Below are 115,343 nucleotides of genomic sequence, written 5' to 3' on the forward strand. Positions count from 1 at the left end.
CATCTCTATCGATGGAAAAGACATCCAAGATTACAATATTCATGAACTGCGTTGGGATATCGGGTACGTTCTGCAACAAATTGCATTGTTTCCTCATATGACAATTGCTGAAAATATTGCGATTGTACCTGAAATGAGAAAATGGAGTAAAGAAAAAGTTCGAGAGCGTGTGGATGAGTTACTTGATATGGTTGGATTAGATCCAGATGTATATCGAAATCGTATGCCTGATGAATTATCTGGTGGACAGAAGCAACGGGTGGGAGTGGTAAGAGCACTGGCTGCTAACCCGAAAATCGTTCTCATGGATGAACCATTTAGCGCGCTAGATCCATTAAGCCGAGAACAGTTGCAAAAGGATATTGTAGAATTACAGAAAAAAATTCAAAAAACAATCGTGTTCGTGACACATGATATGCAAGAAGCGTTAACACTTGGTGATCGTATTTGCGTGATGAGAAAAGGAAAAATCGTTCAATTAGATACACCGGAAGGAATCATACATAACCCAGTAAATGATTTTGTAGAAGAATTTATTGGAAATCGTGTTCGCCCTTGGTATGAAGGGAAGAGCATTGAAGATGTGTTGCCACTTGCGAGTGATAGAAAAGTAGACAATGATGTTTTACCTCTATCTCTGCATGCTTCACTACAAGAGGCGTTGATTCGTTTGGAAGCAGAAGAGGCAATCCCGATTGAAAGAGAGGGGCAATACGTGGGGACATTAACGAGCCGTCATATTGTGGCATATTTGGCTGGACAAATGAAGGAGAGGGGGTAAACCGTGTCTGCATTATTACAAACGTTTCAAGAACGAAAATTAGAATTACTTAGTGCGCTGATTGAGCACTTACAAATTTCACTTATTTCTTTATTCTTTGCGGTGATGATTGCAGTTCCACTCGGTATTTTGTTAACGAGAAGAGAGCGAATTGCTGAGTTTATTATAGGCACATCTGCTGTTATGCAAACAATTCCCTCATTGGCTTTACTAGGGCTTTTAATTCCGCTTGTTGGTATTGGAAAGGTGCCAGCAATTATCGCGCTAGTTGTGTATGCGTTATTGCCAATTTTACGAAATACATATACGGGAATCCGTAAGTTAGATGCATCGCTTATTGAAGCAGCAAGAGCGATGGGAATGAATAGCTTTAGAAGATTATGGAGAGTAGAACTTCCTCTTGCATTGCCAATTATAATGGCTGGAATTCGTACGGCAATGGTATTGATTGTCGGAACAGCTACGTTAGCTGCTTTAATAGGAGCTGGAGGGCTTGGAAAACTTATTTTACTCGGTATAGATCGAAATGACCATGCTCTTATCGTATTAGGGGCTGTCCCAGCCGCATTGTTAGCTTTATTCTTTGACGGAGTACTTCGGATGTTTGAAAGCACTGGACGCTCTCCTAAGCGAATTATATCGGCAATATGTATCATTGTAGTTGTTATAGCTGCACCATTTCTATGGAATACGCAAAAGAAAGATATTGTGATTGCTGGAAAGCTGGGAGCTGAACCAGAAATTTTAATTCAAATGTATAAGCAGCTGATCGAGCAAGATACTGATTTAGATGTAGAATTGAAACCAGGACTTGGGAAAACAGCATTTGTTTTTGAAGCTTTAAAATCAGGGGAAATTGATATGTATCCTGAATTTTCAGGGACTGCTTTATCTACTTTTGTAAAAGAAGACCCAAAAAGTACAAATCGTAAAGAAGTATATGAACAAGCACGCCTAGGGATGGAAAAGAAATATCATATGGTGATGCTAAAGCCGATGGAATATAACAATACATATGCACTTGCAATGCCAAGAAAAGTTGCAGAGCAGTATAATGTGAAAACAATCTCAGATTTACGAAATGTTGCAGCAAATGTTAAGGCTGGATTTACGTTAGAGTTTGCAGATCGGGAAGACGGCTATAAAGGGATGCAAAAATTGTATAATTTCCAGATTGCAAACGTAACAACAATGGAGCCGAAGTTACGATATGGTGCAATTGAGTCGGGGGAGGTTACTGTTATTGATGCTTATTCTACTGACAGCGAACTTGAACAATATGGCCTCCAAGTACTAGAAGATGATAAAGGGTTATTCCCACCTTACCAAGGAGCTCCTTTATTAAGAAAAGAAACGCTTGATAAATATCCTGAACTTGAACAGACATTAAATAAACTTGCTGGGAAAATATCAGATGAAGATATGAGAAAAATGAATTATGAAGTAAATGTAAATGGTAAAAGTGCAGAAAGAGTAGCGAAACAATTTTTAGAAAAAGAGGGATTGATTCATTAATATTTGCAAAAAATATACAATTTAATGACTGGAAATCGACCGTTCATAATAAAATGAACGGTTTTTTTGTGCATACTTATACAATTTTTCAAAAAAGTATTCCCTTTTTGCTCATTTTCTTTTAGAATAAGTAATGTTTTCCTGAAAAAATATAATAGAAACATCTATTAGAGAAAAAGGTGACTTTAATAGTTGAACGGATGAACATAACACCTAGAATGACAGATGGGGTGGTACCGATAGAAAAGAAATTAGGATTTTTTCCATTAATCGCATTAGTAGTAGGAACAATGGTTGGCGGTGGTGTTTTTAGTTTACCGCATGATTTAGCAGTAGGCGCAAATAGTGGCGCAACGATAATTGGATGGTGTATTACAGCAATGGGAATGATTCCACTTGCACTTGTATACCAAACGTTAGCAAGACAAAAACCAGAGCTTGAAGGCGGAATTTATAGTTACGCACGCACAGGATTTGGTGAATATGTTGGTTTTAACAGTGCATGGGGATATTGGCTTGCAGGGATTTTAGGAAACGTAGCTACGATTATGTTATTGTTTAGTACACTTGGATATTTTTTCCCTATTTTTAAAGGAGGAAACAACGTTGCCTCCATCGTTGGTGCATCTCTTTTATTATGGACGCTGCACTTCCTTATTTTAATTGGAATTCGTGAAGCGTCTATTATGAACTTTGTTGCAACAATTGGAAAACTAGTTCCGATTTTATTATTTATTGCAGTTATGGTTACAGCGTTTCGCTGGGATACATTTACACATGATTTTTGGGGTGAGGGAACCGTTTCTATTTCTTCTGTCCTTGGTCAAGTGAAAAATACGATGCTTGTTACACTTTGGGTATTTATCGGTGTGGAAGGAGCAGTCGTATTATCTGGAAGAGCAAAAAACAGCCGTGATGTTGGAAAAGCAACGGTTGTTGGATTAATTTTAGTTATGTCCATCTATATTTTAATCTCAGTCCTTTCTATGGGGGCAATGACAAGACAAGAGCTTTCTCTGTTAGAAACGCCGTCAATGGGCCATGTATTAGAGCATGTTGTTGGACCATGGGGAGCATTTGCCATTAATATCGGATTGGTTGCTTCACTTGTTGGGACATTAATTGGATGGTTCTTACTCGTTTCAGAAATTTCTCACGTAGCAGGGAAAGATGGCGTATTTCCGAAAGCCTTTACGAAGACAAATAAAAAGCAGACACCACATATTGCATTATGGATTTCAAATGGTGTCGCACAAACATTGTTTATTATCGTTTTGTTTTCGGAATCAACGTATCAAATGATGTATTTTATCGCGTCTACATCTATTTTACTTCCGTACTTATTATCAGCACTTTATCAGTTGAAATTAGTTGTAACGAAGGAACTGAAACGTGCGAGGCTAAAAAATGGAATGCTTGCTTTAATTGCTTCATTGTATTCCGTATGGTTGATTTATGCAGCAGGCTTAAAAAACTTATTACTTGTCTCAATCGTATATGGTATTGGACTTGTTGTTTATATGTTTGCTCGAAAAGAAAAAGGAAATCGCTGTTTTTCTGGCATGGAGAGATATGTCATGGTTGTAATCGTGGTTGCAGCAGTAATATCGCTTTATATGCTTGTAACAGGTAATATAAAAATGTAAAAAAGTCCTCCTGGAGGACTTTTTTCTTTGCATACAAGGAATTTTATTTTATTTACAGAATATCTAATATATAAGATGTTTAGGAGGGATGAGAATGGAAGAAAAAGAACAACTCTTAAGAATTATGGAATTGGCAAGTGATTTACGAAAAGTATTAGTACAAGAATCATTTTTTAATCATCATCCCGAACTACGTGGAGCGATTGAGAATTTAGCTGGTTCTGTGGAGACTTTAGCAAGCCTGCAACATAATAAAGATGAAAATGCCGAGGATAAACTACGATACGTACTTGCTAAAATGAAAATTGCTCACAATGCGATTATGCAAGAGAAAAAAGCTTTCCCTTCTCACTAATATAAGTTTTACTTTTGTAACCTGACGGTGTACGTCAGGTTTTTTTGTTTCTAGTTTTCTTTTACAGTTCATATAATAAGAACAGTATGAAAAAAAGAAGGTGAGTATATTGAAGCTACATAAAGCTCTCCATCCAAGTTTTATAAAGCGGATGTATCACATGAGATTTCTTGGAAAGTTCGTTGAAGGTGAGGAGGAAAAAAAGAATACTTTTTCTGTACAATGTCTTTCACAAATTCCTTCTATTTTGAAATCGCAATTTGAAGGTGAAGTATATTTGTTTGAAGGACTATATACTAACAAAAAAAATGAGAGAATATTTGCGGATTTAAAGAAAAAAAAGTTAGAAAAACAATTGGTATTGTTTCGCCTTTATTATGAAAGAGGGAACTTGTATGTTGAATTAATATGTACAGAACAACGGGAAATCGCGGATGCATATAAGATTATCCCTTCGCCAAGATTAGTAGGATATAAAAAGAGAGAATCTTTAGAGCGAAAGCTAGGTAATGGGTACTTATCTTTTCTTATTCCTAAATTCCCACACGATTTCGAAGTACCACAGTTGTTATGGTATGAAGGTAGATTATATGGGAATTTATCATTAAAATCATCCATTAGTTCAATTGCATATTGCGAACAAAAAAAGGAATGCAAATATATCGAAATTGATAATTGGACTAAGTATATAGAAGTGAAAGCGGATGATCATTTGTATTTTGTAAGAGAAAATATGTATGATCAACTTCTAAAGCAAATCGAAGAAGAGGGAAAACGGGTGGAAGTAGTAGACATAAAAGGGCAAAAAGAAGACCAAGAATGGAATGAGCGTGAATCTACATTTATACAGTATGTACAGAACTTAATCAATAATAAAGGTTTGTATTTAGATGCAACGGATATTTTTAACTTTCATATTAGTGTAAAAACAAATATGTTAACGATTCTTGCTGGTATCCCAGGAATCGGGAAATCTCGTTTTGTGCAAGTATATGCAGAAGCATTAGGGTTAACGTATGGAGAAGAATTGTTATGGATTCCAATTTCTCCATCTTATCAAGAACCACACGATATAATAGGTTATCTTCATCCAAATGGAACATATATCGAAAGTGAAACGAAGTTAATTCGGACATTATTAAAAGCATATGAAAATCCGAATCAGCTTTATATGATTGTATTTGATGAAATGAATATGTCACATATTGAACATTGGTTTACACCATTTTTATCTATTCTTCAATTAGAAAAGAAAAATCGTATTCTTTCTTTATATGAGGAAGGAAATGAAATAGAAAATATAATTCCACCTAAAATTGAAATTGGTGAAAATATTATTTTTATCGGGACTGTGAATTTTGATGAAACAACGAAAGAATTATCTGATCGCTTATTGGATCGAACAAATCTTATTACACTTCAAAAGATTCCATTTTGTGAAATCAATATGCAGCAAAATAGAGGGATACAAATCCCGCCCCTACAAGTAACAACAGGAGAGTTTCGTATGAATTGGTTACGAAATAAAGAGATAATTGATGTGCTTTTTGAAGAAGAATTAGAACTATTAGATAAATTACATGGCGTATTATCATCACATGACGCATCGAAAGGCGTTTCTTTTCGATGCGCTGCTGCGATTGCGACTTATTTGCAAAATATCCCTCCAAAAGATAATCAATCTTATATGATTAGCCGAGAAGAGGGTTTTGATTTACAAGTAAAACAGCGTATTTTAACAAAATTACGTGGTACGGAAATGACAATTGGTCCACTTCTTCGTGAGGATGAAAAGAAAGGGCTATCGCTAGTATCATTATTACAATCTCCACTTGCGAATTGTGTCTCCGCATTCGAACATTCTCTAGCTTATATTAGACAAAAACGGCGTGAATTGGAGTTGTATGGGTATGCGAAATGAGGAGCAGCACGAGACGGAAATTGTAGATACAAAAGATAAGCTCCCGTTCGTATTAAAATTAATTATTGGAACAGAAGGAAAAGGAGATTTTATATTTTTGAATCGTCTTTGTAAACACACTACAACAATGGCACATTGTGTTTATAAAGTGCAAGAATTAAAAGCATTACGTTTGACTTTACATTGTGAAAAGCCAATCCGTGTTACTTTTATATGGAATAAAGTGTATGAAGGGCAAAAAGATAAGAAAGAATGGCAATATGAATTGTATGAAAAAAGAGAAAAAGTATTATTATATGAACATGGAAAAACTGATTTTTTTTATCCTTGGCGTTGTGGTTTGTATCATTTCGAGGTGAAAGTGGAAGAAGAGATATACTATGGAGCGTTTCAAATTGTTCCTAAAAATTTTTTTGATGATCAATTTGAAACGATTCAAAATTATGTAAAATCAATTTTGAATGAAATTATGCTAGATCGTGGTTATTATAAAAAGACATTCTCAAGGCTAATTGACATTGAAGATTCTTCCTATTTAATGCTACTTCGAATGCTGCCACAAAAAATGAAAAAAATAAAGCAGCTTTATAAAAAAGTTGAAGAGAACACAAGATATATCGATAGATATGAGTGGGAAATACGGGAACGAAAAGCGACGATGAAAAGTGTGATAATGAACGAGAAAAAGCCTCACGCTAAGTATTATAATCGCAGATTTATAGAACAAACAGATAGTTTGGAGAATGCTTTTCTAAAATTTACAACGAAACAATTTTATCAATATTTACTTGAAGCGCAGGCTTTCTTACAAAAGACAATCGAAATATTAGAAAGAGCAACACATACAAAAAAAGAGGAACAACAAGCAGTAAAAACAATTATGCAAACCATTGAAAGAAACGGGTCTGTAACAGATAGGGAGAAGCAAAAATATCGAAATATTCATTTGTTAAAAGAGGCAGACTTGCGGAAAGCATCTATGAAAATACAAGAGTATAAAATTTTAAATCATATTGTCCACCAAGCTATACTGTACTTTCAAAATTTGTTAAATTCTCCATTCTGGAGAGGGATTTCTGAAAAGACAAATATAACTATGCATGCTTTACCTGTTACTCATCGGCAACTATTATATCATTTAGAGTTTCTACCACGTTATAATCAACAATCTCCAGCTTTATTATTTGTGTATAAACCAACGTTTTTAGTGTATGAGTATTATGCATTTTTTATCATTATTTCTATATTGCAACAGTTAGAATTTAAAGATGAAATTTCATTACGCGAACAAATTCAAACTTATTTTTACTTAGATGGTTTACAGGATGGTACGACAATTGTTTTAAATCGTGAAAATATTCAAATCCATGTAGTGTTTAATGACCTTATTGAAACGCACCCACTCATTGCACTTAGTAAAGGAAGTCATTTCTATAATGGAGAAGATACGAAAAAGCCAGACATTCGTTTAGATTGTTATGTGAAGCAAGGGGAACGTTATGAGTACCAGTCGTCTATTATTGTTGAGGTGAAATATAGTCCTATGTTTAATATTTTTCAGCCTGTTGGAAATACAAAAGCAACAGAGCAAATGTACAAATATTGGTCCATTAAATATGTAGAAGAACAAGATGGAAAACGTATTTTTCACCGAAGGGCGATTCATGAAGTGATTTGTGTATACCCAGGTAGTCATATGCACGGGAAGAAAATAGAAGCAGGTTGCGGAGTCTTTTTGCAATTATATCCATATAAAACAAAGCAGGGAGAAGAAAAGTTAGCTGGAAAGCATGGTCTTGTACAGATTTTCGAGAAATGGTTAAAAAATATTGTAACATGAAAAGAAACCTTTCTTTACGGAAAAGGTTTCTTTTTGTGTAAGTAAATTGAATTGTTGAAGGGAGTATAATTGTGAATTTATGGTATTGTAGAATTAAATACCCATAGAGGTGATAAAACAATAAAGGTAATTTCTAATTATATACAATGGAAGTGTCACTTTATATAAATATAAAAAAATGAATAGGAACTGGTTAATTTTTATAGAATGTATAATGTAGTAAATACCTTTTAGTTGCATGCGGAGATTTGTTCTTATATGATAGGTATTGAAAGCGTTATCAAAATATAGGGCGGCGATAGGAAAGGCGGGGAAATATGTTCCAGCGTGTTCAAACAAAGGAAGAACATTTTTGGTTCGAGCAACTGTGGGGAGATTTTTGTGAAGAGAGAGATTTAATGTTTGTAGAGCGTAATTTAAATCCATCACGATTTTTATTAATAGAAGAAGGACATTCTATTGGTACAGTAGAGTGTATTCGATATACGACACCTGAACAATCTAATTCTGAGTTTTTCTATCCGTTTTCTGAAAATGCGTTAATGAAAGGTTTAAAGAATGTTTATGAAATAGGAAAGTTAAGTATTGCGAAAACATCGCGCGGGAGAGGACATTTCAAAAGGTTAACAGCTATTTTATTTATTCATGCTTTAGAAATGAAAGCTGAGTGGTATATTGCTGTTGTTACAAAAAGAATGTATATGTATTTACTTACAATTGGTTTTCCAATTGAACCAATTGATGATCCGTTTTATTTTCATGATACATTGCAAGGGGTACCTGTTCGAATTCATGCTCGGAAAGGATTAACACATTTGTATTCCTTAAAAGAATTTCGGGATATTATTCAAGGAAATGCTCATGCGCAGGCATTAATCAAAGAGAACAGTAAAAATATTATGTTAACAAGATGAAGTGTCACAAATTTTTATAAATTATTGTGATTGATATCACATCCCTTTTTCTCAATGTATATTAAGCTTAGTTTGTAATGAATGATTGGGAAAGGGTGGGATGATATGTTTTGCTATCAATGTGAACAAACGCCAACAGGCGGATGTAAAGTAATGGGTGTTTGCGGTAAGAATGAAACAATTGCAAGTTTACAAGATACGATTGTGTTTGGGTTAAAAGGAATTGCTGCTTATCGTACCCATGCTGCGCAGCTAGGGTATACAGATCCATTTGTAGATGCTACAACTCAAGAAGCGTTATATATGACATTAACAAATTCTAACTTTAATGAACAAGAACATATTGATATGGCTATGAAAGTTGGGAAATCAGCTTTACGGGTGATGGAGTTGTTAGATGAGGCACATACGAATCATTTCGGTGTTCCAGAGCCTGTTCAAATTACACAAAATCATGTAGAAGGTAAGGCAATTGTTGTTACTGGTCATAATTTATTTGCATTAGAGGAATTATTAAAGCAAACAGAAGGCAAAGAAATTAATATTTATACGCATTCTGAAATGCTACCAGCACACGGATATCCACAACTGAAAAAATATAAACATTTAAAAGGAAACATTGGTAAGGCATGGTATGATCAACGACGTCTTTTTGAAAAATTTACCGGTGCGATATTGGCTACAACGAACTGTGTTATGCCAATTAAAGGATCATACTCTGATCGCTTCTTTTCATATGATATTGCCGGCCTGGAGGGTGTACGGAAAATTGAAAATGATGATTTTGCACCATTGATTAAAAAAACGCTAGAACTTCCCGAAGTACATATGGAGTCGGATGAACAGTTAGTAACAGGGTTTCATCATAATACAGTATTATCATTAGCTCCAGAAATCATTGAGGCAGTAAAGGGAGGGAAAATTAAGCGCTTCTTTGTCATCGCAGGTTGTGATGCCCCAGGAAAAGGCGGAGAATACTATCGTGAATTAGCAACGTCACTTCCGCAAGAAACGGTTATTTTAACAACTTCTTGTGGGAAATTCCGCTTTAATGATGTGAATTATGGTGTTGTACCCGGTACGGAGATTCCACGTTACATTGACTTAGGGCAATGTAATAATTCAATTTCTACAATAAAAATAGCGGCAGCTTTAGCAGATGCTTTTCAATGTGAAGTGAACGAATTGCCAGTTAGTATTGTCCTATCTTGGTTTGAACAAAAAGCGGTTGCCATTTTACTTGGGCTATTTAGTCTTGGGATTCAAGATATTCGTATCGGTCCAAAGGCCCCTGAATTTATTTCACCTGGTGTGCTTGATGTATTACAAGAAACATTTGGTTTAAAACTTATTACAACTGCAGCAGAAGATATGAATATGATGTTATCGTAACAAAAAGGATGTCTTGTAATGAGACATCCTTTTTATATAAATAAAAAAGCGCATGATAATTGACTAGGGGGGAGTCGATTATCATGCGCGAACAAACGATTGGAAAAGAACTAAAATCCGAATATACTTAAAATCATTTTACGACGTTTCGGTTTTTCTTCTCGTTCATATGTTGGCGTGATATCAGGTGTGATGTAAATTGGTTCTTTTTTCTCAAGAGCAGCTTCTAATTTTTGAATTCTATCCATCATTTCTTCCATTTCTCTGCGATGTTGTAGCAATTGGTAATTGACGACATCATCTGCTTTATCTTGCATTTTTTCCTCTATACGATTTAAACGGTGTGTAATTGTATTTAATTGTGTAACAAATTGTTCAAAATCAGTTGATGGTTCTACTTGTGAAATTATAGCTGGAGATAAGGTTTGTTCTATATGAGAACGATGATATTCTAACATTTTATCTAAGTTGTCTTGAGTGAAAATGAAATGACCGTACTTGTTTTTTTCTATATTGAGATTCAATTGTTGTGCAATTCGAACCACTGCCTTTGGGCTAACACCTAACTTTTTCGCAATAATGGGTGTTTTATATTCCAAGGTAAATCCCTCCTATATATATCCTGTTGAATTATTTCGAGGTATTAAGCTTCTTCCCTGCATGGGTGACAAAAGAAGTGAGGAATCGGCAAAGAAAGTGTTTTTTCACGAGAATTAGTTTTTGAACATATAGATTCTTCTAAAAAGAGAGAAAAATGTCTGTTTTTTTTCAATTATTCTAGTTTGACTGAAAGAAGATATTTAGATTATCATAAATATAAATATCCTCTTTATGTATGCATATAATGTATAAAAAGGTGATGGCGAATGTAGAAACTTGTAAGATGATAAGAAAAGTCTTTTTCGCTTGAATAAATTAATTAGGAGGTGGCTTCCTTGCTTACAGCGTAAGTAAGGAAACGTATTTGGACATATATAGTATAAGTATGGTGATTGTTTTAATTGCCTTAACTGCATTTTTCGTTGCGGCCGAGTTTGCAATTGTGAAAGTAAGAAGTTCACGCATCGATTTTTTAATTGCAGAGGGAAATAAACGTGCAATTCCTGTGAAAACAGTCATTACAAACTTAGACGAGTATTTATCAGCTTGTCAATTAGGAATTACAGTTACAGCTCTTGGACTCGGATGGTTAGGAAAGCCAGCAATAAAGCACATGTTTGATTCGCTTTTCGCAAGATGGGAAGTGCCTCCCCAGGTTGCTGATATTTTGGCTGTGATTCTAGTGTTTATGTTCATTACTTTTTTCCATGTTGTTGTGGGAGAATTATCACCAAAAACATTGGCGATTCAAAAGGCAGAACAAGTGAGTTTACTCGTTGCTAAACCGCTTATTTTCTTTTATCGAATTACTTTTCCGTTTATATGGCTTTTAAATGGATCTGCTCGATATGTAACAAGAATGTTTGGTTTACAAACTGCGAAAGAGCACGAGGAAGTCCATTCGGAAGAAGAATTACGGTTGTTAGTGTCAGAAAGTTATAAAAACGGTGAAATTAATCAATCTGAATTTAAATATGTAAATAAAATCTTTGAATTTGACGATCGTATTGCAAAAGAAATTATGGTCCCACGGACAGAGATGAACATTTTAGATAAACATACTTCTGTTAAAGAAGCATTGCAAAAAATGTCCAATGAGAAATATACAAGATACCCAGTTGTTGATGGGGATAAGGATCATGTTATCGGTTTTGTAAACTTTAAAGATATTTTCACAGATTTTGTGAAACATGGTGCCTTTAGCAAAGAAACGGTGCAGCAGTATATTCGTCCCATTATACTTGTCATTGAATCGATTGCAATTCATGATTTGTTTTTAAAAATGCAACGAGAGCGTACACATATCGCTATATTAATTGATGAATATGGTGGAACAGCAGGTCTTGTAACAGTTGAAGATATATTAGAAGAAATTGTTGGCGATATTCAAGATGAATTTGATATAGATGAAAAACCAGAAATCCAACATATAAGTGAAACAAAGACAATTTTAGAAGGAAAAGTATTTGTTAGTGAAGTAAATGTATTGTTAGGTTTATCTATTGATGATGATGATATTGATACAATTGGTGGATGGATTTTAACAAAACACCTAGAAATTACAGAAGGTGATATTGTTGAAATTGAAGATTATAATTTTTGCGTTAAGGAATTGGATGGCCACTATATCAAGCAGATAGAAGTGACAAAGCGAGCAGCTCCCATTTTAATTTCAGAAACTGAAAAACCAATAACATTACAAGAACAAGTAAGCTCGTAAACTCTGCATTTAGCAGAGTTTTTTTAGTAGGGAAAATATTTTTTTATGTAATGGGACAATGCTACAATAAAATAAGTCAGACATTTAACGAAAGCAATGCATGGAATTGATGAACTAGAATTAGATAAATACAAATTAAAAGACTGACATAAAACCTAATTTTTAGGTGGGAGAGAGCATCCGGCGGTCAGACTCTTTTTCTGCTCCATGTCGAGTGAAAACAAATGCAGAGCCCCCATTTTGTTATTCATAGCCGCAGCTTATATGTCAAAAAATCAAAATGGATTTATATGGGCAGTTTCATGATTAAAGACATTTCAACTTTTCGAGTAGATCACATGCCATATGCGGTGTCAAAGAAAGTGGTACAGGTCGTGAAGGAATTAAATATGCGATTGAAGAAATGACAGAGATGAAACTAATCTTTATAAAAAAATAAATACAAATAAAAGGTACACTTATTATCTAAGTAAGTGTACCTTTTATTTATCTCGCTATTTGCGTGCAGTAAGACCCCCATCTCAAGATTCAGAGAGGAGCAAGGAAGAGAAGTGGGGGATAACTGCCCGTAAAAGACCGATTGGTAATGGAAGTGTCACATTATCGTGTATTATTTCATCTCTTGTTTAAAAATCGTATCTTCAACATAAACTTGTTCTTTATCTACCGCTGTGTTATGCGCAAGAACTAAACCAATTGGTGTTTGTGTACCTTTATTTTGGACGATTGTAAAAGGTACATTTTTTTCGTTTGCTAATTTAATGTATTTTGATAAATGTGGGTAAGAGATGCTGCCGTTTACATATAGTTGTAATGATTGAGAAGTGCGCATGCTATTAGCTACTTCTGTGTAAACATTGCTTTGCATCACTTGACCGATTGTTAAAGCGATTTCCACACGCTCACGCAATGTGCCTAAGTACATATTGCGTTCTTCTGGTTTGTTTTGCTTTTGGCCATGAATGCCTTCTTGGAGATAATCTTCCACATTTTTATTTACCATATTTTTCACACCTTTCATATCTTATTGTACGCAAGAAATGAAAAGGATGCAAAAAAAGACATTTCAAATACCATGTTCAAATTAACTTTATCAACAGAAATTAACAAAATGTGACAACAATCTCTTAACGAAACTCGTTTTTTGTGTTAATATTCAAAATATATAGGGTATTCGTCGCATGGAAATGGAGGGAATGGGGGTTTTTCCAATCGATAAGGATATTAAAGAAGTATTTTGTTCGCACTTGAAAAACAACAGGCACCAATTCGTAGAGAACTGGAAAAACAAAATGATTATTTCCGAAAAAGATCCATTTAAGCAAGAAGTAGCTCAGAATGGAGAGAATTTATTAGAGTTAATCATTGAACTTATTATGGAAAATAAGGATGTAGCTCATCTACAGCCGTTATGTGAAAAAATTGCAATTGAGCGAGCAGGGGCGGACGTTAATATTGGAGATTTTGTCTATAACGCGAATGTAGGAAGAAATGAACTATTTGAAGCAATGTGCGAATTAGATGTTAAAGCTCGTGAATTAAAACCAATTATGACAAAAATACATACTTGTTTTGACAAATTAATTTATTATACGGTTTTAAAATATTCGGAAATTATATCGAGAAATTTAGAAGAAAAACAGCAATATATAAATGAAACACATAAAGAAAGATTGACGATTTTAGGACAAATGTCGGCTAGTTTTGTTCACGAGTTTCGAAATCCATTAACCTCCATTATGGGGTTTGTGAAATTATTGAAATTAGATCATCCGAATTTATCATATTTAGATATTATTTCACATGAATTGGACCAATTAAACTTTCGTATTTCGCAATTTTTACTTGTTTCAAAAAAAGAAATGTGGAATGAGTCTGAACGATTTTGGCTAAATGATTTGTTTCATGATATTATTCATTTCTTATATCCAAGTCTAGTTAATGCAAATGTTTCAATTGAAAAGATTTTACCGTATCCTATCTCATTTGTAGGATACCGTAGTGAAGTGAGACAAGTTTTTCTAAATATTTTAATGAACTCAATCGATGCTCTCGAAGTGATTAAAGAAGATCGTAAAATTATTATCGATACATGTGAAGAGGAAGAAAGGATTCATATTGTTATTAAAAATAATGGACCGATGATTCCGGCAGAAAGTATTGAAACGATTTTTGAACCATTTGTCACGACTAAGAAATTAGGAACTGGCATCGGTTTGTTTGTATGTAAACAAATTGTCGAAAAGCATAATGGATCGATTACGTGTCGCTCTGATTCAGAATGGACAGAATTTCATATTTCATTTCAAAAATAAAGAGAAAAAAATCTACACCAAGAGAATGGTGTAGATTTTTTAATTTGTAAGAACCACGGCTTCTAATTTTGGGGATTGATTAGAATAGCCTACTAATGCAAATGTGTAAATTGTATTTGGTTCTACTTTTACATCAGGGATGGTTACAAGTATCTTTTTTGTATGAGCAAGAGAAATTTCAATATCAGCTGTTCCAGGGCTTACCTGTAAATAATCTGTTACTTGTTTAAATAAGACATTTTCGAATAAATAGTCGCCACCTTTTATGGATACATGAACAGCAGGGGTATCAGAGGAAAAATGTAAAAATCTTATTTTTGCTTGACCAGATTGCAAAGGAGTATTATCAAGCATTGGTTGCAACTGTAGATGTGTATCGGTACTAATTGCTGCCAGTGTATAAGAGTGGTTACCCATCATGGGAACAAGTGCTGAAAAAATAGGTGTTTCATTACCGACTGGAACGATATCAACCCGGTACTGCCCTTGAGTTAAGGACAAATAAGGACTGTGTTGTTTAAAAGAAATGTTTTTTACTACCTTCTGTCCGTTAACTAAAAAATCAATAGCTGGTGTATGAGGGGATGCGTGGAATATTCTCATATAGGATGGCAATGTAGCTTCTTGAGAGCCGCGTTTTTCATACACATGTACAAGTTTGGTAATCGCACTATGATATTTCATATATAATTCCATATATTTTTTGGGATTTGTATATTGATAGTAACGGGCAAGTTGTTCATACAGGGCTGCTTCTTGTCCATATTTTTCAATTTCAGATTGAGCCATGTAAAATTCCTCCTTTGTCATCACTATAACTATATGCATCTCGGAAAAGGGCTTATGCAAAAAACACTTCAAAATATAAATAGGATAATAGATAGTTTATCCCGCATTAACGGGCAGTAAGACCCCCACCTCAAGATTCAGGGAGAAACAAGGTAGGTAGGGGATCAACTGCCCGTAAAAGCCCGATTGGTGAGGGCTAATAATCAGTGGGGGATGAAGAAAACCCCCACTGATTAAAGTTTCACTGTATTTAATGCCACAAATTTTATACATATACAAGTTGCTCGATCTGGTGCAAACTATAAAATCGTTAGCGGAGTTATGGAGTTTTTAATTTATAGGCAAACGCACATACAAAGTGGGAGTTGTCCTACATAATTTATTAAGGGAATTTAATTTTTAAGTAGCGGAGGGAGTAGAGCAAATCATGTGGGGTTACGGATATCCTAGTAGTTATTGCGGATATGGTTATGGCGGCGGAGGGTGCGGTACAGGTTCTGGATTTGCGTTGATCGTTGTATTGTTTATTTTACTAATTATCATCGGGGCATGTTGGGTTCGTTAATAACTGATAAAGAGCGTCATGCTGAACTGGTTAATATAGTTAATCGGTTCTTTCTTTTTTATTTTAATGTAAACTCGTATTTAAAATATCAGTTGGAACATGAGGTCTTGCGATATTTTAACACAAAAGAACAAATGAAGAAGTTGCAGTGGGATAAACTAATGATGGTAAAGGCTATCCAGAAACTGTGAAATTAATTGTTAAATATGTACTTGAAAATTTGAAATTACATTGAATGGAAGCATGTGTAAGGTTACATAAGGTTGTATCTATAGAGGATTAGAAAAATTAGATTTTCATAAAGTGAAATTTCAATCAGCGGTGGGGCTTCATCTCCCACCTAATTTCTTTGCTTTTGTTGCATGTTGGGGTGGGGCCTTACTGCTCGCGAATAGCGAGATGAAAAAGGAGTAGCCAAAAAATGTTAATGAAAATGAAAAATAAGAGGAGCGTCAGGTGGTAGCAATAAAAAACGAAAAGGATTAAATATAATACTTGTAAAAAAATAAAATATCAAAAAGAAGCTTCCTGGCCTTTCTTAGGTAAATAGTACAGAAAGATCAGGAAGAAAAATGGTTTATACCTTAATCAAGTATGTCTATTCATTACGTATACGTTGTTCTGTATCAATATCGAAAAAGTGCGCTTTAGTTAAACTAAAAGCTAACGGAAGTTTATCGGTAGCTTTAATTTCTGAACGAGCGTTGATTCGTGCAACAAAGTTTTGACTCGCAAGTTTTCCATGAATCATCGTTTCAGCACCTAATAATTCAGCGACCTCAACTGTAATTTCGACAGTTGATTCAGGAGAAGATTGAAGAACAATTAGTTCATCATGAATGTCTTCAGGACGAATACCGAGTATGATTTCTTTTCCATTATATCCTTTTTTCTTTAATGCTTTTAGTTGGCCATCTGGTACTTTGAAACGAATATTTTCTATATGAAAATAGTTATCTTGTAATGTTCCGGTAAAGAAATTCATAGCTGGAGAACCAATGAATCCGCCAACAAAAATGTTTTCAGGAGCATCGTATACTTCTTTTGGCGTACCAACTTGCTGGATGACACCATCTTTCATAACAACAAGGCGTGATGCCATTGTCATTGCTTCTGTTTGATCATGTGTCACATATATAGTGGTCGTGTTTAAACGGCGATGAAGTTTAGAGATTTCAGAGCGCATACTTACGCGCAATTTTGCGTCTAAATTGGATAGAGGCTCGTCCATTAAAAATACTTTTACGTCACGAACGATAGCTCTTCCTAGCGCAACACGTTGGCGTTGTCCACCTGATAATGCCTTTGGTTTTCGTTTTAAGTAATCTTCAAGGCCTAAGATTTTCGCAGCCTCTGTTACGCGGCGATTAATTTCATCTTTTGGAAGTTTGCGTAGTTTCAAGCCAAACGCCATATTATCATAAACAGACATATGTGGGTATAGTGCGTAATTTTGAAATACCATCGCAATGTCGCGATCTTTTGGAGCGACATCATTCATACGTTCTCCATCAATATAAAATGAACCATCAGAAATGTCTTCTAGACCCGCAATCATACGTAGAGTTGTTGATTTTCCACATCCAGAAGGACCGACAAATACGATAAACTCTTTATCTTCAATATGTAAATTAAAATCAGAAACAGCAGTCGTTTTATTATCATAAACTTTAAAAATATGATCTAATACGAGTTCTGCCACAATTACTCACTCCTTATTATTTGAATTAATTGAATTATAAGATTTTTTTGCAGGTAAGTAAATTGGCAGATTGCACAAAAAAATGAGAGGTTTTTATGCAAGTTTACGAGATATCTAAAGAAAGGAATGCCATGTAAACTGCTACAGCGCCTTCAAATGTTTTGATATTAATTCCTGTTTTTTCAATGAATCTATCAATTCGATACTGCAAGGTATTACGATGCAAATATAAATGTTTCGCTGCAAGTGATACATTTAAATTACATTGGAAGAATACTTTAACACTATCGATTAGTTCTTTGTCATTTGAAATGTGTGCTAACAATTGATTTGTATATTTTTCTCTTTCTTCTTTTGGTAATGAGATCATTAATTGGTAAGGGAGTAGGTGTTCAATGTGTATAATCTTTTTTGATAAATAGGGAGAAAGAAAAGAAAATAATGCTCGTTCCCATTGATACAAACGAGAAATTCCATTTGTTTCGGTATAGTGTCTGCCAATAAAAAAGGATAGAGATATAAAAAAATCTGTTTCTAATGTATCAAGGGCTGTTTGTAATATAGATTTCGATATATCTTCTTCTAAGATGAGAACGCCGGCTTGAGAAGTCTCCCATATCGTTGTAGTGGCGAAAGAAAACATGGACTGTAAAGCATCTTGAAATTCTTCTCTTTCTACTATAGAGTGATTTGTGAAAAAATGTAAAAAACGAACAGATACGATAGGAATATCCTTATTTTGATATAACGCTTCATACCAAGAATTTTCTTTTTCTGTTTCATAAAATGTATCAGTATGAATGGGCGTTAAGATTGATGAAAGTAATTGACGTTCCCTTTGGTGTAAGCGAGATTTGCGAATCCCTACTTTGTTTCCTTCAACTAAAAACCAGCTATACTCCCCAGACAATACTGTTTCATTAACCGTTATATCTTTACCGTAATATGTTTTTAATTGTTGAATCATAGGAACACTCCTTTTCTTTTTCTGAGATAAAGTGAAACTTTCATTTAGCCAGATCAATTGATTTTTTTGTGGGCAATTATCCCGCGCACCTATCTTTCTCATTTGTACGGACTTTAAGGTAGGGAGAATTTTATTAGTAATTAACCTTCATCGATCAGATTTTTACGGGAAGAATCAATTTGATAAAAATAATCTTTCTCTTGCAGGCAATTCCATTCATGGTTTTTATTTCGCAATAAATAGAATTATATTGTTAGGCTATGAATAAAAATGTTTGAAAAATTTTACAAAAAATTCAGAAAATGTATTATGAAAGAAAAAGTTGTAATGGTATACTTCATAACAACTGGTAATGACAACATGATATCATGATTTAATTTATTATTTATATAATCAATATATCATGGAAAAGAATGTAGTTAGGTGGAAAAGGATGTTACGAACGATATGCATCGACTTCTGCACTTATTCGCCAATATAAAGAAGCATCTCGATTACCAATGATGCTGGTGTGTATGGAGCTTGTTATTTAGGGTTGAATCGCTGGGAGAGTTAGATAGATTAAGGTGCTATGTAAGAGGAGAAACCTCGTACAGAGGATTAGCACATTTGTTTTTTCTCAGTAAAAAATATTTTGTAAAATGCAATAAAAGCATGTTTTTTAATAGGAATAAGTAGATGTCGAAAATTTAAAAAATAAATTATATGAAAGAAACCTCCTATGATTGAGTAATCATAGGAGGTTTCTTTTTGAAGGATTTGTCTAAATTTGTTGAAAAATATGACAGATAAACAAAATAAATAGGAAGGAAATTGACGGGAGTTTCGTCGAAGTTTACACAATGTCAGCAATTGAGCGAAGCTGATGGTATGGTGAAAAAATAATTAGGTAGTATGTTTTTTAGGCTTATTTTTTATAGGGGGGAGGATTTTTTTAAGAGGGGTAAAGGGTTTGGTCTTTTATTATATTTCTGAATGTTTATTTTTATTTTGATTTTTAGCACTCATTTGTATATTTTATAATAGTTTTTTGATAAATTCACTGCGTTTGCAGAGGGTTCTTTTTTATGAAAGAAACGTCAATTTTCTTCATATATATATACAAATTGGAGAAATGGGGGAGCGCTATGCGCGATTACTTAATTAAGCCACTTGTTGGTCAGCCGTATCCAATGATTTCACATGGAAAAGGTGTGTATTTGTATGATCAAAATGGTAATAAATATTTTGATGGTTCGTCAGGAGCGATTACGGCAGGTATCGGACATGGCGTAACGGAGATTGCGGAAGTGATTAAAAAGCAGGCAGAGGAGATTGCTTTTGTGTACCGCTCACAGTTTACGAGTGAGCCAGCTGAGAAGTTAGCAAAGAAGTTAAGTGATTTAAGTGTAGGAGATTTGAACTGGAGTTTCTTTGTGAATAGTGGTACAGAAGCGAATGAAACGGCTATGAAAATTGCGATTCAACATTTTCAAGAGCGCGGTATTCAAGGGAAACATAAAATTTTATCACGTTGGATGAGTTATCACGGTATTACGATGGGAGCTTTATCAATGTCAGGGCATCCACTTCGTCGCCAGCGATTTGTATCTATTTTAGAAGATTATCCAACTGTTCCAGCGCCGTATTGTTTCCGTTGTCCGGTGCAGAAAGTATATCCAACGTGTCAGCTTTCTTGTGCAACGGAATTAGAACGAGCAATTGAACGAATTGGTGCAGAACATATTGCAGCTTTTATAGCTGAACCGATTATTGGGGCGGCAGGCGGTGCGGTTGTACCACCGAAAGAATATTATAAAGTAATTAAAGATATTTGCAGCCATTATGATATTTTATTTATTGCTGATGAGGTGATGACAGGCCTTGGGCGTACAGGTGCATGGTTTGCGATGGAACACTGGGGCGTGGAGCCAGACATCATGACGTTAGGAAAGGGTCTAGGTGCTGGTTATACACCGATGGCCGCGACGGTTGTGAGTGACCGTGTGATGGAACCGATTTTACGAGGGTCGCGATCAGTTATGAGTGGGCATACGCTAAGTGCTAACCCGTTATCAGCCGCGACAGCTTTAGCGGTTATTGAATATATGGAGAAACATAATTTACCTGAAAAAACAGCTGAAAAAGGAGAATATTTAATAAAAGGATTGCAGAAAGTTCAGCAGCAATCGACGATTATTGCCGATGTGCGCGGAAAAGGACTCCTGATCGGAGTAGAATTGCAATCGTTTACAAAAGCGTCTGAGCTCATTTCAGTCGCGGCGAAAAACGGACTTCTTTTATATCAAGCTGTTTCAGGGCAAGCAGGAAAAGAGGATAGTGCGCTGCTTGTTGCACCGCCGATGACAACTACATATTCTGAGTTAGATGAGTTACTTGAGATTTTTGCGAAAAGTGTGGAAGAGATGATGCAAAAAGGAGGGCACAGTATCGTATGACAACCATTACAAATACATTTGGTAAATTAAAAGAAATTGAAGAGATTATGTCATTGTTTCATGATGATATGACGTTAATGTTTGGAGGGTTTGGCGGAATTGGATCCCCTCCATCATTAATACAGGCTATTGCACAAAAAGGAATTACAAATTTACATTTAATCGGAAATGATACGGGATTTCCAGATGTAGGAATTGGCCGCCTTGTAACAAATGAGCGAGTGAAATCATTAATTACTTCTCATATTGGTTCAAATCCAAATGCAGGAAGACAGTTAAATGAAGGACGATTACGGATTGAGTTTTCGCCTCAGGGAACGCTAGCAGAGCGAATTCGTGCAGGTGGAATGGGATTAGGTGGAATTCTTGTCGATGTTGGTGTGGATACGATTGTAGAGGAAGGAAAACGAACAGTCGAAATGAACGGAAAAACATATTTAGTGGAAACAGCTTTAACGGCAGAGGTATCGATTGTATATGCGAAGAAGGCGGATCCGTTTGGCAATCTTGTGTTTGATAAAAGTGCTCGCAATATGAATCCACACGTTGCGATGGCTGGAGATATTACAATTGTTGAGGCAGAAGAAATCGTACCGCTTGGAAGTTTAGATCCTGAGGAAATTGTTGTTCCAGGTGTTTTTGTAAATTATATTGTGCCGTCGGAAGGAGTGAATTGGAGATGGGTATGGGAGTAGAAGTACGAGATAAGATAGCAAGGCGTGCTGCGAAAGAAATTCAAAATGGAATGATTGTAAATTTAGGGATTGGTATCCCTTCTCTTGTACCTAACCATTTGCCTGAAGATATACATGTTATGTTCCAGGCGGAAAATGGAATCGTTGGAATGGGCCCGACGCCAAGTAAAGGAAGCGAAGATGAAAACTTGTGTAATGCGGCTGGATTGCCGACGTCACTTATTACAGGAGCAAGTTATTTTGACAGTTGCACGGCATTTGGAATGATTCGAAAAGGGTTGCTTGATGTAACAATACTTGGTTCACTGCAAGTAAGTGAAAAAGGTGATTTAGCAAATTGGATTGTTCCCGGGAAACGTGTTCCTGGTATTGGCGGAGCGATGGATTTAGCGCAAAAAGCAAAGCGGGTCGTTGTTGTGATGAATCACGTTGATAAGTATGGAAATGCAAAAATTGTTTCAGAATGTACGCTTCCATTAACGTCGAAAAGGTGCGTGGATTTAATTATTACAGATATGGCTGTAATGGAAGTTACTTCTGAAGGTTTAATACTCCAAGAGTTAATGAGCCCTTATACAGTAGAGGATGTAAAACGAAATACGGAGGCATCTTTTCATGTGAGTTCTAATTTACTTGTGATTGAATGAGAGGAGCTAACAAATATGGAGCAATTAAAAAAACAAGTGTGTGATTATATTGAAAGTCATGAAGGAGAAAGTGTAAAGCTCTTAAAACGATTAATTCAAGAAAAAAGTGTATCTGGAGATGAGAGCGGCGCGCAAGCAATTGTCATTGAAAAACTACGTGAATTAGGTTTAGATCTCGATATTTGGGAGCCTTCTTTTACAAAAATGAAAGATCATCCTTATTTTGTATCTCCAAGAACGAATTTTTCAGATAGCCCAAATATTGTTGCGACGTTAAAAGGAAGCGGCGATGGAAAATCAATGATTTTAAATGGACATATCGATGTTGTACCAGAAGGTGATGTGAATCAGTGGGAACACCATCCATATAGTGGTGAAAAAGTAGGGAATCGCATATATGGTCGTGGAACAACCGATATGAAGGGCGGCAATGTGGCGCTTATGCTGGCAATCGAAGCGATTGTAGAACTGGGTATTGAATTAAAAGGAGATATTTATTTTCAAAGTGTAATAGAAGAGGAGAGCGGTGGAGCAGGTACTTTAGCAGCAATTTTACGAGGGTATAAGGCAGATGGGGTTATCATTCCAGAACCAACAAATATGAAGTTTTTCCCGAAACAACAAGGTTCAATGTGGTTTCGCTTGCATGTGAAAGGAAAAGCAGCACATGGCGGGACTCGTTATGAAGGAGTAAGTGCAATTGAAAAGAGCGTGTTTGTTGTTGAACATTTGAGACAATTAGAACAGAAAAGAAATGAACGGATTACAGACCCGTTATATAAAGAAATTCCAATCCCTGTTCCAATCAATGTTGGGAAAATTGAAGGTGGTAGCTGGCCAAGCTCCGTACCAGATTCTTTGATTTTAGAAGGAAGATGTGGAGTTGCGCCGAATGAGACTATGGAGGCGGTAAAAGAAGAATTTGAAAATTGGATAGGGCAATTAAAGAATGTAGATCCATGGTTCGAAGAATATCCAGTAGAGGTAGAATGGTTTGGGGCAAGGTGGGTCCCAGGTGAATTAGATGAGGAGCATGCGCTCATTACAACGCTTCAAGATAATTTTGCTCAAATTGAAGAAAGAAGTCCAATTATAGAAGCATCACCATGGGGCACAGATGGTGGTTTATTTACACAAATCGCAGAAATCCCAACCATTATATTCGGACCAGGAGAGACAAAGGTAGCCCACTATCCAAATGAATACATTGAAGTGGATAAAATGATTGCCGCAGCAAAAGTTATTGCATGTACATTACTAGACTGGTGTGAGGTGAAAAAATGAACTATTATGAATCATTCAGAGAACAGACAAACTACTATACTGTAGAAGGAGTGCTAGATTATTTTAATAAACGTATTCGGGTAGATCATTATACAGGAAATGTAGAAAGTCTTATGCGAAAAATAGAAGAGTTAGCAGAGAAGCATTCTTTCACCAAATGCATTATAAAAGGAAAGGGAGAGCATGTTTCGGCGTGGCTCTCTTTTGGCTTTTTATTAGAAGCGACGATTCCACATTATTTTCAAGGACATGATGCATACTTTTTCGTAAAATATCGTGATGATGAAAGACGAAATAGTATCCAGTGGATTGATGAGGACCGCATTATAGATGGTGTGAGAGAAAAGGAAGTAAAGGAGAAACAAGTTCCAGAGAAATTTGTACTACGAAAAGCGACAGAGGCAGACGCAGAAGAATTGGCAAGTGTATTTGGAAAAGTGTTTGAAATTTATCCGACACCGTTAAATGAAGCAGACTATATTGTTCAGACGATGAAAGAAGATACGATTTATTATGTGTATGAATCAGAGGGGCGTATTATTAGTACTGCTTCAGCAGAAATGAATGTGAAAGAAGGTAACGCAGAATTAACGAATTGTGCAACTTTACCTGAATATCGAAAGCATGGATTTATGAAAAGTTTACTCATTAAGTTAGAAGAAGAACTACAAGAGAGAGCAATTTTTTGTTCTTACACAATCGCACGTTCACTTTCGTTTGGTATGAATGCAGCTTTTCATCAGCTAGGATATACATACACAGGAAGGCTAGCAAATAATTGTTATATTTTTGATAAATTAGAAGATATGAATGTATGGGTAAAAGATTTATCCCGCATGAATGCGTAGTAAGATCTTTACTTGAAAGTTTAGAATACCAGATTGTTGCGGGCTAATAATCAGTGGGGGATGAAGCCCCCCGCTGATTAGAGTTGCACTTTATTACTTGTTGGCGGGAAAGTAATGATATGAAATAAATAGAAAAGTAGAACGGAATGGCAATGCTTATAATCGCGCACAGGGGTGCCGGAAATTCAGCATATAAATTGCTGAATTTTTAGCAAGAGGGGGGAATGACATTGCTGGCAGTTTCGACACAAGAAGTCATTGAAGCGATTTTGGGCAGTATTGATGAAGCGATTCATGCTGTGGATGAAAATGGTATTACAATTTTTTATAATACTGTTGCTGCAAAACATGACGGATCAAAGATTGAGAATGTATTGGGTAAGCATTTATTAGAAGCATTCCCATCTTTATCAAGGGAAACGAGTACACTTATGAAAGTTTTAAATACAAAAAAGCCGATTTTACATCAAGTGCAGCGTTATCAAAATTTAAATGGTGAAGATGTTTGTACTGTAAATACCACATTACCTATTTTTATAGAAGGTGAAATTGCAGGTGCTGTTGAAATCGCAAAAGATTACTCGACGATTCAAAAATTAACGGATACAATTGTTGATTTACAATCGAAAATGAAACGATCCTCTAGGAAGAAGATAACAAAAAAACACGTTGCTTTTAATACAATTGTGACGAATGATTCCCGCTTTAAACAAACAAAAGATTTGGCGCAAAAGGTAGCTCCAACAAATGCAAACGTTTTAATATACGGGGAAACAGGAACAGGAAAGGAACTATTTGTACAAGCGATTCATGAGGCTTCCAACCGTAAAAACAAACCGTTTATTGCCCAAAATTGTGCAGCTCTTCCAGAGTCCTTACTAGAAAGTCTATTATTTGGGACAACTAAAGGGAGTTATACAGGAGCTATTGAACGTGCGGGGCTATTTGAACTTGCAGATGGAGGGACATTATTTTTAGATGAATTAAATTCGATGCCCCTTGATCTGCAGGCGAAAATGCTACGTGCATTAGAAGATGGAGTAATTCGTCGCATCGGTGATAGTAAGACGAGAAAAGTAGATGTTCGCGTGATTACGGCGATGAATCAACCTCCAGAAGTATGTTTACGTGAAAATAAAATTCGTACCGATTTATATTATCGTTTAAATGTATTTTCTCTATATATTCCACCGCTTCGTGAACGAAAAGAAGATGTATTATTGTTAGCATCCTACTTTTTAAGAGACTATAACAAAGAATATAAAAAACAGGTGCTCCATATTGATAATGGGACGAAAGAAAGGTTGCTAGCATATCATTGGCCTGGAAATGTAAGAGAGTTAAAACACACGATTGAACACGCTGTAATTATTGCAGAAGGAGGTTCATTAACAGTTAGTTGTTTACCACGAACATTTCGAAAAGAAGTAGATTCAAAGAAACAGAAGAAATCTATTCTTCCATTACGTGAGGCACTTCACCAAACAGAGAAAGAATTAATTAATCAAGCGCTAATGGAAACGGATGGGAATATTTTGCAAGCTGCTAAATTATTAGGTATTCCAAGACAAACATTGCAGTATAAATTAAATAAGTATGACAAAACCGCCGAATAATCGGCGGTTTTTGTGTGTTTGCACCAAAAAAAGAGCGTTTACATATACAGAAAGTAACGAATATTGTATTGAGTAGAGCGCCATTTAAAATAAGAAAAATATTTTTTCTTATATATAATAGGGTATCTTTCGTCATCACTTCTTGAAAATGTGGAGTTGGCATAATTATTGCTTATATAAATGGCGAGCGTAAAAAAAGGGGGAATAGCAATGTTACATGATGTATACAAACCAAATCGTCACTGGAAAGATATCGAATTATGGAAAGATGTTACAGAAGAGCAATGGAATGATTGGGTTTGGCAATTAACGAATACGATCAAAACGTTAGATGATTTAAAGAAAGTGATTAATTTGACACCAGAAGAAGAAGAAGGTGTTAAAATTTCAACAAAAACGATTCCGTTAAATATTACACCGTACTATGCTTCTCTTATGAATCCCGATGATCCACGCTGTCCGATTCGGATGCAATCTGTACCGATTTCGGAAGAATTATATAAAACAAAGTATGATTTAGAAGATCCGCTTCATGAAGATGAGGATTCACCAGTTCCAGGTTTAACACATCGTTATCCAGACCGCGTGTTATTTTTAGTAACAAATCAATGTTCTATGTACTGTCGTTACTGTACACGTCGTCGTTTTAGTGGACAAATTGGAATGGGTGTTCCGAAAAAACAATTAGATGATGCAATTGCTTATATTCGTGAAACGCCACAAGTACGAGATGTTTTAATTTCTGGTGGGGATGGTCTTCTTATTAATGATAAAATCTTAGAATACGTATTAAAAAATTTACGCGCAATTCCGCATGTGGAAATTATTCGTATCGGAACGAGAGCGCCAGTTGTATTCCCGCAACGTATTACAGAAAATCTATGTAATATTATTAAAAAATATCATCCAGTATGGTTAAATACGCACTTTAACACTTCTATTGAAATTACAGAAGAATCAAAACTAGCATGTGAAATGCTTGCAAATGCAGGTGTTCCAATTGGAAACCAAGCGGTTATTTTAGCAGGTATTAATGATAGCGTTCCGATTATGAAAAAACTGATGCACGATTTAGTAAAAATTCGTGTTCGTCCGTATTACATTTATCAATGTGATTTATCAGAAGGTATCGGTCATTTCCGCGCTCCGGTTTCAAAAGGATTAGAAATTATTGAAGGGTTACGTGGACATACGTCTGGTTATGCGGTTCCAACGTTCGTTGTAGATGCACCAGGAGGCGGCGGGAAAATTGCTCTTCAGCCAAATTATTTAATTTCACAAAGCGCAGATAAAGTTGTTCTTCGTAACTTTGAAGGTGTTATTACAACATATCCAGAACCAGAAAACTATGTACCAGGAAGAGCGGAAGGTTACTTTAAAGAGATTTATCCAACATATGAAGAGAAACGTTCGGATATTGGTGTAGCAGGATTGATGAGTGATAAGAAATTTAATCTTGTTCCGGATGATTTACAACGTATGAATCGTCGGAAAGATTATGAAACAAATGAAACACATTCTTCTTTAAAAGATAAACGAGATAAGCGTGATCAGTTAAAAGATAAAAAGTATCAAGCCCAAATGTCGAAATTAGAAGATGGCAAAAAAGCTGAGGGTGACGCAGTATGAATTGTATGTGGTGTGACAGTACAGAAGCAAGAGAAAGTCTGAATACTGTATATTGGGAATTGCCAGATGGTACAAAAGCCATTGAAATTCAAAAGACACCATGTATTTCGTGTTCATCATGTGGAATGGACTATCAGGCTGATCATGTTGTAAAAGAAATAGAAGATCAGTTGTTTTTAATTTATACAAAAGATTTACCAAAACAATTGACATATGAAGAATTAATGGAACGTCCACGTCTCCTAAAAAGAAATTATTTCGACTTTTAACCAGCGATTATGCTGGTTTTTTTCTTTTTACCCTTGTATAATGTATCCAAGTTAGAAAGGTAGGGAATATTTTTGAAAAAGTCATTTTATCACTATATGATGAAGTATCGTGCGTCTTTAATCAGAAATGAAATATCAGATTTAGCTGAAGCTATGTACGATGATTTAAGTTTTCCGAAGCAATCAGAAGATTACGATGAAATTAGTTCATATTTAGAATTAAGTGGATTACTAGGCAGTATGTCTATTTTTGATGAGGCGTGGGAGCTATACATACAAGAAAGATAACGATTAAACATATACAAATATATCTGTATTGGTACATCACTCTATAAAAAGTGATGTATTTTTTATTGAAATTTTTTTTGAATATAAGCTGATGTGATAAGCGTTTTTCTGCCGTTTGCATATACTGGTATCAAAATCACGACTTTAAAAAGGAGAGATATAAATGGCAAGAAAAAAACAACCTAAATATAATGTAGGAGATATAGTCGTGATTACGCTATATGGAACTGTTGGCAAAATTACAAATATGAAAATATTAGATGGTGTTTATGTATATGAAGTTAATAATCATGATGGATATTACGTGGAACAAACACTTCAACATGTTACGGAACAAGAAATGAAAAAAGGTGAAACAGAATGGATTGAATTACGCTATCATTTTACGTTCGGTGATCTTGTGCAAGTTACGGGATATGATAAAGATGTTTTTCGTATCGTTGGGTTTCGCACAGAGGTGTGGCGGTATAAAAATGATGCCTGGGAAGATACAATATATGAATTATCGAGAATTACAGATGGTGAGTGGTTAGAGGCTGATGAATCAGATTTAACTTTGCTTGCGAATGCACAAACTGCTAATGCAATCTTGAAAAAAATGAAACAAGATAAAGCCGGGATGAATAAATTAGATTTAGGAAAATTGAAGTCAATAAACAACTCAAAAAAGGTGAGTATTAAAACAAGCAGACAAGAAATTATTGATGGATTATTAGATATTTATAACGACTATCAATTATTATACGAAACATTTCAAGATGAAGAATATAAAATTGTTATGGATGTCGTCCATAATTATTTAGTTAAATTAACAGAGAAAAAATAGTTAGAAAGCAAGAAGAAATTGAACAAAAATATATATTGTGTACGGTATACCTACAATAGTTAAAAAAATAATAAGCCCTTTAATGATAGAGTCTGCCCATTTATCTTCATGCATGAACTCTTCTTTTCTTTGCTCTATTTCATATTGATATTCCATTCGTATTTCCCCCTTCAAATAGCTTGTACTACATCGTATGCTGCAAGGTGAAAGGATATGACAGACAAGTATGATTTGGAAAAGAAAATCTATTTTTCTAATCTCGTATACATAATTTTGAAATTTTTTCATAAAACAGAAATAAAGGGGTGATGCTCATGAAGGAAATTGAAGTCGTAATTGATACGGAAGAAATTGCGGAGTTTTTTTATGAGCAACTAATTGAGAGAGGGTATGTACCAAAGCGAGAAGAGATTGAAGATCTCGCTGATATTACATTTGAATATTTACTAGAAAAATGTATGATTGATGAAGTGTTTGATGAGGATGAAGGGTGAAAGTAACGACGGGATCTACTCGTCGTTTTTTACACTTCAAAATTCTTTCTTTACAAACTTGTCACAAACATAAAGCGTAATTATTGATATAATAAAAAGAAAATTTTAAGCAAGAGGTGAAGGGATGTTCAAAAAAATTATTGATTCTTTACTAGGAAAGAAGAATAGATATCGTTCGTATTCAAGTAGTGATTATCGTCATAGAGGTCGTTCGTATTCAAGTAGTGATTATAACAAGAGGAGAAATTCTCATGGCTATGGACATCAGCATTATAAAAGAAAGCGTAAAAGCCGCAGCTTTTTTTCAAGTAGTTGATGAAATGGCGTGATATACTCGCCTGGTTTGATAGACCGCTGCGTATGGATACAATTGTCTCGCAGCGCTATAAAATTGAATCAGTAATTGGAATGGGCAGCTATGGCTTTACATATATCGTTTATGATTTGCAAACGAAAGAAAAAAGAGTTTTGAAACAGTTAAGACAAAGTAAGCAAAAATATATGTCAGGTAGAAGGTCATTCGCACAGGAGCAAGCGATTTTAGAGCAGTTAGATCATCCGGCAATACCGCGCTTATATGACGGCTTTATATGGAAAAAACAGCCGTTTTTTGTAATGGAGTACATGCCAGGTAAGAATTTTGAAGACTTCATTTTCAAAGATGGACATGTATATGAAGAGCGTGAGGTTTTTCAGATTTTATATAAAGTACTTGAGCCAGTTTCTTATTTTCATAGTAAAGGTATTATTCACCGAGACTTACGAATTCCTAACATTTTAATAAAAGAGGAGCAGATTAGTATTATCGATTTTGGATTAGCTAGATTTATAGAAGAAATCGATGAACGAGCATCTACCTATGAAGGAGAACAAGCCTATATGCGAGAAATTCACTATCGTAGTGATTTTTATGCGCTAGGCCACTTTACATTATTTTTATTATACTCTGGCTATGAATCTACTGCAAAAGAAGAAAGGCCATGGTATGAAGAGTTACAGCTAATGAAAGAAAACTGTGAAATTATTATGCGAATGCTACGGATGAAGCCTCCTTATTACGAAAATATACAAGAAGTCAGAGAAGATGTACGCTATGCATTAGAAAGGATGGGGGATACATGTTTCAAAAGTTTTTAGCAAGCGTTGGAATAGGAAATGCAAAAGTGGATACAGTTCTTGAGAAAGATGAATATTTAGTAGGAGAAGAAATTGTAGGTGTGGTTCATATTACGGGTGGATCAGTCAATCAACAAATTGAAAGCATTTATTTAACACTATCGACATCGTATATACGAGAAGTAGATGATAAAAAAGTAAGTGCTACATTCGATCTAGAACGAGTACGTTTAACCGAACCTATTACGATATCTCCAAATGAAAAAGTAGAAATTCCATTTTCATTCTCAATGCCAATTGAAGCGCCACTTACATTTGGAATGAAAACGGTTTGGATTCATACAGGTCTTGATATTAAGCACAGTATTGATCCAAGTGATCGTGATTACATTCAGGTGCTACCGAATGTGTTATTAAACAGTGTTTTAGATAGCGTAAAACAATTAGGATTTAGGCTTCGTCAAGCGGAGTGTGAAGAATTACCACGTCATTTACGTGCCAATATTCCATTTGCGCAAGAGTTTGAGTTCATTCCAGTTTCCGGACAGTATTATGGCAAATTGGATGAATTGGAATTATTAATTTTACCACGTGCTTATGATCATTTGGACATTATTATGGAAGTTGACAGAAAAGCCCGTGGGTTAGCAGGTTTATTTTCAGAAGCTTTAGACTTAGATGAAAGAGTTGTTCGCTTTACTGTAACACGTGAAGACATTCCAACGATGCAGCAAAAAATTAACAGTTATATTTCTTAATAAATGATGCATAAAAAAGAAATGGGGAGGAAAACTAAAACAACCGCTCCATTTCTTATTTTTATATAGTGAGGTTATGTATGTGAAACGATATCGACATGTATACTTGTTAAGTACGTTACTCATTTGTTTTGTCGGATTATCACTTTCGTATCATACCGCTTGTATTGAGAGATTTGATGATGTTATTTCCAAATTTATTCAAGGTTTTCGGAACGATTATTTGACAGCTTATTTTACCTGGATGTCTTATATTGGTTCAAAAAAAATATATTTTCCAGTATTAATCATAGTTGTAATGTACTTTCTCATTCGAAAAAAGTTGTTAAGTGCGTTATTTTTAATCGTTAATTATTATGGATCTCGTTATCTTAACAGCCTCTTAAAATTATGGTACGAGCGCCCAAGACCGGATGTCACGCAGCTTGTTACAGCTACAGGGTATAGTTTTCCGAGCGGCCATACGATGAATGCTACAGCATTTTTAGGGTTTATCGCCTATGTAACAATCACAGAACATCGCATTACACTGCATAAAAAGTTGTTGCTTATTTTTATTACATGTTTTGTTATATTTTCTATTTCTGTTAGCCGTGTATATCTCGGTGTCCATTATCCATCCGATATATTAGCGGGCTGGGCAGCGGGTGGAAGTTGGCTTATTTTATGTATTATGTTTCATCAAGCATTCATCAAAAAAGAACCTATGTCATCATAGGTTCTTTTTGCATAGGTTCAACATGAATATGAGTGTGTAAAATTCCAAATTTTCGTTCTAACATTTCTTCAATTTTATCGGTAATATGATGGCTTTTACTCACGTCCATATGGGCATCTACTTCAATCGTAATATCCACATACGTTTGGTTTCCATACATACGTGCGCGAATATCAACAATATGTTCAACACCAGAAACGAGTCTGACAGCTTGTGAATATTCCTCCATTTTATCCGGATCAATGCCGTCAGTTAACATATGAGAAGCTTCTATAAAGATGTCCCACGCGGTTTTGCAAATAATAAAGCCAACGATTAACGCCGCAATTGGATCGAGGATAGGCATGTGGAACTGTGATGCTACAATGCCGACAACTGTACCTATACTCACGAGAGCATCTGATAAATTATCTTTTGCAGCGGCTTCTAATGCTTTACTTTTTGTTCGCTGCGCAATTTTATTATTATATTTGTACACGACGTACATGACGACAGCACAAAATAAGGCAACCCATGCTGCAAGTACATTTGGTGCGGTTTTTTGCGGAGTGAAAAACGATTGAATTGCACTTACGATTACTTCTAAGCTGACCGTCGCCATAATAAAGGAGGCAACAAGTGAAGCGATTTGTTCTGCACGTGAATGTCCGTATGGATGATCCGGATCACGGGGTTTACGAGAAATTTTAAGACCAATTAATACAGCTAAAGAAGCACCAATATCTGTTAAGTTATTTAAACCATCCGCCCGTAATGCACTGGAAAGGGCAATATAGCTAATTACGATTTTCAGTGATGATAAAAATATGTAGGCGATAATGCTGACAATAGCTCCTTTATCAGCTTCTTTATTAGAAAGTGAATTCATAATGATCACTCACCTTTCTGTTAGGAAATTCTTTCTATTAATAGAGTATCAAACGAAACTCGTGTGGGTCTATACAAACATTGTTGACGCTTTATAGTTTTTTAAGTAGGGGATAACAAAGTTTCGCAAAGGAAAAATATGTTGCAAAGTACAAAGTGAGAAAAGGTAAAAATTTCATCGGATTTCCTTTGCGATATAAGGAAGGGGGGAGATGCGCAAAATATTATCCTGCTTTTTACGATCCTTAGTATCACAGGGGGTAAGTCGTCCGATGAGGAAGCAAGATATTTCTATGCTATCGATATCTATTTCGAAAGGGTTTGGCGGTTTAAATGAAGGTTATTTTATGAATATTGAATGAAGATGAACAAAAATTAAAGGGGATTAATAATCTGCTATATGATTTGTTAATTACATATAAAAATGGAGATGTATCTTGGAGATGAAGGAGAAAGACGTATCCTAATGTATATTGGTCAAGAGGAAATAGCCTATTACACTTCTGAAGAAATGACTAAGTAATTACGAAAGAAAATCATTAAAAAAGACTAAAAAAGTGCCTCTGAAAGAATATATCTCAGAGGCACTTCTTCTATTTTAGTATGCTTCTAAAAACTCAGTAACTTGCTCTTCTGTTTTTGCGTTTGCACTATGTAAATGACCAAGTTTTTCACCATTTTGATACACTAATAAGCTAGGAATTCCCATTACTTGATACTCTTCTGCAATACTTGGGAACTCATCTTTATTAATAGAATACCATTCGAATTTCTGGAACTCTTCCATTACATCTCCGATAAAGTTGTCCATACGTACACAATCTGGGCACCATGTAGTGAAGAACTTAACTACTACTGGCTCCTCGCTTGCGATAATGTCTTTAAATTCCTTTTCAGACTTGATTTCTTTCATGTTTTTTGCTCCTTTCAATTTTATACGAATCTGCTAGTATTTTTATGCAAAATCCGTATTTGCAAACATTTTACAAACATTAGTGTTTTTGAAATAGATTATTTGCAAAATCTTCAACTGCTTTTTCTTGTAGTCCTGGTACGACATGCGAGTAGGTGTCTAATGTGATGCCTACTCTTTTATGTCCTAAACGTTTACTTACAATCTTCGGATGAATACCTTGTTTCAACATTAAAGTTGCATGAGTATGCCTTAGATCATGGAACCAAATATCAGGAACTTCACTTTTCTTTATAAGCTTTTTCCAGAGCTGTGTCAAATTTCTGAAATTGCAAGGATTACCATTGAAAGTAGGACAAACCAAATCATAGTCGTTATATTCGCTTCCGTATCGCTCTTTTACTACAAGATTCGTTGTCATATTTCGTGAAAATAAATACCCTATAATTTTCTTAGAATACAAATCCATGACAGATGCAAGATAACACCAAACGTCTTTTTGGGTGTGAATGTAGGTAATATCAGCTACCCATTTTTCATTTATTGTAGTTGTAGAAAAGTCTTGTTCTAATAAATTTGTCCGTTCCTCTACGGTTGATTTTGAAGAATGTGGTTTGTATTTCTTTAAGATAATGGAACGAATATCTTCTTTTCTCATGAGCCGTTGCACACGCTTTATGCTTACTTGTAATCCTTGTTCCAATAGTATTTGATGAATCCTAGGTGCACCGTAACGACCTTCACTGTCTTGATGAATTTGTATAATTTTTTTGGTTAATTTTTTATTTTCACGACTACGCTTTGACTCTGTTTTATGCTGAGATTGGTAGTAAGAACTTCTCGCTATCCCAAGAGTTTGGCACATCATATGAACAGAGTGCGTTTCTTTTTGACAATCAATAAATGGGTGTAATTCTGTATCTTTTATTTTCTCGCGAATATGGCCATAGTCTTTTTTGAAATTTCATTCTCTTCTTTTAGACGAAGCATTTCTTTTTTCATTCGTTTTAGATCTTCTAGTGTCATTTCATCTTCATCAACTGATGTGATAGGAGAATATATTTTAATCCATTTATAAACGGTTACTTCTGATACGCCATACTCGCTGCTTAATTGTTTTACAGATTGTCCTGAACGATATAATTCAACCACCATTTTTTAAACTCTTCATTAAATTTCTTGTTTGTCATACGGACACCTCCTCCTTGAAACCCATTGTAAGGACGTAACTAAGTTGTGTCCATATGACTATACTAACTCCATACATGCTGATAGATTTGGACTTTATAGTTGAATTATAAGATTAAGTTTTGTTAACAGTAAATTATGCTGAGGGAGTATTCGTTTTATTAGTGAAAAAGTGGCATTTATTCAACTGTAGCTTTCTTGACATTTTTTCTGGATTTAACTTTTGCTGTAGGGCTACCTTTTTTACTAATTGATTTTTCTTCATCTATTGGTCCTATGCTGAAAATTGGAGTAGTTACGGTTATTTTAGAATTAATACATAAAGCTATTCACGCTGATTATGTTTATTTTGAGAAGGATACAGGACGTAGGGATTATGAAATAAGTCCAGCAAAGAAAATAAACCTAGATAAGAAAAGAGATAAATAGTGTGTAAGTATAAAGAGTATCTGCATAAGATGCTTTTTTATTTGGAGATTGTTTTATCTGCAAATATATAAGAAGTAAATATCGTCCTTATGGTGAGAAATAGAAAATCTGTTATTTCGTCGTACAAAAGCCATCTATATATAGACCAAACTTAATAATAAGTAGGTTATATAAAACTTCATGTACCGTATGGAGTTTCGTATAACCTACTAAAAGATAGCCGTCCAAACAATAGGATGAATCAAAATTTGACTAAAAAGAAATGAAGGATATTCACTTTTGTTTTTTTATCGATACCTAGGTGTTCCTAGAAGTTTTGAATTAGGAGAATTAATTTACCCCGCTCTATACTGAATGTAAGTCTGGGGTTGGTAAACAAGGAAGCTTTTGCTCTTTTTTCGGTCATTGACGTAAAGCGTGTAGTTTAAAGTATATAGTGCGGTGATCGAGAAAAGAATGAGAGTAATCTTATTCTTGAAGAGATACTTTTTACCGTTTGTTATCTCTCTCATCCCCTCTAGATCTGTCACCTTTCGGTGATGGCTTTTTATTTTGTAGGATTTTCCTGTTTTCTGTCGAATAGATAGAGTGGGAGAGGAGAGAGAAATAGTGTACTGTGATGATGAAATCTTAAAAGAATTAACAGTAGGAAAAATATACTCCGAACGACAAATTTCAAGTTTGTTACATACCGATAGAACAAAATCATTGGTTTTATGTGATTCCGTATCAAGATTTGGTGACTCTGAGACTGAAAGATTTCAAGTGATGGGTAAATACGAAACATACATTCATAAAAATGAAGATTATTCTTATCATATACCTTCAAGAAAGACGATGGTTTATGTTATAGAAAAGGTTTAATGGCATCCAAAATGGGTGCTTTTTTCTATGTTATAAGAAATTACATAATAACAGAGAATGCGAATAGGCCTATAATCATATACATTTGTATAGAGTTTGCTTCCAACGTGTTACCCCTATCTATAGAAGAGCACTCACTAAAGGGGTGCTCTTCTTCACATTGCGATAAGGACAAGCATATGCTGAAGTATAGGACAAGCCACCTGCTTATTCTATTCAACATTCATTCTTGGGAGCATCCACTGGATTGGATGCTCTTTTTCACGTATTAAAGTGGACAAGCATATACTGCTTGTACCTCATTAACTTTAGCCGCTATATCTTGTGTTAATGAAGACTCTCGCAATCCCTTGAAGAGTGCTCGCGGAAACGGGTGCTCTTTTTTATTAAACAAAATGGACATTTGGATAGATAATCGTCTCTCTCTTAAAATAACCTTAAATATATTATAGATTTAAGAATATAAAAAAATAGATGGTATAATTTTCTAAAACAACCTAAATAAAGTTGATTTTAGAAAAGGGGTAGAGGGAAAATGTTTCAGAAATTCAAATTTTATTTAATCAGCCTTGCGGTCAGTTCAATATTAGGGGGGATTATCGTAGGTGCTAATTTCTTGATCCAAAACATCTATTATTTAGTTATGGATAAAGGATTTCATTTTAATATGTGGCCTTCTGTTATTATATTTTGCATCGTATTTGTTTCGGGTTTCACATATATGTTGAGACAAGGTCCAGATATACTTATTAATGATTAATTCTATAGTTACTTCGTTAGATGCTACCCAGATCATGGTGGCGTCTTGTTTGTTGTTAAGGAAAGATAAGGAATAATGTAGTTTTAAAGCGATTTAGAAAATATAGAACGTCAATTCAAAATAAGTGGTATAATTTACTTGTCATAGGGGTTTATTTCATATAAATGTAGATAAAGGAAAATCGGGTGACTCATATGGAAGAGGCGAATCCCAATGAAACTAAGGCGGTATTAAAGCTGTGGCTTACATTCTTCTCTATTTACCTTTACTTACATTTTTATTAATTTATTATGATATAGATGTTGATTTAAAGTATATTATTTGAAGTGGCGAATCCGCTGCTTTTTTATTTTATAAAGAAGTAATGCTGATATGGTATATCCTTTCATGGTAATATCATAGTAAAAAAGAGGGTATATGAATGTTAGGTTTATGCTTGATTGTATTAGGAATTTTTATTATCTGTATTACAACATTATATGAAATAAGGAAAGTTAGAGGTATAAGTTGGAGAGAAGTTCTAGCATTCCCTGTAGGATTAATTTTAGGTATGATTTTCGATCACTTTGATTTACCGGAGTTTTTAATATTGGTAGGCTTAATATGTATTGTGGTAGGTAGCGTTATGGTAATGGGTATTATATAAGGAAATCTAAACACAGAAGCATCTAAATAGGATGCTTTTTTATTTTATAAAGGAAAAGGAACCAATCCAGGCTCCTTAGTTTGATTCTGAAGTTTTGTAGTTTTTCTTGATGATATCCTTTATGTCGATGGTAAAAGATATAAGGAATATCACAACCAGAACAACATTTACCCAGTAATATGTATTTCCTGTTGTGAATTTATTATAAAAGGATTGGACATTATACAATATCAGCATTGCTGAGAAGAAAGCGGAGCATGCTAACGTACCAAAACTTTTCATAATGGTCACCTCAATTCTAAAAGTTATGAATTTTATATAATTATAACATCAAAATAAATGGATTTAAAATAAAATATAAGGGAATTACCACGAGGTGGTGAATATGGCTAGGCAAAGAAGCTCAGATTGTGAAAAGGCATTTGAAATAAGATTATTTTGAGTGAATTGGATAAATGTAGTTCGACACAATTATGCTAAATTTTACTACAAAGAACATTTTCTTTCTAAATGCAAGAAGAATTTACAAAAAAATACATAGAAGTATATATATGTAATGTTGGGGGTGAGTCGGATTTTTATAATGGGTGAGAGCTGTAATTCATTCATTTCAATTAACTTTATACGTAAGGGAGAGAAAAATTTGAAAAGAAAAATTGATACAGCAGTCGTTGGTTTATCTGTTTTAGGTTTTGGAATCTTTGGTGTTGCTGATGGAAATGGTGGAGGTATCGTTCAGGCGGCTTCGATAGGAGATGGTGGTGGAGCGCCAGCTAATAATAAAGGAGATACTTGGTCTCCAAGTTATGCCCATGGAGATCATGGAGGAGCGCCTGTTTACAATCACGGTGATGTGCCTGCACCAAAATTAGAAGCGGATGGAGATCATCATGCGCCTTCATATTCTGATGGTCACACTGGAGGATCTCCAGCTAATTCAGAGCATGGTACAGGTTGGTCCCCAAGTTATGCAGATGAAGACACTGGAGGATCTCCTGCTTATAACAAAGGAGACACTCCGTCTCCAAGATTGTAAATTATATGTTAGAAAAAAGAACCCACTAGAGGATGGTCTCCTTTTCAATAAATGAGTGATCTATCTAAATACAAATAAGTAAAGACTCGAATAATTGTACATTTTGATATTAAGAATTACAATATATACTTTAGGAATTACCGCGAGGTGGGTGAATGGCGAAGAAATACGCAAAACGCTTTTATAAGTCATTGGCGTGGAAGAAGTGTAGAGCGTCATATATATTATCAACATTGGATGGTATGTGTGAACATTGTAAAGAAGAACCTGGATACATCGTTGACCATATAGTTGAGATCACACCAGAGAATATAAACAATCCAGATATAACATCGAATCATGATAACTTAAAATACTTATGCTTACCTTGTCATAATACAAAGACGTTTGGTAAGTCTGTATTAATTAGAGAAGATGTAATGTTTGATGAGAATGGTGAAAAAATCACCAGTCCTTTCAAAAAGAATTCGAACGTTAGTAGCTGAAATGATTTCAGATTTTAACGATGGTTCTTTCAAACCTCTTTCAAGTGATTCAAATACACTTGATGGACTTAACGTGCATTGTTCGTTAATAGATGAACTACATGCAATTGAAGATAAAAATCTTTATGATGTTATTGTCGATGGTATGACGGCACGTGAGCAACCAATTTCTATTATTACAACAACTGCCGGAACTGTCAGAGAAGGAATCTTTGATATTAAATATGAAGAAGCCTATTATAAACGGTTATGATGATCCAGCAGGTTACAAAGACGAAAGAGTTCTCCCGATTATTTATGAGCTTGATAAAAGGGAAGAATGGATTGACCCAAAGTGTTGGAAAAAAGCAAATCCAGGATTGGGAACTATCAAAAACGAGGACCAACTAAAAAATAAAGTTGAAAAGGCCAAAGCTAATCCTCTGTTAGTTAAAAACTTGTTAACAAAAGATTTTAATATAAGAGAAACATCAACGGAAGTGTGGCTAACTTTTGAACAATTAAATAATCCTAATATTTTTGATATAGCTCAATTAAAACCTTTGTATGGAATTGGCGGTTGTGATTTATCTTCAACTACCGATTTAACAGTAGCGAAGGTTATTTTTATGGTATCAGATGATCCTCATATTTATGTTAAACAAATGTATTGGCTTTCTGAGGATTTACTTGAACAAAGAAGTAAAGAAGATAAAATACCTTATGATTTATGGTACGAACAAGGGTTGTTAAGGACAACACCAGGGAATTCTGTTCATTATAAATTTGTAACAGAAAGAAACTCAGCCTTTAAGGGTTAGGGTTTCTTTTGTTTTATAAAGAAAAGAGGTGTCAAAATGAGTTCTTTTACATTTAATAATCAACGTAAAAATTTCATTCAAATAGGAAAAGGATGGAAAAGACCAGCATGGGCGCCATTAAAGAGAAATTTATTGCAAGTTCCTAATTATCCAGGCGCTAGATTATTAAGTACCGAAACCGATATTCGCGTACTTCCTATTCCAGTAGGAAGTATTGTTCCAGATGGATCTGTTTTAGAAAAGTTAAAAGAAGAAATCGCTGATTGGCTTATCACAGAACAGCCGGTTGAGCTTATTTTTGATGCAGAACCGGATAGAATTTATATGGCTGTTGTGGATGAAGGTTTTGATCCAGATGAATTTGTTACTCTTGGTCAAGGTGTAATCAAGTTCATTTGTCCAATGCCTTATAAACTATCAAAAGATAAAAAGAAATACACAATGATTAATCAAAATTCTACTTTTAAAGCAGACGTAGAAAACAAAGGGACAGCGGAGGCAATCCCACTGATTACCCTAACAGCAGCACGAGAAAGCACATTCTTTGATCTTGATACTGATGATGGACAGTTCTTTCGAATTGGTTATCCAGCAACTGTGGAGGAAAAGCCTTTTATTAGAGAAGAACTAATTGCAGATTTACCTATGACTCCAATAGGATGGACAACAGCGAATTACATGGATTTCGGGAAAGTTGCAGGCTCATTTGCAAATTTAGGTGAGGGTCCACTCCAGGCTGCTGATTACGGTACAGGGACTGGATGGCATGGTCCTGCATTGAAACGTTCGCTTTCAGTTCCTATCCAAAATTTCAGGGTAGAAGTTGACTTAGATTTTCAAATGACATCGTACGAAATCGAACGAATGGAAGTATATTTATTAGACGAAGCTAGCGAAATCATAGGGGAAATTGCAATTTGGCGTAATCAATTTATACGTCTCATAGAAAGTGGTGTCGTTCGTCTGTATGTCGGTTATCATAGACGATTGGATGGAGATGTACAACCGACTATTATCTTAGGAGGAGACAATACTCTTAGCGGTGTTCTAGGTGCTTTGCAAGTGACTCAAATGAGAGTAGGATTATCTGATGCTAGTACAAATATCGGACTAGTAGATGAGGTAATAAATGGAGTTACATATAAATCAGTTTTTTTGGAAATGCAAAGAAGTGGAATCAGAGTATTACATGCTAACGATTTCCAAGTTCTCTACTCTTGAAATGGAAAATGGCATTTCAGACGCGGTAAAACTAGTTCATACAGTTCATCATTAACAATATCTGATAATGGTTCGGATACTGATTTAGTAATGCCGAACGTAACAATGCGAAACAGTAGAGTTACGGGATATACAGGAGTTGTTCAGTTTTCAACTCCGAATATTGTTGGTGATGGATGGGGAGGAGTGCAAGCTCATATAATAGCTCCAAGTTTACGAGAATACAAATCAAATATTCGTGATGTACCTTTTTCAGCTTTAGAGAAAGTTAGAAATGTTAAGGTGAGGGAGTTTAATTATAAGGGTGATGTGAATTTACTTTATGAAATGAGGGAGAACAAAGATCCTAATGATCCTCCTTTAACAACGAAAGACATCAAACAATATTATGGTCTTATTGTTGATGAATCAGATGAAGTCTTTGTTGATAAAGATAAAACAGGTACTCACTTATATTCCATGGCATCGTTAACGATGAAAGCAGTTCAAGAACTAGAGGGAAAACATGATCAAGATATAGCGGTATTAAAAGGACAATTAGAAGCAAAAGACGCAGAGATAGCAGCAATGAATAATCGAATAGCATCTTTAGAAGCTTTAGTTCAAAGTTTAATCGATAAAGGAAGCCAAACAGAAGCGTCAACAACAACAACAGAGCAGCAATAGCTGGTCTTTTTTATTTTGTAAAGGAGTGAAACGATGCAAAAGATTATCGATTTGAAACAAGAGATCCAACAAATTAAATCAGATCAAAAAGACATGCAACGCGATATTCGTAATTTAGAAACACGTACGACAGTCAACGAAAAGGACATTGTAAATATAAATAATCAGCTCGAAAAGATTAGTGCCAATACTACATGGATTCTCCGCATCATCATTGGTGCAATAGTCGCCGGATTGCTCGGTCTATTAATGAAAGGATGTGTATAAGTTGGTTGAAGTCAGTGTAATAATTGCAGTCGTTGTAGCATTAGCACAAGTGACGAAAATGCTCGGGTTACAAACTAAATATATCTCATTGCTTAATTTAGCGCTTGGCACTTTGCTAGGCGTTTTATTTTTGCCTTTTGACATAAAAATGAACGTATTCCAAGGACTCATCATTGGTTTGTCAGCTAGTGGACTATACGATCACTCCAAAATTATGAAAAAGGATGTTGATAATAAATGAAAAAATCAATCAAACTAGTTTCTTCTGTATTTATGACTCTATTGCTCCTGTTAAGCTTTGCTAGAGGGGCTTATGAGGGCGTTGTGGCACATAGTACAGCAACTCCAGAAGCGCCAGCTATTAACATTCAAAAATATGAAACTCGTACATGGCGAAATGCATTCGTACATTATGCAGTCGATTGGAATGAAACGATCCAAATTGGTGATACAAAATACATTGCTTACGGTGGAGGACCTGGCGCGAATAAACGTTTTGTACATGTAGAGCTTTGCGAAACTACAGATTATGATAAATTTAAACGTTCATATGACAAATACGTGAAGCTACTAGCTAAAATTTTACGTGACCGCGGATTATCTGTAGAAAAAGGATTGTGGACTCACTATGATGTAACGAAGTATCTTGGCGGCACAGATCATGAGGATCCACTTGATTACTTACGTAGTCACGGTGTATTAGAAGCACAATTTCGTGCTGATGTGAAACGTGCATATAATAACAGTGATGTTTCTGTTCCGGAACAACCATCTAAACCAGGCGAACCAGTAGCGAATGTGGAAGGTATTGCATATATTGAAGGTTACAATGTAAATCTTCGCAAAGGACCAGATGCAAGTTACTCTGTTATTCGTCAGTTAAATAAACCAGAATCTTATAAAGTATGGGGCGAAAAAGACGGATGGTTAAATCTTGGTGGAAATCAGTGGGTATATAATAACCCTTCTTACATCAAGTTTGAAAAAAAGAGCCAGTTAATCCGATTGCAGGAAAACGTCTTGTTTCTAAAGTGGACAACCTACGTTTCTATGATTCCCCATCATGGCAGGATAAAGATGTTGCTGGTTCTTTAGATGCAGGATTAGGATTCACGATCGATGCTAAGGTAAATATTAACGGATCATCACAATACAAAGTGCATAACAGCAAAGGAAAAACATACTATGTAACTGCAAATGAAGCCTATGTATATGTGAAGTAAGAGTTGCAAAAGAGCATCCACTTAAAGGATGCTCTTTTGTATAATATATTTTTTACTGCTTGTTTAATCATTTTATCAAGATAGTTATGTTTATTTACCTAGAAAGCTTGAAAGGCATTTAGTCAATCAAGGTTATCAAAAAATTATTCAAAGTCTTCAAACCAACAAGTGAAAAATCGTACTTTGTCATTAAAAAACACTGTACCTTCAGTATTGATAGTAGAGCTAACAGAAATTTTCCCCTTATCCCACAACCACTTATTTGATATCTTTTCAAGTATTTTTTCTGCTTCCTTAATATCAAGAATGCTTTTTGACGTTTCTATATTACACACAATCTTAAACCAACCATCAAATTTCCAGTAAGGTTCATTTGAGCTTACATCATGTGAAGTAATCATGGTGTCTATTTTTTTAAATAATTCATGCAATATTGTCAATGCTTCGTTCTTATTCTGACATTCTACAAATAAACTAAGTTGGAACATAATACTCCTCCTAATATGTTAGTGTGAAATTGTGTCATCTGGAGCAACGTTAATATATTTTTTTCCATTCTTCGTATATTTTCCCCATTCCTTCAATCCTTTTTCGGAGAGTTGTACATCCCATTCGAACTCAAAATTCTTTTTAGGATCCCCATGATAAGGGTCTTTCGTCCATACATTACCAAATTTATCAACGTACCCATTAAGCTGCCTATTAAACTTAACTTCCTTCCCTGGAATAAATCTGAAATGTCCTTTATTAGGTAACTCAGCCCTTGTCATTGGATTTGTTATATTATTTTGATACTCTACCCCTCGTTCTTCTTTGCGTTTGTAATAACCTCCATAAGCATCATTACCCATATCCTTAGCTTCATTAAAAAACCTTAGATCAAGTCCATTGGTATTAGCAAGAGCAAATTGATTTTTTGGCATTAGAATATTATTCAGCATGTCAACGCTTTGCTTAAGCTTATCGAAATTTATTACGTTTTTAATACCTTGTATAAAGTTTACACTTTCACTAAGTGTTGAGGTTTCACTTAACCTTGAAAATTTACCGAATTTTGAAATTTTATCTACACCTTTTGTTCCTACCAATAATTGGGCAGCTGCTAATTTAACTTGCATTTCTACATTTCCAAACCATTTAGCTCTGCTATTCCAATCTCCATTTACAACATCTTGATTCCATGAATCAGAAATAGCTTGTTCTACAGCAGCAAATGTTTCGTCGATATGAGAAAGGGCATACACAGCGCTCTCAAAACTATCTATTGGGTGTAAGACTGTATTTAATATTCCTTTAAGTTCATCTAATACAGCTTCATTTTGTCCTTTTTTGTAGTTATAATATTGCCCGAGCAAAGGAGTATTTTCTATCTGATGAAAAAGTTTTTCGGACAACTGATCCATCGCTTCTATTTTGTTTTCGACAGCATCTTTAAATTTATCAAGTAACGATTTGTCTATTGTACTCTCTTCCTCAGACTGACGCTTCCTATCTTCTGTAATCGCTTGGATAGAATTCGTCCACTCCATATTTAACCCTTGTGTACTAAACGTACCACTTGCGAGACTAAAGCCTTTTCCACTTTGCACTTCGGCAAGACCCGTCGCGATGCTAGCAGCTAATTGAATTGCTGTACTATAGTTATTGCTAGAGGTCTGATTGAATTCATGTAGATGATCTAGCTTTTCTTGCAGTTTGTGTTTCATGACAGTAAAGAGATTCGCCATAGCGTCCATACCCGGGATTGGCATAGCTTGAATAACGGCTTCCATACTTGCTTTCATTCGATCAATTTCTTGAATTTGTTCTAATATTTCTTGTTCGATTACATCGTTGAAGCTACCTGTGATTGAAATTGACTTGGAAAGGCATCATTCTGACGGATTAATTCTTCACATAAGTAAATAATCCCTTGTGCTAAAGGACGAAAGGTTTGTATAAAAAATGATTTTGCACTGCTATATGTTTGTCCTTGTAGCACAAATCGACTGAATAGCTTGTTCCATCCCTTGAATGGTAGCCGTACATACAGCATTCATGCTTTGAGTCTGGTTCTGTACTTCTCCCAAATACATATTTAAACTCATGCATTGACCTCCCTTGCTACTTGTTGTTGCTGATAGGAAAGGTCATTTTCTAAATCACTAAGGTCTCGTCTTTCTTTAAGCAACGTTTCTTTTTGGTTTTCCAATTCGAATGTAAGTTTTCGCTCAATGTGTTGTGCTTCTTGACGCATATTCATAAAAAAATGAGATAATTCTCTATCGCCGTGCCAAGTTTCTAAAATACGGTTAAATAAACGATTACTTCGACTTTTCCATTCGTGAAAATCTGCTTCCGCATGCTCCTGGGTTTGAATCGCGGATTGATTTTGGTCCTGTTCTTCAAATACACTTCGTAACTTTTGATTTAATTGTTTGATTTGGTTTTCAATATCTTGACTCATCTTATTCCTCCTACCGTTTTACCTTTACGTAGGTTGTCACATTAGCGAAAAGTGTTGTGAAGTTCGTTATCCATTCTCTCAAACTCTTTAGCTACCGAATGAATATTATCGACCGCTTGTTGAAAGGCAACACAAAATTGTCTAGTCAAATCTAACATTTGTTGATTCGCTTCTTGTGCTTTGGAATTAACTGATAGCGTAGTACGCGCTGCCTTTGTTATAGAACGATTTGTCGCACTTTGAATCGTATCTGAAGCATTTCTTATTTGCGTAGCGATTTGTTCTGCTGTTTGAAATTTACTTTGAAATTGTCCCATCGCTTAAATCCTTTCCATATTTCTATAACGTATTAAGGAAGGGGAGTGCCTAGTATGATGTCCATTATCCTACTGTTCTTCATAGGAATACTCCTAAAAAATATTGCGGATTTAATTATAACAATAATTGGCTATGTTTTCCTTAAAAGATTTCCTTTTTATAACATGTGTGTTTTTTACAATCTTCAGTCGGTGGGGGAGAGTTCATAATGAGAGAGAGGACTTTGCCAGGAATGAAATGATAGATAAAGAGATTAGATATGACTTGAATAGTAGAGGTTAGTATAGTATTTATAATTGATGCGAATGTAAGTGCAAATGGTTCTTGTCAATACAAAGTACACAACAGCAAAGGCAAAACATACTATGTTACTGCAAACGAATCCTTTGTATATGTGAAGTAAAGTAAAACCGTCTCCCTTGCGGAGACGGTTTTACTATCTTTTTGACGCTCTATATCCCGCAGCTTTTGCTTCCGCTTCTGAGCAAAACATTTCTTCGGCATTTGTTTTATCATAAAACTGTTGTCCAGGCATATGATAAATTTTTTCACCCTTACTGTTTTTATTCCCTTTAATATTACAAGAGCCACCTTGCTCAGTTGACTGTTTTTGATTTGGTTGAGGAGCTGGAGTCGCAGCTTCTTGTTTAACTTGAGCCTGTTGTTCTTGTTGTTTCTTTTGCTCTTCTTCCTGTTGCTTTTTTAATTCTTGCTGTTTCTTTTGTTCTTCTTCTTGTTGCTTTTTCAATTCTTGTTGTTTCTTTTGCTCTTCTTCCTGCTGTTTTTTCAATTCCTCTTGTTTTCGTTCGTCTTCTTGTTTAGTTGGGGCTGTTTCTTTTACTTTTGTGTCCTCTTTTTTTGTAGTGTCCTTGTCACCATTAAAACATGAAGCAAGTAAAATAATTAATAGAATAATAATACCTAAACAACCTAAACACCCACACCCGCGGCGCTTTTTATCTTCTTTCTTATTTCCCACTTCTGACATTCTTATCCCCCTATGTATTACAATCTCAATATCGAGTATAACAAATGTTTAGTGATAATTTTACATGTTTTTTCGTAATTAGAATTCTTTTTGTAAGAAATACTACATTTATGGAGGTGTGTCTATGTTTTATACATTTCTAATTACTACATTTATTTTGTATTTTGCATGGTACATATATAAAAGAAGAAAAGACCATCACTTGTACCAGCTTATTTCTCGGTTCAATAAAGATGAAGAGTTTAAACGAACTCTTGCAATGGGGCTGTATTATCGGTTTAAAAAACCACAAGAAAATGAAAAATTTTCGTCTGTTTTTATACGCCAGACACCGCTAGAATTTGAAGTGTTTGTTGCGGATGTGATTGAACGATATCATGGCGGTACAACTGTTGTAACGACAGCATCAGGAGATTATGGTGTGGATTTTGAACATACTGTAAACGGAGAATTATATCTTGGCCAAGTGAAGTGTTTATGTAATGACATGTCTTACAAAGCAATTGCGCTTGTACATAGTAATATTGCTAAGCGTGGAGCAAAAGGTGGATATGTTGTTTCAACTGGTGGTTTTTCGAAAAATGCTAAACAGTACGCAAAAGAATTAAATGTAGAATTAATTGATGGATCTCGATTAGCTGAAATGTATATGGAATCCATTGAACGTCACCCATTACCTCAATATGTATTAAACCCTGCTAATAATTAATTAGCAGGATTTTCTTTTTGTACCTCATATAAATCATCAACTTTACACCCAAATATCTTCGCTAACTCGAATGCTTTATCAACTGGTGGATAAGACTTTCCAGTTACATAATTACTCATTTGATTCTGACTTATGTTTAATTGTTGAGCAACCCATTTTCCTTTTAATCCACTGTTTTTTAATAAGTTCCCGATTTTACTTCTAAGTACAATCATTTTCATCACCTGTTGAGTTATTCCGTATCGAACAACAAATCACCTTCAAAATTAAATTTATAAAAAAATCACAATTAAATTTGGATAGACATGCAAAATCCTTCTTTCTAGTTCATATACCTTTATCAAGACCACGAGGAATGCCAAGTGGAATCAAGGGCATCAAGAAGGGAGCTGGATTATATGCGTTGGCAATATGATTGCTTGAACGATACACCGTACCTTTATTCTTCAAAAGAATTACGAAAAATGTATAAGAATTCTAATGGCAAGAAAGAAACAAATGCAATTGTAGAGCATATGGAAAGACACGAAGTTTATAACAACAGAGAGTATAAAGGATACTACCGATTATCAAACGATATTATGGATGCTTTGTATGAAGAGGAGGACGAAATCCTTGATTGGCAAGAAGTTATAGATCAGTACCAACCGGTTATGACATCAAATGGTTTACGGCTAAAAAGAAAAGAGGGATTCAGATGACAATCGTAGGGGAAGCGGTAGTTGTGTGGACTGCAACAGGTTTGTCTGTAATTACAATGAAAGCTGCAGAAAAGATGGGGCAGAGTGTTCCACATTGGCTTCCACGTATGACCATGTACACAACGCTCACAGGCTCGTTCTTGTATCTTCTACGTTATGTTCTTTTCACATTTCTATAAGGGAAGATCAACCTGGAATTGTAGGACACTTACATGATATTGACATAAAACATGTACATCAGTTTTCCAAAAATAAGGGATATATACCCTTATAAAGGGTATATGGGGAGTGGGAAAATGATTGAATTATTACTTGCTCCAGCTGTAGGTTTAACAGTGGCATTATTCGGTAATAAGTTCAAAGGAAAAAATGATGATAAAAGGAAAATACAAGTCTTTTTTGAGGTATCTGGAATTGCAATTAAAAGAGAAGATAAGCTTCATTACCCGAAGTTTCAAAAGCAAATTGATGATGATCGTAGTACGAATTATGTGTATACATTGCCTGTTGGGATGCCGAGTAAAATTATTCAAAAAGTAGAGGACGTTGTTTCTGAAGGATTAAATAAACCAGTACGAATCGATTACGATAATTACAAGTTAGACATCCGTGTATTCCGGAGGGAAATACCAACAAATTGGCCATGGTCCACAGAATTAGTGAAGAAAGGAAAATGGTGTGTTCCAGTTGGTCAGAGCTTAGAACGGATTATATATCATGATTTCGATGAAACACCACATATGGCAGTAGGTGGTCTAATTCGTATGGGTAAGACAGTGTTCTTGAAAAATCTATTTGTGTCCATATCATTGGCGAATCCAAACCATGCACATTTTTATCTTATTGATTTGAAAGAAGAAGGGCTCGAATTTAGCGAGTACAAGAAACTGAAGCAAGTCGAGCAAATAGCAGAAACACCAGAACAAGCACATGCAATGTTACTAAAGATAATGGAGAAAATGAATGAACGTGGAAAGTACATGAAAGAACGCGGAATCAAAAACATTGTCCATACGAAAGAAAGAGATCGTTATTTCATCATAGTAGATGAAGGGGCAGTACTCGCTCCTTCAAAAGGATTACCAAAAGGACAGAATCAAATGTTAGAGCAGTGTCAATATATGCTCAGTCATATAGCTCGTGTAGCTAGAGCGCTAGGATTTCGTATTGTCTTTTGTACGCAATATCCAACTGGAGATACGTTGCCAAGAGTAGTAAAACAGATGGCCAATGCAAAACTCGGTTTCCGTTTATCAACGCGTATAGCGTTGATCAGTCCGGCGTAGAGAATTTACCATCCGTGCCAGGTAGAGCGATATATATGAAGGGGAATTTTACAGAACTACAAGTGCCATATATTGATGACAAAGTCATGTGGGAACATCTAAAAGAATATGAGGTGGAGAAACATGAACATCCAGAGTCATATGAAAATCAACCGTCAGATGACGATACTTACGACGATTAGAAAGCTGCAATTTGCAACAAGAAGACATTTGATGTGCGTACATGATATGGGTGGTATACGGAATGCAAATAGGATAATGGGTGAATTGAAACCATATGTCAGTAAGGCGATACACGGGAAGGAGTATGTATATTATCTCAATAAAGAAGGTCATTCGTTGTTTGGTGAAGGTGCTGTTGTTTCAAGAGGAAAAATGGCACATGCATTGCTACGAAATGAAGCTTGGTTACATTTGTTCTGCCCAGACGATTGGCAAGTTGGCGTGTCCAGATAAGGACACATTATCTAGTTGGTGAAAGTCCAATCGGGAGAATAGACTCCACTCCCGTAGCCTGAGAGGCACCATGAAGTGAAAGCGACATGGCGAAGCCCTCTGACATCACATGCAAAAGGCATGTGGGCAAATCTCCAGGTTGTAACGTACAGTGAACGTAGACGTAGCCTCGTTACACGCAATTCCGGTGGCTGAGACGGTCGATAACGTGCGAAAGCAGCAAGAACTGACCGAAACGAGTCTGGAACGGCAGTTCTCACCGGCGGGGTATCAGCGGCGACATGGAGAGAAAGATAATGTGGAAACTGGAGAAGCCCTCGACACCCGATGAAGAAACCTCATCGAGGAGACCGTCTCTATAACCGCGATCGGGAAGTGAGAACGGTAGGTGTCAGGGTGGCGGAACGGATCGTAGTACCAGAGATCTGCGTGCAGCAAAACGCGCGGGGAGGGAAGGGTCCGAACCTGTAAATATTTCGTACGACCAAAGGAGGCAAGGGTGCCATGACAAAAACACCTATTACTTTGCAGGAACTAAGGCGACGAATCTATCAAAAGGCGAAGTCTGAACCTACGCATCGGTTTTGGGGACTATTTTCCCACATTACCAAACTAACAACCCTCCATGAAGCATATCAGCATGCGAGGAAAAACGGCGGTGCCCCAGGTATCGACGGTCAAAGTTTCGCTGATATAGAAATAGAGGGAGTTATACCGTTTTTAAAGAACATCCAAGCAGAACTGCAGGCTGGAACATATCAACCACAAGCTAATCGTAAAGTAGAAATCCCAAAAGCAAACGGCAAAATGCGGACACTGCAAATCCCATGTATACGGGACCGTGTGGTCCAAGGAGCGCTAAAACTCATATTGGAAGCTATCTTTGAGGCTGATTTCTGCCCAAATTCCTACGGATTCCGACCAAAACGCTCCCCGCATCAAGCGCTGGCAGAAGTGCGACGCAGTGTACTGCGTCGTATGACCACAGTCATTGATGTTGATTTGTCACGTTACTTTGATACAATTCGGCATAACATCCTACTGAGGAAAATCGCAAATCGTGTCCAAGACCACCAAGTTATGCGCCTAGTAAAACAGGTGGTAAAAGCCGCAGGAAAGATTGGAGTCCCGCAAGGGGGACCGTTCTCGCCACTAGCGGCAAACATCTACTTGAATGAGGTAGATTGGACATTTGATACCATTCGGCGTAAAACGACGGAAGGCAACTATGAAGCTGTGAACTATCACCGATTTGCCGATGATATGGTTATCACCGTAAGTGGGCACTCCAGTAAACGGGGGTGGGCTGAACTGGCACTGCGACGACTGCAGGAACAATTGGAGCCTTTGGGAGTTGAACTGAATCTTGAGAAAACTCGGATGGTCGATGTCTTACAGGAAGAGTCTTTTGCCTTTCTGGGATTTGATTTCAGGCGAGTACTGAACCGAAATAAGACCCGACACTTCATATGCATGACCCCAAAGAAGAAAGCCCGTACGGCAGTGAAAGCAAGGATCCGCGAACTCATTCAAAACGGAGGAGCCAAACCAGCACAAGACTTAGTAAAACAAATCAATGCCGTACTAACAGGATGGGTGAACTACTTTCGAGTTGGAAACTCCAGCGGAGCATTTAGCGAAGTGCGTGACTATACGGAGATGAAAATCCGTACACTGCTGACAAGAAGGAAACGGCGACGAAAGCGTAGTATCGGATGGCAGAGATGGAGTAATGAATATCTCTATGGTGTACTGGGGCTCTACTGGGACTGGAAAGTCCATTCCCTTAAAAGCGCAGAGGGATACCGATGAAAGTGTCTGCGATTTGATAGGTCTCATAACCCTTTTGATGAAGTTTATGGGGTGAGCTGCTTGAGGGAAAACCTCACGAGCAGTTCTTATGGGGAGGGGTTGGAAACGGGTCATAACTGATACCGCGCCAGTTCTTTACCCGACAAAACGGAAATACGTTATAGAAAGAATGGAGAGAAAAAGAAGATTATTCCAGATGTAAAATACAGAGATGAAGAAGGGATACTTCATGCAGTTGAAGTAGATCGTTCACAAAAAATGAAGATTAATGAAGAGAAGCTAAAAAAGTATGAAGAGTTTACGCAAATTTATAAGCAAAAATATAATGGAAAGGTGCCAATTATTCATTTCTTTACAGTTACAAAATATAGGGAAAAGAAATTGGAACAGTTAGCAGCAAAATACGATATATATGTGAAGGTCTATGTGATTCAAAGTATATAAGAGTGTAGCAAAAAATAACCGCCCCTCTACTTATAAGTAGAGGGGCGAGGATTACGAGGGATAAACATCTTCAAATTTAATCCCAACAAGCATATGTTTCATCATTATAAGGCATTGTGCACTATCATTAACTGTGAAAGAACAAACTTCCTGTTTAGTTTTTTTTACAACCAAAACATCAAAACTAATGGCTAAAACGTCTGTAAGATAGTCTTTGTCCTGAGTATCTATAGCGATTAAAATATTATAAGTATATCTTGGAAAAACACTCCCAGTGTTATACCAGAAGATCCATGGTTCAGCATCTTGCTTATTTAAATTAATAAACATGTTAGTAATAGAATCGGTCACCTGACTCACAATATCTTGGTTTATACTTTCTCCCCAACGATAAGTAGGAAATGCTAATATATCTTTAATAATCAGATTACTAATTTTCTCGATCAATTCTGAAATTTGAAGTGCTTCTCCTCCGATGATTGCTTCCTGTGACGACTTCAAAAAGTTTATATCACGATTTGATTCTAGCACGTTGACTAGAGTGCGAGGATCAGTGAAATCATTAAAATCCATATCCAATTCTTCAAAGAATTTCTTTAATTTAAGAACCTGTCCAAAATGTTCTTGTTTCACAGCAAACACATTATGAAAGTGATTATTCCCCATTTTTCAACAGTCCCTTCTAGATAGAGCATAAGACAGATATATGATGGGAATTCCAATATATAACTATTTTTTGTTTTAAAATGTGGTACTGTACCTTTTCGAAAATAAATTGTCCTAAAGTTTTGAAGAATAAGATTGTTTAGGTTCGTTTTTTTTGTTCACTGTAGTTTGAATAAACAGTGAACAATTTCGTACGTTAAGGATGTTCAATAGACAGTATCTAATGTTTGTTATAGTACTTTGTTTTTAAGTAATGGGTTTGGAAACTAATTTTTGATCATATTTCTGTTAGTTTCGTTAAAAATAAATAAAGTTTCTTATAGGACGTTGTCCACTATGGACAAACTATATAGGGGAATAAATAGATAAACGGAAGAGTAAATATAATAATATGTTCTTAAGTGAATAGTTATTTTCATAATTGGTACAAATTTATATTTGGAGGCGTATTATGAAAAAGAAACTAATTGCTATATCAGTTGGTTATATTTTAATCTTAAGTGCATGTGGAAATAATAATGAATCTAGTAAAAATGAGTATAGGTTTAATGGTACCTGGGAATTGATAGACAAGACTAATACAAAATGTCCACCTACAATCGTGTTTTCAGGGAAAGATAAGATGGTATGGAAAGGACTCACTAAAGAAGGAGATAAGAAAACTGCGGAGTTACAATATACAAGAATATTTGAGGATGAATTCCAAGTAAAACTTACTGATCTTAAGGTTAATGGAAAAACAACAGAAAGCAGTGAAGAAGAAAAAACTACTGTTAAAATGATAAGAGATAATGATAGGTTACGCCTTGTGAATAATGGTAATTCTTGTACTTATTCATTAAAGTAATTATTTATTTTAGATATCATTTTATTGATAATGCGTTTAAAAGTACTCTTTAATGAGTGCTTTTTTTATTGGATAAATTGGACTTCTAAAAAGATATGCTCGACTTTGAGCTTATTAAGCACAGTGGAAGGGGATCGCGAAAAGCGAGTCCCTTCTTGAGGCAGCGCCACACCACCATCAAGTTAAGATTTTGAAGTATCTCCAAAGCGAAAAAAGAATTTATTACGTAGCCATAAACATAGGTAATAATGTTTTTAGTTATTAGGGAGTTCAGATAAAATACTCCAAATAAGGATATTAAATTATGGAATTTTTAAAATCCCATAATTTAATTGATGATTTTCGTCATAATGTCAGTGAGAGTGATGTGTAATTGAAGAAATACAATGAAGATTTTTAGTAGAAGAAATATAAAAAAGTGCTAACAAGTTTGCAAACAAAACTGCAAACTAAACGGACACTTCCAAGTAATGGGAAGAGTAAAAAAATAAGGACAAGCAGTCGTACCTGCCGTCCTCATTAGGAGAAAGATTACCCTGGATGAAAACCAAGAATAATCAGAAAACACGCTCGTAAATAGTGTTAACGTAAATTTAAATATATATACAACAAAATGGGATAAGCAAAAAATGCTTATCCCAAGAAGGGTAATTTAGGAGAAATTCAAAACACCAAAATGACTCGTATTGGTAAATAGGTTCGTTGATAGTATATGTGAAATGAAAAAGATTATACGAAAAGCAGATAGCTCTTTATGCTATCTGCTTACGTTGAAAATTATGTTTTCTCAAAAAACAGTAATACAGCAACTCACTTATGGGTAGTTTGTGTGAATTAAAAAAGTTTATACGAAAAAAGGGCAGACAACGCTTTTAGTTGCCTGCCGGTGGGGTGAATGAGTTAGCGAATTGCAATAAATTGCGTTCTCATTACAAGAAGAGTGAAGCCGCTAGTTCGGACGGCTTAAGGATAGTGTGGACTAAGAAATATGAATTTATGTGAAAAATGTAATCTGTTACGTCCAAATGAAGAAATAAATAGATATTCATCAGACAAGGGAAATGGAGCATATCTGTAATAAGGTGTAGAAAACTGTCAAATTGTGAGAAACCTTAAAAAGCTAGGCGATAGCCTAATCGAAGGGAGAACGGAGAATATGGCTGAAGAGAGAAACTGGGATCAAATCTGTACAAAGGCTGAGAAGTTACGTGCAGCTGATGAAAAAAGTGGACTTGGGGGAAAATCGCTGAACAGTTTGGTGTTGCGGAAGGGAATTTGTACTACTACATTTCTAGAAGACGAGAAGCAAAAAACATACCTAGAAAGCGTGTAGGAGCTCTGGAAGTTCCTTTAGCAACCCATCTTCTAAGCGGAACGGTTCAGGATTTAAATGATGTAAGAAGTGGAGCACATGAAGTAATGGAACAGAATCGTGAGTTATCGAAAGAAGTTGAACAGCTGCAGAAAGAACTTCTAGCAGAAACAACAGCGAGATCGTGAGGATGATTACAGCACTTTATTAAATGAATTCAAGTATCAAATTTGAATTTCATACAAATATACAGAGATTATCCTATAAATAAAAACTCTACTCTCATCATATAGAGTAGAGTTCATGGATGCAGTTGCTGAGTTCTCGGGATGGTGAACACCAGCAACTAAATAATATCATGAGTATTCAGAAAAAACATCGAGTAAATGTTTCCGATTTTTCAAATAATAGTTAATTAGAATGAAATGAATAAAAGCGTTATTTGAATAGAAAGAGATTAGGGAGTGACAAGATGAGAAGTTTCACAAATTATCAACTTTAAATCAATATGCATAGTATGAAAGATGGAAGGTGAGAGTATTTACGAGGAGGGGGGAAAACGAATGTTTCCCAATTATTTTTACAATGAAATGCGAATGCGTCCTTTAGGAGGGCAGGGTCCTGCGCAAAGTACAATTCAAGCTGTTCACCAGGCTATACAAGCACAGCAACAAGCGTTACAAGCACAACAAATGCACCAAAGTATACAACCTCACTATTCATCACAATATTATTACCCGATGTATATTACACAGGAGGGAATGCTTTTTTCAGGGATTTCGCATGAAACTGTATATGGTTTATAGCAAATAATAACAGGAGACATTGCTGTTCGATGGACACTTATTCATAAATAATTTAACAAAACGCTTTTTAATTAAGTTCCAGCTTAACAAAAGAGGATCTGCCACGAATAGCAGACCATCTCTTAAAATGGCAAAGAATAACTCTTACCTTACTCTTTTATCTGGCGAGGAGAAACGAAGGTTGTGCCAACAGGATTAGCTTTTGAGATTCCACCAGGATACGAATTACAAGTACGACCACGTAGCGGTATGACGCGTGACACGAAGCTACGAGTGATATTAGGTACGGTTGATAGTGGTTTTTGGGGAGAAGTTGGTGTCATTGTTGATAACGATGAACGAGTATTGGAAGTGAATATGCAGGCTCATGTTATTGAAAGAGGGACGCGCATTGCTCAAGGCGTTATAGCCCCAGTGGAAACAGCACATTTTGTGGAAGTGGACGGGCTATCGGAAAGCCAAAGAGGTAAAAACGGATTCGGATCAGCAGGAACTAAGTAATACCAAATTTAAATTTTCTTCAGGCTGAAAATTTAATGAAACAAAAAGTAATGAATAAAAGGAAAAATCCCTGGGGGACAGGGATTCGATAAGGGAGATATTGTTGTCGTGCAATGTCGAAATTTGGCATATTCAACAAATTAATATTATCACGAATTTTTAGGGGATTGTGATAGTGGATGTGTCAAAAATGTGTACGGGTTTCATATACAGGCGTTATTTTACAATTATCTCGGCCGAGCCCTTCATAAGGAAGAAAGTGGTTTTAAGGATTTTTAAGAAAAATAAAAAGGACAGCCGATATTTGCGACTGAACTCTTTTTATAAAAATCTTTATTTATCTTCAAGAGGTTTCATAACACTAGATGGAAGTTGATTGGTTGGAGCTAATACAGATTCTTCACTTGCTGGTTGAAGTGTTTTTAATTTTAGGAGTACACCTGCCTCTGTAGCAATTTCGTCCTCTTTTGCTTGATGGCTTGATGTAGATATATTTTCATTCGCTTTCTCCATTTTACATCCCTCCTTATTACATGTAGGTATACAAGCGACATAATTGTTGAAAATTACTAAAGTGTTTTTTAGTATTGTACTGATTATGAATAAAATCTATTGAAAAATCTTTTAGTAATAAATGCCGTTGTAACAATAGTATAGGATAGATTTAAAATATTATGCTGGATGGGAAGAGAGATGAAAATTAAACAAAATAAAAGTGTTATTTAATAGCAAATAAAAAGAGAGAACACATATGAATGTGCTCTCAGAAAGGTAGATTTTTTATGAGAAAGGGTCTACATAAAATAATATATGCTTGTCTCAGTTAAATGTGAAAAAAATCAACAAAACGCTATTTTGTATGTAATAAAAATGCCATCTTTCAATGTGAGGGCATATGAGTAAGCATGTCTTATATCCATAATATATGCTTACCCTATCAAATAGTGACAAGTTAATAAAAATAAAAGAGCAGCTAGTAAAAGCTAACTGCTCGGCTCCAATGGGGGACTGGAGAAAGATTATTGTATCTACAGTATTGACGGAATATTGAGTTTTATTCAAACGGAAATGTTTATTAGGGAAGTCACACCAAAATCTTTGTTATTAGCCATATTAGATATGAATATTATTACTCTAAAATACAGAATATAGACTAATAAACAAGCTGTTTTTTGTTTTTAATCATAGAATATGATGAATCCTATTATAAAGAGGAGGTAATCATATCTATGAGATGTAATTGTCATTTTAATCGCTTTCGAGATTGCGGTAGATTTTGGGATGACTTAATGTTCTGTAGATGCAGACATAGAGATTGTGATGACCGTCGTTGTAGACGCGACTGTGATTGCGATGATTGTCGTCGTAGACGTAAACATGATCGTGATTGTGATCGCAATGAGCGTCGAGAGTGGTAAATTTTTTTGAAAGAGTGCTTTTCTTCAAAGCACTCCTTTTTGTTTATGGATTTTCTGAATTCTTTATTGATAGTAGTTATTTAATAGAAAGAATGTAGTTGTAATTCAATTTAAGGGCTAACAAAACAAACGAACAAAACGAACAAAAATAGAGGAGGGAATTATGGATTCTAAAGTAACGTTTACTATGCAAATGAATGGTGAGAGTAAAGATGCAACTGCATATGTGAGTGGGATTACTAATTTAATACAGCAGAGAAAATGGCTTGTTCCTATTGGTCAAAGTCTAGAAAAAATCATTTATCATGATTTTGATGAAACACCACACATGGCAATTGGATGAAGAATTTAGTAAATTGAAAAAATATTTATAAATTGCACACCTTTTGAACTGGGCAAGCATATATTGAAGTATGGGACAAGCGTAAATCGCTTTTTTCATACTCATTGAAAACTCCTTATCACGAAAGAGCACTGTCGAGTGCTCTTTTTAATTTGGAATATATACATAGGTGAAAAAGCTTGGAGAAGTCATTTCATGCACAAAATGAAATGTATGAAAATATAATGGGAAAATGTAGGGAAGACATAAATATTATTATTTTACAAGTGGGTATTGATGTCCGTGAATCCATGATAAATAAGATGATTCTAATATAGGTGGATGAATAATATGAATCCAAGAAATTTAACGGTTACGGGAGCATGGTTTCAAGTAGGTGGAAATACGATAGCTGCCATTGGAACTACAAGAGGGTTTATAGGAGAAGAAAATGTTGAAGAACCACTTGTAATTGTAGGTGGATCATTACAAGCTCTTGGATATATACTGCAATTGATAGCGTTAAAAGATTCCTTTGAAAAACAAGGGATGAAAGTAGAAGAAACTGCACTGAGTAAAGAGGAACAAATGAAACAAAAAAATAAATCTTTGGAGAAAACAGGGATTGAATTATTAGCTTTAGGGAATGTTTCAAATGTAATAGGAACGTTTTTTAATATACAAAAAGAAATGGAAGAGAATGATTATCTCATTATCACAGGAAATAGTCTACAGTCTATTGGTGCATTTGTAGGGGTAGAAGTGGCATTGAATGAGGAGCCTGAAATTCCATGGTTGATTGTAGTGGGTAATTCACTACAAACGCTAGGAGCTGGATTACAAGCATTTCAAGGCATACACAACATATCCAAGGAAAACCAAATGATTGAGAAAAATGATAGAGAAAAAGAAGATGAGAGATTCGTTGGACTAATTGGTATTTGGATACAAGCAATCGGTACAGCAGTTTCAGCAATTGGAATCACACAAATGATAGAGGATTGAGTTTGAAACTTTAGCTATCGAGAAATTAGTATGAAGATTCATATGAATGGAAGGAAATATTTCATTCTCTTTTAAGGTCGGACAAGGACTTTAGGGAGAATTATTTTCTATAGCTCAATTTTTGGTAATTTAAAAGAATAAAAGATGTTTTATAGTGTAGGTTTTTCTTCTTTCCTGTCGAAGATGTAATAAAAGGGGGGTAGTAAAATGGCACAGTTTGAAGTTGGAAAAATCACTTATTTAGGAGAGAGAAAAGAAGAAATAGATTTTCGAATAGCTTATGTAAGGATTGATGACTATTTAGACTGGGAAGTCATTATACGTGGAACTACTGATAAAGATACAATTTTTATTGAAATAATGAAGAAAAATGAGCAACCGGTATTTGAATTTATTACTACTGAAGGTGAAGTTCTTCAAGGTAGGACAAAAATAGTGAAATTTATCCCGAAATTAATTGATACAGAAATTGATTTATTTGGTATTGGAAAGTTAAATGGTTATGAAATAAAAAGCGTCCAATAGGACATAGCCATCAAGTTAAGACTATGTATAATTTTCAACAAAAACAACCAACGCGTCTAATCATCTATAAATTAACAGAATCTGAACATACAAAACGATTAGAACGGCATAAAAAAGAAAAACGACGAATGCCTAAATACGCGAGTGGTATCAACTTGTTTATTACAAAGATAAATGAAACTGACATGACGGCGCATAAAATTTATCAATTCTATTCTCTTCGTTGGCAAGTTGAAATTTTATTTAAAACATGGAAATCTATTTTTGGTATTCATGCGGTAAAAAAGATAAAACTCGAGCGATTCCAGTGCCATTTATATGGACAGTTAATTGCGCTATGTCCAACAAGATACTTCTCATTTGAAGGGATCGTTATCGGACTTTATTGAAGAGCACGAGATTGATGAGACGTTATTTAAATCCATCCTACGTAAGATGGATTTTGACCGAATTCAATTTGAGAAAGATATATCTCATTATTCTGGTGGACAAAAGAAAAAGCTGCTTATCGCTAAAAGTTTATGTGAAAAAGCTCATTTATATATATGGGATGAACCATTAAATTTTATTGATATTTATTCGCGTATGCAGATTGAAGAGCTTATTCAACAATTTAATCCCACAATGGTTATTGTTGAGCATGATAAGGCATTTCAACAAACAGTTGCAACAAAAACTATATCTATATAGTTCAAAGTGCATGATTGAAGATATAATCAGTAAATCAAGTCATTAAACTATAGGGCGCTTTAATGGAGTGATGAAAAAAGCCTAATTTCTCTACAATCAATTGAGAAATTAGGCTTTTTAATAGGAAAAGTAGGGTACATATTAACAGAATGCACTCATAAATGGGAATATGATATAAGACCATAAGGTTTTCCTACTATTCCCTTTAGGGGGGGAGTGTCAAGTAATGATGTTATTTGTTGTATATGAAGAATTAACTATTCTTTATAATTATAGTGCAGAGCTATTAGATAAACACTTTCCTACATATAGGCCACTTGCTGCTGCTTGAGATAATGAATGAGTAATACCTGAACAATCTCCAATTAAATACAATCCAGTAATAGTTGTTTCAAACCTTTCATTGATTTTAATCGTAGGAGCATAAAATTTCCCATCAATTCCATATAGTAAAGTATCCTTATCGATAGGTTCTCCGATAAATTGTTCTAAACGTAGCAAAAATTCTTTGAGTCCTTCAATGTATAATTGAGGGATTTCTTTATTAAGATCTCCATAATCCCCCTGTAGTGTAGGTTGTATATGATTATATTTCATCATCTTTTCCAAGGTAGGTTGTCCCTTCAATAAATCCTCCAAACGCTGTACAACAATTCGATCTCGTCCTTGGTTAATTCCTTTTATAATTGTACTCGCGTATAAATTTGCTTCTGTCAGAGTAGGGAAATAACGTGGGATAAATAACGTGAAATTTAAGTTAGAAGTGCCGGTTTTTTGTTCTCGAAAATTTTGTCCATCAGGCATAACTAAACCTTCTTCATACTTACGAACAATACGCCCTTTGGGGTTCATACAATAGGTAGTTGCTGTGAAATTGTCATCTTGATAAGAGAGTTTTGTTTCAAATGTGTCTTTTAATATTGAGCGTAATTGATGTTCTTTCATCTCTACTCGAATACCTAGGTCTACACGGGTCTGCTCCTGTGCAATTTCAAGGGAAGAGCACATTTCTTTTAACCAATCCGCCCCGGAGCGTCCAGTTGCAAATACTAATTGCTTAGAATGAACTATTCCTTGATTTGTAGTAATTTTAAAATATTGTTTCTGTTTAACAATATGTTGTACATTTATGCGAAACTGGATATCTATCTTGTCACGTAAATATTTGTAGAGTTGCTGAAAAATGTCGATCGAAAGTGTAGTGCCTAGATGCCTTACTTGTGTTGTTAGTATTTGTAAACCACATGCTTCGGCTTTTTTGGTGATATTTGGATTGTATGTGGAGTATTTTAGAACTGAATTTCCACCAAAACGACATAGGATCTTATCTACTTCATCCATTAGTTTTATAAAAACTTCTTTACCTATTTTTTTCTCAAGTTCTCCTCCAAACCCGTTTGTGTAATTAAATTTCCCTTCAGATTTTCCTAGACCACCAAAACCAAAATATTTGTCACATGCATTACAGTTACATAATTCCCCTTGTTCTAAAGGACAATTTCGATATTCTAATGGCTTACCTTTATCAAGAATTAAGATATTTTTGTTGCTTTGGGCTAATGCATAAGCCATAAAAACAGCGCTTACTCCAGCACCGATGATTGTAACATCATACATATTTTTTCACCTGCTATTGAATAGTTTTCTTGCTATTTCCCTAGTGTATAACAAATTTTCAACGTTTGGAAATGGCTCACATTGATTAGAGAGGTGAATGTTTTTTTATCTTAATTTTCAGAAGGATCACCGTATGTAATATAAAATGCTTTAAAGTCCTTTGAAAGATATATTCTCATAAAATCAATAGAGTAGATTGCTAATAGTATAAAATGCCATATTCCTGTAACAAAGACAAAGTATGTTATTCGTATAACGAAAAACATTAGAAAGAAGGAAAAGTTATGAAAAAAGTCTTACCCATAGTTGTATTAATAGGCATGATGAGCTTTGGAGCGCAAGAAATACATGTGAAAGCGGAAACTTACAAAAGTGTAGATTCTAAAATGGACTTTTGGAATTCTAAAAGAAGAGGTACGAATTTCATGAATAGTACGTCCTTACCTGAAAACTACAAAAGTGCAAAAGAAGCTAATATTGAATATGTTCGTTTAGCACCAGATAAATGGGCGAAAGATAAAGATTTCTTATTTGAAGATAAACCAGATACTTCTGGGAAAGATTTTCTCATAGGGAATGCAGATAACTATCAAGGACTAGTGAAAGAAGATGTAGCAAAATTAAAAGCAGATTTAGATGCTGCACAAGTACAATTACCATGCTTTCCTTACCTGGTGATCGCTGGCGTGAATTTAATCATAATCAAAATGATGATCGAATTTGGGAAGAAGAAAAGTATCAAGAACAAGCAAGTCAATTTTGGAAGGATCTTGCTATAGAATTAAAAGATCATCCAGCTGTAGTTGGTTACAATATTATCAATGAGCCACACCCAGAAACGGCTAAAAGTAATAGATATAATGATTTTTGGACAGAAGATTATAAGAAATGGTATGCAAAAGTGGAAGGTACTACAGCAGATTTAAATAAATTCTATCAAAAGGTCGTTACCTCCATTCGTGAAGTAGACAAAGAAACACCCATTATATTAGATTCAGGTCTATACGCCACTCCTTGGGCTTTTAAATATCTGAAACCCGTCAAGGATAATAAAACGCTTTACGCATTTCATATGTATGAGCCGTATGAATTAACAAGTCAACGAGAAAATCAAAATAAAGAGTATCAATATCCTGGGATTGTAAAAGTAGGAGATTTAGAGAAACCTGTTATGTGGAATAAAAAGGGATTAGAAAAATTTTCGCATCCTATTCACCAGTGGTCTAAGAAAAATCATGTACCATCTAATCGAATTATTGCTGAGGAATTTGGAATTAATCGTACTGTTCCAGGAGCCACTCAATATATGAAAGACCTTATTTCTATATTCAATCAAAAAGGTTGGCATCAATCGTTCTACGCATTTCGTGAAGATACTTGGACAGGAATGAATTATGAACTCGGAACAGGAAAGATAAAATGGGACGAAGAAGGTAAGCCAATACGTCAAGAGAATCCACTTTGGGATGTATTGAAAAATGATTTGCAATCTCACAAGAAGTAAAAATGTCATTAAAGTTAAAAAGGGTGGTACGGGATTATAAAAAAGAACGCTTTCCCACTTTTGGGATTGCGTTCTTTTTTGTTAATAATTCAACCTGTATCACCGTCGGCTAAACTTTGTATAAGATTAGTAACTGTTTGAGTTCCAACTGAAGTATGTGTGCTTACTGCTAGAAATGTAATCAACAGCATTCCTAATAATACTTTTTTCATTTTAACGCCTCCTTTTTAAAAATTTCTTTTTTAGCTTCATAACTTAAATAGAAATATTTGCTTCCTTGTTCAAAATTTCCTTCGTTATGAAACTGAACTGCTAATGCCTCGGTATATTCTTGAACGTACTCCCATAATCTTTCTGTTTTAAAGTAGTCCATTCCTGCTAGTACTCCTTTTTCTAGTTTTTCAGCAGGAGATTTTTTGTTCATTTCTCTTAGGATTGTAAAGCGATATTGATACTCTTTGTTACCTAAGTCATTGCAGATGGTTAACCCTTTTTCAATGAGTTGGGATGCAATTTCTTCTTCTTTTAGTTTGACATGTTCTTTTGCTTTAACAAAAATTGCTTTGTAATGATGAGGCTTCTTCTCAACAACTTCTGATAAATATCGAATTGCTGAACTAGAAATATTTTGACTGGCATACATTAAACCCAAATTATGACGAACTAATAAGATTGCTTTTTCATTTTCTTGCTTTTGGAATGTCCCCATTGCCGTAATAAAATATTCTTCAGCAAGTTCAAATTCTCTTAAATGTGTACAAGCTAAACCTAATAAATTATCGCAATAAGCTGTTTTGAGTTCATAACCAGTGTGTTCAGAAAATATATCTCTAGCTTTCGTCCCATACTTTATGGCTAAGAGTGCTTGGTAAATATGATAATGATATGTTGCTAAATTATAGTAAAATTCAGCTTGTTCAAGTTCATCAGAGATGTGATTAAGTAATACTTCAGCTTTATCATAGTGCTCTTTAGCAAGATTATAATTACCGATTGCGTTAGAATGAATAGCTTTATAAAAATGATAGTAGTAAGCTAGGGAATTATCAGTTGGCATATCAAAGGATTCAATTTTATCAAAACTATTTTTTGAAATACTCAAATTATCTACTAAATAGTTATATCCGAAATCTAGCAGGTAATAGTAGAGTAATAAGCTTGAGTCTGCCTTTTTATTGGGAATAAGAGTATCAATTTCTTCTTTTAAACAATGGGCATTATTTATATTACGTGAACGTATTTCTTGATACCAATTATTTAATAGTTCTTTAATTTGTTCATTCCCCTTAACTTTGACATTCATGAAAACCCCTCCTTTTTCAAATATTCTTATAAATAATGATAACAGGAATAAAATGTAATGGAAATTAAGTTTCTATATTTCTCAACATTTGTCTAACAGTTTTATTTTTAAAGCAACAAATAACCAAAAGTTGTGTTTATTGACACGCCCCTCCTAAAAGTGGGAGCGCTGTCGCACCGTAGTGAACTTTCTCGTTCGGAACATCTGTAATCGGTCAAATCTAGAATAATAACGAAATTTCTAAGAGATTCAAATGTGGAAATATGGGGGGAATGAGGAAATCTAAAAGAGCAAATACATTGAAGCGTTTGAAACAGATAAACATATCTTTATGGGGCAAGTAAAGCTTATAGAGCAATCTTTTCAAGAGATTCAGGAGGATACGCAAGGAATCAATAGAAAAGTATGGGTTTTTCCAATCCAGTTATTGGCTAAGAATGTAGTACTTCCTAAGAATATTGTTCAGATTCGACAAGAGCAAGAAATGAAAAAAGCAAGAGGATTAAATTATGAAGAACTAAAGGACCGTGCTACAAAGGTAATATCTATTAGTAACAAACGATTTACAAAAAACGAAAACATATCAGCGTAATGAATATGTAGCTGAGTTGGCTAAGAGGCGTGCACAGGGTATATGTGAATTGTGCGAACAGCACGCTCCTTTCAAAGATAAATAAGGGAATCCATATTTAGAAGCTCATCATGTAAAATGGCTATCGGATGGTGGGGAAGACTCGATTTATAACACTGTTGGAGTATGTGCAAATTGTCATCGCAAGTTACATGTGTTAAATAAAAATGAAGATGTTGCGAAATTAAAGAAAAAGCTAGAGCAGAATAAAACGGGAAGATGAGATAACGCAAAAGAATGAAACGATATCAAGGAAGTGATTAGCGATGAAGAAAAAAGTATCGGTTGTTGGAGCAGTAATATTCAATGAACAAAATGAAATACTATGTGCATTACGTTCTCCTACAATGTTATTACCTAACTATTGGGAATTTCCTGGTGGGAAAATTGATGAAGGAGAAGCGCCGGAAGAAGCACTATTACGTGAGATTAAAGAAGAGCTAGGTTGTTTTATTACTGTAGGTGAAAAAATAGAAGAAGTTGAGCATGAGTATGAGAATATTATTGTTCATCTAACTACATATAAAGCATACATAGAGTCCGGTGTGCCTAAAGCACTTGAACATGCAGAACTCAAATGGGTTAATGTTAATAATTTATTAGAGCTAAAGTGGGCCCAAGCGGATATTCCGACTGTAGAGGTCTTGTGTTTATAATTTAAAATGCTAGGTCTATTATAACGAAAAAGAAACCGGATTTGTACTGAACTGCACCCCAATTGTTAATTGTGTCTAACGATTGGGGTGCAGTTCAGTAATCGGAGTCGATTTTATTTATTACATAGCGCGCTTAGTCCGTTTTAAATAGAATCAGACGGAAGTATAGGATCTACAGGATGAACCACACCAACAAACTCACGATTTCTAACCTGAGCTCTTGCTACATGAAAATAATCCCCTACATTCGCTACAATTCGGTAATGTATCGGGTCTGGTGGAAATACCGTGTCTCCCGGTAAATCCACCCACGAAAACGTAGAATTATAGGTATAGAGCGTCTCGTCACCCGTATTAGTTCTATAGTTTCCGGATACAAGTATATCTGTAAGTGGTACATCATTACGGAATAGCTGATACGTAATGGCATCGACACTAAAAGTAACTTCATCTCCTGGAACGGCAAAAATTTCTGTACCGATTGTTGCATCTAGTTGAACGCGTGCTCTTTGTCCTGCTACTGCTTCGGTGGGAACTCGTAGCTCCATAATCGTGATATTGCTCGCATTTTCCGGAACGGAAACGGAACCAGGAACTGAACAAGAAATCGCAGTATGGTTACAATTTCTTCCGTTATTTAAGCTCACGAATAATCACATTCCTTTACTTATAAATTACGCATAATACAATAGATGGAAATTTATTTCATTTCACTTGTATATTTACCTACCGTACATGCTATGTGCGATAGAGTACCTCGTAAAGGGAGGTGTTTTTTGTTTAATCGAGACTTCACACCCACTTTACACTCCGTTAATATCTATCTATTAAAATTTTACATGTAAGGCGAAAAACAAACGTAAAAGGGGGGCTTAATAATGGTGCAAACACATTCGAACTTATACGAAATATCAATGTCAGGCGGACAGGAGTTAATGTGGTATAACGTGGAGGTCAAACAAGGTAAGCATACATACGAATTCGAAATCTACCGAGTGAGTGATACCATTTCGGTGTTTTATGTAGATCAGTTCGAAAGACAACTGGCAATAGCTAGTACCAAAGAGATGCTGATGATGTTAGTTTACGAGGAAGACAAGATGCGTTATAGACACATCGTAGGGGATGCGGAGTGGTTATTGCTGGACGGTATACATAATCATCGAGGAATGACGAGTGAAGAGGAATCAGCGTTTTTGTACCTGAAGGAAAATGTATTGGATGAAATGGTAGCAAAATTGGAAGCGTAAAAGAGAACCGCCTATATAGGCGGTTTTTTGTTTCGTTAGTTTCATGTATCTAATGATATATGAAACTAACTGATAATGTATTTAACCAAAATACTGTGAGTAAAAAAATAAAATGAGGAAAATTAGTGTTTTACCTAATAATCTATTAAGTAAATCTACAGGAATAAAGAGTTCACCGAGTGTAATGTTTTTGAGATTATTTAAATTTTTCTTTTTTAATAAACCTTTTAACGTTTGAAAATCTATCTTATTTGAAAAAGACCAACCTGGCTTAGCTTTTGTATCTGAATTTACCTTAAAAATAACATGAATACCATAAGATTTTATACCACTTATATTTAATAATAGAATGAACCCTAAGATGATTAACCAAGTCATTTTGAGCACCTCGCTTTGATATTTAATATTATGATATTAAATGCGTTGAGAAAGTGTGCTGTTGTCCATGAAAAATGTTGCGAATTTGTTGCGATTATGTTGAGAATAATATGATACTACTATTGATTTTGAAGGCCGAGAAGACTTTCGAAATTTTATTTTGCTAGGCACCTGAAAAATCCGTGTATCAAAAAATAACTTTAGGTCTTAAAAATGCTGTATCGTTAGAAAATTATATTATAGGATTAAAACAAGTTTTACTAAATGTGAAAAATATCCAAGAGCACCCAGCCTCTACACTAGCAACGTTTCTCGAAAAAGGAGCGTGACGGTTCTCAAAAGAAATTGAAGAAATGTATCCATCACCGAAAAATGGATTAAAATCCTTTGTACAAAGGGAGCTTTTATCTGGTAGCTAGCAAATTAAAAAAAATTTTGGTGAACTTTACATTGAGAAATATTGAAAATGGGAGTGATTGAAAATGGCATATCTATTACAAGTTGATTTTCCGTTTGAAGGTCCTTTTGGTGAAGAGATGGCAAAAGCATTTTGGGATTTAGCAAATAGTATTAACGAAGAAGAAGGGTTCCATTGGAAAATATGGACAGAGAATCAAGACACAAAAGAAGCTGGAGGTATCTATGTATTTGAAGAAAAACAAGATGCTGAAAAATATGCTGAAATGCATAGAAACAGACTTCAATCGTTTGGTGTTAAAGATATTAGGGTAAGAATTTTTGACATCAATGAAAAGCTAACCAAACTTAATCATGGTTATGTTAAATAATGAGGAATACGGCACGGCATTCTCGACAGTTGAAGTAAGGGAGTGATTATTATGAAAGGGGTTAAAAGAAAAAATATAATTATCTTGGTATGTCTATCGGTGTTAGGTGGCTTAATATTTCTTTTTACATCTAATAAAGATTCTAAGATTGACGATTTTCCTGTACCGATGTCAGCCATTTATATTAAAGAGGATAAATCGAATGTTTATAGATATTATAGTATTATTCCTATAAACAAAGCTAAGGGATGGAAATATCTTGGTGAAAATGGTCATACTATAGAATTTCAAAAAGGTAATAGAAAAATAATTATTTTGCATCTACCAGAGGATAGAAATTATTATTTATATGAAGAACAATAGGGTCAATATACTATTTGTAAGTTGAAATTTAGTGGATATTTTCTATAGAAGTTATATATAAATATTAATGGTAAGATGTTTGAATCTTAAATGTATCGAAGGATATAATAGATGTCGAAGTGCAGGAAACTCGAATATTTAGTCCTACTGGAAGAACCGGCGGACATTGAACTATAAAGAGCGTTAGCAATATTGCTCTGTAGTTTGGTGTTCGCTTTTTTATATTTTATTAATAAAATAGACAAGGAGTGTTTATGTATGAATCAATTAACTTTCTTGCCAAAGATTGATCGTAAAGCAACGCATGCTCGCTTAGAAAAGATTCTTGAAGACGTTCGTATTTATAGACAGTTTGGGATGATCAGAAATGAGGGTTACAGCTTCTTGTGAAATAAGATATTATGGCCCAACAAAAATGGTAGGTAAACTAGCTGAAGAAGTTGCTTTGGCCAATTTGGAATTGAGTAAGCGAGAGGAAAGATAAAAACGTCTATCTTTTCAGATTGATAAGACGTTAAGTTGTTTTAGTAAGAATCAGAGAGACATTATTATAAAGCGTTATGTAGAAGATGAAGAAGTATTTGACTACATGGTTTATAACGAGAGTGGCATGAGTGAATATACAGATAGACGTAATAAGTCTAGCTAGCTTTTGCTCTTAGGTTAGAAGTGTATGAGGTAGAAAGTCAGTATGGAGGGGATGATCTATGAATTTTGTTCAACCTATTCGTGATCCAGATCAAATACAACAAATTAAAGAGCACCTCAAGGAAAAGAATGAGCGTAATTATATTCTTTTGGTAATGGGAATTAATACAGGATTACGTATTAGCGATATTTTCAAATTGAAGGTAGGAGACTTAAAAGGTAGTCATATTTCAATGAGAGAAAAGAAAACAGGAAAGCAGAAGCGTATTCAATTGACTCCAGCATTGAAAAGAGAATTACGATGGTACATTGAGGAAAGAGAAGATAATGAGTATTTTAAACTTAATAATAGAGAAGATTATTAAGTTTGAAATTGAGTATGATAAAAAGAAGACAATTATTAGTGATTGATATAATTTAGTTTAGATATCTTATTCGGTCATACCAATAAAGGGGATTTTGGCATACAGTAATTACATAATATGAATAGTTGTGGAACGGTTCCTACAATTTATGAATTTTTTATACCTGCGTGTTAGTTGTATTGAAGTTAGCTAGTTCTTCTTTCACTATGTTTAATATCACATTTTTGCCTTCTTCATTAAGGGTAGCTAAAATACTCCTAAACAAACTAATAAATAGTTAGAATTGCTCCTGTCATTTCTCATGGAAGTTACTAAAGAAAGTATGTTATTAATTACAGATTCAAAAATTAGTGCATTATTATCAATATTAAATGAAAGCTCCTCCTTGTTTTCTTGATCTTTCCTTTCGATTTGTTTATGTAAATCTCTCATCCATTTACTTTCAAAAGTTTTTTTATGAATAAGCTGGTCTCCTTGATAAGCAGCATTTAAAGGGTATTAAAATCTCTTAAGGTGAGGGTATGTATGATGATTGGTTGGTTGATTGATTTTGCTACATATTAGGTGTTTTTTTACGGAATATTCAAAATAGAATCTCGATGGCATAATATTATATTGCTTATATTTACGAATGCTTAACATTGGATTAATCCGATATTTACATTATTTGGGTATTCTAAAGAAGTAAACAAGTAACAAAAAATACAATGTGAATAGGAGGGAACTTAAATCGATTCAAATGACAGAAGTTGGGCATAGTGTAAACTTATTTGAATTTTTTATTTAATAAAAATCTATCAATCATTATATAAAAATAGCTTAGTAGTCTTATTGATAAGTAGGATATTTTAATGACGGTAGTAAATAAAATGGGTCTATTGATGTGTTTTTATCTGAATTTTCTAATTTGATTATTTCAACCTTATGATGATAGTAGGAGGGAATTTTGTGTGATAGTATGTGGGGTATAAAGTGTAGAAGATTCTGAAAAAGGGATGTGGATTGGATGTTCAAACTACTGTAAATAATAAAGTTACAGAACTATTAAATCATTATTTTCATCGAGTGAAGGTGAATCTTGTAGAAGAGGAAAATCAAAGAGAATTATATGAACATGAATTGATTAATGAACTATTCCCGTTGTTTAATGTTGCAGGAAATGACAACATGAATAGAGATTTTCTAATTCGCTTTCGTTTATTTGTAAGGGAGATTATTTCAGAGCAAGAACAGAAAATGAAAGAACTTGAAAAAACAAGAGATGAAGAGATAAATGTATTTGATTTAGTAGAGCGAAAAAAGATAATGAACTTTATGATTAATTGAAGTTTGAATTGTATTAAAGTTTAAATAAAAATATTTAGAGTGATTAATTATATCCAATAAAGGGCCCATGTACGCAAAAACATCCATTTTAGTAAACTTAAGGAGATCGTTTTTATGAAAACTACCGACTCAAAAAGTCTATGGGGAAATACAATTTATTTACAAGTTTTCTCTGCGTATTCACTGATTATGCTCGGAGTATTTATTGATATGTTAGCCATTATGACCATTGTTGGTTTTGAATGGGAAGTAGACCCTACCATGATTGGATTGATTCCCGTTGCGTATGCACTTCCTGGAATTTTATTTAGTTCATGGGCAGGTGTGATTGCTGATCGCTTTAGAAAAATTCCAATTATGATGTTTAGTAATCTAATGGTTGGTCTATTAACAATCGTTCTTTTATTTGTCCAAAATATTCATTGGCTTTTGTTAGCTTTAATGATTCGATCCATTTTTACCGTTTTCTATTATCCTGCACAGCAAACACTAACACGACAAATTGTATCCCCTGATTTGCTTACCAAAGCGGTAAGTATCAACGGTATAGTTGAGCAAGGAACCAAGATAGTGGGTCCGCTTATAGGTGGAGTGTTACTGAGCTGGTTTCAGCCAGAGTTTTGTCTTGTAATAAGGGCAATATGTAGTTTACTAGCTGCTTTGGTTTTATTGCCCACAATAAGGTTTAAGGAATCTCTGTCAAGAGAATATATAGAAAAGCAACAGCAAAGCACTTGGACTGCTTGGTTACAAGGTTGGAGTTATGTATTATCCAATCGGATGATATTATCAACCATGATTTTCTTTACAATAGGTATGGCAGTATTACAATTAGTAGACTCGCAGTTCCCTACTTTATTTAAGAGTTTGTTCCCAAATGATAAGAGTAAAATGGGATATATCATTTCTATTATTGGTATTGGGGGAATACTTGGTGCATTCTTAACACAAAAAATAAAACATTTTCAATACGGTTGGGTAGTATGTGGGGGCATTGCTTTAATGGGAATTGGCTTTGGCGGAATTAGTCTGATAAGTCTGGTAAGTCCCGGTACATCCCTTATTTTTGGCTATCTGATTAGTTTTATCGCTGGTATTGGAAGTGGACTTATGCTTGTATCCAATCAAGTCATTCTGCAAATAGAATCTCATCAAGAACAGGTCGGAAGAGTGTTTGGAATTCAAAGCAGTTTAGCAAATGCAGTCCTCATCATTTCTCCAGCTATGAGCGGACCACTAGTTCACCTTTTCGGAGTAATTCAACTCTATCTTTATGTAGGTATTGGGCTCATCATCATTGGAGTAATTGGGGTTTCATTACAAAAATATTTTTGGGTTAAACATGAAAACGAACACATCAAAGTAACTAATCTTTGAAGGGAGATTTCTTTATGTCCAATGAGGAGCGTTATCTTTTAAGTCATCCACAGAGGAGAATATGGTATACAGAAGTTATTTATTCAGGTAAAGGTATATGTAATCTAAAATTCTTGTTCAAGATCCATCGAAAAATGGATTATTCATTATTAAATCGAGCCATGAATCGTGTTATTAGTGAAAACGATGGTTTGTGTATCAGGCTGAAAGAACATGGACATCAGGAACCTGAGCAATATTTTGTTAAACATCAAGAACGAGAATTTGACTTCTTTGATTTCAGTTCCGAGAGAGATTCAGATTTGCTGGAAAAATGGATTGAGCAGAAGGCGCAAGAGACGTTTACGTTATTTGATTCTGATTTATACTATTTCGCTTTAATAAAATTAAGCGATAATGAGTGTGCCGTCTTTGGCAATGTCCATCACATTATCATGGATGGTTTATCAATCCAAATTTTTACTAGTCAGATTGCTAAATATTATCATAAGTTTCATAGTGAGACAGATGTGAGCATACCTAGGAACTCATATGTTCAGTTTCTAGTCAATGAACAGACATACTTGAACAGCAGTCGTTTTCAAAAGGATCAAAACTTTTGGTTAGAGGAATTCAATACACTTCCATCCGTGACGGGATTGAAACCCTATGATGCTTACCAAGTTAGTACGAGAGCATCACGTGAGACGTTTACATTATCGGAACATTTGAAGAAAAAGATAGAAAAATTTTCTGAAGATTACAAATTTAGTATATATACTTTTTTTGTTGCTGCGCTTTCGTTGTCGATGTATCGATGGACCTCATCGCTTGATATTGCCTTGGGAATGGCTTACGGCAATCGTATGACTAAAATGGAGCGGGAATTAATTGGAATGATGGTGAGTACAGTTCCTCTAAGAATGGATATCGATCCTGAAGAAGAAGTACTCTCATTTATTGGTCGAGTGTCTAGAAAACAAAGTAAATCATTACGACATCAGAAATATCCATTTGATTTGTTATTAAAGCAGATTAATAAAGAGAATAACAGTAATGTTCGACTTTTTGGAACTACGATTGATTATAGAGAACGTGCTGAAAGTGGTGACTCTCTTTGGATTCCAAATCGTGAAGAGGTGCAAGACTTTGCAGTACATATCGAAAATTTGACTGATATAGACTCTTTACAAGTACATGTTGATTATCGTGAAGAGCTATTTTCCAAAGAAGAGATAATTCGCTTTTTTAACACCATGCTAGCATTAATGGAAAACACATTTAAAAATCCGAAGCAGAAGGTTGCTGAGATCGAAATCATTTCAGAAGAAGATAAAAGAAAAAGTCTAGTAGAGTTCAACGATCCTAAGCTTGACTTTCCACCTCAAGCAACCATCCATGAGTTGTTTGAGCAGCAAGCGACGATTCATCCCAATGCCATTGCAGTTGTGTATGAAAAGGAGGGGCTTACCTATAGTGAGCTTAATGAACGTGCGAATCAGTTAGCTCACTATCTACAGAAAAAGGGAGTAGGACCTGATTCATTGGTTGGGCTTTGTGTTGAACGTTCTCTTGAAATGATTGTAGGTATTTTGGGGATTCTGAAGGCTGGTGGAGCTTATGTTCCACTTGATCCAACATATCCAGAGCAGCGACTTCAGTATATTTTAGAGGATGCTAGCATTCAGTTAGTCGTAACGCAAGAGAGTTTAAAAGAATCGAAATGGTTACCAGAGAATATTAAATCGATTTGCCTTGATCGAGATCAGGTTGAGATTGAGAAAGAAAGTACTGCTTTACCGATTTCTGATGTAAGTCCCCAACATCTCGCTTATGTGATCTATACTTCGGGATCAACAGGGAATCCGAAGGGAGTTATGGTAGAACATCACAATGTGAGTCGTTTATTTAAATCAACGGAATGTTGGTATCAGTTTGATGAAAAAGATACTTGGACGCTTTTCCATTCTTATGCGTTTGACTTCTCAGTTTGGGAAATTTGGGGAGCATTGCTCTATGGAGGAAGATTGGTTGTTGTTCCTTACTGGATTAGTCGATCGCCTAAGGATTTCTATCAACTGTTAGTAGAGGAAGAGGTTACGGTTCTTAATCAGACACCATCCGCATTTCGACAATTGATACAAGTGTGTGAACAAGAAGATGAGAATAAAAACTTGCATCTGCGCTATATCATATTTGGTGGGGAAGCACTCGATCCGGCCAGCTTGCTACCGTGGTTTCAAAGGTATGGAGAGCAGAACACGCAGCTAATCAATATGTATGGAATTACAGAAACTACCGTTCATGTTACGTATTATCCAATTACTCAGGATGATGTAAAGCATTCTTCAAGAAGTAATATCGGAAAGCGGATTCCAGATTTAGAAGTGTATGTGCTAGACGCTTGTCAACAGCCTGTGCCTATTGGCGTATCTAGTGAACTATATATTGGTGGAGCAGGACTCGCACGTGGGTATTTAAACAGACCTGAATTGACTGCAGAACGTTTCATTCCTCATCCATTCAGTAGTGACCCGGGAGCGCGATTATATCGGACAGGAGACTTAGCGAGATACTTGCCGGATGGAAATCTAGATTATCTTGGGCGGATTGATCACCAGGTGAAAATCCGTGGTTTCCGAATTGAGCTCGGGGAAATTGAATCTGCTTTAAACGCACATGCATCCGTAAAAGAGGCTGTTGTAATTGTTCGAGAGGATCAGCCGGGTGATAAACGATTGGTGGCATATGTCGTGGGTGATGGGAATGTAGGTGAGTGGAGAGATTATCTCAAGGCGGAACTACCAAGCCATATGGTTCCTTCAGGATTTGTGATGATGGAAGCTATTCCACTAACTGCTAACGGTAAAGTTGATCGTGAGGCCTTGCCTGTACCAGAGGAGAGGGAAATTGAAAGTGAATGTGTTGCACCCCGGAATGGTAAAGAAGAAACACTGGCTACCATTTGGAAGCAAGTATTAGGGATTAAAAAGGTGGGAATCCATGATAACTTCTTTGAAATTGGTGGGGACTCGATTCTCAGCATTCAGATCATATCACAAGCGAGTCAATTGGGATTAAAACTTACACCCAAGCAAATGTTTGAATGCCCAACGATTGCCGAGTTGGCGCAAGTAGTCAAAGAAGATCAGGGAGTACAAGCGGATCAGGGGGTTGTGACGGGAGAGGTACCGCTTACTCCAATTCAGTATTGGTTCTTCGAGCAAGAACATCCGCGTCCACAACATTGGAATCAATCGATGCTTTTAAGAGTAAGAGAGAGATTGGATGTGGAGTTATTAGAGGAAGCCCTATTAAACTTACTCAAACATCATGATGCCTTACGTTTCCGGTATGAACAGTTACCAAATGCAACCTGGAAGCAGAGAAATGAGGGAATCGATGAACAGTCTGTACTTCGTGTGGTAAAGCGGAACGATGCTGATCAACAAGCGTGGAATCAAGTGATACAAGAAGAGATGGATATCACTCAAGCCAGTTTCAATTTACTTACAGGGCCGTTGATGAAAGTAGTGTACTTTGATGACGGTTCGAATGGGAACGATCGATTATTCTGGACGATTCATCATTTAGTAGTAGATGGGGTATCATGGCGAATTCTATTGGAAGATTTACAGGCCATATACAACCAGATGAAACAAGATCAGAAGGTTCAGTTACCTGCGAAAAGTACATCCTTTAAAGAATGGTCGGAACGACTACAGGCATACAGTGAGTCAGATCTTTCAAAAGAAGTAAAAGATTATTGGCATGAACAGGCAGAAAAACAAGTGATGACGATTCCGATGGACTACCCTATACAGGAAACGACAGAAGCATCGATTGATCAAGTGACGATAACGTTAGGAGTAGAAGAGACCCACGCGTTGTTACAAGAAGTTCCGATGACTCATAAGACAAGGATTAACGAGGTACTATTGACGGCATTAGTACAAGCTATAGCTGACTGTACAAATCAGCATAAGGTTTCTGTTCACTTGGAAGGACATGGGAGAGAAGAGGTGATTGAAGGCGTTGATCTATCGCGGACAGTGGGTTGGTTCACGAGTATTTATCCCGTTCACCTTGATCTTCAAGGAACAACAACACCTATTGAGGGATTAAAGGCTGTGAAAGAGCAATTGCGTCGAATTCCGAATCAGGGCATTGATTATGGCATTTTACGCTACTTGAGCAGAGAATTGCTTCCGTTTTATCAGCAGCAAAAACCATCAATAAGCTTTAACTATTTGGGACAATTTGATCAAGTGTTTTCCAAAGAATCTTTGTTTATGCAAGAGACAGGGTTTACACGCTTAGACCATGCTCCAGAATCGAAACCATTTCACCCGATTGATGTTGTTGGTATGGTGAAAGATGGGAAGTTACATTTTGTTTGGATGTATAGTAGAAAACAGTTTTCTAGATTGACGATTAAAGCGATAGCAGATGCCATGTTGAATCAACTTCGTCTACTGATAAATCCACCAACGACAGAGTCTGCTTTTACGGTATCTGACTTTGCTGATGCAGAGGCTCTTACGGAAGAAAGCTTGAGTAAAGTATTACTTAAATTAACAAAGAAGAGGGTGTAACGATGGGGGACATTATCGATATATACGGATTATCACCTTTGCAAAAAGGGATACTGTTTCATACTTTATATGATCAAGATGATGAGCATTCTTTTTCCTACATTGTACAGGTAGGTTTCTTACTCGGTAATCGATTGGATGTTGCTACTTTCGAAAAGGCCTGGGAATACGTCATTCACCGACATGAGATTCTACGTTCTGTTTTTGTGTGGGAGGAAGTAGAAAAGCCATTGCAAGCTGTTTATCAACGTCTTCCTTTTACTATTCGTCGAGAAGACTGGAGCGCTCTTTCATGTGGAGATAGGGAAAAGAAATTACACCAGTTTTTGAATGCTGATCGGAGAAAAGGGTTTTCGTTAGACGAAGCACCGTTGATGAGAATCACTGCGATTAAAGAAGCAGAAGAAGAAACGAGAATCATTTGGACGCATCATCATATTTTGTTGGATGGGTGGAGTGTGTCCCTGATCTTCGGTGAAGTGATGGGAGTTTATCTCAAGATGATAAAGGGAGAAGCATTCGATCTTCCAAAGTCTCTTCCCTATAAAAAATATATCCAGTGGATTAATAAACAAGATCGAAGTAAAGCTGAGAAATTCTGGACAGAAGAATTAAAAGGATTTCATGCACCTACGCCATTAGCGATGGAAAGAAGTGAACAGGGGCAGGAGAAGGGTTATGGAGAGAGCGTTTATCAGCTATCTGAGGAACTGACTGAAACTTTACAAGAGTGGGTACGAAATAGTCAGCTAACATTAAATACGTTAGTGCAAGGAGCCTGGGCTTACTTGATGAGCCGGTATAGCGGTGAAAGCGATATCGTATTTGGTGTGACTAGCTCTGGACGTCCTACTGAATTAGCAGAGGCAGAGAAAATGGTTGGTCTATTCATTAACACATTGCCTACCCGAATTCATGTAAAGAATGATACATCAGTAGTAGACTGGCTCCGTAAGATACAGATGAAAGAAATGGAACGGAGACAATACGAGTATAATTCGTTGGTCGATATTCAAGGGTGGAGTGAAGTTCCAAGGAGCAGTACTTTATTTCATACCTTGTATGTGTTCGAAAATTACCCGATCCAAGGAGAGCGCAATGCTGATTTAAGATTACTAGAGGTCCAAAGTGCAGAACAAACAAATTATCCTTTGACGCTCATTGCAATGCCAGGTAAGGAATTTACTTTGAAGTTGATGTATGACCGCCATCATTTTGATGAAGAGACCATTCATCGGATTCAGGATCATCTATCGCAAACATTAATTCAGATGACGAAAAGCTCAGATTCAAAGCTATCCGAAATTACCCATTTAACAATGGAAGAGCAGGTACAACTGCTAGAGAAATGGAATGATACCCAAGTAGAATATTCATCTGAAAGCATGATTCATACGTTATTTGAGCAGCAAGTGGAGAAAACGCCAGAAGCGATCGCGGTTATTTATGAAAATGAGAAACTTACCTATAGAGAGCTGAATGAGCGTGCTAATCAGCTAGCTCACTATTTACAGAAGCGTAGTGTGGGTCCAGAGTCTTTAGTCGGTGTATATATGGAAAGATCGCCAAAAATGATGATAGCGTTGCTAGGGGTTCTAAAGTCAGGAGGAGCTTATGTTCCACTTGATCCTACGTATCCCGAGAATCGGCTACGCTATATATTAGAAGATGCTAGAATCGAAGTACTAGTGACGCAAGAAAAGTTAGAAAAAATAGGTATATCCGAACAAATCGAAACAATTTGTATGGGTCAAGATCGCATTGCGATTGAACAGGAAGAACCGATCGCATGTACAAGCAGTGTAACAGGAAAAAATTTAGCATACGTTATGTATACTTCAGGATCTACAGGTAATCCAAAGGGAGTGATGATTGAGCATCATTCGGTGATTAATTATCTTGAATGGATGCAACATCAATATCCACTCTCTGAAAAGGATGTGGTCTTGCAGAAAACACCATTCTCATTTGATGTATCGGTGTGGGAGTTATTTTGGGGTATTAGTGTAGGAGCATGTGTATCCTTCCTGCCTCCAGATGGAGAAAAGGATCCTTCTATAATAGCTGAAGTGATAGAGAAGCATCAGGTTACTGTTGTCCAATTTGTTCCTTCGATGCTATCTGTTTTCTTAGATCATTTCGATCATATTGATTTGAAACTGAAATGTTCGTCCGTGCGTCATGTGTTTTCCGGTGGGGAAGAGCTAAGTCCAGGGTTGGTTAGACGATTTCAACAGCACTGGGATCAGAGCGGACAAGTAAAATTGACCAACTTTTATGGACCAACAGAAGCAACCATTTACGTGAATGCATTTGACTGTCAACCCCATCAAGAATTTGTTTCTATTGGTAATCCAATACAAAATATTCAGCTGTATGTATTAGATCAGAATCAGTGCTTGCAATCGATAGGGATAGAGGGTGAGTTGTATATTGGTGGTGCAGGTTTAGCACGTGGTTACTTAAACCGACCTGATCTCACTGCTGAAAGATTCGTTCCGCATCCGTTTCAATTAGGAGAACGGCTATATCGAACCGGAGATTCAGTAAGATATCTAACTGATGGGAATTTAGAATTTATAGGCAGAATGGACCATCAAGTGAAAGTGCGTGGCTTTCGGATTGAGCTTGGAGAAATTGAAGCGACTTTAGAAAGGCATTCGTCTATTAAAGAGGCTGTCGTGCTAGTGAGAGAAGATCGCTCTGGTGATCAGCGATTGGTAGCGTATGTGATAAGCGATGGAAATATCCAAAATTGGCGAGCGTATCTCCAGGACCAATTACCGAATTACATGGTTCCAGCACACCTTGTAGAGTTGGAATATTTCCCACTTACTCCGAATGGAAAAATCGACCGAAAAGCCTTACCAGCGCCGGAAGGACAATCTATGGGAGAGTTTAACGTCCTACCAAGAACGTCATCGGAAGAGCTCATCGCCTCGGTTTGGAGTCAAGTGTTAGGAATAGAAAATATCGGCATTCAGGACTCTTTTTTTGAACGTGGTGGGCACTCATTACTCGCTACCCAAATCGTCTCTCGATTACAAGAAGCATTCCAGATCAAAATCCCGCTACGTGAACTTTTCAAGTACGATACGGTGGAGGCACTGTCGAAGCGACTGGATCAGTTGTGTAAAGGAGATAAAAAACGAGAGATTCCACCACTTGTACCTATGTCGCGGGAAGAATCTATTCCGCTTTCTTACGCACAGAAACGCCTATGGTTCATTGATCAATTAATGCCAAATAGTGCGATGTACAATATTCATGCAGCATGTCGACTGACAGGAAAATGGTCACTTGAAGCATTGGAGACGGGATGGAATCAGTTGATTGAACGTCATGAATCATTGCGGACGGTAATTCAAGAGCGAGAGGGTGAACCCGTTCAACAGGTTCAGTCGCATGTTTTCAGACCCCTCCCTCAAATGGATCTAACAACTCTCCCTCTGGAAGACAGAGAAAGAGAGTTGAAGCGGCTCGTTCAAAACGAGGCGGAGGAACCATTTCATTTGGGACAAGGTCCTTTGATCCGAACGCGAATTTTGAAAGTGGACAAAGAGGAATGGGTACTTCTTTGTACGATGCATCATATTGTTTCGGATGGGTGGTCAATGGGAATCTTACTCGAAGAATGGATGGCTTTTTATGAAGGAGCCATTAGTGGAAAACCAGTTGAACTGAGGGAGTTACCTGTTCAATATGCGGACTTTGCCATGTGGCAAAAAGAATGGCAAAAAGAAGAGAATCTTGATCAGCACCTTCAATATTGGAAGGAAGAATTGGCTGGTGAGTTACCGGTCTTGCAATTACCGATGGATCGTCCTCGACCTGCTGTTCAAACCCACCGTGGTGCAAGTCAATCTCTGATGGTGGCGAATTCCTTACGGGAAAAGCTCAAGGAATTAAGTCTGCAAGAAGACTCCACCTTATTTATGACCTTGATGGCGGCGTATCAAAGCTTCCTTTCTCGTTATACGGGACAAGATGACATCTTGGCTGGAAGCCCGATTGCGAACCGGAATGTTAAAGAGATTGAAGGATTAATAGGTTTCTTTGCAAATACGTTGGTTTATCGAGCTGATTTCAGTGGAAATCCGACGTTCCAAGAACTTCTGTCGCAGATACGAAAAAAAGCACTAAAAGCATACGAGTATCAGGACATTCCGTTTGAGAAAGTGGTAGAAGCCGTAAAACCTGAACGGAATACCAGTCATTCGCCGATTTTCCAAACCATGTTTACCTTGCAGAATATGAAACAAGAGTTACCTCAGCTATCTGAAAGAAACATGGAGCTGATGGAAAATCATACTTCGGTTGCCAAATTTGATTTGAGTTTATTTGCATCGGAGACGGAAGAAGGGTTATTGCTAAATTTTGAATATAATACCGATTTGTTTAATGCTGCAACTATTGAACGAATGGCAGGTCATTTTGAACATTGGTTATATGAAATTGTATCTCATCCAAAAGATTCACTATCAAAGCTGAATATGCTATCGAAAGCAGAATATAAGAGGTTACTAGAGGAATGGAATGACACAGGTGTCGTGGCCATACGTGAAAGCACGATTCATACATTGTTTGAGGAACAAGTGGAGAAAACGCCAGAAGCGATCGCGGTAGTGTGCGAAGATGAGGAGCTAACGTATCAAGAACTGAACGAACGCTCCAATCAGTTGGCCCATTATCTTCAAAAGAGGGGTGTGGGATGCGAATCATTGGTTGGGATCAGCGTTACACGTTCATCCGAGATGATTGTCGGTCTCTTAGGAATCATGAAAGCAGGAGGAGCGTATGTTCCGATTGATCCTGCGTATCCGGAGAGTCGGATACGGTATATTTTAGCGGATGCTCAAATCGAGGTACTGGTGACACAGGACAAGTTGCAGCAAAAAATGACGTTACCTGAATCGGTTAATATGATTTGTATCGATCGTGATCGAGCAGCGATCGAACAGGAAGTAACGACCGTATGTACGAGTGAAGTGACAAGCGATAACTTAGCTTATATCATCTATACCTCAGGATCCACTGGCAATCCTAAGGGAGTGATGATTGAGCATCGGAGTACGTTGGCGATGATCCATTGGGCACATCAAACCTATTCCCGACAGGAATTAGCAGGAGTGCTGGCTTCAACTTCACTATCCTTTGATCTATCGGTTTTTGAAGTATTTGTTCCTTTGACGAGGGGTGGCAAGGTAATTGTCGCTGAAAGTGCCCTTCATCTGGACAAGTTGTCTACGAAGGATGTGACCTTGGTCAATACTGTGCCATCAGCAGCGAAGGAACTGGTTCGAGCAAAGTTAATCCCTTCTTCGGTAAAAGTGATGAATTTGGCTGGAGAACCGTTGCCACAGTCACTGGTCCAGCACTTGTATGAGAGAAGTCCGATTGAAAAGGTGTACAACCTATACGGTCCATCCGAAGATACTACTTATTCTACGTATATGAAGCTAGAAAAGGGCGTCATGCACAAGGTGCCACCGATTGGTAGACCCATCTCTAACACAGAAGTATATGTACTCAGTGCAAACCAGCAAATGGTCCCGATTGGTGTAGTGGGTGAGCTTTACCTTGGGGGATCAGGCTTGGCGCGTGGCTACTTAAATCGCCCTGACTTAACAAACGAGCGTTTTATCCCGCATCCATTTAAAGAAGGGGAGCGAGTATACCGGACGGGAGATCTTGTGAGATATCTACCGGACGGGAATTTGGATTATCTCGGTCGGATCGATCATCAAGTGAAGATCCGTGGATTCCGGATTGAGCTAGGGGAGATTGAAGCGACGTTACAAAGTCATTCATCAGTTAACGAAGTCGTTGTGATGGTACGCGAAGATCATCCGGGTGATCAGCGTTTAGTTGCCTATGTAGTCGGAGAAGGAAATGCTCATGCGTGGCGTGATTATCTCAAGACCCAGTTACCAAATTACATGGTTCCGGCACACTTTGTCGAATTGACAGCATTCCCACTCACCCCAAATGGAAAAATCGATCGGAAAGCCTTACCTGCACCAGAGCGCAAGGAAGCAGAGGGTGGTTATGTTGCCCCTCGTACCCCTACAGAAGAAGCGATTGTTTCGATATGGCATCAAATTTTAGGCACTGAAAATATCGGGATTCATGATTCATTTTTTGAACTAGGTGGCCATTCATTACTCGCTACACAAGCTGTTTCTAATCTGAATGAAACCTTTGGAATTGAGTTACCACTGCATGATTTATTTATGTATACTACGGTGCAGGAATTGGCAGAACGGGTTAATCAGTTGCGCTGTAGTGGAAATGAGCAAACGCAGAATGATAGTAAGGAGAATGTAAGTTTTCAAGACTATATTCAAAATGAAGCAGCAGCGAGTAATGATGAAGAGTTACTTGAACTTCTTAAGCAATTGGAAGAGTTATCAGAGGAAGAAGCGCAAGATATATTCGAGAGAAACTTGGTTGAGGAAGGTGTGAAAAAATGAGAAGTGATTTACTTGCAAAGTTGAATTCGCTTTCTCCTGAGAAGAGAGCGTGGCTTCAGAAGCAGATGCAGAAAAAGGAGAATAAAGAAGCGCTTCCGTTGTCCTATGCACAACAACGTTTGTTGTTTATGGACCGATTTAACCCAAACAGTTCAGTATATAATATTCCGACAGTATGGCGTCTAAAAGGAAATTGGATACCTGAAGCATTGGAAAAGGGATTAAATCGACTCATTGAGCGTCATGAATCATTACGCACCGTTTTTAAGGAAGTTGGAGACCAACCTATGCAACATATTGTGGAATTCCTTCCTAGAAAACTACCTGTAGAGGATTATTCTCACCTTCCTTTGGAAGTAAAGGAAAAAGAGATAGAGAGTTTGATTGCTAGAGAAGCGCAGGATCCGTTTGATTTAATGAATGGCCCTTTGATTCGTAATCAACTGGTTCAATTAGGGAAAGAGGAATGGTTATTGCTATGTACCATGCACCATATTATTTCTGATGCGTGGTCCATCGGCATATTGATCAATGAATTGCTTGCCTTCTATGAGGAAGAAATGAGTGGGAAGCCTGCTGGACTAAGTTCGCTATCGATTCAATATGCAGACTTTGCGAAATGGCAAAGGCAGTGGTTGCAGGGTGAAGTGCTAGATCGACAACTTACGTATTGGCAGGAAGAATTGTCCGGTGAGCTTCCCATACTACAACTGCCAGTGGATCGCCCTCGACCGGTTACGCAAACGTACGCTGGGGACACGTATCATGTGATTCTTCCTCACACACTACTCAGTTCATTGAAGGATTTAAGTCGACGAGAAGGATCTACCTTATTCATGACCTTAATGGCTGCATATCAGAGCTTTCTTGCTCGCTATACGGGGCAAGAAGATATTCTTGTCGGAAGTCCGATTGCGAATCGGAACCATAAAGGAGTAGAGGGATTAATCGGCTTCTTTGTTAATACGTTAGTCTATCGAGCGGATCTCAGTGGAAATCCGACGTTCCGGGAGATTTTGTCTCAGATAAAGAAAAAGGCGTTGAAAGCGTATGAATATCAAGATATTCCGTTTGAAAAAGTGGTAGAAGCTGTACAACCTGAACGGAGTACGAGTCATTCGCCCATCTTCCAGACCATGTTTACGCTACAGAATATAAAACAAGAACGAATAGAGCTGTCTGGGAGAAGTTTGGAAATGATAGAAAGTAATATTTCCATCGCGAAATTTGATTTGAGTTTAACCGCTTATGAGGTGGAAGAAGGTCTATTTGTCTCTTTTGAATACAATACAGATTTATTTGACAGTAGAACCATTGCACGTATGGCAGGGCATTTTGAAAACTGGTTGAACGAAATTGTTCATCATCCAGATGAATCATTTACAAAGCTGTCGATGCTAGCGGACACAGAACAGAAGCAGCTCTTGGAAGAATGGAATGACACTGACGTAGTTTATTCACATGAGAGCATGATTCACGAACTGTTTGAGCAGCAGGTTGCGCGTACACCTGGAGCGGTGGCGGTAGTGTATGAAGGTGGACAGCTGACGTATCAAGAACTCAACGAGAAAGCGAACCAATTGGCACATTATTTACAGAAACGGGATATAGGACCTGAGTCATTGGTCGGTATATGTGTCGAGCGTTCACCCGAAATGATTATTGGTCTCTTAGGGATTCTCAAAGCAGGTGGGGCTTATGTCCCACTGGATCCGAGTTATCCTGAAAATCGCCTGAGATACATTTTAGAGAACTCGCAGATCCAAGTGCTTTTAACAAAGGAAGCGTTACAGGGTTGGTTGCCTGAAGGCATCCAAGCGATTTGTTTGGATCGAGATCAAGCAGCGATTTCTAAAGAGAGTAGCTTGGCACCAGTGAGCGGAGTGACAGCAAACAACTTGGCGTATATCATTTACACTTCGGGTTCGACAGGGAATCCGAAGGGAGTGATGATTGAACACCACTCGGTTATCAACCGATTACAGTGGATGCAAAAAAACTATCCATTATCTGAACAGGATACGATTCTTCAAAAAACGCCGTTTTCGTTTGATGTCTCTGTCTGGGAATTATTTTGGTGGTCATTTGTAGGAGCACGTGTTTGTTTACTTCCACCGGGTGGCGAGAAGGATCCTGCAATGATTGAGGAGTGTATTGAGCGATATCGCGTGACCACGATGCACTTTGTTCCGTCGATGTTATCTACTTTCTTGGATTATATGGAACAATTCAAAGCGAAAAAGGACGTATCGTCTTTGTGTCAGGTTTTCACCAGTGGAGAAGCGTTAAATACCGAACAAGTTCGCCGGTTTAAGGGTGTGTTTTATGATTCTCAGCAAACGAAGTTAAGCAACTTGTATGGTCCTACAGAAGCGACTATAGATGTCACTTACTATGATTGTGATTTAGAAAAAGAACCGTTGCTTATCCCGATTGGTCGTCCGATTGATAATACCGAATTGTATGTGCTAGATCAAAGCCAACAGGTGCTACCGATAGGTGTGGCTGGGGAACTTTACCTTGGTGGTGTAGGCTTGGCACGTGGTTACTTCAATCGTCCAGAGTTAACTGCTGAACGTTTTATTCCGCATCCATTTAAGGAAGGGGAACGGCTCTATCGGACGGGGGACCTGGTGAGGTATCTGAATGATCGCAATGTGGAGTATATCGGAAGAATAGATAACCAAGTGAAAATCAGAGGATTCCGGATTGAGCTGGGAGAGATTGAAGCGGTCCTACACGATCATTCATCTGTGAAAGAGGCTGTCGTGTTAGTGAAGGAAGATCATCCTGGAGACAAGCGGTTAGTAGCTTATGTGGTGGGTGAAGGAGACACTGGAGAATGGCGTGAGCACCTCAAGACGCAATTACCGAATTACATGATTCCGGCATACTTTGTCGAGATGGAAGTGATGCCACTCACTCCGAATGGCAAAATCGATCGCAAAGCCTTATTGGCATTGGATGGACAGCCCATGAGCGTAAATATTGTCTCACCGCGAACACCAGTGGAAGAGCTCGTCGCATCGGTATGGAGTCAAGTGTTAGGCATAGAAAATATTGGTGTTCAGGATTCCTTCTTCGAGCTTGGTGGCCACTCGCTACTCGCTACCCAAGTTGTCTCACGTTTACAAGAAGTCTTCCAAATCGAACTACCGGTGCGTGAACTTTTTGAGTTTACAACGGTGGAGGCACTGGCGAAGCGACTGGATCAGTTGCGTAAAGGGGACAAAAAACGAGAGATTCCACCGCTTATGCCGATGGAACGGGGAGAAGCCATTCCGCTCTCTTATGCCCAACAGCGCCTGTGGTTTATTGACCAATTCACGCCTAATAGTGCACTTTATAATATGCCGATGGTATGCCGTCTTACAGGAAATTGGGTACCTGAAGCATTGGAGACGGGATGGAATCAGCTGATAGAGCGTCATGAATCTTTACGGACTGTGTTCCATGAAATGGATGGTCATCCTGTGCAGCAGATTCAACCGTATGCTTTCCGGTCCCTTCCTCAAATGGATTTAACTATGCTTTCTCCGGAAGAGCGAGACGCAGAAGTTAATCGTTTAATTCAGCAAGAAACAGAAGTGCCATTTGACTTAGGAGAGGGCCCACTGATTCGGACAATCGTCTTGCGAGTGGGAGAAGAGGAATGGATCCTCCTCTGCACCCTGCATCATATCGTTTCGGACGGATGGTCGATGGGAGTCCTACTTGAAGAATGGATAGCTTTCTATGAGGAAGCAACGGATGAGAAGGTAGCAGAACTTGAACCATTACCGATCCAATATGCGGACTTTGCTCAGTGGCAAAAGGGATGGTTGAAGGAAGAAGTGCTTGAACAGCAACTCCACTATTGGCAGGAAGAATTGTCTGGTGAGCTTCCTGTGCTACAACTGCCGATGGATCACCCGCGTCCTGCGGTGCAAACCCATCGTGGATCGACACACACTGTGTTGCTGTCACGTTCGTTACGCGACAAACTGAACGAATTCAGTCGTCAAGAAGGGTCGACGCTCTTTATGACCCTGTTGGCTGCGTATCAAAGCTTCCTCTCCCGTTATACAGGACAAGAAGATATTCTCGTCGGAAGTCCAATTGCGAATCGTAATTACAGAGAGATTGAAGGGTTAATCGGTTTCTTCGTCAACACGTTGGTTTATCGGGCTGATCTGAGTGGCGCACCGACATTCCAAGAGTTGTTGTCTCAGGTGCGTCAAAAGGCGCTGAAAGCATATGAATATCAAGATATTCCATTTGAAAAAATTGTGGAAGTTGTGCAACCTGAGCGGAGTACAAGTCATTCTCCGATCTTCCAGACGATGTTCATCTTACAAAATATGAAACAAGAGCTTCCAGTGTTGTCTGGTAGAAGAATCGAAATGATAGAAAGCCATAATTCGATCGCGAAATTTGATTTAAGTGTAATGGCAGCCGAGGCGGAAGAAGGATTAATTTTCTCTTTTGAATACAATAAGGATTTATTTGATATTACAACCATCGAACGAATGGCAGGACATTTTGAGAACTGGCTATATGAAGTTTCTCATCATCCACAAAAACCGTTGAATAGTTTGAGTATGCTCTCCGAATTTGAGCGTGATTTGTTATTAGAGACATGGAATGACACCGCAATGGAAATGTCCCAAGAGGGTCTTATTTGCGACAGATTTGAGGACAAAGTAGCACGACGTCCCGATGCGATTGCAGTGGTCGATCAAATGAGAGAGTGGACCTACGGTGAACTGGATGCGAGGGCAAATCAGTTGGCACATGTTTTGCAGAGAAAAGGGGTTGGTCCTGAATCAGTTGTGGGTGTCTACCTCCCGAGATCGGCTGAGCTAATGGAAAGTTTACTTGGCATATTGAAAGCTGGCGGGGCCTATGTCGTTCTAGATCCGTTGTATCCGAAATCACGGTTACAATACATGATTGAAGATGCAGGGATCCAAATCGTAGTGACGACAGCAGCGCAAGAAAGCCTTTCTGAGCAGGTCGAAACGGTGAGATTAGAAGAAATAACAGATGAAAGCGTGATCGCACCGAAGCGGCAAGTGAAACCCGAGCACTTAGCTTATATCGTCTACACCTCTGGTTCCACAGGAAAGCCAAAGGGTGTCATGGTCGAATATCGGTCATTGATGAATATGGTCTCTTGGCATCAAGCGGTATACCAAATTACAGAACAGGATCGTGCGACTCAAATTGCGGGGATTGCCTTTGACTCAGCCGTCCAGGAGATTTGGCCTTATCTCACTGCTGGTGCAGCACTATACCTGTCGACAGAAGAGTTGCGAATCAATCCGGAGGCTCTACGAGATTGGCTCATTGATTCACGGATTACGACTAGCTTTGCGCCTACACCTATTCTGGAAAGACTCTTGAAATTATCTTGGCCAGAGAAGACGGATCTCCGTTTTATCATTACGGGAGGAGATCAGTTAACACAGTATCCATCTGAACAAATCCCTTTTACGGTGATTAATCAGTATGGTCCATCGGAAAATACCGTCGTTACCACTGATTGTTATGTGCCTGTAGGAATGACAACAGGTACTCCGTCGATTGGTCGACCGATTGCGAATACAGAAGTATATGTGTTAGATTCTCACCTTCAGCCGGTACCAGTGGGTGTGATTGGAGATCTCTATATCGGAGGAAAGAGCCTTGCTCGTGGCTATGCTAATCGTCCGGAACTCACAGAGGAAAAATTTATTCCGCATCCGTTTAAGTCAGGGGAACGTCTCTATTACACCGGGGACAAAGCAAGTTATCTGCCTGACGGTGATCTCCAGTTCCATGGTCGTATGGATGACCAAGTAAAAATTCGTGGTTTTCGGATTGAACTGGGAGAAGTTGAAGCAACTTTGCAGGCGCATTTGTCTGTAAAAGAAGCTGTTGTACTGGTAAGAGAGGATCATCCAGGAGACAAACGATTGGTAGCTTATGTAGTTGGTGAAGGAAGTGTTCATGAATGGCGTGAGCATCTGCAAACACATTTACCGAATTACATGGTTCCGGCACACTTTGTCGAGATGGCATTTTTACCACTCACACCGAATGGAAAACTCGATTTAAAAGCATTGCCTGTACCTGATGAACCATCTACTGAAAATACTGTATACCCACGAACTCCGATGGAAGAGCTCGTTGCATCGGTATGGAGTCAAGTGCTAGGCATAGAAAATATTGGTGTCCAGGATTCCTTCTTCGATCGAGGTGGCCACTCGTTGCTCGCTACCCAAGTTGTATCTCGGTTAAAAGAGGCATTACAAATCGAACTGTTAGTACGTGAACTGTTTGAGCATTCAACAGTAGAGGCGTTGGCGAAGCGACTGGATCAGTTGCGTAAAGGAGACAAAATACAAGAGATTCCACCGCTTATGCCGATGGAACGGGGAGAGGCCATTTCGCTCTCCTATGCCCAACAGCGCCTGTGGTTCATCGATCAATTCACACCTAATAGTGCACTTTATAATATACCGATGGTATGCCGTCTTACAGGGAATTGGGTACCCGAAGCATTGGAGACGGGATGGAATCAGCTGATAGAGCGTCATGAATCTTTGCGAACGGTGTTCCATGAAGTGAATGGTCATCCTGTGCAGCAGATACAACCGTATGCTTTCCGGTTCCTTCCCAAAATAGATCTAACTACGCTTTCTTCCGAAGAGCGAGAAATCGTAATGGAAAAATGGATCCAAAACGAAGCCGAAGCGCCATTTGACTTAGGACAAGGTCCGTTGATCCGTGGGCAAATCGTGCAAATCGCAGAAGAAGAATGGATTCTTCTTTGTACCATGCATCATATTATCTCGGATGGCTGGTCGATGGAAATCTTGCTCCAAGAATGGATGGCATTCTATGAAGAAGCGGTTGGTGGAAAACCAGCAGAACTCGCACCATTACCGGTTCAATATGCCGACTTTGCCCAATGGCAAAGGGAATGGATGAAAGAAGAAGTACTTGATCAGCAGCTTGCATATTGGAAGGAAGAGCTGTCTGGTGAGTTACCAGTCTTAATGTTGCCGATGGATCGTCCTCGTCCTGCGGTGCAAATCCATCGTGGATCGACACATACTGTGTTGTTGTCACGCTCGTTACGCGACAAACTGAACGAACTTAGTCGTCATGAAGGGTCGACGCTCTTCATGACCTTACTGGCATCGTATCAAAGCTTCCTCGCTCGTTATACAGGACAATCGGATATTCTTGTCGGAAGCCCGATTGCAAACCGGAATTATCGCGAGATTGAAGGGTTGATTGGTTTCTTCGTCAACACGTTGGTTTATCGGGCTGATCTGAGTGGCGCACCGACATTCCAAGAGTTGTTGTCTCAGGTACGGACAAAAGCATTGAAGGCGTATGAATACCAAGATGTTCCGTTTGAAAAGATTGTAGAAGTCATACAACCCGAGCGTAGTACAAGTCATTCTCCGATCTTCCAAACCATGTTTACCTTACAAAACACGCAACAAGAGCTTCCAGAGCTTCATGGAAGAAGTTTAGAAGCGATGGAAAGTCATGCTTCGATCGCCAAGTTTGATTTGAGTTTAAGCGCCGCAGAGGTGGAAGAGGGTTTATTCCTTTGTTTTAACTATAAGAATGATTTATTTGACGTTGTAACGATCAGACGTATGGCTGAGCATTTTGAAAACTGGTTGAATGAAATCGTGGAACATCCCGATAAATCACTGACGAAGTTGACGATGCTATCGGAATTAGAGAAGCAATTGATGGAAGAGTGGAATGATAATGCTGTAGCGTATCCACGTGAGAGTGTGATCCATAAACTGTTTGAAGATCAAGTGAATCGTACACCTGACACGGTGGCGGTGGTGGATGGAAATCAGCAGTTGACGTATCGAGAGCTGAATGAGAAAGCAAACCAATTGGCCCATTATCTCCAGAAATGTGGGATTGGGACCGAGTCATTGGTCGGTCTCTGCTTCCAGCGTTCAGTTGAGATGATTGTTGGTCTCATGGGGATCTTGAAAGCTGGGGCAGCCTATGTTCCATTGGATCCATCGTATCCAGAAAGTCGCCTACGATATATTCTGGAGGACACAGGGATTCAAGTATTGGTCACGAGCGAAGCATTAGTTGGTTGGATACCTGAAGAAATCGAAGCAGTTTGTTTGGATCGGGATCAAGCGATGATCTCACGAGAAAGCATTCTTTCACCAATATGTGAAGTGACAGGAGAAAATTTGGCGTATGTAATCTATACTTCGGGATCAACGGGGAATCCGAAGGGAGTGATGGTAGAGCATCACAATGTGATTCGTTTATTTAAATCAACGGAATGTTGGTATCAGTTTGATGAAAAAGATACTTGGACGCTTTTCCATTCTTATGCGTTTGACTTCTCGGTATGGGAGATTTGGGGAGCATTGCTCTATGGAGGAAGATTGGTTGTTGTTCCTTACTGGATTAGTCGATCGCCCAAGGATTTCTATCAACTGTTAGTAAAGGAAAAGGTTACGGTTCTTAATCAGACACCATCCGCATTTCGACAATTGATACAAGTGTGTGAACAAGAAGATGAGAATAAAAACTTGCATCTGCGCTATGTTATATTTGGTGGAGAAGCACTTGATCCTACTAGCTTGCTACCGTGGTTTCAAAGGTATGGAGAGCAGAACACGCAGCTAATTAATATGTATGGAATCACAGAAACTACCGTTCATGTTACGTATTATCCAATTACTCAGGATGATGTAAAGCATTCTTCAAGAAGTAATATCGGAAAGCGGATTCCAGATTTAGAAGTGTATGTGCTAGACAATTGTCAACAGCCTGTGCCTATTGGCGTATCTGGTGAACTATATATTGGTGGAGTGGGACTCGCACGTGGGTATTTAAACAGACCTGAATTGACTGCAGAACGTTTCATTCCTCATCCATTCAGTAGTGACCCGGGAGCGCGATTATATCGGACAGGAGACTTAGCGAGATACTTGCCGGATGGAAATCTGGATTATCTTGGACGGATTGATCACCAGGTGAAAATCCGTGGTTTCCGAATTGAGCTCGGGGAAATTGAATCTGCTTTAAACGCGCATGCATCCGTAAAAGAGGCTGTTGTAATTGTTCGAGAGGATCAGCCGGGTGATAAACGATTGGTGGCATATGTCGTGGGTGATGGGAATGTAGGTGAGTGGAGAGATTATCTCAAGGCGGAACTACCAAGCCATATGGTTCCTTCAGGATTTGTGATGATGGAAGCTATTCCACTAACTGCTAACGGTAAAGTTGATCGTGAGGCCTTGCCTGTACCAGAGGAGAGGGAAATTGAAAGTGAATGTGTTGCACCCCGGAATGGTAAAGAAGAAACACTGGCTACCATTTGGAAGCAAGTATTAGGGATTAAAAAGGTGGGAATCCATGATAACTTCTTTGAAATTGGTGGAGACTCGATTCTCAGCATTCAGATTGTCTCTCGTGCGAAGCAAGCAGGTTTGCATTTGACACCAAAGCAAATGTTTGAACACCAAACGATTGCCGAGTTGGCGCAAGTAGTCAAAGAAGAACAGGGTGTACAAGCAGAGCAGGGAGTTGTAACTGGAGAACTGATCCTTACACCAATCCAGCAATGGTTTTTTGCACAAGATCATCCTAACCCACACCATTGGAATCAATCCATGTTTTTTAGAACAAAAGAGCGACTGGATATAGTATTACTGGAGAAAGCTGTGCGTACCCTTCTAATCCATCATGATGCCTTGCGTTTAAGATATGAACGTTTACCGGATGGAGCTTGGAAACAGCGGAACGAAGGGATCGAAGAACAATCGACGCTGACCGTGATTTCATTAGACGAAGTGCCGCAAGCAGAATGGCATCAAGTGATTCAAACGGAGATTGACACTGCACAAGCAAGCTTACACTTACACGCAGGACCGCTAATGAGAATGGTGTATTTTGATGAAGGTGAGAAAAGAGCCGGCCGATTATTCTGGGTGATTCATCACTTAGCAGTGGATGGTGTTTCTTGGCGGATTTTACTGGAGGATCTACAAACGGCGTATAATCAAGCGAGCCAGGATCAGAAGATCCAATTATCTACGAAGAGTACATCCTTTAAAGCGTGGTCGGAGAAATTGCATCATTACGCTGAAGCTGGGATTGCGCAAGAAGTGCGTGATTATTGGGAGCAGCAGTTCGAACAAGAAGTGGCTATGCTACCAGTGGATGTCACCCTCGAAGATCCAGCAAACGCAGCAACTGAGGAGATTACCGTGGTGCTGGATGAGAAAGAGACCCGTGCGTTATTGCAAGAGATTTCAAGCACCCATCGTGTCCAAATCAATGAAGTACTATTGGCAGCATTGGTACAGGCTACGGCAGCATGGACAGGTCATTTGACGCTGACCGTGGATCTGGAGGGTCATGGTCGAGAAGAGATTATTGAAGACATTGACCTATCGAGAACTGTAGGATGGTTTACAAGTATTTATCCTGTTCACTTAAATACTACAGGTGCCAACACGCCAATTGCAGCATTAAAAGCAGTCAAAGAACAAGTGCGCCAAATTCCTAATAAGGGCGTTGACTATGGGATTTTGCGGTACTTGAATCCAGCGATGCGTGAGCGATTGGAGTCTCAGCCTACACCATCCATTAGTTTTAACTATCTTGGACAATTTGACCAAATGTTCTCTGACGATGCGATGGTTGTTCCGGAGACCGGGTTTACGCGCTTAGACCATGCTCCTGGTTCCAAGCGATCACATTTAATCGATGTAATCGGAATTGTAACCGATGGAAAACTTCAGTTCACTTGGGTGTACAATGTTGGACAGTTTGCGAAGTCAACCATTCAAAGTGTTGCAGAGAATATGCTCCATCAACTGAGTAGATTGATTTACTCTTCGGATGGAGAATCTGCGCTGACCATTTCGGATTTTGCGATGGCAAATCTCACCCAAGCAGATTTGACCAAAGTACTATCTAAGATGACTCGTGGAAAGAATCATCCCATTACCGACCTGTATCCGCTATCGCCTTTACAGGAAGGCATGCTCTTTCATACACTGCGTGATCAAGAGAATGAACATGTAGCGCCTTATGTGGTGCAATTGAGTTTCCTGGTTAGAGGGAAATTGGATATCCTTACATTCGAGCAGGCGTGGAAATCGGTGATTCAGCGGCATGAAATTTTTCGTTCAGCATTTGTGTGGGATGAAATTGAAGAGCCCTTACAAGTGGTGTATGATCATATCCCATTTAAGCTGAATGAAGTGGATTGGCGTGCGCTGTCTGTCGAAGACAAAGAGGAGAAACGAAAAGCCTTTTTGGCATCGGATCGAAAACAAGCTTTTCTTTTTGATGAAGCGCCATTGATGCGGGTGACTGTTATTCAAGAAGCGGAGGAAGAATATCGGGTTGTTTGGACGCATCACCATATTTTGTTGGATGGATGGAGCTTGCCACTGGTCTTTAACGAATTGCTTACAGTGTATCAGAAGAGGATGAACGGAGAGGCTGTGAATTTACCAAAGTCATCGCCATACAAGAAATATATTAAATGGCTGAAAGAGCAGGAGCAGGAGCAGGCGGAACAATTTTGGAGAGAGAAACTTAGAGGTTTTACAGCACCAACCCCGCTTGGCTTAGAGAGTAAAGAGCAAGAAAAAGGCTATACAGAGAAGGGTGTTTGTTTGTCAAAAGAGCAGACCCAAGCGTTACAAAGCTGGGCGAAGCGTAATAAGCTCACTTTGAGTACGGTGATTCAAGGTGCATGGGCGTATCTCATGAGCCGATACAGTGGCGAGAACGACATTGTCTTTGGTGTAACAAGCTCGGGACGCCCTACGGAGATTGTTGATGTCGAGCACATCGTAGGTCCTTTTATTACCACATCACCGACGCGAATCCAATTGACAGATGATCTGAAAGTAAGGGATTGGTTACAGAAGATACAAGAGGAAGAGATAGAAAGAAGACAATATGAATACGCTTCTTTGACAGAGATTCAAGGATGGAGTGAAGTTCCAAGAGGGACACCGCTGTTCCATAGCTTGTATGTGTTTGAAAACTACCCGGTGAAAGAGGAGTCTTCAGGAAATCTAGAAATTGGTGATTTGGAAGGAGTAGAGCAAACCCACTATCCATTAGGATTGACTGTTGTTCCAGGAAGTCAGTTATCGTTAAAGCTGATGTATGATCGTAGCAAGTTTAATGGATTAACTATTGAACGGATGCTGGGTCATTTACGCCAGGCGTTAAAGCAAATGATCGAGAACGTTGATCAAACCCTGTCGGAGCTGGTGTATGTTACGAAGACAGAACAGAAGCAACTACTGGAAGAATGGAATGACACCGCAATGGAAATGTCCCAAGAGGGTCTTATTTGCGACAGATTTGAGGACAAAGTAGCACGACGTCCCGATGCGATTGCAGTGGTCGATCAAATGAGAGAGTGGACCTACGGTGAACTGGATGCGAGGGCAAATCAGTTGGCACATGTTTTGCAGAGAAAAGGGGTTGGTCCTGAATCAGTTGTGGGTGTCTACCTCCCGAGATCGGCTGAGCTAATGGAAAGTTTACTTGGCATATTGAAAGCTGGCGGGGCCTATGTCGTTCTAGATCCGTTGTATCCGAAATCACGGTTACAATACATGATTGAAGATGCAGGGATCCAAATCGTAGTGACGACAGCAGCGCAAGAAAGCCTTTCTGAGCAGGTCGAAACGGTGAGATTAGAAGAAATAACAGATGAAAGTGTGATCGCACCGAAGCGGCAAGTGAAACCCGAGCACTTAGCTTATATCGTCTACACCTCTGGTTCCACAGGAAAGCCAAAGGGTGTCATGGTCGAATATCGGTCATTGATGAATATGGTCTCTTGGCATCAAGCGGTATACCAAATTACAGAACAGGATCGTGCGACTCAAATTGCGGGGATTGCCTTTGACTCAGCCGTCCAGGAGATTTGGCCTTATCTCACTGCTGGTGCAGCACTATACCTGTCGACAGAAGAGTTGCGAATCAATCCGGAGGCTCTACGAGATTGGCTCATTGATTCACGGATTACGACTAGCTTTGCGCCTACACCTATTCTGGAAAGACTCTTGAAATTATCTTGGCCAGAGAAGACGGATCTCCGTTTTATCATTACGGGAGGAGATCAGTTAACACAGTATCCATCTGAACAAATCCCTTTTACGGTGATTAATCAGTATGGTCCATCGGAAAATACCGTCGTTACCACTGATTGTTATGTGCCTGTAGGAATGACAACAGGTACTCCGTCGATTGGTCGACCGATTGCGAATACAGAAGTATATGTGTTAGATTCTCACCTTCAGCCGGTACCAGTGGGTGTGATTGGAGATCTCTATATCGGAGGAAAGAGCCTGGCTCGTGGCTATGCTAATCGTCTGGAACTCACAGAGGAAAAATTTATTCCGCATCCGTTTAAGTCAGGGGAACGTCTCTATTACACTGGGGACAAAGCAAGTTATCTGCCTGACGGTGATCTCCGGTTCCATGGTCGTATGGATGACCAAGTAAAGATTCGTGGTTTCCGGATTGAACTGGGAGAAGTTGAAGCAACTTTGCAGGCGCATTTGTCCGTAAAAGAAGCTGTTGTACTGGTAAGAGAGGATCATCCAGGAGACAAACGATTGGTAGCTTATGTAGTTGGTGAAGGAAGTGTAAATGAATGGCGGGAGCATCTGAAAACACATTTACCGAATTATATGGTTCCTGCACACTTTATTGAGGTAGACGCGATTCCGCTTACAACAAATGGGAAGGTTGATCGAAAGGCACTGAACAGCTTAACGATTCAAAAAGAAAGTACCTTTTCTACACCAATTATCCCACGGGATGAAATCGAGTATCAGCTGATTAGAATCTGGCAGGATGTGCTACAGATAGAAGATGTCCATGTAAACGATGATTTCTTCGATAGAGGGGGTCACTCTCTCCTGGTAATCAAATTGATTTCAAAGGTCAGAGAGAAATTTGGAAAAGAGATTAAGGTGTCCGCACTGATTGAGAACCCGACAGTGGAAGAAATCGCTTGTCTCATCCGTGACAATCATGATATGGAAAAATCGTTATCGGTTCTGGTTCCATTACAAGAGTCAGAGAAAAGGCCTTTCTTCTGTGTTCATCCGTTTATGGGTAATGTATTCTGTTACATTCAGCTAGCAAGGTTACTCAAGGATCACTGCTCATTTTATGGTCTACAGAATCCTCTCGTAGAGAAAGAAGGAATGGACGGGTTGACTTTGTCGGAAGTAGTTCAACTCTACATCGAGGAAATGAAGCGAGTTCAGCCAGAGGGGCCGTATCGTCTGGGAGGATGGTCTCTGGGCGGTGCCATCGCCTATGAAATCGCAACTATACTACGGAACCAGGGAGAAGAAGTTGAGATGTTGGTACTCATGGATACCAAGGTACCTTCAGAACAGGATCACAAGACAGAGGATGATATGCTTTCTTATATATTGAAGCATTTCATCCATTTAGATCTAGTAGAGCAGGGAGAAGAACTCGTTCATCAACAGGACATGCTTGTTGATCAGTTGATCGTGGAAGGAGTGCTCCTGCCTGATGCGGATCTTACGAGTCTAAAGCAGATTATCAATGCCCACAGGAAGGGTCTAAATTTAATGGCAGAACATGTTTTAACGCCATATTTTGGGGAGGTCATCTACTTCAGTGCTGAAGAAGGTAGAGATTTATTCACGGATTGGAGGCCGTTATTACAGGGGAAAGTGAATAAGTATTCGGTGCCTGGGTCGCACGAAGAGATTGTCTTCTCCCCAGCAGTGGAAAAGATAGCCAAATGTCTCGTAAATGAATTAGAAGGGATAGAGGGAGCGTACCTTTCGTTAACCACAAAGTAGAGTGTCTAGAAAGATACAACTTTATGAACATAAATTTTCACTATCAAAGGTATTATTTGTGAATAGTGATGTGAATGCAAAAAAAGCCGCTTAATGACTGTACATCAAATTTGAGACATTACGAATATATCAATAGCAGCACTGTATAGGGTTCTGGTGCAATAGAGACATAGAAACATACATGGACAGTTCAATGACAGATTATGATGCAATTACCCTGAAGTTTCTGCACCAGAACCGAGTATCTTAATTATATTTCCAGGTGAAAATTGTATATTTACATTAATATGTAAATATACAATTCTTTTGATTTATATGTATTTCAAGGGTGTTACGTAATACATAAGATTTTACATCTCTAAAAAGGAAGTGATTTATAATACGAATTCACGCTGTAAAAATACCAAAGAATATTGATAATGATTTGTTTAATCAGTTTAGTAATTTGATTTCAAATGAGAAAAGAGAACGAATAAAGCGTTTAATAAAATTGGACGATGTTAATAGGATTTTGATAGGAGATTTGTTAGTCCGTTCTTTAATCTGTGAAAAATATAAAATTAATAATGACGAAATTAAATTTGTATATAATAAGCACAGAAAACCTTTTGTTAAAAATTTTTCTGATTTTCATTTTAATATTTCGCACTCAGGAGAATGGGTGGTTTGTATTACTGCTAATTCAAATGTTGGTATTGATATAGAAAAAAATTCAGAAATAGACGCTCTTAAATTAGCACAAGAATTCTTCTCAGAGGAAGAATTTCATGATTTATCTAATATAAATTCTGATGAACAAATTAGTTATTTTTTTGATCTTTGGACGTTAAAAGAAAGTTATATAAAAACTATTGGGAAGGGGCTTTATATCCCGTTAAATTCATTCTCCATAAAAAAAGAAGCTCAAAATTCAATTTCATACAAGAACATACCTCGAAATTTTCACTTTAGACAATATAATATTGAGCCTAATTATAAGATGTCTGCTTGTGCAACACTAGATGAGTTACCAAAGGAGATAATAATTAAAGATATTTATATAATTTGCCAGAATATAAACAAATTTTAATCGAAGGAGACAGTAATGACGAAGATTAAACTTTTTTGTTTGCCACATGCTGGGGGATCTGCGTTTAATTACTCAAAATGGAAAAAATACTTTAATCCATTTATTGAAGTAATCCCTATAGAGTTAGCCGGTAGGGGATATAGAATTGAAGAAAGCCTTTATCATAGTATTGAAGAGGCTGTAAATGATGTCTATAAAATTATTATTAAGCAGCTAAATAATTCACCATATATTCTATATGGACATAGCATGGGAAGTTTGATCGCCTATGAATTAGCCAGGAAAATACAAATTTCCAATGACGTATTACCTGAGTTTCTTGTTTTGTCTGGTAGAAATCATCCAAATAGCAAAATAAAAGATATCCGACACAATCTATCTAATGAACAATTTAAAAATGAAGTTATTGCTATGGGTGGTACACCATCCGAGGTGTTTCAATCAGAAGAATTAATGGGAATTTTTCTCCCCATTCTAAGAGCGGATTTTAAAATCGTAGAGACATATATACATAATAATAATATACAAGTATGTGACATTGATTTTCTGATCTTAAATGGAAAAAATGATGAATTAACTTCATATGAAGAGGTAAAAAAATGGGAGCAATACACAAATAAAATGTGTACATTCCACTCTTTTGAAGGTAAGCATTTCTTTCTACATGAAAACATCGAGGAAATAGCAAGCATAATTATAAGAAAGTTAGTTTCTCAAAGATCCTTAATATATTTTTAGAATTTTCTAAAACGATTTTAAGACTGGAAAAAATATCAAAGGTAAAAAAATCAGGTTCTAATACAAAAATCATTTGATAGAGACATAGAGATCTACATGGACAGTTCAATGACAGATTATGATGTAATTCAAAACAATTTATCATGTTTCGACAGAAGACTCCTTCTTCAAAAATGTGAAGGTGTGAAACAACAATTTTAGGTGAGAGATGAATGTTCTTAGGCGTGAGCCTATGCGTTTTTGAATACTGTAGTCAAAAACCACTTAGCATATAGGCTTGTCTTTTGTTGTTAGTAATCTAAGAGTAGTTTGGGTCTAACGATATTCTTTCTGTAAATTCCTACAAAAAGAATATCGTTTTTTTGCATTAATGTTATCCCATTTTATGATAATATCTTAACGCTTTTATGGTAATGTCCTTTATTTTAGCAACTTCTCCAATAGAAAATAAGTTTTTCACCCTAATCACTTCCTTTATATTTTTTCTAATATTACCGTTGACTCTCCTCTTAGAGGAGACATTATTATTATAATAAGATATTTACATGCGAAATGAAAATTTACTTATATAAAAGGGAGTTTACAAAGATGGATAAAGTAATATACAGAAGTCTAGTTAAAGAAGATTATGAGTCTATTAAAAAATTGATTGGCGAAGCATTTGGCTTCAATGAAGGCAAAACTTAATGTATTTTATACTGTTATGATTTTTAAATAATAGTAAAAACCGTATCCCTCATTTGTGATACGGTTTTCCGCTTTATACCTTTATGGTTAGGTTGAACTTCTATTTTCTTAATTATCGCTCTCAGTAAAGGCTTGAAACTACTCAGCATTGAAATGCCGAGATTCCTACGAACGCCAGTGTAATCACTAGTTATTGTACGTAATTAATACTGTAGAAAAAAAGGAGAAAACAACATGGAATGGGTTTATGAATTATTTCAGCAATATGGCTACTATGTAGTACTTGTTGGAACATTGTTAGAATATATTGCATTTCCGTTTCCGGGGGACCCGACGTTAGTGTTTGCGGGTTATTTGGCACATAAAGGAGATTTAGAATTACCGCTTTTAATTATTTTATCATTTATTGGTACAAGCGCTGGGATGACAATTCAGTACTTTTTAGGCAATAAACTTGGTATGCCTTTTGTACAGAAATATGGAAAATATGTATTTTTAACACAAAGAAAAATTGATTTAACGAGAATGTGGTTTGATAAATATGGATATTTCCTTATCTTTATTGGATTTTTCGTCCCAGGTGTACGTCATTTTACTGGTTACTTTGCAGGGATTATTAATTTACCCCTCCGTCGTTTTGCCATAACGATCTACTCTGGTGCTCTATTCTGGGTATCTTTCTTTTTAATCGGTGGCTATTGGTTAGGAGGAAACTTACATGATATATTTGAAGTGCTTGGACAGCACATTGGGAAAATTATCTTCGGAGCGATAATCATTGTAGCCATTACGTTAGGTATTCATTTTCGAAAAAAATTAAAGAGTGTATTTGTAAAAAGTATTGGCTATTAAAATAAAGTAGTAGACTGAAAAGGTGTTTTTTAATCATGAAAGCACCTTTTTATTATCAAAACCAAACCTCACAAACGGGTCTTTTTTCATTTTGACAAATTACTTACATTATCCTAGAACCGGGAAAAGATATATTTTATATAAAAAATCAATTATGAATATCCATACAAATAATTGAAAGAAAAAGAATTGTATTAAATAATCTAAGTATAATTTGGTATAATTTAGGTAAATTCTGCTACTAGGAGGCTAATAATGAAAGGGTTAAAGAAAATATTTCCATTCTTTTTTCAAAACAAAAGGAAAGATACAGGTAAAGAAAAAACGAATTATAAAGAGACGGCAACAAAAACACTTAACTATTTTATTGAATTAGAGCATTTCAATTTCATGAATTGCGATAAAGAGTCTATAACTATACATTCATTTAAAAGTTTTTTTCACAAAGAACCTAATATTCATATACCAGATTTTATCAATCCTAATGGAACTCCACATCAGGATATGCAAATATTCCTTCAAAAAAAAGGAAATAGCGCAAAAGGAAAATATCTTGCAGATAATAATGCGTCATTATTTTATTTACCAGTAGCAAAAAATGAAGTATTAAGGTATTTCTCGAATGAATCTAAGCAAAAAGCGAGTTTTACTGATTTCCAAAAGGACCCGAATAGTTTTTTGATCCATATTCAACTAAATCAGATGCTTAAGCTAATCCCTGATACCTCGCTCGAATCTAGTGTGGTGGTTAGTCCGATTGTGAAGTACTTTCTACGTACAGGGAAGAGTCTAAAGGAGCTAGAATCAGATTTAATCAATACGATATCATCGGTAATTGAAAGTGATAATTATGGAAAAAAAGACAAAACGCTTGAATTTAGTGGGTTAAAAGAACAAGATTCTTTAGAAAAAGATATCAATTATATACATATCAGATTTAAAAATTGGGAAGAGCTGACCCGGAATATTCAATGTATATTGCAATCATATATTTCAAAGAGACATTTCGATAAAGATGGTGTATTTCGGTTTTGCAGTGAAAAAGAATATGAAAAATATGTCCGTCTAACATATAAAGAACATGTAGGCGTAAACAGTTTTTATATAAATGATTTAGAAAAAGTAAAATATGAAATTAAAGATAGCTCTGTTGGTAAAGCTTTAGAAACCTATTTATCTTTAAGTAACTGGGAAGCATTAAAAAACTCAGGTGAGAGGGTGGATTTATTTAAGAATGAAAGTATAAGTGAAATGAAGAGCATATTACGAAAAATACCAATTACGAGATGGCCCTCGGAATTTCCATTAGGACTCATGCAGCAGGTTGCTTTAAATCTTATTATTGCAAAATCAAAAGAAGATAATGGCTTTATTTTTTCTGTTAATGGGCCACCGGGAACAGGTAAAACGACGTTGTTAAAAGACGTATTTGCGAATATTTTATTTGAAAAAGTAAAGTTTCTAAAAGAGGCCACAGATGTATTCTCAAAAGTGCAATTTGCGGAGGGACAAGAAGATTATTATTATTCCTTTCACCCTAAACTTAAGGAGTATCGTATTTTAGTAACATCTAATAATAATTCTGCAGTTGAAAATATAAGTGTGGATTTACCAAAAGATAAAGATTTACTGAAAAACGGTTATCAATTCTTGGGATTCGACAAAGAGAAAAAATGCTGGGGGAAAATTTCTGCGGCAATGGGGAAAACTGCAAATATAAAGGAATACTTCACTACAATTACAGAGGATTTACAGCGTGTTGGTGATTTAGAGCATGAAAACGTATATTCATTTAAACAATTAGAACAAAATGTGCTGAAAAAGATAGCTACGGTAAAAGAGAATGATGTCTTTCATAATGTTAATGAAAAGAAGTGGCAAACATCAGAGGAACAATTTGTGAATATCGACGGTGAAAACAAAAATGAGCGGATGAATTGCGAGCGGAGTAAACTTTTTGCAAAGTTAATGAGTGAATATAATGCTTTTTTAATTGCAAATCAAGGCAGGATTGAAAAGAACTTATCTTTAGCAAAAACCTATTTTTTAGGCGGTAAAGAAAAAGGAAATCTTGATTCTCAAATTAACGAAGCCCAAAGAGACAATTTCATTCAAGCTATGTTTGATACTGTATTTTTACTCACTCCAATTATCTCATCAACATTTGCTTCCATTGCAAGGTTTTTAAAAGATTTAAAGACGGAGGATATAGGTTGGTTGTTTATTGATGAAGCAGGCCAAGCTACTCCCCAATCTGCAATAGGTGCGATTTGGCGCTCTAGGAATGTTGTTGTTGTAGGAGATCCCTTGCAAATTCCTCCTGTCGTTACATTAAGTGATGACCAACTTAAACTAATTGCAAATGACAGTGCTGGAATAAATGAGCAATATAATTTCTATTATCGTTTAACTAGAAATGAAGTCAGTGTTCAAGAGTTTGCTGATCTTAATAATAGATATGGAGGCGAGATGATTGACTCGAATCAGAATAAAACATGGTTAGGGTCACCTCTGCGTGTTCATAGAAGATGTGAAAATCCAATGTTTTCAATATGTAATGAAACAACGTATCAAGGTAAAATGTTCTACGGATTAACGGATACTAAAAGTAAAGAAAGTAAGCCTCAATATGTTAGCCAATGGTTAGATATAGGTGGGAAAACATATGGGTCAGGAAATCACTTTATTCCCGAACAAGGTGAAAAAGCAATTGAGATTGCAAAAAAATTCTCGCAAGATAACCCAGATAAATCTTGCTATATTATTTCACCTTTTGTAAGTGTTGTTCAAAAATTAAAGCAACTAAAACAACAAAAACTACCTGGGAAAGAGTATGAAAATATTGAAATTGGGACTGTGCACACTTTTCAAGGGAAAGAGGCACCAATGGTTATTTTTGTATTAGGAGTAGATAATCAAAAACAAGGTCCACTAAAATGGGCTTCTAGTACGCCAAATTTACTCAATGTTGCAGCAAGTAGAGCAAAAGAGGTATTCGTAGTGATTGGGAATGCAGAAAGTTGGGGGAAACAAGAGTATTTTGACATTGCTTATCGATATTTAGCAAAAGAATTAGCTGAAATAAAATGAAATAGACAACCTTATGAATTTTTAGAAATAGGGGCTGTAATGGTAAATTTACAGCTCTTTTTTGTTTTTGATTTAGAGACAGATTTTAAAAAATTAATTACTTATTCAAATATATTTTTCCTGTTTTCTTAGTTTATAGAAGAAAAATATATATCCTTATACTAGCGATATTGTATTTTTCAGAAAGGGGATGAATGATTTGGAGGTGTTGTATTCCGCTGCTTCTCCTAAAACGAAAAGCGAAGATCTACCATTTGATATTTCCTGGCTTACAGATTGATTCGTATCTTTATTTAAGGGAACCGGGGATTATATTTTTGTTTTACTCTCTATCGTTATATTAATTTCGCTTTTAGTTTTTGGGGCTTCCTTATGGTTTAAGCACATTAAATGGAAGAAAAGATCTATCTATTTTGGTGTAGGTTCCATACTATTGATTTGGATTATACTAGTATTGGTATTAACGACACACTCTTTTAATTTTCAAAGCTTTATGTCTAATATGGTTGGATTGAAATCTTTTCGTACTACCAAGGCTATTCTTTCTGGAATAGAAGCGATGCATATGATAAAAAAGAGAAAATTATTTTACAGGACAAGTCTGTTCAAAATCAGAAAGAGTTTATTCCTCAAGTGTTTGGACTTATAGCATAAAATACGAGAACCTACTACCATCCATGTTCTTCTTCATATATCTGCACCAGAACCCGAAAAAGTGCATAAAGAAAAAAGAGAGTAAAACGTAATTTCCCTTAACAAAGTAATGTGCTGAATTCATTTTCTCAACACACAATATAGATAGATATGGTAAAATGGTAATTGGATGGGAGTCCAGCACTTATATTATTAAAATTAAAGTGGTTATCAAGTCAGAAAAAGGCACATTATAGGTGTCTTTTTTATTTTTTCAGATTTCTTCATTAGCAAAATAGTAAAATCTCATTCTCCCATCAAAAAAAATACAATTATCACAGATAATTTCACGTACCATATTAAATTAATAAAATAAATTTCAGAAATAGGAGAAATCTAACAGTCCTTAACAAATTTTGAAGTAGGTACGGTGGCGTTACGTTCTGATGTGAAGAGGTTAGATATAGGAGAGAAGGAAACTTAGAAATGATTGATTTATTAGATTTTATTTTGTTTTCTCACGATGAAGCATTTCAAACTATCGGACAATTATGGAATACAAAAACGAAACAAATCTTAAGTGATGACATTGAAATACATTTTTCGGAAATACTAAAACTTGTAAAATAATGACGTGAAAAAAAAGTGAATCCGTGGGAAAATGCGTTTGTTCGTTGGATGTTATTACTGCCAGCACATGAAGACGAACATTTAACTCAAACATTGGAGGAGACAAACTTCAATTTTATGCTGGATTAGTTATTCAGTTATATATGGTTTAGTTGCCAAAGTTTTTGTGAAAAGCTCTGGTAATCATAGCCGCTGCTTCCTGGTGGGTCATATTTCTTTTCGCATAGTATCTTACCGCGCCATCTCGATATTTCGTCACTTCGGGACTATATAACTCTAAAGCAACTACCGTTTTGACCGCTTGTTCAGCCCATGGAGCTACTTTATCTTTTAGCTTAGCATTTCCATCTTTTAAGCCAGGACTGAGTATCTTCATCATCCTGGAAACATAGGATCTTTAATCGCATACTCTTTTGGTGGTTCTACTCCCATTAAATTTCGTATAAAATAGTCCCATCGTCGACGTATAAAGTAAACATCTACAGAAATCCCATGCTGCCGATTAGGGAGAATCAGTAGGTCAAAGTCTTTGTTTTCTTTAATCAAAGCATTTACCATTCGCATGGTTAAAGCAGGATGGACATTATCATCCAGGTCTCCTGTTACCAAAAGTAACTTTCCATTTAGGTTCTTAACCAATCTAGTATTATCTTGTTCACGGTATAGTTCTGAATTGAAAAGTCCTTGAAATCGTTTTCCCCAAGCTGCTAAGTATAAGCGTTGATCATGGTTCCCGCACCCAGATACTGCTACCTTATACACATCCGGATAAGTCAGTATAGCTCGAGCGGCTGCATAGCCACCTCCAGATTCGCCGTAAATACCTACTTTTTCTGAATCTAAAAAAGGATACTGTTCCGCAAGTTGCTTAATAGCTACTACATGATCTTCAATTCCTGCAGACCATTCCAGCTTCCCATCAGAAAAATCATGAAAGCCCTTTGACCTGTAAGGTGTGCCTCTTCCATCCATTAGAATAACGGCGAAGCCAAGCTGTGCAAAAGATTGGGCACCGCCGACTAGATCAATCGGTTGTTCTACTGAATACTCCCCTCCCCAAATGAATTCTTTTGGCGTGTGGAGTAGTTGAGGACCACCGTAGATATAATCCAAGATGGGATACTTACACTCTGTGTTTGTGCTTGCAGGAGGAATCAGTACTCCGTACAAATCAGTCATCCCATCGGCAGCCTTGACAGTAAAACGTTCTGGTATTTGATATCCATTTGATAAGAGAAGTTCAATATCAGCTTGTTCCAGTTCACAAACTAATTTTCCATCGGTTGAACGCAATACAGATTTAGGTGGTATATCTACACGTGAAAAAGTATCTACAAAAAAACAATAATCAGGAGAAATAAACACGTCATGCTCAGCTTCCTCAGGTGTAAGGAGCACTAAGTCTGATCCATCTAGCCGAACTCGATAAAGATGCTGAAAATAAGGATCCCGTCCCAGCTCTCGGCCGCTAGCAGTAAAATACACCCAACTTTTTTGTTCATCAACACCAATTAATCGACGGACTGTCCAGGATCCAGAGGTAATTCTGTTTTAAGTCTTCCTGTACGACTATCATAAAGATAAAGGTGTGACCATCCGTCACGCTCGGAATGCCAAATAAAAGTGTTATCATGGCATAACCATTGGACATTTATACCTTTTCCACTTTTGATGTTGTAGAGATCTGTAAATAGGAAAGTCTCACTTTTCTCCTCTAACAAAGTTTGAATTTCACCAGTTTTTGTATTAGCGACAACAAATTGCATAGATCGATAGTCACGAGACATTTTTGTGAAATAAACAAAGTCGCTGTCGTTTGTCCAAAAAGCTGTTTGACAACTAGGACTGAGCGGTGATACTAATCCCGTAATCATAGGTTCTGTATCCAATTGAATCATCAATTGCTGTTCAATATCGCAAATTACAAATTGGGCTAATGGAAGGTGTTTATCTCCGACTAGTGGATAACGATACGAATGGATGACAGGCGGCTTTGCTTCTTCAGGAGGAACTGACTGTAGAAGAGACATTTTTCGTACCTTGCGTTGATCAAGCCGGTGCGTCAAGATTTGTTTGGAATCCGGTGACCAGAGTGCTGCTGGTGGAATTTTAGGATTATATAATCGTTTAACGACAGCGGAAATTTATGATTCCGGTTGAATACCATAATCATAGTATCGCGTACCATCATGAGTTAGTTGGATGATTTTCCCTGTTTCTAAAGAACGTACAAATAAATTATATCCTTTGATAAACGCAGACCAGCGCCCGTCAGGGGATCGAAGTTCATGCGCAGGTACTTTTTTAGTCCTGATTTGTTTGCACTGGTATTTAGCTAAATCGTAAATCCACGTGGATTCATCTACTTCAAATTGAATTGCTTTCTCTTCATTGATATAAGTAAAGGAATTGAAGGGAAGGTTATCTGGGTCGACCTGACGGTTAATTACATTTGAGAGAGACTCTGCAAGCCTAGCATGATCAAAAGCGGATTCTTTAGTGTTTAATCGTGGATTAACTAATACAAATTGTTTGCCGCATTCACTTTCTTTTTGTATATCTCTTTGATACCAAAAACGGCTTCCTTTATCTAACCAATTAGGAAAAACCTTACCGTTACATACATCTTTTACAGTGTTCCAAGAAAGCAGACGCTCTGCTTTCTCATACTGTTCATAGGTTACTGATAATGACATATCTATCACTCCTTTAACTATTTAAAACATCCACTCTAGTACACTAGAAACATAGAAACATTCATTTTTCACATTCGAGGATTTGATTATGATACGAATCTAAACATCTTAGGGGTAAATTCTTTTTGCACTGAGCAGATTTTACACGTGCTGGTTTACCTACTTTTTTAATCAAATGCATAACTGGAAGCCACTTAACATACAAGTATCATGATGTTCAAGTTTTCTAGATTTATTCGGTAGTTAGCTTTTTTAGTTTGCATTTCTTTATAAGTTTTTTCAGTTGCCTTTCGTTTAAGATAACTCCACCTTACAATGTTAATCTTTCCCTTAACTGTCATGTATCTTACAATAATCTTACAAAAGGGAAATGTTAGTTTTAAGCAAGATTTTAACTAGTAGAAACGGGGGAGAAGATGGTGAGAACTATTTTAATCGTTGATGATGAGCCTGAAATCATAGAGATACTAAGCCTTTTTTTGGAAATGGAAGGCTTTTCGATACTGGAAGCGCGTGATGGTAAATCAGCTTTAAATTTTATACAGAAATTTAAAATTGATCTAGCTATTATTGACATTATGATGCCGAATATTAATGGGTACGAATTGATTAAAATAGTTCGGAAAGAATATAAAATGCCTATTATTATTCTTTCTGCCAAAAATCAAGAAATGGATAAAATTATGGGACTAGGGCTAGGAGCAGATGATTTTATATCGAAACCATTCAGCTTGTTGGAGGTATTAGCGCGAATCCAAGCTCAACTTCGAAGAACATATGATTTTAATACTGACTCACTTAATCAAGAGGGTTCTCAAACATGTATTGATGACCTAGTGTTGGATCACCACTCTTGTATTCTTGACAAGCGGGGACACGAAATTAAACTTAGCGCCCTTGAGTATAAATTATTGAAGCTATTTATGGGGGAGCCAGGTCGTATTTTTACGAAAAAACAAATCTTTGAGAACGTGTGGTCCGATCATTATTATTCGGATGACAATACTATTATGGTTCAAATCAGTAGATTGAGAGAAAAAATTGAAGATCATCCGAGAAATCCAGTTTATTTAAAAACTATACGAGGCTTAGGTTATCGATTTGCTAAAAAGGAAGAATTGAATGAGCGATAAAAATAAGATATTTAACACCTTAATTAAAACTTATGTTTTCTTCTCGTTGACCGTTGGAATTACTGTCGTTATCTTGCTGGTCATTTTAAATTTTCAAATGATACAGAAGTTCGATAATACTATGTTGTCTAATTTAAAAGCGACTGAAATCGTACGACAGAACTATGCAGACATCCCCTCTGAGGCAATTGAGTCATTTGATGGTTGGGTAGAAATTCTCGATGAAAATCTGCAAGTTATTTATGTTAAAGGAAAAAAACAAGATAAATCGTCCGCCTATACGCAAAAAGAATTAAACACCCTTTTTTACGACCAAGAGGAGAATCCGTACTACTCTTCTCTAGCACCATTTAAAACGAAAGACGGGAAAACAGCTTATTGTCTCGTTAAGATTCCAAAAACATATGTAAAGAAAGAGTTCTCGATAACAAGTGCAGCGAAAGACCATATTACAGCTTTTACAAAATTGCTACTTCAAACCTTTGTCCTTTTTCTCCTTTTATTCGGGCTTAATGTATATATATATAGCCGCTGGATGGCTATGAAAATAACAAATCCTTTACGTTCAATTGCTGATGGAATTAGAAACATCACAAATGGCTATTACTACAAAAGGCTTCGTTTTAAATCCAATTATGAATTAATGCAAATACAGAATGACTTTAACCTAATGGCTGAAAAACTAGAAAAAACAGAAATTGAGAAAAAACAATTAGAAAAAAGCAAGCAGCGCATGCTTGTCCATATCTCTCACGATTTAAAAACTCCTATTACAACTATTCAGAGCTATGTTGAAGCACTACAATTGGGTCTTATTAAGGAGGAAGCGAGGAAACAGCAAGCTTTACATACCATACATACAAAAGCACGACTCGTTACAGAATTAATTGAGGGTGTCTTTGAGTTGTCTAAACTTGAAAGCCCTGACTATCCATTTCCAACTGACACATTGGATATTTGTGGATTTATTCGTGAAATAGCTGCAGAATATTATAGCCTGTTTGAAGAAAAACAATTTAACTTTCAATTTGAAATCCCTTTTCAGAAAATATACGTTTTGTTTAACTATACATTGTTATATCGTGCCGTTTCTAACGTACTGTCCAACGCCCTAAAATACAACCCAGAAGGAACAAATATTCTTATTTCACTAATTGAAGATACTCAAAAGATACATATCAATATCATCGATGATGGCATCGGCATTCCTTATGCGGTAAAAGAAAAAGTATTTGAAGCATTTTTTAGGGGAGATCAATCAAGAAAAAGCGACGAGGGAACAGGTCTTGGTTTAACCATTTCAAAACATATCGTGGAGAAACACGGAGGCCAAATTTATTTACATACAGACGAAGGGAAAACGAGATTTCAAATCACCCTTCCTAAGACTGGTTACAATAAGACTCTATTGCAAAAATAATGAAGTTCTTTTTAACTAAAATCTGAAAGCTTATCACCCAACTAATAATTTCACGATTAAAAGGCATCCATGATGGTGGAAAGATACAAGATGCGTTCTCCAAATGTCAAGTATGTCACATCAGTAAACCATTTTCATTGGGAGCTGATACTTTAAATTGTCGTTCTAAGAGATGTGGTACTACCACAAATTCAGCACCATTGCTATACTTCTTTTTCTCTCGACGTACCCGTGATAGTAAATTGTAATGTTTCATAATACATAATAGGGATCACTATACATACCCATCAAGCTAATATTTTGAAGTGTCCCCAAAACGAAAATTTTATTATTTTACAGTTATTTATGAGAATTCAACTCATTTTCTTCGTTTTGGGGTATTTGCTTTTCTTAACTTGATGGCGATGGTCCAATAGGATGCTTTTTATCATTTGATTATTAGCCCGCATCAATGGGGCTTTACGGATAGTTCATACATAACCTCTTTGCTTTAGCTGAATTTTGAAGTGGGAGTGTTACTGTCCGTCGATGCGGGATAAATTAACAAGTAAATGATAAGGAGAGCTGATAAGAATGATGTATTTATTAGCAATTCTTTTTCCACCACTTGCGGTTCTACTTTGCGAAAAACCGTTTCAAGCAATTATAAACTTCTTTTTGACATTGATTGTTTGGGTACCAGGAGTTATCCATGCGATTCTTGTGGTGAATGATAAAAAAGCAGATAGGCGTCTTGAAAAACAAATTAGAGCATATGACAAAATCAATAATAGAAATAAAGATTAAGTGGTATGTCTAAAAGCTCATATTACAAAGTCTTATTTTTTGAAGGAAGCCGACTTTTATTTAAAAAAGTCGGCTTTTGTGTTACATATCAAATTCAATTGTTTTTTCTTCACCGATTGTTACAGAGTTTTTATTTTGTGGTGCTTTAAATACTAATTTTAAATGATTAATTTTTTCGGGATCACCATCGAGAAGGAAGACTACACTGCCTTCTTATTTTTCTTTGCCAGTAAATTCACCACCAATTTGCTGACTTAATAACGGATGAGCTTCTTTTTGTTCACCATCATTTGTTATAATTGTAGCTTTGTTTGGAAAAAACGAATTTGTATCATCTGCTTTGTTTTCTGCTAGCATATAAATTGTAACAATCGTTCCTCATATTAAGTATAACAAATGAGAATAGGTTATTTGCAGAATTTTATATTTAAAGGTCTTTTTGCTGGGGAGTCATGCTTTATATGTTCTTGTTAAACTCTTTTAAGTTGTAGCATGAGAAAAAAAGAATCTGTTACAGATTCTTTTTTCCTTTTATACATATTGGATTAGGAGAGTATGTTAAATCCTTGAAGGGAGCAAGGATTTAACGGTAATAGTAACCGTGGTATTAATGTAACATAGTTGACTCATATAGTTAATTGATAATGTTTGTATTGAATATTACCAATGTTTAGTATAGATACTTACTACTATAAGTATAGTGGTAAGTAATTGTTAGAATTGTTTCTTAAAAAGTGTACGATGAAAATTGTTTTTATAGAAGGTATATAACTGAGTCATGAGAGGGCGTTATATAACATTTTATATCCTGATTGAATATTTAATTTATCTCTCTATTCGCGGGTAGTAAGCTCCCTACTGATTAAAGTTTCACTTTATCGTTCGATAAAGTATTAAATCGAACTGGCAAAACACACACCTATTTTAATCGATTCCTACTATATTCATATTGTCGGAATCGATCAAGTATATGGACAAGTTGGAGGGGAGATTGAAGTATTTCTCTAAGTATTTAAATGTGATATTACAAAAGGAGGAGATGAATAATGGGCAAACATATTATTGATATTTCTAAGTGGAATGGTAATATCGATTGGGATGTGGTAGCACCTCAGATTGATCTTGCAATATGCCGTGTACAGTATGGTTCGAGAACAGTTGATGAGCGGTATACAAGCTATGTAACGAATCTGGAACAACGTGGTATTCCACATGCAGCATATGCTTATGGTTGTTATGTTTCTGTTAAAGATGCAATTGTAGAAGCGAAAGATTTTATGGCAAGAGCAAGTGCTAACGCTAAATTTCTTGTTCTTGATGTTGAAGATGATACGTTAAAAAGTTGTGGTCCTGATCAGTTAGCTGAAGCATCCCAAGCGTTTATTGATACTTGTAAAGCTGCGGGTTGGAAAGTTGGATTGTACGCAGGTCATCACATGTATAATAAGTATGGTTTAAGTGAGGTGAGAGCGGATTTCCTTTGGATTCCGCGATATGGTGGTAATAAACCAGCATATCCATGTGATATATGGCAATATACTGAAACAGGAAATATTGACGGGATAGGAAAAGTTGATTTGAATTATTTAGTTAGCGATAAGTCACTTTCATGGTTTATAGATGGTACAAGTCAGGTGCAGGACAATTTAGGACAACCAGTAGGTATTGGAATTGCTATTTCGAAATACCCTGAAGGTTACGGAATTAATCTATATAAGAATCCTGAAGAGCCTATATTTACTGGACATATCACAAATAAAATTCCGTATCTAATTTTTGAAGGATATTGGGGTGGTGGAGATAAGGATATGATTAAATTAGGAAACGAGAAACAGTGGGTGAAATTAGAGCACTTTGATGTAGAGTGGTTCCATGCATATTCAAACTACCCCGTTGGATATGGAATTAATTATTATGCAGAACCTGAATGTATAAATTTTAAAGGTTTGATTGATGGTTCAAGTTTTTATCGTGTTTGGGCAAGAAAAGAGGGTGCTATTGATATTGGACAAAGCAGCTGGATTAAAGAGGAGCAAGTAGTGATCAAGTAGTATTGGAAGCTATATTTAAATTTTAAAAATGGTATTACATTCGATAAACAATGTAATACCATTTTTGTTTTACATAAGATAATCATTTATACAATGATATAAATTGCTTCCTATTTATCATGCTATTTGCAGACAGTAATATCACTACTTCGAAAGTCAGTGCAAGAAAAGAAGTT

91 protein-coding genes and 22 pseudogenes (1 of these 113 only partly in view) are annotated in these 115,343 nt (G+C 36.6%); 83 read left to right on the forward strand and 30 right to left on the reverse strand.

Going from position 1 to position 115,343, the window contains the following annotated elements; all coding sequences use genetic code 11:
• The 8 genes from NSQ40_RS11635 to hcp form a co-directional block, all read left to right on the forward strand.
• On the forward strand, positions 1–781 hold the 3' portion of the coding sequence (locus NSQ40_RS11635) for an ABC transporter ATP-binding protein (protein ID WP_003207125.1). Its footprint begins 173 nt before the window's first position; 781 of the gene's 954 nt are visible here — the last part of the coding sequence; its start codon lies beyond the left edge, outside the window; the stop codon is at positions 779–781.
• Between the two features lie 3 nt (positions 782–784).
• Complete coding sequence (locus NSQ40_RS11640; RefSeq protein WP_003197444.1) at positions 785–2,296, forward strand: ABC transporter permease/substrate-binding protein; 1,512 nt, start codon at positions 785–787, stop codon at positions 2,294–2,296.
• Positions 2,297–2,514: 218 nt separating this feature from the next.
• Positions 2,515–3,942 (forward strand): arginine-ornithine antiporter, encoded by a 1,428-nt coding sequence (gene arcD / locus NSQ40_RS11645; protein WP_003207126.1) that lies wholly within the window; start codon positions 2,515–2,517, stop codon positions 3,940–3,942.
• A 94-nt stretch (positions 3,943–4,036) separates the two neighbouring features.
• Positions 4,037–4,297, forward strand: a complete 261-nt coding sequence (locus NSQ40_RS11650) for a hypothetical protein (RefSeq protein WP_003197448.1) — start codon at positions 4,037–4,039, stop codon at positions 4,295–4,297.
• A 109-nt stretch (positions 4,298–4,406) separates the two neighbouring features.
• A complete protein-coding gene (locus NSQ40_RS11655; RefSeq protein ID WP_033796127.1) occupies positions 4,407–6,218 on the forward strand; it encodes an AAA family ATPase in 1,812 nt (603 codons plus the stop codon).
• Complete coding sequence (locus NSQ40_RS11660; RefSeq protein WP_258248468.1) at positions 6,208–8,058, forward strand: hypothetical protein; 1,851 nt, start codon at positions 6,208–6,210, stop codon at positions 8,056–8,058. The genes NSQ40_RS11655 and NSQ40_RS11660 overlap by 11 nt, the downstream gene beginning before the upstream one ends.
• 317 nt (positions 8,059–8,375) lie before the next feature.
• The gene (locus tag NSQ40_RS11665) at positions 8,376–8,972 is read left to right on the forward strand and encodes a hypothetical protein (RefSeq protein ID WP_003197454.1); all 597 of its coding nucleotides are present in this window, start codon (positions 8,376–8,378) and stop codon (positions 8,970–8,972) included.
• A gap of 105 nt (positions 8,973–9,077) precedes the next feature.
• On the forward strand, positions 9,078–10,364 hold the full coding sequence (hcp, locus tag NSQ40_RS11670) for a hydroxylamine reductase (protein WP_033796129.1): 1,287 nt from the start codon (positions 9,078–9,080) through the stop codon (positions 10,362–10,364).
• A 110-nt stretch (positions 10,365–10,474) separates the two neighbouring features.
• Here the strand turns inward: hcp and NSQ40_RS11675 are convergent, their stop codons facing one another.
• Positions 10,475–10,963, reverse strand: coding sequence for a hypothetical protein (locus tag NSQ40_RS11675; protein ID WP_003197459.1), 489 nt, complete (start codon positions 10,961–10,963; stop codon positions 10,475–10,477).
• Positions 10,964–11,349: 386 nt separating this feature from the next.
• Here NSQ40_RS11675 and NSQ40_RS11680 point away from each other — a divergent pair, with 386 nt between their 5' ends.
• Both NSQ40_RS11680 and NSQ40_RS11685 read left to right on the forward strand, forming a co-directional pair.
• Complete coding sequence (locus tag NSQ40_RS11680) at positions 11,350–12,684, forward strand: hemolysin family protein (RefSeq protein ID WP_003197461.1); 1,335 nt, start codon at positions 11,350–11,352, stop codon at positions 12,682–12,684.
• 290 nt (positions 12,685–12,974) lie between these two features.
• Positions 12,975–13,123 (forward strand): annotated as a pseudogene (locus tag NSQ40_RS11685) (aldehyde dehydrogenase family protein); the annotation flags it as partial.
• Between the two features lie 171 nt (positions 13,124–13,294).
• Here the strand turns inward: NSQ40_RS11685 and NSQ40_RS11690 are convergent.
• Positions 13,295–13,687, reverse strand: a complete 393-nt coding sequence (locus NSQ40_RS11690; protein ID WP_016132763.1) for a YueI family protein — start codon at positions 13,685–13,687, stop codon at positions 13,295–13,297.
• A gap of 178 nt (positions 13,688–13,865) precedes the next feature.
• On the opposite strand from NSQ40_RS11690, the gene NSQ40_RS11695 reads away from it, so the two are divergent.
• Positions 13,866–14,999: a BA2291 family sporulation histidine kinase gene (locus NSQ40_RS11695; protein ID WP_003197467.1), complete on the forward strand. Its 1,134-nt coding sequence runs from the start codon at positions 13,866–13,868 to the stop codon at positions 14,997–14,999.
• 39 nt (positions 15,000–15,038) lie between these two features.
• Here the strand turns inward: NSQ40_RS11695 and NSQ40_RS11700 are convergent, their stop codons facing one another.
• Entirely contained in the window at positions 15,039–15,788 is a 750-nt protein-coding gene (locus NSQ40_RS11700) for a DUF4397 domain-containing protein (protein ID WP_033796792.1), read from the reverse strand.
• Between the two features lie 427 nt (positions 15,789–16,215).
• Here NSQ40_RS11700 and NSQ40_RS11705 point away from each other — a divergent pair, with 427 nt between their 5' ends.
• Positions 16,216–16,353, forward strand: a complete 138-nt coding sequence (locus NSQ40_RS11705; protein ID WP_003207130.1) for a YjcZ family sporulation protein — start codon at positions 16,216–16,218, stop codon at positions 16,351–16,353.
• Between the two features lie 598 nt (positions 16,354–16,951).
• On the opposite strand, the gene NSQ40_RS11710 is transcribed toward NSQ40_RS11705, so the two are convergent.
• Positions 16,952–18,055 (reverse strand): ABC transporter ATP-binding protein, encoded by a 1,104-nt coding sequence (locus NSQ40_RS11710; RefSeq protein ID WP_258248469.1) that lies wholly within the window; start codon positions 18,053–18,055, stop codon positions 16,952–16,954.
• 103 nt (positions 18,056–18,158) lie between these two features.
• Positions 18,159–19,022, reverse strand: a complete 864-nt coding sequence (locus NSQ40_RS11715; RefSeq protein WP_003197475.1) for a PucR family transcriptional regulator — start codon at positions 19,020–19,022, stop codon at positions 18,159–18,161.
• A 1,127-nt stretch (positions 19,023–20,149) separates the two neighbouring features.
• On the opposite strand from NSQ40_RS11715, the gene NSQ40_RS11725 reads away from it, so the two are divergent.
• From NSQ40_RS11725 to NSQ40_RS11770, 10 genes are all read left to right on the forward strand, one after another.
• Positions 20,150–21,460 (forward strand): aspartate aminotransferase family protein, encoded by a 1,311-nt coding sequence (locus NSQ40_RS11725; protein WP_018782161.1) that lies wholly within the window; start codon positions 20,150–20,152, stop codon positions 21,458–21,460.
• On the forward strand, positions 21,457–22,155 hold the full coding sequence (atoD, locus tag NSQ40_RS11730; RefSeq protein ID WP_033796130.1) for an acetate CoA-transferase subunit alpha: 699 nt from the start codon (positions 21,457–21,459) through the stop codon (positions 22,153–22,155). The genes NSQ40_RS11725 and atoD overlap by 4 nt, the downstream gene beginning before the upstream one ends.
• Entirely contained in the window at positions 22,140–22,802 is a 663-nt protein-coding gene (locus NSQ40_RS11735; RefSeq protein ID WP_018766387.1) for a CoA transferase subunit B, read from the forward strand. Before atoD ends, NSQ40_RS11735 begins: the two co-directional genes overlap by 16 nt.
• A gap of 15 nt (positions 22,803–22,817) precedes the next feature.
• Positions 22,818–24,086, forward strand: a complete 1,269-nt coding sequence (locus tag NSQ40_RS11740; protein ID WP_003197483.1) for a peptidase — start codon at positions 22,818–22,820, stop codon at positions 24,084–24,086.
• Positions 24,083–24,934 carry a putative beta-lysine N-acetyltransferase gene (gene ablB, locus NSQ40_RS11745; RefSeq protein WP_033796131.1) on the forward strand — a complete coding sequence of 284 codons (852 nt, stop codon included), beginning with the start codon at positions 24,083–24,085 and terminating at the stop codon, positions 24,932–24,934. Before NSQ40_RS11740 ends, ablB begins: the two co-directional genes overlap by 4 nt.
• A gap of 224 nt (positions 24,935–25,158) precedes the next feature.
• Positions 25,159–26,550, forward strand: coding sequence for a sigma-54 interaction domain-containing protein (locus NSQ40_RS11750; protein WP_003197487.1), 1,392 nt, complete (start codon positions 25,159–25,161; stop codon positions 26,548–26,550).
• A 210-nt stretch (positions 26,551–26,760) separates the two neighbouring features.
• Positions 26,761–28,179, forward strand: coding sequence for a lysine 2,3-aminomutase (gene ablA / locus NSQ40_RS11755; protein WP_018766384.1), 1,419 nt, complete (start codon positions 26,761–26,763; stop codon positions 28,177–28,179).
• The gene (locus NSQ40_RS11760; RefSeq protein WP_018766383.1) at positions 28,176–28,448 is read left to right on the forward strand and encodes a YokU family protein; all 273 of its coding nucleotides are present in this window, start codon (positions 28,176–28,178) and stop codon (positions 28,446–28,448) included. The genes ablA and NSQ40_RS11760 overlap by 4 nt, the downstream gene beginning before the upstream one ends.
• A 72-nt stretch (positions 28,449–28,520) precedes the next feature.
• On the forward strand, positions 28,521–28,736 hold the full coding sequence (locus tag NSQ40_RS11765) for a YozE family protein (RefSeq protein ID WP_018766382.1): 216 nt from the start codon (positions 28,521–28,523) through the stop codon (positions 28,734–28,736).
• Positions 28,737–28,899: 163 nt separating this feature from the next.
• Positions 28,900–29,562 (forward strand): hypothetical protein, encoded by a 663-nt coding sequence (locus NSQ40_RS11770; protein WP_006094764.1) that lies wholly within the window; start codon positions 28,900–28,902, stop codon positions 29,560–29,562.
• Here the strand turns inward: NSQ40_RS11770 and NSQ40_RS11775 are convergent, their stop codons facing one another.
• Entirely contained in the window at positions 29,563–29,718 is a 156-nt protein-coding gene (locus tag NSQ40_RS11775; RefSeq protein WP_003197522.1) for a DUF3930 family protein, read from the reverse strand.
• Between the two features lie 158 nt (positions 29,719–29,876).
• On the opposite strand from NSQ40_RS11775, the gene NSQ40_RS11780 reads away from it, so the two are divergent.
• From NSQ40_RS11780 to NSQ40_RS11800, 5 genes are all read left to right on the forward strand, one after another.
• The gene (locus NSQ40_RS11780) at positions 29,877–30,056 is read left to right on the forward strand and encodes a YozD family protein (protein WP_003197525.1); all 180 of its coding nucleotides are present in this window, start codon (positions 29,877–29,879) and stop codon (positions 30,054–30,056) included.
• A 124-nt stretch (positions 30,057–30,180) separates the two neighbouring features.
• Positions 30,181–30,372 carry a hypothetical protein gene (locus tag NSQ40_RS11785; RefSeq protein ID WP_017149660.1) on the forward strand — a complete coding sequence of 64 codons (192 nt, stop codon included), beginning with the start codon at positions 30,181–30,183 and terminating at the stop codon, positions 30,370–30,372.
• A complete protein-coding gene (locus NSQ40_RS11790; protein WP_033797344.1) occupies positions 30,372–31,193 on the forward strand; it encodes a serine/threonine protein kinase in 822 nt (273 codons plus the stop codon). The genes NSQ40_RS11785 and NSQ40_RS11790 overlap by 1 nt, the downstream gene beginning before the upstream one ends.
• Complete coding sequence (locus NSQ40_RS11795) at positions 31,175–31,930, forward strand: sporulation protein (protein ID WP_098159108.1); 756 nt, start codon at positions 31,175–31,177, stop codon at positions 31,928–31,930. Before NSQ40_RS11790 ends, NSQ40_RS11795 begins: the two co-directional genes overlap by 19 nt.
• An 82-nt stretch (positions 31,931–32,012) precedes the next feature.
• Entirely contained in the window at positions 32,013–32,648 is a 636-nt protein-coding gene (locus NSQ40_RS11800) for a phosphatase PAP2 family protein (RefSeq protein ID WP_018766370.1), read from the forward strand.
• Here NSQ40_RS11800 and NSQ40_RS11805 read toward each other — a convergent pair.
• The 3 genes and pseudogenes from NSQ40_RS11805 to NSQ40_RS11815 form a co-directional block, all read right to left on the reverse strand.
• The gene (locus NSQ40_RS11805; RefSeq protein ID WP_141521868.1) at positions 32,635–33,516 is read right to left on the reverse strand and encodes a cation diffusion facilitator family transporter; all 882 of its coding nucleotides are present in this window, start codon (positions 33,514–33,516) and stop codon (positions 32,635–32,637) included. The genes NSQ40_RS11800 and NSQ40_RS11805 overlap by 14 nt on opposite strands.
• A gap of 597 nt (positions 33,517–34,113) precedes the next feature.
• Positions 34,114–34,428: a thioredoxin family protein gene (locus NSQ40_RS11810; protein WP_016114761.1), complete on the reverse strand. Its 315-nt coding sequence runs from the start codon at positions 34,426–34,428 to the stop codon at positions 34,114–34,116.
• A 79-nt stretch (positions 34,429–34,507) separates the two neighbouring features.
• A pseudogene (locus NSQ40_RS11815) lies at positions 34,508–35,618 on the reverse strand (IS3 family transposase).
• Between the two features lie 196 nt (positions 35,619–35,814).
• Between NSQ40_RS11815 and NSQ40_RS11820 the strand changes: the two are divergent.
• From NSQ40_RS11820 to NSQ40_RS11835, 4 genes are all read left to right on the forward strand, one after another.
• On the forward strand, positions 35,815–36,045 hold the full coding sequence (locus NSQ40_RS11820; RefSeq protein ID WP_003205141.1) for a hypothetical protein: 231 nt from the start codon (positions 35,815–35,817) through the stop codon (positions 36,043–36,045).
• A 606-nt stretch (positions 36,046–36,651) separates the two neighbouring features.
• Positions 36,652–36,909, forward strand: a complete 258-nt coding sequence (locus NSQ40_RS11825; RefSeq protein ID WP_033797007.1) for a hypothetical protein — start codon at positions 36,652–36,654, stop codon at positions 36,907–36,909.
• 535 nt (positions 36,910–37,444) lie between these two features.
• Positions 37,445–37,669: a hypothetical protein gene (locus NSQ40_RS11830; protein WP_033796134.1), complete on the forward strand. Its 225-nt coding sequence runs from the start codon at positions 37,445–37,447 to the stop codon at positions 37,667–37,669.
• A 421-nt stretch (positions 37,670–38,090) separates the two neighbouring features.
• Complete coding sequence (locus NSQ40_RS11835) at positions 38,091–38,315, forward strand: hypothetical protein (RefSeq protein ID WP_098159111.1); 225 nt, start codon at positions 38,091–38,093, stop codon at positions 38,313–38,315.
• 75 nt (positions 38,316–38,390) lie between these two features.
• On the opposite strand, the gene NSQ40_RS11840 is transcribed toward NSQ40_RS11835, so the two are convergent.
• A complete protein-coding gene (locus NSQ40_RS11840; protein WP_080547207.1) occupies positions 38,391–38,597 on the reverse strand; it encodes a hypothetical protein in 207 nt (68 codons plus the stop codon).
• A gap of 361 nt (positions 38,598–38,958) precedes the next feature.
• On the opposite strand from NSQ40_RS11840, the gene NSQ40_RS11845 reads away from it, so the two are divergent.
• The 8 genes and pseudogenes from NSQ40_RS11845 (at position 38,959) to NSQ40_RS11880 (ending at position 44,013) form a co-directional block, all read left to right on the forward strand.
• A complete protein-coding gene (locus tag NSQ40_RS11845; protein WP_098159116.1) occupies positions 38,959–39,351 on the forward strand; it encodes a hypothetical protein in 393 nt (130 codons plus the stop codon).
• Positions 39,352–39,506: 155 nt separating this feature from the next.
• On the forward strand, positions 39,507–39,836 hold the full coding sequence (locus NSQ40_RS11850) for an HNH endonuclease signature motif containing protein (RefSeq protein ID WP_033797346.1): 330 nt from the start codon (positions 39,507–39,509) through the stop codon (positions 39,834–39,836).
• Positions 39,781–40,612 (forward strand): annotated as a pseudogene (locus NSQ40_RS11855) (terminase TerL endonuclease subunit); the annotation flags it as partial. The gene NSQ40_RS11850 and the pseudogene NSQ40_RS11855, both read left to right, overlap by 56 nt.
• 60 nt (positions 40,613–40,672) lie before the next feature.
• Entirely contained in the window at positions 40,673–41,857 is a 1,185-nt protein-coding gene (locus tag NSQ40_RS11860; protein WP_240522754.1) for a distal tail protein Dit, read from the forward strand.
• A gap of 90 nt (positions 41,858–41,947) precedes the next feature.
• Positions 41,948–42,523 carry a tail fiber domain-containing protein gene (locus NSQ40_RS11865; protein WP_341286112.1) on the forward strand — a complete coding sequence of 192 codons (576 nt, stop codon included), beginning with the start codon at positions 41,948–41,950 and terminating at the stop codon, positions 42,521–42,523.
• A 33-nt stretch (positions 42,524–42,556) separates the two neighbouring features.
• A complete protein-coding gene (locus NSQ40_RS11870; RefSeq protein WP_003207144.1) occupies positions 42,557–42,790 on the forward strand; it encodes a hemolysin XhlA family protein in 234 nt (77 codons plus the stop codon).
• Between the two features lie 58 nt (positions 42,791–42,848).
• Positions 42,849–43,031 (forward strand): holin, encoded by a 183-nt coding sequence (locus NSQ40_RS11875; protein WP_371394253.1) that lies wholly within the window; start codon positions 42,849–42,851, stop codon positions 43,029–43,031.
• Positions 43,028–44,013, forward strand: a pseudogene (locus NSQ40_RS11880) (N-acetylmuramoyl-L-alanine amidase). The gene NSQ40_RS11875 and the pseudogene NSQ40_RS11880 overlap by 4 nt, the downstream one beginning before the upstream one ends.
• 143 nt (positions 44,014–44,156) lie before the next feature.
• Here the strand turns inward: NSQ40_RS11880 and NSQ40_RS11885 are convergent.
• The 5 genes and pseudogenes from NSQ40_RS11885 to NSQ40_RS11905 form a co-directional block, all read right to left on the reverse strand.
• Positions 44,157–44,501 (reverse strand): hypothetical protein, encoded by a 345-nt coding sequence (locus tag NSQ40_RS11885; RefSeq protein WP_018782190.1) that lies wholly within the window; start codon positions 44,499–44,501, stop codon positions 44,157–44,159.
• An 18-nt stretch (positions 44,502–44,519) separates the two neighbouring features.
• A complete protein-coding gene (locus NSQ40_RS11890) occupies positions 44,520–45,416 on the reverse strand; it encodes a polymorphic toxin type 17 domain-containing protein (protein ID WP_335371467.1) in 897 nt (298 codons plus the stop codon).
• A gap of 62 nt (positions 45,417–45,478) precedes the next feature.
• Positions 45,479–46,100, reverse strand: a pseudogene (locus NSQ40_RS11895) (T7SS effector LXG polymorphic toxin); the annotation flags it as partial.
• Positions 46,097–46,459 (reverse strand): DUF3958 family protein, encoded by a 363-nt coding sequence (locus tag NSQ40_RS11900; RefSeq protein WP_003209895.1) that lies wholly within the window; start codon positions 46,457–46,459, stop codon positions 46,097–46,099. The gene NSQ40_RS11900 and the pseudogene NSQ40_RS11895, both read right to left, overlap by 4 nt.
• Positions 46,460–46,500: 41 nt before the next feature.
• Positions 46,501–46,776: a TIGR04197 family type VII secretion effector gene (locus NSQ40_RS11905; protein ID WP_003203830.1), complete on the reverse strand. Its 276-nt coding sequence runs from the start codon at positions 46,774–46,776 to the stop codon at positions 46,501–46,503.
• A gap of 290 nt (positions 46,777–47,066) precedes the next feature.
• Here NSQ40_RS11905 and NSQ40_RS11910 point away from each other — a divergent pair.
• Positions 47,067–47,180 (forward strand): annotated as a pseudogene (locus NSQ40_RS11910) (N-acetylmuramoyl-L-alanine amidase); the annotation flags it as partial.
• Positions 47,181–47,213: 33 nt separating this feature from the next.
• Here the strand turns inward: NSQ40_RS11910 and NSQ40_RS11915 are convergent.
• The gene (locus tag NSQ40_RS11915) at positions 47,214–47,765 is read right to left on the reverse strand and encodes a sunset domain-containing protein (RefSeq protein ID WP_097786938.1); all 552 of its coding nucleotides are present in this window, start codon (positions 47,763–47,765) and stop codon (positions 47,214–47,216) included.
• Positions 47,766–47,889: 124 nt separating this feature from the next.
• Between NSQ40_RS11915 and NSQ40_RS11920 the strand changes: the two genes are divergently transcribed.
• Positions 47,890–48,474, forward strand: coding sequence for a restriction endonuclease (locus NSQ40_RS11920; protein ID WP_098159114.1), 585 nt, complete (start codon positions 47,890–47,892; stop codon positions 48,472–48,474).
• On the opposite strand, the gene NSQ40_RS11925 is transcribed toward NSQ40_RS11920, so the two are convergent.
• Positions 48,471–48,689 (reverse strand): helix-turn-helix domain-containing protein, encoded by a 219-nt coding sequence (locus tag NSQ40_RS11925; RefSeq protein ID WP_033798329.1) that lies wholly within the window; start codon positions 48,687–48,689, stop codon positions 48,471–48,473. The two genes, NSQ40_RS11920 and NSQ40_RS11925, sit on opposite strands and share 4 nt — an antisense overlap.
• 183 nt (positions 48,690–48,872) lie before the next feature.
• On the opposite strand from NSQ40_RS11925, the gene NSQ40_RS11930 reads away from it, so the two are divergent.
• The 6 genes and pseudogenes from NSQ40_RS11930 to NSQ40_RS11955 form a co-directional block, all read left to right on the forward strand.
• Complete coding sequence (locus tag NSQ40_RS11930; protein ID WP_033798330.1) at positions 48,873–49,175, forward strand: hypothetical protein; 303 nt, start codon at positions 48,873–48,875, stop codon at positions 49,173–49,175.
• A complete protein-coding gene (locus NSQ40_RS11935; protein WP_033798331.1) occupies positions 49,172–49,354 on the forward strand; it encodes a hypothetical protein in 183 nt (60 codons plus the stop codon). Before NSQ40_RS11930 ends, NSQ40_RS11935 begins: the two co-directional genes overlap by 4 nt.
• Positions 49,355–49,471: 117 nt before the next feature.
• Positions 49,472–50,643: pseudogene (locus tag NSQ40_RS11940) on the forward strand (FtsK/SpoIIIE domain-containing protein).
• Positions 50,585–50,902 (forward strand): annotated as a pseudogene (locus NSQ40_RS11945) (replication-relaxation family protein); the annotation flags it as partial. The pseudogenes NSQ40_RS11940 and NSQ40_RS11945, both read left to right, overlap by 59 nt.
• A gap of 519 nt (positions 50,903–51,421) precedes the next feature.
• The gene (ltrA, locus tag NSQ40_RS11950; RefSeq protein ID WP_098159124.1) at positions 51,422–52,729 is read left to right on the forward strand and encodes a group II intron reverse transcriptase/maturase; all 1,308 of its coding nucleotides are present in this window, start codon (positions 51,422–51,424) and stop codon (positions 52,727–52,729) included.
• 144 nt (positions 52,730–52,873) lie between these two features.
• Positions 52,874–53,173 (forward strand): annotated as a pseudogene (locus NSQ40_RS11955) (replication-relaxation family protein); the annotation flags it as partial.
• A gap of 51 nt (positions 53,174–53,224) precedes the next feature.
• On the opposite strand, the gene NSQ40_RS11960 reads toward NSQ40_RS11955, so the two are convergent.
• Positions 53,225–53,806 (reverse strand): pesticidal protein, encoded by a 582-nt coding sequence (locus NSQ40_RS11960; protein WP_241776708.1) that lies wholly within the window; start codon positions 53,804–53,806, stop codon positions 53,225–53,227.
• 484 nt (positions 53,807–54,290) lie between these two features.
• Here NSQ40_RS11960 and NSQ40_RS11965 point away from each other — a divergent pair, with 484 nt between their 5' ends.
• From NSQ40_RS11965 to NSQ40_RS11985, 5 genes and pseudogenes are all read left to right on the forward strand, one after another.
• A complete protein-coding gene (locus NSQ40_RS11965; RefSeq protein ID WP_018782199.1) occupies positions 54,291–54,686 on the forward strand; it encodes a hypothetical protein in 396 nt (131 codons plus the stop codon).
• A 1,156-nt stretch (positions 54,687–55,842) separates the two neighbouring features.
• The gene (locus NSQ40_RS11970; RefSeq protein ID WP_018782200.1) at positions 55,843–56,019 is read left to right on the forward strand and encodes a hypothetical protein; all 177 of its coding nucleotides are present in this window, start codon (positions 55,843–55,845) and stop codon (positions 56,017–56,019) included.
• Positions 55,962–56,186 carry a hypothetical protein gene (locus tag NSQ40_RS11975; protein ID WP_003199839.1) on the forward strand — a complete coding sequence of 75 codons (225 nt, stop codon included), beginning with the start codon at positions 55,962–55,964 and terminating at the stop codon, positions 56,184–56,186. Before NSQ40_RS11970 ends, NSQ40_RS11975 begins: the two co-directional genes overlap by 58 nt.
• A gap of 375 nt (positions 56,187–56,561) precedes the next feature.
• Positions 56,562–56,804 carry a DUF3947 family protein gene (locus tag NSQ40_RS11980; RefSeq protein ID WP_033796750.1) on the forward strand — a complete coding sequence of 81 codons (243 nt, stop codon included), beginning with the start codon at positions 56,562–56,564 and terminating at the stop codon, positions 56,802–56,804.
• 153 nt (positions 56,805–56,957) lie between these two features.
• Positions 56,958–57,305, forward strand: a pseudogene (locus NSQ40_RS11985) (dUTP diphosphatase); the annotation flags it as partial.
• A gap of 333 nt (positions 57,306–57,638) precedes the next feature.
• Here NSQ40_RS11985 and NSQ40_RS11990 read toward each other — a convergent pair.
• Entirely contained in the window at positions 57,639–57,818 is a 180-nt protein-coding gene (locus NSQ40_RS11990; protein ID WP_003199845.1) for a hypothetical protein, read from the reverse strand.
• Between the two features lie 716 nt (positions 57,819–58,534).
• Here NSQ40_RS11990 and NSQ40_RS11995 point away from each other — a divergent pair.
• The 6 genes and pseudogenes from NSQ40_RS11995 to NSQ40_RS12020 form a co-directional block, all read left to right on the forward strand.
• Positions 58,535–58,723 carry a hypothetical protein gene (locus NSQ40_RS11995; RefSeq protein ID WP_258248652.1) on the forward strand — a complete coding sequence of 63 codons (189 nt, stop codon included), beginning with the start codon at positions 58,535–58,537 and terminating at the stop codon, positions 58,721–58,723.
• Positions 58,724–58,886: 163 nt separating this feature from the next.
• Positions 58,887–59,066: a hypothetical protein gene (locus tag NSQ40_RS12000; protein ID WP_003199849.1), complete on the forward strand. Its 180-nt coding sequence runs from the start codon at positions 58,887–58,889 to the stop codon at positions 59,064–59,066.
• 330 nt (positions 59,067–59,396) lie between these two features.
• Positions 59,397–60,050, forward strand: a complete 654-nt coding sequence (locus NSQ40_RS12005; RefSeq protein WP_033798335.1) for a DUF6944 family repetitive protein — start codon at positions 59,397–59,399, stop codon at positions 60,048–60,050.
• A 207-nt stretch (positions 60,051–60,257) separates the two neighbouring features.
• Positions 60,258–60,575: a hypothetical protein gene (locus NSQ40_RS12010; RefSeq protein WP_003199857.1), complete on the forward strand. Its 318-nt coding sequence runs from the start codon at positions 60,258–60,260 to the stop codon at positions 60,573–60,575.
• Positions 60,576–60,607: 32 nt separating this feature from the next.
• Positions 60,608–60,916: pseudogene (locus tag NSQ40_RS12015) on the forward strand (transposase); the annotation flags it as partial.
• Positions 60,912–61,265 (forward strand): annotated as a pseudogene (locus NSQ40_RS12020) (ATP-binding cassette domain-containing protein); the annotation flags it as partial. The pseudogenes NSQ40_RS12015 and NSQ40_RS12020, both read left to right, overlap by 5 nt.
• A 270-nt stretch (positions 61,266–61,535) precedes the next feature.
• Here the strand turns inward: NSQ40_RS12020 and NSQ40_RS12025 are convergent.
• Entirely contained in the window at positions 61,536–62,882 is a 1,347-nt protein-coding gene (locus NSQ40_RS12025) for an NAD(FAD)-utilizing dehydrogenase (RefSeq protein WP_341286113.1), read from the reverse strand.
• Between the two features lie 284 nt (positions 62,883–63,166).
• Between NSQ40_RS12025 and NSQ40_RS12030 the strand changes: the two are divergent.
• A pseudogene (locus NSQ40_RS12030) lies at positions 63,167–64,386 on the forward strand (glycoside hydrolase family 5 protein).
• 89 nt (positions 64,387–64,475) lie between these two features.
• On the opposite strand, the gene NSQ40_RS12035 reads toward NSQ40_RS12030, so the two are convergent.
• Together NSQ40_RS12035 and NSQ40_RS12040 are read right to left on the reverse strand one after the other, a co-directional pair.
• Positions 64,476–64,598 carry a hypothetical protein gene (locus NSQ40_RS12035; RefSeq protein WP_018768008.1) on the reverse strand — a complete coding sequence of 41 codons (123 nt, stop codon included), beginning with the start codon at positions 64,596–64,598 and terminating at the stop codon, positions 64,476–64,478.
• Positions 64,595–65,689 carry a response regulator aspartate phosphatase gene (locus NSQ40_RS12040; RefSeq protein ID WP_003209465.1) on the reverse strand — a complete coding sequence of 365 codons (1,095 nt, stop codon included), beginning with the start codon at positions 65,687–65,689 and terminating at the stop codon, positions 64,595–64,597. Before NSQ40_RS12040 ends, NSQ40_RS12035 begins: the two co-directional genes overlap by 4 nt.
• A gap of 331 nt (positions 65,690–66,020) precedes the next feature.
• On the opposite strand from NSQ40_RS12040, the gene NSQ40_RS12045 reads away from it, so the two are divergent.
• From NSQ40_RS12045 to NSQ40_RS12055, 3 genes and pseudogenes are all read left to right on the forward strand, one after another.
• Complete coding sequence (locus tag NSQ40_RS12045) at positions 66,021–66,281, forward strand: hypothetical protein (protein ID WP_003203166.1); 261 nt, start codon at positions 66,021–66,023, stop codon at positions 66,279–66,281.
• A 139-nt stretch (positions 66,282–66,420) separates the two neighbouring features.
• A pseudogene (locus NSQ40_RS12050) lies at positions 66,421–66,543 on the forward strand (HNH endonuclease); the annotation flags it as partial.
• Positions 66,544–66,586: 43 nt separating this feature from the next.
• On the forward strand, positions 66,587–66,976 hold the full coding sequence (locus tag NSQ40_RS12055) for a (deoxy)nucleoside triphosphate pyrophosphohydrolase (RefSeq protein WP_003209466.1): 390 nt from the start codon (positions 66,587–66,589) through the stop codon (positions 66,974–66,976).
• Positions 66,977–67,119: 143 nt separating this feature from the next.
• Here the strand turns inward: NSQ40_RS12055 and NSQ40_RS12060 are convergent, their stop codons facing one another.
• Entirely contained in the window at positions 67,120–67,623 is a 504-nt protein-coding gene (locus NSQ40_RS12060) for a hypothetical protein (RefSeq protein WP_097787472.1), read from the reverse strand.
• 231 nt (positions 67,624–67,854) lie between these two features.
• On the opposite strand from NSQ40_RS12060, the gene NSQ40_RS12065 reads away from it, so the two are divergent.
• Positions 67,855–68,226: a hypothetical protein gene (locus NSQ40_RS12065; protein WP_033798406.1), complete on the forward strand. Its 372-nt coding sequence runs from the start codon at positions 67,855–67,857 to the stop codon at positions 68,224–68,226.
• Positions 68,227–68,307: 81 nt separating this feature from the next.
• Here NSQ40_RS12065 and NSQ40_RS12070 read toward each other — a convergent pair whose 3' ends face one another.
• A complete protein-coding gene (locus NSQ40_RS12070; protein WP_003203174.1) occupies positions 68,308–68,604 on the reverse strand; it encodes a hypothetical protein in 297 nt (98 codons plus the stop codon).
• Positions 68,605–69,086: 482 nt separating this feature from the next.
• On the opposite strand from NSQ40_RS12070, the gene NSQ40_RS12075 reads away from it, so the two are divergent.
• The 11 genes and pseudogenes from NSQ40_RS12075 (at position 69,087) to NSQ40_RS12125 (ending at position 101,189) form a co-directional block, all read left to right on the forward strand.
• Positions 69,087–69,392, forward strand: coding sequence for a monooxygenase (locus NSQ40_RS12075; RefSeq protein WP_003203177.1), 306 nt, complete (start codon positions 69,087–69,089; stop codon positions 69,390–69,392).
• A gap of 51 nt (positions 69,393–69,443) precedes the next feature.
• Positions 69,444–69,755, forward strand: coding sequence for a hypothetical protein (locus NSQ40_RS12080; protein ID WP_033798405.1), 312 nt, complete (start codon positions 69,444–69,446; stop codon positions 69,753–69,755).
• 258 nt (positions 69,756–70,013) lie between these two features.
• Positions 70,014–70,466 (forward strand): annotated as a pseudogene (locus NSQ40_RS12085) (ArpU family phage packaging/lysis transcriptional regulator).
• Positions 70,463–70,738, forward strand: a pseudogene (locus NSQ40_RS12090) (tyrosine-type recombinase/integrase); the annotation flags it as partial. The pseudogenes NSQ40_RS12085 and NSQ40_RS12090, both read left to right, overlap by 4 nt.
• A gap of 1,032 nt (positions 70,739–71,770) precedes the next feature.
• Entirely contained in the window at positions 71,771–72,094 is a 324-nt protein-coding gene (locus NSQ40_RS12095; RefSeq protein WP_006097453.1) for a hypothetical protein, read from the forward strand.
• A 114-nt stretch (positions 72,095–72,208) separates the two neighbouring features.
• Positions 72,209–73,471, forward strand: a complete 1,263-nt coding sequence (locus NSQ40_RS12100) for an MFS transporter (RefSeq protein ID WP_003209780.1) — start codon at positions 72,209–72,211, stop codon at positions 73,469–73,471.
• Between the two features lie 14 nt (positions 73,472–73,485).
• Complete coding sequence (locus NSQ40_RS12105; RefSeq protein ID WP_258248653.1) at positions 73,486–78,045, forward strand: non-ribosomal peptide synthetase; 4,560 nt, start codon at positions 73,486–73,488, stop codon at positions 78,043–78,045.
• 2 nt (positions 78,046–78,047) lie between these two features.
• On the forward strand, positions 78,048–84,518 hold the full coding sequence (locus NSQ40_RS12110; protein WP_258248654.1) for a non-ribosomal peptide synthetase: 6,471 nt from the start codon (positions 78,048–78,050) through the stop codon (positions 84,516–84,518).
• The gene (locus tag NSQ40_RS12115) at positions 84,515–99,382 is read left to right on the forward strand and encodes a non-ribosomal peptide synthetase (RefSeq protein WP_341286114.1); all 14,868 of its coding nucleotides are present in this window, start codon (positions 84,515–84,517) and stop codon (positions 99,380–99,382) included. The genes NSQ40_RS12110 and NSQ40_RS12115 overlap by 4 nt, the downstream gene beginning before the upstream one ends.
• A 385-nt stretch (positions 99,383–99,767) precedes the next feature.
• A complete protein-coding gene (locus NSQ40_RS12120) occupies positions 99,768–100,451 on the forward strand; it encodes a 4'-phosphopantetheinyl transferase superfamily protein (RefSeq protein WP_368500221.1) in 684 nt (227 codons plus the stop codon).
• Positions 100,452–100,466: 15 nt separating this feature from the next.
• Positions 100,467–101,189: a thioesterase II family protein gene (locus NSQ40_RS12125; RefSeq protein WP_098715667.1), complete on the forward strand. Its 723-nt coding sequence runs from the start codon at positions 100,467–100,469 to the stop codon at positions 101,187–101,189.
• Positions 101,190–101,565: 376 nt separating this feature from the next.
• Here the strand turns inward: NSQ40_RS12125 and NSQ40_RS12130 are convergent.
• Positions 101,566–101,679: pseudogene (locus NSQ40_RS12130) on the reverse strand (MerR family DNA-binding transcriptional regulator); the annotation flags it as partial.
• A gap of 98 nt (positions 101,680–101,777) precedes the next feature.
• Here NSQ40_RS12130 and NSQ40_RS12135 point away from each other — a divergent pair.
• From NSQ40_RS12135 to NSQ40_RS12160, 5 genes and pseudogenes are all read left to right on the forward strand, one after another.
• Positions 101,778–101,864: pseudogene (locus NSQ40_RS12135) on the forward strand (GNAT family acetyltransferase); the annotation flags it as partial.
• A gap of 246 nt (positions 101,865–102,110) precedes the next feature.
• Positions 102,111–102,728: a DedA family protein gene (locus NSQ40_RS12140; protein WP_098114511.1), complete on the forward strand. Its 618-nt coding sequence runs from the start codon at positions 102,111–102,113 to the stop codon at positions 102,726–102,728.
• Positions 102,729–102,983: 255 nt separating this feature from the next.
• Complete coding sequence (locus tag NSQ40_RS12145) at positions 102,984–105,818, forward strand: DEAD/DEAH box helicase (RefSeq protein ID WP_258248443.1); 2,835 nt, start codon at positions 102,984–102,986, stop codon at positions 105,816–105,818.
• A gap of 499 nt (positions 105,819–106,317) precedes the next feature.
• Positions 106,318–106,472: pseudogene (locus NSQ40_RS12155) on the forward strand (IS6 family transposase); the annotation flags it as partial.
• Positions 106,473–106,940: 468 nt separating this feature from the next.
• A pseudogene (locus NSQ40_RS12160) lies at positions 106,941–107,195 on the forward strand (PD-(D/E)XK nuclease family transposase); the annotation flags it as partial.
• 34 nt (positions 107,196–107,229) lie between these two features.
• Here the strand turns inward: NSQ40_RS12160 and NSQ40_RS12165 are convergent.
• The 3 genes and pseudogenes from NSQ40_RS12165 to NSQ40_RS12175 all read right to left on the reverse strand — a co-directional run bounded on the left by NSQ40_RS12165 (position 107,230) and on the right by NSQ40_RS12175 (position 109,777).
• Positions 107,230–107,457, reverse strand: a complete 228-nt coding sequence (locus tag NSQ40_RS12165; RefSeq protein ID WP_255291640.1) for a hypothetical protein — start codon at positions 107,455–107,457, stop codon at positions 107,230–107,232.
• Positions 107,457–108,626, reverse strand: coding sequence for a S9 family peptidase (locus NSQ40_RS12170; protein ID WP_341286168.1), 1,170 nt, complete (start codon positions 108,624–108,626; stop codon positions 107,457–107,459). Before NSQ40_RS12170 ends, NSQ40_RS12165 begins: the two co-directional genes overlap by 1 nt.
• Positions 108,593–109,777, reverse strand: a pseudogene (locus tag NSQ40_RS12175) (DPP IV N-terminal domain-containing protein). The gene NSQ40_RS12170 and the pseudogene NSQ40_RS12175 overlap by 34 nt, the downstream one beginning before the upstream one ends.
• 416 nt (positions 109,778–110,193) lie before the next feature.
• Here NSQ40_RS12175 and NSQ40_RS12180 point away from each other — a divergent pair.
• Together NSQ40_RS12180 and NSQ40_RS12185 are read left to right on the forward strand one after the other, a co-directional pair.
• Complete coding sequence (locus NSQ40_RS12180) at positions 110,194–110,910, forward strand: response regulator transcription factor (RefSeq protein WP_098114514.1); 717 nt, start codon at positions 110,194–110,196, stop codon at positions 110,908–110,910.
• Positions 110,900–112,330, forward strand: a complete 1,431-nt coding sequence (locus NSQ40_RS12185) for a sensor histidine kinase (protein WP_258248444.1) — start codon at positions 110,900–110,902, stop codon at positions 112,328–112,330. Before NSQ40_RS12180 ends, NSQ40_RS12185 begins: the two co-directional genes overlap by 11 nt.
• Positions 112,331–112,358: 28 nt before the next feature.
• Here the strand turns inward: NSQ40_RS12185 and NSQ40_RS12190 are convergent.
• Positions 112,359–112,568 (reverse strand): annotated as a pseudogene (locus NSQ40_RS12190) (IS3-like element ISBt2 family transposase); the annotation flags it as partial.
• A 335-nt stretch (positions 112,569–112,903) separates the two neighbouring features.
• Between NSQ40_RS12190 and NSQ40_RS12195 the strand changes: the two are divergent.
• Complete coding sequence (locus tag NSQ40_RS12195; RefSeq protein ID WP_033797484.1) at positions 112,904–113,116, forward strand: YqaE/Pmp3 family membrane protein; 213 nt, start codon at positions 112,904–112,906, stop codon at positions 113,114–113,116.
• Between the two features lie 213 nt (positions 113,117–113,329).
• On the opposite strand, the gene NSQ40_RS12200 is transcribed toward NSQ40_RS12195, so the two are convergent.
• Entirely contained in the window at positions 113,330–113,473 is a 144-nt protein-coding gene (locus tag NSQ40_RS12200; RefSeq protein WP_003197566.1) for a hypothetical protein, read from the reverse strand.
• Between the two features lie 689 nt (positions 113,474–114,162).
• Between NSQ40_RS12200 and NSQ40_RS12205 the strand changes: the two genes are divergently transcribed.
• The gene (locus tag NSQ40_RS12205) at positions 114,163–115,167 is read left to right on the forward strand and encodes a GH25 family lysozyme (RefSeq protein ID WP_341286115.1); all 1,005 of its coding nucleotides are present in this window, start codon (positions 114,163–114,165) and stop codon (positions 115,165–115,167) included.
• Positions 115,168–115,343 lie beyond the last annotated feature (176 nt).

This window comes from Bacillus sp. FSL K6-6038 (assembly GCF_038050455.1).
Classification (GTDB): Bacteria; Bacillota; Bacilli; order Bacillales; family Bacillaceae_G; genus Bacillus_A; species Bacillus_A pseudomycoides.

Excerpts from the sequence above, each read along its gene's own strand:
- NSQ40_RS12045 (WP_003203166.1), top strand. The coding sequence starts at position 66,021 with ATGGGGCAAGTAAAGCTTATAGAGCAATCTTTTCAAGAGATTCAGGAG.
- NSQ40_RS11810 (WP_016114761.1), bottom strand. The coding sequence starts at position 34,428 with ATGAAAGAAATCAAGTCTGAAAAGGAATTTAAAGACATTATCGCAAGC.
- arcD (WP_003207126.1), top strand. The coding sequence starts at position 2,515 with ATGACAGATGGGGTGGTACCGATAGAAAAGAAATTAGGATTTTTTCCA.
- NSQ40_RS12140 (WP_098114511.1), top strand. The coding sequence starts at position 102,111 with ATGGAATGGGTTTATGAATTATTTCAGCAATATGGCTACTATGTAGTA.
- ltrA (WP_098159124.1), top strand. The coding sequence starts at position 51,422 with ATGACAAAAACACCTATTACTTTGCAGGAACTAAGGCGACGAATCTAT.
- NSQ40_RS11680 (WP_003197461.1), top strand. The coding sequence starts at position 11,350 with ATGGTGATTGTTTTAATTGCCTTAACTGCATTTTTCGTTGCGGCCGAG.
- NSQ40_RS11740 (WP_003197483.1), top strand. The coding sequence starts at position 22,818 with ATGGAGCAATTAAAAAAACAAGTGTGTGATTATATTGAAAGTCATGAA.
- NSQ40_RS11835 (WP_098159111.1), top strand. The coding sequence starts at position 38,091 with ATGTTAGGTTTATGCTTGATTGTATTAGGAATTTTTATTATCTGTATT.
- NSQ40_RS11920 (WP_098159114.1), top strand. The coding sequence starts at position 47,890 with ATGTTTTATACATTTCTAATTACTACATTTATTTTGTATTTTGCATGG.
- NSQ40_RS11660 (WP_258248468.1), top strand. The coding sequence starts at position 6,208 with ATGCGAAATGAGGAGCAGCACGAGACGGAAATTGTAGATACAAAAGAT.
- NSQ40_RS12055 (WP_003209466.1), top strand. The coding sequence starts at position 66,587 with ATGAAGAAAAAAGTATCGGTTGTTGGAGCAGTAATATTCAATGAACAA.
- NSQ40_RS11875 (WP_371394253.1), top strand. The coding sequence starts at position 42,849 with ATGCTCGGGTTACAAACTAAATATATCTCATTGCTTAATTTAGCGCTT.
- NSQ40_RS11725 (WP_018782161.1), top strand. The coding sequence starts at position 20,150 with ATGCGCGATTACTTAATTAAGCCACTTGTTGGTCAGCCGTATCCAATG.
- NSQ40_RS11865 (WP_341286112.1), top strand. The coding sequence starts at position 41,948 with ATGCCGAACGTAACAATGCGAAACAGTAGAGTTACGGGATATACAGGA.
- NSQ40_RS11770 (WP_006094764.1), top strand. The coding sequence starts at position 28,900 with ATGGCAAGAAAAAAACAACCTAAATATAATGTAGGAGATATAGTCGTG.
- NSQ40_RS12125 (WP_098715667.1), top strand. The coding sequence starts at position 100,467 with ATGACGAAGATTAAACTTTTTTGTTTGCCACATGCTGGGGGATCTGCG.
- atoD (WP_033796130.1), top strand. The coding sequence starts at position 21,457 with ATGACAACCATTACAAATACATTTGGTAAATTAAAAGAAATTGAAGAG.
- NSQ40_RS11650 (WP_003197448.1), top strand. The coding sequence starts at position 4,037 with ATGGAAGAAAAAGAACAACTCTTAAGAATTATGGAATTGGCAAGTGAT.
- NSQ40_RS11665 (WP_003197454.1), top strand. The coding sequence starts at position 8,376 with ATGTTCCAGCGTGTTCAAACAAAGGAAGAACATTTTTGGTTCGAGCAA.
- NSQ40_RS11780 (WP_003197525.1), top strand. The coding sequence starts at position 29,877 with ATGAAGGAAATTGAAGTCGTAATTGATACGGAAGAAATTGCGGAGTTT.
- NSQ40_RS11795 (WP_098159108.1), top strand. The coding sequence starts at position 31,175 with ATGTTTCAAAAGTTTTTAGCAAGCGTTGGAATAGGAAATGCAAAAGTG.
- NSQ40_RS11905 (WP_003203830.1), bottom strand. The coding sequence starts at position 46,776 with ATGGGACAATTTCAAAGTAAATTTCAAACAGCAGAACAAATCGCTACG.
- NSQ40_RS11695 (WP_003197467.1), top strand. The coding sequence starts at position 13,866 with ATGGAAATGGAGGGAATGGGGGTTTTTCCAATCGATAAGGATATTAAA.
- NSQ40_RS11700 (WP_033796792.1), bottom strand. The coding sequence starts at position 15,788 with ATGGCTCAATCTGAAATTGAAAAATATGGACAAGAAGCAGCCCTGTAT.
- NSQ40_RS12005 (WP_033798335.1), top strand. The coding sequence starts at position 59,397 with ATGAATCCAAGAAATTTAACGGTTACGGGAGCATGGTTTCAAGTAGGT.
- NSQ40_RS11805 (WP_141521868.1), bottom strand. The coding sequence starts at position 33,516 with ATGAATTCACTTTCTAATAAAGAAGCTGATAAAGGAGCTATTGTCAGC.
- hcp (WP_033796129.1), top strand. The coding sequence starts at position 9,078 with ATGTTTTGCTATCAATGTGAACAAACGCCAACAGGCGGATGTAAAGTA.
- NSQ40_RS12180 (WP_098114514.1), top strand. The coding sequence starts at position 110,194 with ATGGTGAGAACTATTTTAATCGTTGATGATGAGCCTGAAATCATAGAG.
- NSQ40_RS11965 (WP_018782199.1), top strand. The coding sequence starts at position 54,291 with ATGAAAAAGAAACTAATTGCTATATCAGTTGGTTATATTTTAATCTTA.
- NSQ40_RS12025 (WP_341286113.1), bottom strand. The coding sequence starts at position 62,882 with ATGTATGATGTTACAATCATCGGTGCTGGAGTAAGCGCTGTTTTTATG.
- NSQ40_RS12070 (WP_003203174.1), bottom strand. The coding sequence starts at position 68,604 with ATGACTTGGTTAATCATCTTAGGGTTCATTCTATTATTAAATATAAGT.
- NSQ40_RS11735 (WP_018766387.1), top strand. The coding sequence starts at position 22,140 with ATGGGTATGGGAGTAGAAGTACGAGATAAGATAGCAAGGCGTGCTGCG.
- NSQ40_RS11705 (WP_003207130.1), top strand. The coding sequence starts at position 16,216 with ATGTGGGGTTACGGATATCCTAGTAGTTATTGCGGATATGGTTATGGC.
- NSQ40_RS12000 (WP_003199849.1), top strand. The coding sequence starts at position 58,887 with ATGGATTCTAAAGTAACGTTTACTATGCAAATGAATGGTGAGAGTAAA.
- NSQ40_RS11915 (WP_097786938.1), bottom strand. The coding sequence starts at position 47,765 with ATGTCAGAAGTGGGAAATAAGAAAGAAGATAAAAAGCGCCGCGGGTGT.
- NSQ40_RS11715 (WP_003197475.1), bottom strand. The coding sequence starts at position 19,022 with ATGATTCAACAATTAAAAACATATTACGGTAAAGATATAACGGTTAAT.
- NSQ40_RS11830 (WP_033796134.1), top strand. The coding sequence starts at position 37,445 with ATGTTTCAGAAATTCAAATTTTATTTAATCAGCCTTGCGGTCAGTTCA.
- NSQ40_RS11890 (WP_335371467.1), bottom strand. The coding sequence starts at position 45,416 with ATGGATCAGTTGTCCGAAAAACTTTTTCATCAGATAGAAAATACTCCT.
- NSQ40_RS12100 (WP_003209780.1), top strand. The coding sequence starts at position 72,209 with ATGAAAACTACCGACTCAAAAAGTCTATGGGGAAATACAATTTATTTA.
- NSQ40_RS11900 (WP_003209895.1), bottom strand. The coding sequence starts at position 46,459 with ATGAGTCAAGATATTGAAAACCAAATCAAACAATTAAATCAAAAGTTA.
- NSQ40_RS11925 (WP_033798329.1), bottom strand. The coding sequence starts at position 48,689 with ATGATTGTACTTAGAAGTAAAATCGGGAACTTATTAAAAAACAGTGGA.
- NSQ40_RS11930 (WP_033798330.1), top strand. The coding sequence starts at position 48,873 with ATGCGTTGGCAATATGATTGCTTGAACGATACACCGTACCTTTATTCT.
- NSQ40_RS12165 (WP_255291640.1), bottom strand. The coding sequence starts at position 107,457 with ATGAAGATACTCAGTCCTGGCTTAAAAGATGGAAATGCTAAGCTAAAA.
- NSQ40_RS11850 (WP_033797346.1), top strand. The coding sequence starts at position 39,507 with ATGGCGAAGAAATACGCAAAACGCTTTTATAAGTCATTGGCGTGGAAG.
- NSQ40_RS12040 (WP_003209465.1), bottom strand. The coding sequence starts at position 65,689 with ATGAATGTCAAAGTTAAGGGGAATGAACAAATTAAAGAACTATTAAAT.
- NSQ40_RS12115 (WP_341286114.1), top strand. The coding sequence starts at position 84,515 with ATGAGAAGTGATTTACTTGCAAAGTTGAATTCGCTTTCTCCTGAGAAG.
- NSQ40_RS12110 (WP_258248654.1), top strand. The coding sequence starts at position 78,048 with ATGGGGGACATTATCGATATATACGGATTATCACCTTTGCAAAAAGGG.
- NSQ40_RS11970 (WP_018782200.1), top strand. The coding sequence starts at position 55,843 with ATGGCTGAAGAGAGAAACTGGGATCAAATCTGTACAAAGGCTGAGAAG.
- NSQ40_RS11885 (WP_018782190.1), bottom strand. The coding sequence starts at position 44,501 with ATGTTCCAACTTAGTTTATTTGTAGAATGTCAGAATAAGAACGAAGCA.
- NSQ40_RS11990 (WP_003199845.1), bottom strand. The coding sequence starts at position 57,818 with ATGGAGAAAGCGAATGAAAATATATCTACATCAAGCCATCAAGCAAAA.
- NSQ40_RS11750 (WP_003197487.1), top strand. The coding sequence starts at position 25,159 with ATGACATTGCTGGCAGTTTCGACACAAGAAGTCATTGAAGCGATTTTG.
- NSQ40_RS11935 (WP_033798331.1), top strand. The coding sequence starts at position 49,172 with ATGACAATCGTAGGGGAAGCGGTAGTTGTGTGGACTGCAACAGGTTTG.
- NSQ40_RS11860 (WP_240522754.1), top strand. The coding sequence starts at position 40,673 with ATGAGTTCTTTTACATTTAATAATCAACGTAAAAATTTCATTCAAATA.
- NSQ40_RS12205 (WP_341286115.1), top strand. The coding sequence starts at position 114,163 with ATGGGCAAACATATTATTGATATTTCTAAGTGGAATGGTAATATCGAT.
- NSQ40_RS12080 (WP_033798405.1), top strand. The coding sequence starts at position 69,444 with ATGAAAGGGGTTAAAAGAAAAAATATAATTATCTTGGTATGTCTATCG.
- NSQ40_RS11995 (WP_258248652.1), top strand. The coding sequence starts at position 58,535 with ATGAGATGTAATTGTCATTTTAATCGCTTTCGAGATTGCGGTAGATTT.
- NSQ40_RS12105 (WP_258248653.1), top strand. The coding sequence starts at position 73,486 with ATGTCCAATGAGGAGCGTTATCTTTTAAGTCATCCACAGAGGAGAATA.
- NSQ40_RS11840 (WP_080547207.1), bottom strand. The coding sequence starts at position 38,597 with ATGAAAAGTTTTGGTACGTTAGCATGCTCCGCTTTCTTCTCAGCAATG.
- NSQ40_RS12195 (WP_033797484.1), top strand. The coding sequence starts at position 112,904 with ATGATGTATTTATTAGCAATTCTTTTTCCACCACTTGCGGTTCTACTT.
- NSQ40_RS12200 (WP_003197566.1), bottom strand. The coding sequence starts at position 113,473 with ATGCTAGCAGAAAACAAAGCAGATGATACAAATTCGTTTTTTCCAAAC.
- NSQ40_RS12075 (WP_003203177.1), top strand. The coding sequence starts at position 69,087 with ATGGCATATCTATTACAAGTTGATTTTCCGTTTGAAGGTCCTTTTGGT.
- ablA (WP_018766384.1), top strand. The coding sequence starts at position 26,761 with ATGTTACATGATGTATACAAACCAAATCGTCACTGGAAAGATATCGAA.
- NSQ40_RS11690 (WP_016132763.1), bottom strand. The coding sequence starts at position 13,687 with ATGGTAAATAAAAATGTGGAAGATTATCTCCAAGAAGGCATTCATGGC.
- NSQ40_RS12145 (WP_258248443.1), top strand. The coding sequence starts at position 102,984 with ATGAAAGGGTTAAAGAAAATATTTCCATTCTTTTTTCAAAACAAAAGG.
- NSQ40_RS11870 (WP_003207144.1), top strand. The coding sequence starts at position 42,557 with ATGCAAAAGATTATCGATTTGAAACAAGAGATCCAACAAATTAAATCA.
- ablB (WP_033796131.1), top strand. The coding sequence starts at position 24,083 with ATGAACTATTATGAATCATTCAGAGAACAGACAAACTACTATACTGTA.
- NSQ40_RS12010 (WP_003199857.1), top strand. The coding sequence starts at position 60,258 with ATGGCACAGTTTGAAGTTGGAAAAATCACTTATTTAGGAGAGAGAAAA.
- NSQ40_RS12065 (WP_033798406.1), top strand. The coding sequence starts at position 67,855 with ATGGTGCAAACACATTCGAACTTATACGAAATATCAATGTCAGGCGGA.
- NSQ40_RS12035 (WP_018768008.1), bottom strand. The coding sequence starts at position 64,598 with ATGAAAAAAGTATTATTAGGAATGCTGTTGATTACATTTCTAGCAGTA.
- NSQ40_RS11785 (WP_017149660.1), top strand. The coding sequence starts at position 30,181 with ATGTTCAAAAAAATTATTGATTCTTTACTAGGAAAGAAGAATAGATAT.
- NSQ40_RS11775 (WP_003197522.1), bottom strand. The coding sequence starts at position 29,718 with ATGGAATATCAATATGAAATAGAGCAAAGAAAAGAAGAGTTCATGCAT.
- NSQ40_RS11790 (WP_033797344.1), top strand. The coding sequence starts at position 30,372 with ATGAAATGGCGTGATATACTCGCCTGGTTTGATAGACCGCTGCGTATG.
- NSQ40_RS11760 (WP_018766383.1), top strand. The coding sequence starts at position 28,176 with ATGAATTGTATGTGGTGTGACAGTACAGAAGCAAGAGAAAGTCTGAAT.
- NSQ40_RS12185 (WP_258248444.1), top strand. The coding sequence starts at position 110,900 with ATGAGCGATAAAAATAAGATATTTAACACCTTAATTAAAACTTATGTT.
- NSQ40_RS11980 (WP_033796750.1), top strand. The coding sequence starts at position 56,562 with ATGTTTCCCAATTATTTTTACAATGAAATGCGAATGCGTCCTTTAGGA.